The organism is Streptomyces sp. NPDC001515 (assembly GCF_053597115.1).
Map to the genome: position 1 here is coordinate 57304 of NZ_JBSFHN010000004.1, position 113471 is coordinate 170774.

General features: G+C 72.1%; 96 protein-coding genes, 1 tRNA gene and 1 pseudogene (2 of these 98 only partly in view). 41 read left to right on the forward strand and 57 right to left on the reverse strand.

Features of this window, described 5'->3' with window-relative positions; all coding sequences use genetic code 11:
• From ACWCXC_RS06815 to ACWCXC_RS06830, 4 genes are all read right to left on the reverse strand, one after another.
• Window positions 1-6399, reverse strand: the 5' portion of a protein-coding gene (locus ACWCXC_RS06815; protein WP_450887069.1) for a LamG-like jellyroll fold domain-containing protein. Its footprint begins 4257 nt before the window's first position; 6399 of the gene's 10656 nt are visible here — the first part of the coding sequence; the start codon lies at window positions 6397-6399; the stop codon falls past the left edge of the window.
• A 239-nt stretch (window positions 6400-6638) separates the two neighbouring features.
• The gene (locus ACWCXC_RS06820) at window positions 6639-7259 is read right to left on the reverse strand and encodes a BMP family ABC transporter substrate-binding protein (protein ID WP_450887071.1); all 621 of its coding nucleotides are present in this window, start codon (window positions 7257-7259) and stop codon (window positions 6639-6641) included.
• A gap of 192 nt (window positions 7260-7451) precedes the next feature.
• On the reverse strand, window positions 7452-8207 hold the full coding sequence (locus ACWCXC_RS06825) for an HNH endonuclease family protein (protein ID WP_450684190.1): 756 nt from the start codon (window positions 8205-8207) through the stop codon (window positions 7452-7454).
• A gap of 166 nt (window positions 8208-8373) precedes the next feature.
• Window positions 8374-9216: an SCO6745 family protein gene (locus ACWCXC_RS06830; protein WP_450887264.1), complete on the reverse strand. Its 843-nt coding sequence runs from the start codon at window positions 9214-9216 to the stop codon at window positions 8374-8376.
• Window positions 9217-9377: 161 nt separating this feature from the next.
• Here ACWCXC_RS06830 and ACWCXC_RS06835 point away from each other — a divergent pair, with 161 nt between their 5' ends.
• Window positions 9378-9959: a TetR/AcrR family transcriptional regulator gene (locus ACWCXC_RS06835; RefSeq protein WP_450887074.1), complete on the forward strand. Its 582-nt coding sequence runs from the start codon at window positions 9378-9380 to the stop codon at window positions 9957-9959.
• A 66-nt stretch (window positions 9960-10025) separates the two neighbouring features.
• On the opposite strand, the gene ACWCXC_RS06840 is transcribed toward ACWCXC_RS06835, so the two are convergent.
• Both ACWCXC_RS06840 and ACWCXC_RS06845 read right to left on the reverse strand, forming a co-directional pair.
• Entirely contained in the window at window positions 10026-11324 is a 1299-nt protein-coding gene (locus ACWCXC_RS06840; RefSeq protein WP_450887076.1) for an MFS transporter, read from the reverse strand.
• Window positions 11321-11983: an ArsR/SmtB family transcription factor gene (locus ACWCXC_RS06845; RefSeq protein ID WP_450684187.1), complete on the reverse strand. Its 663-nt coding sequence runs from the start codon at window positions 11981-11983 to the stop codon at window positions 11321-11323. The genes ACWCXC_RS06840 and ACWCXC_RS06845 overlap by 4 nt, the downstream gene beginning before the upstream one ends.
• A gap of 188 nt (window positions 11984-12171) precedes the next feature.
• On the opposite strand from ACWCXC_RS06845, the gene ACWCXC_RS06850 reads away from it, so the two are divergent.
• Window positions 12172-13362: an SGNH/GDSL hydrolase family protein gene (locus ACWCXC_RS06850; RefSeq protein WP_450684186.1), complete on the forward strand. Its 1191-nt coding sequence runs from the start codon at window positions 12172-12174 to the stop codon at window positions 13360-13362.
• A 52-nt stretch (window positions 13363-13414) separates the two neighbouring features.
• Here the strand turns inward: ACWCXC_RS06850 and mfd are convergent, their stop codons facing one another.
• The 3 genes from mfd to ACWCXC_RS06865 form a co-directional block, all read right to left on the reverse strand.
• Window positions 13415-16945: a transcription-repair coupling factor gene (gene mfd, locus ACWCXC_RS06855; protein ID WP_450684185.1), complete on the reverse strand. Its 3531-nt coding sequence runs from the start codon at window positions 16943-16945 to the stop codon at window positions 13415-13417.
• 281 nt (window positions 16946-17226) lie between these two features.
• Window positions 17227-19806, reverse strand: a complete 2580-nt coding sequence (locus ACWCXC_RS06860; protein ID WP_450887079.1) for an ABC transporter permease — start codon at window positions 19804-19806, stop codon at window positions 17227-17229.
• Window positions 19803-20591, reverse strand: coding sequence for an ABC transporter ATP-binding protein (locus ACWCXC_RS06865; RefSeq protein WP_450684183.1), 789 nt, complete (start codon window positions 20589-20591; stop codon window positions 19803-19805). The genes ACWCXC_RS06860 and ACWCXC_RS06865 overlap by 4 nt, the downstream gene beginning before the upstream one ends.
• Window positions 20592-21291: 700 nt before the next feature.
• On the opposite strand from ACWCXC_RS06865, the gene ACWCXC_RS06870 reads away from it, so the two are divergent.
• Both ACWCXC_RS06870 and ACWCXC_RS06875 read left to right on the forward strand, forming a co-directional pair.
• Window positions 21292-21681: a DUF485 domain-containing protein gene (locus ACWCXC_RS06870; RefSeq protein ID WP_450684181.1), complete on the forward strand. Its 390-nt coding sequence runs from the start codon at window positions 21292-21294 to the stop codon at window positions 21679-21681.
• Window positions 21678-23288 (forward strand): sodium/solute symporter, encoded by a 1611-nt coding sequence (locus ACWCXC_RS06875; protein ID WP_450684180.1) that lies wholly within the window; start codon window positions 21678-21680, stop codon window positions 23286-23288. The genes ACWCXC_RS06870 and ACWCXC_RS06875 overlap by 4 nt, the downstream gene beginning before the upstream one ends.
• Window positions 23289-23360: 72 nt before the next feature.
• Here ACWCXC_RS06875 and ACWCXC_RS06880 read toward each other — a convergent pair whose 3' ends face one another.
• Complete coding sequence (locus ACWCXC_RS06880; protein ID WP_450684179.1) at window positions 23361-24818, reverse strand: MFS transporter; 1458 nt, start codon at window positions 24816-24818, stop codon at window positions 23361-23363.
• A 143-nt stretch (window positions 24819-24961) separates the two neighbouring features.
• On the opposite strand from ACWCXC_RS06880, the gene ACWCXC_RS06885 reads away from it, so the two are divergent.
• Complete coding sequence (locus ACWCXC_RS06885; protein WP_450684178.1) at window positions 24962-25417, forward strand: MarR family winged helix-turn-helix transcriptional regulator; 456 nt, start codon at window positions 24962-24964, stop codon at window positions 25415-25417.
• Window positions 25418-25487: 70 nt separating this feature from the next.
• Here ACWCXC_RS06885 and ACWCXC_RS06890 read toward each other — a convergent pair whose 3' ends face one another.
• The 3 genes from ACWCXC_RS06890 to ACWCXC_RS06900 all read right to left on the reverse strand — a co-directional run bounded on the left by ACWCXC_RS06890 (window position 25488) and on the right by ACWCXC_RS06900 (window position 30113).
• The gene (locus tag ACWCXC_RS06890; protein ID WP_450887081.1) at window positions 25488-26381 is read right to left on the reverse strand and encodes a cellulose-binding protein; all 894 of its coding nucleotides are present in this window, start codon (window positions 26379-26381) and stop codon (window positions 25488-25490) included.
• 226 nt (window positions 26382-26607) lie between these two features.
• Entirely contained in the window at window positions 26608-29130 is a 2523-nt protein-coding gene (locus ACWCXC_RS06895; RefSeq protein WP_450887082.1) for an SUKH-4 family immunity protein, read from the reverse strand.
• A 5-nt stretch (window positions 29131-29135) separates the two neighbouring features.
• On the reverse strand, window positions 29136-30113 hold the full coding sequence (locus tag ACWCXC_RS06900; protein WP_450685910.1) for an SMI1/KNR4 family protein: 978 nt from the start codon (window positions 30111-30113) through the stop codon (window positions 29136-29138).
• 302 nt (window positions 30114-30415) lie between these two features.
• Between ACWCXC_RS06900 and ACWCXC_RS06905 the strand changes: the two genes are divergently transcribed.
• On the forward strand, window positions 30416-30949 hold the full coding sequence (locus ACWCXC_RS06905) for a YwqJ-related putative deaminase (RefSeq protein WP_450685909.1): 534 nt from the start codon (window positions 30416-30418) through the stop codon (window positions 30947-30949).
• A 10-nt stretch (window positions 30950-30959) separates the two neighbouring features.
• Window positions 30960-31493 (forward strand): SUKH-3 domain-containing protein, encoded by a 534-nt coding sequence (locus ACWCXC_RS06910; protein ID WP_450685908.1) that lies wholly within the window; start codon window positions 30960-30962, stop codon window positions 31491-31493.
• A 61-nt stretch (window positions 31494-31554) separates the two neighbouring features.
• On the opposite strand, the gene ACWCXC_RS06915 is transcribed toward ACWCXC_RS06910, so the two are convergent.
• A complete protein-coding gene (locus ACWCXC_RS06915; RefSeq protein WP_450685907.1) occupies window positions 31555-32868 on the reverse strand; it encodes a sensor histidine kinase in 1314 nt (437 codons plus the stop codon).
• A 326-nt stretch (window positions 32869-33194) separates the two neighbouring features.
• Between ACWCXC_RS06915 and ACWCXC_RS06920 the strand changes: the two genes are divergently transcribed.
• From ACWCXC_RS06920 to ACWCXC_RS06945, 6 genes are all read left to right on the forward strand, one after another.
• A tRNA-Gln gene (locus ACWCXC_RS06920) sits at window positions 33195-33266 on the forward strand.
• 109 nt (window positions 33267-33375) lie between these two features.
• Entirely contained in the window at window positions 33376-34824 is a 1449-nt protein-coding gene (gene glmU / locus ACWCXC_RS06925) for a bifunctional UDP-N-acetylglucosamine diphosphorylase/glucosamine-1-phosphate N-acetyltransferase GlmU (RefSeq protein ID WP_450887085.1), read from the forward strand.
• Between the two features lie 120 nt (window positions 34825-34944).
• Entirely contained in the window at window positions 34945-35919 is a 975-nt protein-coding gene (locus ACWCXC_RS06930; RefSeq protein ID WP_450683298.1) for a ribose-phosphate diphosphokinase, read from the forward strand.
• A 201-nt stretch (window positions 35920-36120) separates the two neighbouring features.
• Window positions 36121-36708, forward strand: a complete 588-nt coding sequence (locus tag ACWCXC_RS06935) for a 50S ribosomal protein L25/general stress protein Ctc (protein WP_450683297.1) — start codon at window positions 36121-36123, stop codon at window positions 36706-36708.
• A gap of 129 nt (window positions 36709-36837) precedes the next feature.
• A complete protein-coding gene (gene pth, locus ACWCXC_RS06940; protein WP_450887088.1) occupies window positions 36838-37431 on the forward strand; it encodes an aminoacyl-tRNA hydrolase in 594 nt (197 codons plus the stop codon).
• A 75-nt stretch (window positions 37432-37506) separates the two neighbouring features.
• Window positions 37507-37977, forward strand: coding sequence for a hypothetical protein (locus ACWCXC_RS06945; RefSeq protein WP_450683295.1), 471 nt, complete (start codon window positions 37507-37509; stop codon window positions 37975-37977).
• A gap of 78 nt (window positions 37978-38055) precedes the next feature.
• On the opposite strand, the gene ppc is transcribed toward ACWCXC_RS06945, so the two are convergent.
• Window positions 38056-40785 (reverse strand): phosphoenolpyruvate carboxylase, encoded by a 2730-nt coding sequence (gene ppc, locus ACWCXC_RS06950; RefSeq protein WP_450683294.1) that lies wholly within the window; start codon window positions 40783-40785, stop codon window positions 38056-38058.
• A gap of 338 nt (window positions 40786-41123) precedes the next feature.
• On the opposite strand from ppc, the gene ACWCXC_RS06955 reads away from it, so the two are divergent.
• From ACWCXC_RS06955 to ACWCXC_RS06970, 4 genes are all read left to right on the forward strand, one after another.
• Window positions 41124-42101 (forward strand): acyl-CoA desaturase, encoded by a 978-nt coding sequence (locus ACWCXC_RS06955; protein ID WP_450683293.1) that lies wholly within the window; start codon window positions 41124-41126, stop codon window positions 42099-42101.
• On the forward strand, window positions 42098-42784 hold the full coding sequence (locus tag ACWCXC_RS06960) for a TetR/AcrR family transcriptional regulator (protein ID WP_450887091.1): 687 nt from the start codon (window positions 42098-42100) through the stop codon (window positions 42782-42784). Before ACWCXC_RS06955 ends, ACWCXC_RS06960 begins: the two co-directional genes overlap by 4 nt.
• A gap of 283 nt (window positions 42785-43067) precedes the next feature.
• Entirely contained in the window at window positions 43068-44735 is a 1668-nt protein-coding gene (locus ACWCXC_RS06965; protein WP_450887266.1) for an FG-GAP repeat domain-containing protein, read from the forward strand.
• Window positions 44736-44818: 83 nt separating this feature from the next.
• On the forward strand, window positions 44819-46585 hold the full coding sequence (locus ACWCXC_RS06970) for an FG-GAP repeat domain-containing protein (protein WP_450887268.1): 1767 nt from the start codon (window positions 44819-44821) through the stop codon (window positions 46583-46585).
• A 34-nt stretch (window positions 46586-46619) separates the two neighbouring features.
• Here the strand turns inward: ACWCXC_RS06970 and ACWCXC_RS06975 are convergent, their stop codons facing one another.
• The gene (locus ACWCXC_RS06975; RefSeq protein WP_450887093.1) at window positions 46620-47003 is read right to left on the reverse strand and encodes a VOC family protein; all 384 of its coding nucleotides are present in this window, start codon (window positions 47001-47003) and stop codon (window positions 46620-46622) included.
• The gene (locus ACWCXC_RS06980) at window positions 47004-47798 is read right to left on the reverse strand and encodes a trans-aconitate 2-methyltransferase (RefSeq protein WP_450683290.1); all 795 of its coding nucleotides are present in this window, start codon (window positions 47796-47798) and stop codon (window positions 47004-47006) included. It abuts the gene before it with no gap.
• Between the two features lie 148 nt (window positions 47799-47946).
• On the opposite strand from ACWCXC_RS06980, the gene ACWCXC_RS06985 reads away from it, so the two are divergent.
• Window positions 47947-48444 carry a MarR family winged helix-turn-helix transcriptional regulator gene (locus tag ACWCXC_RS06985; protein WP_136328054.1) on the forward strand — a complete coding sequence of 166 codons (498 nt, stop codon included), beginning with the start codon at window positions 47947-47949 and terminating at the stop codon, window positions 48442-48444.
• Here the strand turns inward: ACWCXC_RS06985 and ACWCXC_RS06990 are convergent.
• A complete protein-coding gene (locus tag ACWCXC_RS06990) occupies window positions 48403-49200 on the reverse strand; it encodes a LuxR C-terminal-related transcriptional regulator (protein WP_450683302.1) in 798 nt (265 codons plus the stop codon). The two genes, ACWCXC_RS06985 and ACWCXC_RS06990, sit on opposite strands and share 42 nt — an antisense overlap.
• 281 nt (window positions 49201-49481) lie before the next feature.
• Between ACWCXC_RS06990 and ACWCXC_RS06995 the strand changes: the two are divergent.
• Window positions 49482-49919 (forward strand): annotated as a pseudogene (locus ACWCXC_RS06995) (GNAT family N-acetyltransferase); the annotation flags it as partial.
• A gap of 23 nt (window positions 49920-49942) precedes the next feature.
• Here ACWCXC_RS06995 and galK read toward each other — a convergent pair.
• From galK to ACWCXC_RS07030, 7 genes are all read right to left on the reverse strand, one after another.
• On the reverse strand, window positions 49943-51109 hold the full coding sequence (gene galK, locus ACWCXC_RS07000; protein WP_450887095.1) for a galactokinase: 1167 nt from the start codon (window positions 51107-51109) through the stop codon (window positions 49943-49945).
• Window positions 51106-52086, reverse strand: coding sequence for a UDP-glucose 4-epimerase GalE (gene galE, locus ACWCXC_RS07005; protein ID WP_450683288.1), 981 nt, complete (start codon window positions 52084-52086; stop codon window positions 51106-51108). Before galE ends, galK begins: the two co-directional genes overlap by 4 nt.
• A complete protein-coding gene (gene galT / locus ACWCXC_RS07010) occupies window positions 52083-53126 on the reverse strand; it encodes a galactose-1-phosphate uridylyltransferase (protein WP_450887098.1) in 1044 nt (347 codons plus the stop codon). Before galT ends, galE begins: the two co-directional genes overlap by 4 nt.
• Window positions 53127-53258: 132 nt before the next feature.
• A complete protein-coding gene (locus ACWCXC_RS07015) occupies window positions 53259-53954 on the reverse strand; it encodes a helix-turn-helix transcriptional regulator (RefSeq protein ID WP_450683286.1) in 696 nt (231 codons plus the stop codon).
• 238 nt (window positions 53955-54192) lie between these two features.
• Window positions 54193-56151 (reverse strand): outer membrane protein assembly factor BamB family protein, encoded by a 1959-nt coding sequence (locus ACWCXC_RS07020; RefSeq protein WP_450887100.1) that lies wholly within the window; start codon window positions 56149-56151, stop codon window positions 54193-54195.
• A 69-nt stretch (window positions 56152-56220) separates the two neighbouring features.
• A complete protein-coding gene (locus tag ACWCXC_RS07025) occupies window positions 56221-58056 on the reverse strand; it encodes an outer membrane protein assembly factor BamB family protein (RefSeq protein WP_450887102.1) in 1836 nt (611 codons plus the stop codon).
• A gap of 278 nt (window positions 58057-58334) precedes the next feature.
• On the reverse strand, window positions 58335-59000 hold the full coding sequence (locus ACWCXC_RS07030; protein WP_450683283.1) for a TetR/AcrR family transcriptional regulator: 666 nt from the start codon (window positions 58998-59000) through the stop codon (window positions 58335-58337).
• Between the two features lie 265 nt (window positions 59001-59265).
• On the opposite strand from ACWCXC_RS07030, the gene ACWCXC_RS07035 reads away from it, so the two are divergent.
• The 6 genes from ACWCXC_RS07035 (at window position 59266) to ACWCXC_RS07060 (ending at window position 68346) form a co-directional block, all read left to right on the forward strand.
• Window positions 59266-60207 (forward strand): VOC family protein, encoded by a 942-nt coding sequence (locus tag ACWCXC_RS07035; protein WP_450887105.1) that lies wholly within the window; start codon window positions 59266-59268, stop codon window positions 60205-60207.
• Window positions 60207-61049, forward strand: a complete 843-nt coding sequence (locus ACWCXC_RS07040; RefSeq protein ID WP_450887107.1) for an alpha/beta fold hydrolase — start codon at window positions 60207-60209, stop codon at window positions 61047-61049. The genes ACWCXC_RS07035 and ACWCXC_RS07040 overlap by 1 nt, the downstream gene beginning before the upstream one ends.
• Before the next feature lie 72 nt (window positions 61050-61121).
• Window positions 61122-62876, forward strand: coding sequence for an FAD-dependent oxidoreductase (locus ACWCXC_RS07045; protein ID WP_450887109.1), 1755 nt, complete (start codon window positions 61122-61124; stop codon window positions 62874-62876).
• A 133-nt stretch (window positions 62877-63009) separates the two neighbouring features.
• Window positions 63010-64599 carry an FAD-dependent monooxygenase gene (locus ACWCXC_RS07050; protein ID WP_450683279.1) on the forward strand — a complete coding sequence of 530 codons (1590 nt, stop codon included), beginning with the start codon at window positions 63010-63012 and terminating at the stop codon, window positions 64597-64599.
• Complete coding sequence (locus ACWCXC_RS07055) at window positions 64596-66665, forward strand: acetate--CoA ligase family protein (protein ID WP_450887111.1); 2070 nt, start codon at window positions 64596-64598, stop codon at window positions 66663-66665. Before ACWCXC_RS07050 ends, ACWCXC_RS07055 begins: the two co-directional genes overlap by 4 nt.
• Complete coding sequence (locus ACWCXC_RS07060) at window positions 66646-68346, forward strand: (2,3-dihydroxybenzoyl)adenylate synthase (protein ID WP_450887113.1); 1701 nt, start codon at window positions 66646-66648, stop codon at window positions 68344-68346. The genes ACWCXC_RS07055 and ACWCXC_RS07060 overlap by 20 nt, the downstream gene beginning before the upstream one ends.
• A gap of 76 nt (window positions 68347-68422) precedes the next feature.
• Here the strand turns inward: ACWCXC_RS07060 and ACWCXC_RS07065 are convergent, their stop codons facing one another.
• Together ACWCXC_RS07065 and ACWCXC_RS07070 are read right to left on the reverse strand one after the other, a co-directional pair.
• Complete coding sequence (locus ACWCXC_RS07065) at window positions 68423-70168, reverse strand: outer membrane protein assembly factor BamB family protein (RefSeq protein WP_450887115.1); 1746 nt, start codon at window positions 70166-70168, stop codon at window positions 68423-68425.
• Window positions 70169-70310: 142 nt separating this feature from the next.
• Complete coding sequence (locus tag ACWCXC_RS07070) at window positions 70311-72122, reverse strand: ABC-F family ATP-binding cassette domain-containing protein (RefSeq protein ID WP_450887117.1); 1812 nt, start codon at window positions 72120-72122, stop codon at window positions 70311-70313.
• 155 nt (window positions 72123-72277) lie between these two features.
• Here ACWCXC_RS07070 and ACWCXC_RS07075 point away from each other — a divergent pair, with 155 nt between their 5' ends.
• Window positions 72278-72943: a lipoprotein gene (locus ACWCXC_RS07075; protein ID WP_450887119.1), complete on the forward strand. Its 666-nt coding sequence runs from the start codon at window positions 72278-72280 to the stop codon at window positions 72941-72943.
• A 24-nt stretch (window positions 72944-72967) separates the two neighbouring features.
• Here ACWCXC_RS07075 and ACWCXC_RS07080 read toward each other — a convergent pair whose 3' ends face one another.
• The 5 genes from ACWCXC_RS07080 to rsmI all read right to left on the reverse strand — a co-directional run bounded on the left by ACWCXC_RS07080 (window position 72968) and on the right by rsmI (window position 77284).
• Window positions 72968-73867: a 4-(cytidine 5'-diphospho)-2-C-methyl-D-erythritol kinase gene (locus tag ACWCXC_RS07080; protein ID WP_450683273.1), complete on the reverse strand. Its 900-nt coding sequence runs from the start codon at window positions 73865-73867 to the stop codon at window positions 72968-72970.
• Complete coding sequence (rsmA, locus tag ACWCXC_RS07085) at window positions 73864-74769, reverse strand: 16S rRNA (adenine(1518)-N(6)/adenine(1519)-N(6))-dimethyltransferase RsmA (RefSeq protein WP_450683272.1); 906 nt, start codon at window positions 74767-74769, stop codon at window positions 73864-73866. The genes ACWCXC_RS07080 and rsmA overlap by 4 nt, the downstream gene beginning before the upstream one ends.
• Before the next feature lie 45 nt (window positions 74770-74814).
• Entirely contained in the window at window positions 74815-75681 is an 867-nt protein-coding gene (locus tag ACWCXC_RS07090) for a TatD family hydrolase (RefSeq protein WP_450683271.1), read from the reverse strand.
• Window positions 75682-75838: 157 nt separating this feature from the next.
• Window positions 75839-76228: a hypothetical protein gene (locus ACWCXC_RS07095; protein ID WP_450683270.1), complete on the reverse strand. Its 390-nt coding sequence runs from the start codon at window positions 76226-76228 to the stop codon at window positions 75839-75841.
• A 159-nt stretch (window positions 76229-76387) separates the two neighbouring features.
• Window positions 76388-77284, reverse strand: a complete 897-nt coding sequence (gene rsmI, locus ACWCXC_RS07100) for a 16S rRNA (cytidine(1402)-2'-O)-methyltransferase (RefSeq protein ID WP_450683269.1) — start codon at window positions 77282-77284, stop codon at window positions 76388-76390.
• Window positions 77285-77337: 53 nt separating this feature from the next.
• Between rsmI and ACWCXC_RS07105 the strand changes: the two genes are divergently transcribed.
• The 4 genes from ACWCXC_RS07105 (at window position 77338) to ACWCXC_RS07120 (ending at window position 83074) form a co-directional block, all read left to right on the forward strand.
• Window positions 77338-79116 carry a dolichyl-phosphate-mannose--protein mannosyltransferase gene (locus ACWCXC_RS07105; protein ID WP_450887122.1) on the forward strand — a complete coding sequence of 593 codons (1779 nt, stop codon included), beginning with the start codon at window positions 77338-77340 and terminating at the stop codon, window positions 79114-79116.
• Window positions 79117-79259: 143 nt separating this feature from the next.
• A complete protein-coding gene (locus ACWCXC_RS07110; protein WP_450887124.1) occupies window positions 79260-80915 on the forward strand; it encodes a penicillin-binding transpeptidase domain-containing protein in 1656 nt (551 codons plus the stop codon).
• Between the two features lie 114 nt (window positions 80916-81029).
• Window positions 81030-81785, forward strand: coding sequence for a hypothetical protein (locus ACWCXC_RS07115; protein WP_450683266.1), 756 nt, complete (start codon window positions 81030-81032; stop codon window positions 81783-81785).
• Window positions 81786-81964: 179 nt separating this feature from the next.
• The gene (locus ACWCXC_RS07120) at window positions 81965-83074 is read left to right on the forward strand and encodes a DUF1996 domain-containing protein (protein ID WP_450887126.1); all 1110 of its coding nucleotides are present in this window, start codon (window positions 81965-81967) and stop codon (window positions 83072-83074) included.
• Between the two features lie 238 nt (window positions 83075-83312).
• On the opposite strand, the gene ACWCXC_RS07125 is transcribed toward ACWCXC_RS07120, so the two are convergent.
• Both ACWCXC_RS07125 and ACWCXC_RS07130 read right to left on the reverse strand, forming a co-directional pair.
• Entirely contained in the window at window positions 83313-83519 is a 207-nt protein-coding gene (locus ACWCXC_RS07125; RefSeq protein ID WP_450683264.1) for a DUF397 domain-containing protein, read from the reverse strand.
• Complete coding sequence (locus ACWCXC_RS07130) at window positions 83516-84343, reverse strand: helix-turn-helix domain-containing protein (protein ID WP_450683263.1); 828 nt, start codon at window positions 84341-84343, stop codon at window positions 83516-83518. The genes ACWCXC_RS07125 and ACWCXC_RS07130 overlap by 4 nt, the downstream gene beginning before the upstream one ends.
• A 112-nt stretch (window positions 84344-84455) precedes the next feature.
• Here ACWCXC_RS07130 and ACWCXC_RS07135 point away from each other — a divergent pair, with 112 nt between their 5' ends.
• Window positions 84456-84701: a hypothetical protein gene (locus ACWCXC_RS07135; protein ID WP_450683262.1), complete on the forward strand. Its 246-nt coding sequence runs from the start codon at window positions 84456-84458 to the stop codon at window positions 84699-84701.
• A complete protein-coding gene (locus ACWCXC_RS07140) occupies window positions 84698-84898 on the forward strand; it encodes a hypothetical protein (RefSeq protein WP_450887129.1) in 201 nt (66 codons plus the stop codon). Before ACWCXC_RS07135 ends, ACWCXC_RS07140 begins: the two co-directional genes overlap by 4 nt.
• A 135-nt stretch (window positions 84899-85033) precedes the next feature.
• On the opposite strand, the gene ACWCXC_RS07145 is transcribed toward ACWCXC_RS07140, so the two are convergent.
• The 7 genes from ACWCXC_RS07145 to ACWCXC_RS07175 all read right to left on the reverse strand — a co-directional run bounded on the left by ACWCXC_RS07145 (window position 85034) and on the right by ACWCXC_RS07175 (window position 91297).
• Window positions 85034-85966 (reverse strand): CU044_5270 family protein, encoded by a 933-nt coding sequence (locus ACWCXC_RS07145; protein WP_450887131.1) that lies wholly within the window; start codon window positions 85964-85966, stop codon window positions 85034-85036.
• Complete coding sequence (locus ACWCXC_RS07150) at window positions 85963-86529, reverse strand: RNA polymerase sigma factor (protein WP_450887133.1); 567 nt, start codon at window positions 86527-86529, stop codon at window positions 85963-85965. The genes ACWCXC_RS07145 and ACWCXC_RS07150 overlap by 4 nt, the downstream gene beginning before the upstream one ends.
• 81 nt (window positions 86530-86610) lie before the next feature.
• Complete coding sequence (locus tag ACWCXC_RS07155) at window positions 86611-87405, reverse strand: SDR family NAD(P)-dependent oxidoreductase (RefSeq protein WP_450887135.1); 795 nt, start codon at window positions 87403-87405, stop codon at window positions 86611-86613.
• Window positions 87402-88562 carry a serine hydrolase domain-containing protein gene (locus tag ACWCXC_RS07160; RefSeq protein WP_450683301.1) on the reverse strand — a complete coding sequence of 387 codons (1161 nt, stop codon included), beginning with the start codon at window positions 88560-88562 and terminating at the stop codon, window positions 87402-87404. Before ACWCXC_RS07160 ends, ACWCXC_RS07155 begins: the two co-directional genes overlap by 4 nt.
• Before the next feature lie 143 nt (window positions 88563-88705).
• The gene (locus ACWCXC_RS07165) at window positions 88706-89479 is read right to left on the reverse strand and encodes an energy-coupling factor ABC transporter ATP-binding protein (RefSeq protein WP_450683257.1); all 774 of its coding nucleotides are present in this window, start codon (window positions 89477-89479) and stop codon (window positions 88706-88708) included.
• Window positions 89476-90237 (reverse strand): cobalt ECF transporter T component CbiQ, encoded by a 762-nt coding sequence (cbiQ, locus tag ACWCXC_RS07170; protein ID WP_450887137.1) that lies wholly within the window; start codon window positions 90235-90237, stop codon window positions 89476-89478. Before cbiQ ends, ACWCXC_RS07165 begins: the two co-directional genes overlap by 4 nt.
• A 1-nt stretch (window position 90238) precedes the next feature.
• Window positions 90239-91297 (reverse strand): energy-coupling factor ABC transporter permease, encoded by a 1059-nt coding sequence (locus tag ACWCXC_RS07175; RefSeq protein ID WP_450887139.1) that lies wholly within the window; start codon window positions 91295-91297, stop codon window positions 90239-90241.
• Between the two features lie 200 nt (window positions 91298-91497).
• Between ACWCXC_RS07175 and ACWCXC_RS07180 the strand changes: the two genes are divergently transcribed.
• Window positions 91498-91869 carry an SsgA family sporulation/cell division regulator gene (locus tag ACWCXC_RS07180; RefSeq protein ID WP_450887141.1) on the forward strand — a complete coding sequence of 124 codons (372 nt, stop codon included), beginning with the start codon at window positions 91498-91500 and terminating at the stop codon, window positions 91867-91869.
• Between the two features lie 230 nt (window positions 91870-92099).
• Here the strand turns inward: ACWCXC_RS07180 and ACWCXC_RS07185 are convergent, their stop codons facing one another.
• Window positions 92100-94331: an MMPL family transporter gene (locus ACWCXC_RS07185; RefSeq protein WP_450683253.1), complete on the reverse strand. Its 2232-nt coding sequence runs from the start codon at window positions 94329-94331 to the stop codon at window positions 92100-92102.
• 130 nt (window positions 94332-94461) lie between these two features.
• Window positions 94462-95034 carry a TetR/AcrR family transcriptional regulator gene (locus ACWCXC_RS07190; protein WP_450683252.1) on the reverse strand — a complete coding sequence of 191 codons (573 nt, stop codon included), beginning with the start codon at window positions 95032-95034 and terminating at the stop codon, window positions 94462-94464.
• Between the two features lie 271 nt (window positions 95035-95305).
• Between ACWCXC_RS07190 and ACWCXC_RS07195 the strand changes: the two genes are divergently transcribed.
• The 3 genes from ACWCXC_RS07195 to ACWCXC_RS07205 all read left to right on the forward strand — a co-directional run bounded on the left by ACWCXC_RS07195 (window position 95306) and on the right by ACWCXC_RS07205 (window position 100033).
• A complete protein-coding gene (locus tag ACWCXC_RS07195; protein WP_450887144.1) occupies window positions 95306-98587 on the forward strand; it encodes a S41 family peptidase in 3282 nt (1093 codons plus the stop codon).
• Between the two features lie 222 nt (window positions 98588-98809).
• Window positions 98810-99382, forward strand: a complete 573-nt coding sequence (locus ACWCXC_RS07200; RefSeq protein ID WP_450683250.1) for a dihydrofolate reductase family protein — start codon at window positions 98810-98812, stop codon at window positions 99380-99382.
• A gap of 45 nt (window positions 99383-99427) precedes the next feature.
• Window positions 99428-100033: a dihydrofolate reductase family protein gene (locus ACWCXC_RS07205; RefSeq protein ID WP_450683249.1), complete on the forward strand. Its 606-nt coding sequence runs from the start codon at window positions 99428-99430 to the stop codon at window positions 100031-100033.
• A gap of 64 nt (window positions 100034-100097) precedes the next feature.
• On the opposite strand, the gene ACWCXC_RS07210 is transcribed toward ACWCXC_RS07205, so the two are convergent.
• The 7 genes from ACWCXC_RS07210 to ACWCXC_RS07240 form a co-directional block, all read right to left on the reverse strand.
• Entirely contained in the window at window positions 100098-100607 is a 510-nt protein-coding gene (locus tag ACWCXC_RS07210) for a DinB family protein (RefSeq protein WP_450887271.1), read from the reverse strand.
• Between the two features lie 234 nt (window positions 100608-100841).
• Complete coding sequence (locus ACWCXC_RS07215; protein WP_450683248.1) at window positions 100842-101744, reverse strand: JmjC domain-containing protein; 903 nt, start codon at window positions 101742-101744, stop codon at window positions 100842-100844.
• A gap of 12 nt (window positions 101745-101756) precedes the next feature.
• Window positions 101757-102155, reverse strand: a complete 399-nt coding sequence (locus ACWCXC_RS07220; protein ID WP_450683247.1) for a hypothetical protein — start codon at window positions 102153-102155, stop codon at window positions 101757-101759.
• Window positions 102156-102352: 197 nt separating this feature from the next.
• Window positions 102353-102502, reverse strand: coding sequence for a DUF397 domain-containing protein (locus tag ACWCXC_RS07225; RefSeq protein WP_450683246.1), 150 nt, complete (start codon window positions 102500-102502; stop codon window positions 102353-102355).
• A 224-nt stretch (window positions 102503-102726) separates the two neighbouring features.
• Window positions 102727-103575 carry a helix-turn-helix domain-containing protein gene (locus tag ACWCXC_RS07230; RefSeq protein ID WP_450887273.1) on the reverse strand — a complete coding sequence of 283 codons (849 nt, stop codon included), beginning with the start codon at window positions 103573-103575 and terminating at the stop codon, window positions 102727-102729.
• 24 nt (window positions 103576-103599) lie between these two features.
• On the reverse strand, window positions 103600-104133 hold the full coding sequence (locus ACWCXC_RS07235; RefSeq protein ID WP_450683245.1) for a DUF6879 family protein: 534 nt from the start codon (window positions 104131-104133) through the stop codon (window positions 103600-103602).
• Window positions 104099-104347 carry a hypothetical protein gene (locus ACWCXC_RS07240; protein WP_450683244.1) on the reverse strand — a complete coding sequence of 83 codons (249 nt, stop codon included), beginning with the start codon at window positions 104345-104347 and terminating at the stop codon, window positions 104099-104101. The genes ACWCXC_RS07235 and ACWCXC_RS07240 overlap by 35 nt, the downstream gene beginning before the upstream one ends.
• A gap of 370 nt (window positions 104348-104717) precedes the next feature.
• On the opposite strand from ACWCXC_RS07240, the gene ACWCXC_RS07245 reads away from it, so the two are divergent.
• Window positions 104718-104903: a hypothetical protein gene (locus ACWCXC_RS07245; RefSeq protein ID WP_450683243.1), complete on the forward strand. Its 186-nt coding sequence runs from the start codon at window positions 104718-104720 to the stop codon at window positions 104901-104903.
• 160 nt (window positions 104904-105063) lie between these two features.
• Here ACWCXC_RS07245 and ACWCXC_RS07250 read toward each other — a convergent pair whose 3' ends face one another.
• From ACWCXC_RS07250 to ACWCXC_RS07265, 4 genes are all read right to left on the reverse strand, one after another.
• Entirely contained in the window at window positions 105064-105432 is a 369-nt protein-coding gene (locus ACWCXC_RS07250) for a helix-turn-helix domain-containing protein (protein WP_450887148.1), read from the reverse strand.
• Window positions 105429-105755, reverse strand: a complete 327-nt coding sequence (locus ACWCXC_RS07255; RefSeq protein WP_450887150.1) for a type II toxin-antitoxin system RelE/ParE family toxin — start codon at window positions 105753-105755, stop codon at window positions 105429-105431. Before ACWCXC_RS07255 ends, ACWCXC_RS07250 begins: the two co-directional genes overlap by 4 nt.
• Before the next feature lie 224 nt (window positions 105756-105979).
• Window positions 105980-107677, reverse strand: coding sequence for a sel1 repeat family protein (locus tag ACWCXC_RS07260; RefSeq protein ID WP_450887152.1), 1698 nt, complete (start codon window positions 107675-107677; stop codon window positions 105980-105982).
• A gap of 155 nt (window positions 107678-107832) precedes the next feature.
• Window positions 107833-109995, reverse strand: coding sequence for an MMPL family transporter (locus ACWCXC_RS07265; RefSeq protein WP_450887154.1), 2163 nt, complete (start codon window positions 109993-109995; stop codon window positions 107833-107835).
• Window positions 109996-110198: 203 nt separating this feature from the next.
• On the opposite strand from ACWCXC_RS07265, the gene ACWCXC_RS07270 reads away from it, so the two are divergent.
• The 3 genes from ACWCXC_RS07270 to hemC are packed head-to-tail and all read left to right on the forward strand — an operon-like array spanning window position 110199 to window position 111944.
• Window positions 110199-110690: a DUF2975 domain-containing protein gene (locus tag ACWCXC_RS07270; protein ID WP_450887156.1), complete on the forward strand. Its 492-nt coding sequence runs from the start codon at window positions 110199-110201 to the stop codon at window positions 110688-110690.
• The gene (locus ACWCXC_RS07275) at window positions 110690-110956 is read left to right on the forward strand and encodes a helix-turn-helix domain-containing protein (RefSeq protein WP_383646915.1); all 267 of its coding nucleotides are present in this window, start codon (window positions 110690-110692) and stop codon (window positions 110954-110956) included. The genes ACWCXC_RS07270 and ACWCXC_RS07275 overlap by 1 nt, the downstream gene beginning before the upstream one ends.
• Before the next feature lie 55 nt (window positions 110957-111011).
• Entirely contained in the window at window positions 111012-111944 is a 933-nt protein-coding gene (gene hemC, locus ACWCXC_RS07280) for a hydroxymethylbilane synthase (protein WP_450683237.1), read from the forward strand.
• Between the two features lie 78 nt (window positions 111945-112022).
• Here hemC and ACWCXC_RS07285 read toward each other — a convergent pair whose 3' ends face one another.
• Genes ACWCXC_RS07285 through ACWCXC_RS07295 form a run of 3 tightly spaced genes read right to left on the reverse strand, consistent with a single transcriptional unit; the run spans window position 112023 to window position 113208 of the window.
• On the reverse strand, window positions 112023-112484 hold the full coding sequence (locus tag ACWCXC_RS07285) for a hypothetical protein (RefSeq protein WP_450683236.1): 462 nt from the start codon (window positions 112482-112484) through the stop codon (window positions 112023-112025).
• Window positions 112485-112540: 56 nt separating this feature from the next.
• A complete protein-coding gene (locus tag ACWCXC_RS07290; protein ID WP_450887159.1) occupies window positions 112541-112981 on the reverse strand; it encodes an ATP-binding protein in 441 nt (146 codons plus the stop codon).
• The gene (locus ACWCXC_RS07295) at window positions 112978-113208 is read right to left on the reverse strand and encodes a hypothetical protein (RefSeq protein ID WP_450683234.1); all 231 of its coding nucleotides are present in this window, start codon (window positions 113206-113208) and stop codon (window positions 112978-112980) included. The genes ACWCXC_RS07290 and ACWCXC_RS07295 overlap by 4 nt, the downstream gene beginning before the upstream one ends.
• Window positions 113209-113303: 95 nt before the next feature.
• On the opposite strand from ACWCXC_RS07295, the gene ACWCXC_RS07300 reads away from it, so the two are divergent.
• Window positions 113304-113471, forward strand: the 5' portion of a protein-coding gene (locus ACWCXC_RS07300) for a Scr1 family TA system antitoxin-like transcriptional regulator (RefSeq protein WP_450887161.1). Its footprint extends 723 nt past the window's final position; only the first 168 of its 891 coding nucleotides appear in the window; the start codon lies at window positions 113304-113306; its stop codon lies off the right edge, out of view.

Genomic DNA, 113471 nt, shown 5'->3' on the forward strand with positions numbered 1-113471 from the left:
CCGCTGGTCCAGCTTCCAGGTGAGACCGCGCACGGAGCTGCCCGCGGCCGGCAGGGTGCCGCCCTTGAGCGCCGCCACCTGCGTCGCGGTCAGCGCCTCGCCGTAGACCTGGATGTCGTTCAGCGAGCCGTTGGTGTTCTCCGCGTACTTCCCACTGGCGAGCCTGCGGCCGATCTGGAGCGGCCCGGTGGCGTCCCAGGGGGTGGTGAACGCGGTGGAGGTGCCGGACTGGACGCCGTTGACGTACAGCCGGATCTGCCCGGCCTCCTGGTCGTAGACGCCCGTCAGATGCGTCCAGGTGCCGGTGGTCACCGCGGCCGTCCCGGAGGACGCGCGGACGATGACGGGGCCGGACATGTCCGAGGCGTGACGGTTGAACGTCCAGCCGTACGCCGTGGAGTAGTACAGCTGGAAGCCGCTGCCGATCTGCCCGTCCTGCGCGAGGAAGGTGCTGTTGGCGGCGGTGGAGTTCAGCTTGACCCAGGCGGAGACGGTGAAGGAGCCGCCGGTGTTGACGGCCGCGCCCTCCGCCTGCCCGTAGGCGTTCGCCGTGCCGTCGAAGACGGCGGAGCCGCCGCGCTCGGTGGAGCGGGTGACGCCGCTGCCGAGGGTGACGGTCCGGTTGCCGCCGGAGGAGTCGGCGGCCTTGGTGCCGCTGGTCTCCGACAGCTTCCAGCGGGCCACCGGGGCGGTGGTGCCGTCGTGGACGGTGGACCCGGTGACGTTGCCCAGGTTGTCGTAGAGGGTGTCCTCGGTGCTCGTGGTGTGGTTGAGCGGGTCGAGGTCGGTCTCCGAGACGACGTTGTCGTCCGGGTCGTAGCTCACCTTGGTGGTCCGGGCGAGGCCGCCCGGGTCCAGGACCGTCGACGTGGTGCGGTCGGAGGCGTCCACCGTGAACGTGGCGACCGTCTGGCCGTCGTTGGTGACCTGCTTGACCAGGTTGCCGGCCGCGTCGTAGGTGTTGGCCTCCTCGGTGAAGGACAGCCCGTTGGCCGGATCCTTGCGGACCACGGTGGCCGCGAGTCCGTCGTCGGTGTACGTGTACGCCGTGACGTGGCCCATCGCGTCGGTGATCGACGCGAGCCGGCCGCCCGGGTCGTAGGCCCGCGACTCCTGCACCAGGGTGGTGGGCGGCGACGGGTTCGCCGGATCGCCCGTGTAGTTCAGCAGGTTGGTCGTGAGCGGCCGGCCCTCGCCGTCGTAGGTGTACGTGTTGACGTTGCCGGCGGGGTCGGTCTCCTTGACCTTGTTGCCGTAGACGTCGTACTCGAACGACGTGGTGTCGCCGCCCGGATCGGTCCGGGACGCCATGCGGTTGTACGCGTCGTACGTCATCGACGTGGCGCGCGGGGCGTCACCGCCGGTGAGGTCCGTGACCGTCTGCGAGGAGACGTTGCCGTCGGCGTCGTAGACCGTGGACGTCCGCGCGGTGTGCACGGCTCCGGTGACCCGGTTGGTGACCGGCGGGTCGGTCTCGGTGAGGACCTGGTCGTCCTTGTCGTACGTCAGGGTCGTGGTGAGCCCGTCCGGCCGGGCGTCGCTCACCTCGGTCCTGGTGAGCTGGCGCCCCAGGTTGTCGTAGGTGGACCTCTCCTTCGCCCCGTTGGCGTCGGTGATCTCGGCGACGTCACCGTTGGCGAAGTAGGAGTACGTCGTCTTCCGGCCGCCCGGCGTGACGACCTCCGCGACCAGTCCGGCCGGCGCCTTCGCGGTGCCGCCCTCCGCCGCCGGGGTGGTGGCGGTCGTGTACGCCGTGGTGGCGGTCCGCCCGTTCGGGTGGCCCGGCACCGGCGGCGTCGTCACCGAGGTGAGGTTGCCCGCCGTGTCGTACACGTAGCTGGTCAGGTAGGTGTTGTCCGTCGGGCCCGAGGAACGGCCGTCGCGCTCGGTGAGCACCAGGTCGTTGCGCGGGTCCATCGGCGGGAACGCCGTCGTGGAGTCCGGGTAGTAGGTGTAGTAGTCGGTGGCGCACTTGCCCGCGGCGGTGTCCTGGCACATGGTCTGCGAGACCGTGTTGCCGCGGATGTCGTGACCGGTGACCGAGCGGTTGCCGTTGGCGTCCGTCACGGTGTGCAGGAAGCCCGCCGTGTCGTAGCCGTAGGTGGTCCGCTTGCCGTTGGTGTCGATCGCGGCGATCAGGCGGTTGCCCATCTCCGCGTCGTAGACGTAGGTCAGCGTCTTCTGGGTGGGGTCGGTGAGCTTCACCGTCCGCACCGGGGCGACGCCCGAGGACGCCTTGTACGCCGACCAGTGCTGCTCGACCTGCTCCTCGGTGAGCCCGCCCGCGTGCACGGCGACCTCGGCGATGGAACCGGTGAAGTAGCTGACGTCGGCCGGCGCGCTGATCCAGCCCTTGGCGAAGCCCGCGCCGACGAAGGTGCGGGTGTTCGTCTGGTCGTTGGGGGCGCCGGTGAAGTCGGCCTGCTTGACGCCGTCCACGTACAGGGTCTGCGTGGTACCGGTCGCGGAGAGGACCGCGTGGTGCCAGGCGTCGTTGTCGACCTTGTCCTTGGATCCGAAGTCGGTGGCGGCCGAACCCGCCGCGCTGTACCAGTGGCCGCGCAGCTTGCCGTCCGCGCCGACGTAGAGGACCGGGTTGATGGGACCGCTCGCCCCGGCCGCGTCGTTCACCGCCTTGGCCTGGTCCGCGATCAGCACACCGGGCTTGGCGGTCTTGAACCACAGCTCCACGGAGCGGTCGCCCTTGTGCCAGGTGCCGTACGGGATCTCCGCGTACGAGCTGGTGCCGTTGAACTGCGCGGCCGTGACGTCACCGGTGCCGAACGGACCGGCCACGCCCTGCGTGACGCTGTTGTACGTACCGAAGCCGGTGTGCAGTTCGTTCGCGGCCTGGGCCGCGCCCTGGGTGTCGTCCAGGCGCCAGTACCCGGCGGGTGCCGTGCCCATCACCGCGGAGCGGTAGACCTGCGAGGAGCCGGTGACGGTGGCCGGGTTGAGCTTCCAGGTGCCGCCGTCGCCGTCGGTGGCCTGGAGGACCAGGTCGTCGGTGGTGCCGTAGGTGACGGCCGACTGGGTCTTGCCGCCCGGCGTGGTGATCTTGTTGAGCAGTCCGGCGGACCGGGTGGCCGCGTTGTACTGCGCGGTGATGACCGACGGGTCCAGCGCCTCGGTGTAGATCGCCACCTCGGCGATCTGGCCCGCGTAGTGCCCCAGGGTGTCCGAGGCGTTCATGGCCGGCCAGCCGTCGGTGTTCACGCCGGCGCCGAAGGAGATGTAGGGCTGCTCCCAGTCGTTGATGGTGCCGGCGAGGCTGCCCTGCTTGGCACCGTCGAGGTACAGCGTCTGGGTGGTGGCGGCGCCGGTGAGGGCGACGTGGTGCCACTTCCCGTCCGTGACGGTGGCCGTGGACGTGGTGGTGGTCATGCACCCCGGTGACATGGCCAGGCAGCCGCGGAGCTTGCCGTCCGTGCCCACGTACACCGCCGGGGTGTTCTTCGTGGTGTTGGCGACCGGGTCGGCGTCACTGAGCGGCTTGTCCCCGTAGTAGAAGAGGACACCGCCCGCCTGGGTGGTCTTGAACCACAGCGACACCGTCGTGTACGAGGGCGTGGCGCCGGGGGCGCTCGGGATCTCGACGTACGAGGTGGTGCCGTTGAACGTGGCGGCCTTCTGCGTGGAGCCGGCCAGCGGGCCCGTCCCGCCGAGGGTCACATTGTGGTACTGGCCGTTGAACCGGCCCTGGTTGAGGTCGACCGTGTCCGTCGCGACCGTGCCGCTCGTCTCCCCGAGGCGCCAGTAGGCGAACGGGTCGGCGTCCAGGACGGTGGTGCGGTAGTGGTTGCCCGTGGCGTAGCCGTAGACCGTGCACTTGGTGGGGTCGGCGGGCGGGCAGACCGAGGTGAGCTGGTCGCCGCTGTAGCCGTACTTCCAGACCTGGGCGGTGCTCGCGTCCCCGGCGGTGGCCGGGTCCGTGGTCACGGTCGAGACGTGCGGGGCGGTGGCCCCGGCGGGCGTCGTCCAGGTGAAGGACAGCGACCGGTTCGACGTGGTGTTGGTGACCTTGGCGAGCCTGCCGCTCGTGTACGCGAAGGTCTCGGTCCGGTTCGCGTAGTCCTTGATGGAGGAGATCGCGAAGGTGCCGGTGCGGCCGGTCACCGCCTGCTGGAAGGCGTAGGCGGTGAAGTCCTTGTCGGTCAGGACGTAGCCGCCGCCGGACGCGGCCGGTGCGAGCCGTGCGTACCGTCCCATCGGGGGCACGAACGTGCCGTCGGCGTTGCGGCCGAAGGCGACCTGCTCACCGCCCGGATAGGTGATGACGACGCTGGTCAGGGTTCCCGCGCCGTCCTTCACCTCGACGGCCGTCATGTCCGTGACCGTCGCCCAGCCGGCGCCGAAGCCGCCGTCGGTGCGCGGGTCGCGGCTGTTGTACGAACGCTCCACGGACAGGGACGGGCCGACGACCTCGACCTCGGCGTCGGTGTCCTCGGTGGTGTAGTTGGCGTCGCTGGGGTCGAACTCGTGGCCGTCGGTGTTCTGGGCGAGGCCCGAGGTGACCGGTGGCTGCGGTACGGCGGTGGCGAAGCGGGACGCCGAGTACATCACCGAGTCGTAGCCGTCGGTGACGCTGACGTACCAGTCGTAGTTCTTGCTCCACTTGAGCTTGCCGGCGGGTATCTTCCAGCTGCTCTTGGTCATCACCCCCGAGGTGGCGACCGGCGTGGTGCTGTCGCTGTCCGCGTCGTACACCTCGAAGGCGTACGTCAGGGCCGTCATCGGCCACTTGTCGGCGTCGCTCGCGTAGACCAGCAGCTCGGGCTGGAGCGTGTTCGCCTGGTGGTTGACCGGCGGGTACTGGGCGTTGATCTGCGGCGCCTTGTTCGGCGTGTAGGTCAGGTCCAGGGCGGGACGGAATCCGGCCGTGGTGCTGTTGTCGGAGTGGAACTTCTTCCAGTGCAGCCCGTCACCGGTCGGCGCGGTGAGCGCCAGTCCGTAGCTGGTGGTGCCGGTGGCGACGCTGTCGAACCACGCCGTGTCCAGCTTGACCGGCATCTTCACGCCGATGCTCAGGTCGTTGGTGCCGCCCGCGTTGTTGGAGCAGGAGGCGCCGGGGGCGACGGTGGCCGTGCCGATCGCGGAGCCGTAGGCCGGGCCCGGGTAGGAGGTGACTCCGGAGGGGGTCCAGGACTTGGTGATCGGGCTGACCGAGAAGGGTTCGGCGGTGCAGGTCGCGGACCAGATCGCGTAGACGTTCAGGGTGGCGGCGGTGACCCGCTGGCCCTTGAGCGCGGTGTTCAGCGTGGAGAACTGGAGGAACGAGTTCGCCTTGTTGGTGCCGGAGTCGTAGCTGCCGACCTTGATCTGGTTCTCGGTGGAGTGGTCGCCGCCGATGGTGTTCTGCGCGTACGTCGAGTTCCCGGCGGTGATCGTCGGGTCGACGGTGACCGGGTAGGCCCGCGCCGGGTCGTTCAGCCAGTCGCTGTCGGCGGTGAGCCGCAGCGCGGGCTTTCCCTCGGCGGTGGTGGTCAGTTCGTAGGTGACCGCCCGGGACAGCGCCGCGTCGCCCGAGCGCGGGTCGATGCGGGAGTCCTCCATGAAGGCGTGGGGAATGGTGGCCGTCACCTCCCCGTCCCCGTCGGTGAACTCCACGTCCCCGTTCTCCGCGACGCGCGGGGTGAGCCCCCGGACGTCGAGGGGGAACAGCCAGGAGTGCGGGGCGTCCTTGGACCGCAGGACCAGCCGCTCCTTGAACCCCTCGGTGAGGGGCGAGAGCAGCAGATCGGTGTCGGGCAGGACGCCGGCGTACGTGGCGTTGTTCTCGGCGTCGACGGTGGCGGACACCTTCTTCGCGCCGCGCAGCGCGTACGCGAGGCTGCGGCCGCCGCCGAAGTCGACGGAGGCGAGCTGCTGGTCGCCCGCGTCGGGGGCGAACTCGACGTCCAGGGAGTTGGCGGCCTGCTGGAGCCGGCCGTCCGTGTCGCGGGTCAGGGCGGTGTCGATCGGCTTCCAGCCGCCGTCCGCGCCCTTGTAGTTGGACCGGCCGGCGTAGTGGCGGACGGTGGTCGAGCCGTCGGCGTTGACGAAGTAGTCGGACGTGGCCGTGGACTTCTTCGCGTTCCGCTTGCTGGTCTTCGCGTCGAAGCTCTTGGCGTTGCCCGCGGCGCGGTCGGTGACGGCGGTGGAGGGGCGGTCGGTGGCGCGGGTGTAGGCGGGCAGTTCGCCCTTGCCCTTGCCCGGCCGGTGGCCGTTGCCGAGCTTGCCGCGGGTCTGGTCCGCGGTGGCCTGGTGGCTCTTGCCCCGGGCGGTTCCGGTCTCCTGTTCGGGGGTGCGCGGATGGGGCTTCTCGTCCAGCCACTCCCAGAGGCCGGACAGGGACATCTTCGGCATCGACAGGGCCGGCAGCGTCTCACCGGCGGCGGACGCCGTCTCGGTGGTGAGCATGCAGGAGAACGAGACGAGCACGGCCAGCGCCGTGCCTCTCGCCCTGCGGCGTCCTACCGGACCCGGGGGGAACAACGATGATGGTCTTCGCCATCGAGCACGCATCGGGGCAGCTTTCTCTTCACAAGACCTACATAGGGCCTCGCGAGACTGCCGTATTCATCGGTGCATCATCCACTCAGTTCGCGCCAAACTTATGCGATGTTTATCTCATCGGCGCGCATCGCGTGGTCGTCGCCCTACGGGTGTGCGTCCTTGACGGCCTGTCGAACGACGGCGTCGACCTCGTCGGCCAGCCCGTCACCCGGCTTCACGACCGTCAGGCGGGTTTCGTTCACGTCCTGTTCGCCTTTTTCGGTTCCGACGACGACGAACCGCGTCCGGGGACGGTCCTTCGCCCGGTCGCGTACGGCCTCGGTCTGCGCGGCCCCGGTGGCGAGGACCATCTCGCAGTCGCGCTGGATCAGCCCGTCGAGGTGGGGCAGGGCGTTGGCGGCCGACTGCTCGCCCATCACCGGCACATGGGTGACACGGACCCGGGTCGCGTCGGAGGCGCGCCGCATGCCCCGCCAGACGGCGGCGGCGTCCCCGCCGGTGATCCCGGACTCCCCGGTGAGCAGACAGGCGTCGAACTCCCGGTACTGGCGGGCCCGGGAGTCCGGCGGTGTCGGCGTCTCCTCGTCGCCGCCGAACGCCCAGACGGCCACGAGCACGCCGACGACGAGCAGCACCCCGGCGCCGGTCCACGCCCCGCGCCGCCCGCGCAGCAGCCCGGCCGCCCGGGCGAGGACCGGCCGCGCCCGGAGCGTCCGGGTCCGGGGCTCGGGGGTTCTGCCCCGCCAGGTGCGCCGGGTCCTCATGCCGGACCCCCCGGACGGCGAGGGGTTCCGGGCAACGGGGTGCCGGACGGCACGGCTGACTTCACGCTCTGTTTTCCTTCGGAGGGGAGGGACGCGGGCGGGCCGGGAGCCGTTCGCACGCACACGCCCGACCGGCACGGACGCCGTACAGTACAACGCCCCTCGCCGCACCTCCCCCGGACCCCCGGGGGATCAGCCGCCGCACAGCTCCAGCATGACCCGCTTGTCCGGGGCCGTGACCGGCAGTTCGTACTTCAGCGCGACCTGGGCGAACCGCAGCGCGTACGAGCAGCGCACCGGCTTGTACGGCGGCAGCCAGGAGGCCGGCCCGGAGTCCCGTTTGGCGTTGTTGGCAGGGCCGTCCACGGGAAGGAGGTTGAGCGGGTCGTTGGCGATCCGCTGGCGCTTGGCCTCGCTCCAGCGGGAGGCGCCCATCTGCCAGTCGTAGGAGAGGGGCATGACGTGGTCGATCTGGACCCGGGTCGCCTGCTGCTTGCGCCAGGCGATGGTGGTGCCGGTGTACGGGTCCTTGAGCGTCATGGAGACGACGACGCAGTCGGAGCCGGAGCGCAGGGCGATGTCCTTGCCGTCGCGGGCCAGCAGATCGTTCCGCGTGTCACAGCCGTTGCGGGCGAACGCTATGCCGTCGACGGAGTCCTTCCAGGCGCTGCCGAACTTGTCGCGCGCGTATCCGGTCTTGGGTCCCCGGCCCTTCGTGACGACCTTCTCGATGACCTTCCGGGCGGCGGCCCGGTCCTGCTCGGAGGTGAGCGGGGCGAGCCCCGGCTTCGTCCCGTCGGGGTTCTCCAGGGGGCTGGCGCCGAAGCCGGTGGCTGCCGCCCGGCCGCCGCCCTGGGAACCGCCCGAGGCGGACGACGAGGACGAGGGCTCGGGGTCGCAGCCGGTGAGGGCCAGGGCGGCCAGCAGGCCCAGGGCGGGCACGGTCACTCGACACACGCGGGGAGATATCACTCGAAGCCGTCCTGACGGGGAGAAAGCCGAACTGGTCCGGGAATCCTACGGACCCCTTCCCCGTGAGGACGTGTTCATGGCAGGCGTGTACGCGAGATGCGGCCCGAATCACAGAGCGGGCCGGGCGGCACACCCCGCCGCCTCACACCTTCCCGATGCCCAGGGTCGTCTCGGAGGGGAGGAGTCCGGAGCCGATGGCCGCGACCCAGAGGGGTCCCAGAAGGTCGGTCAGCCGCTCGCGTTCGGCGGCATCGAGGACCTGCCAGGGGGCTGCCGCCGCCTCGTCGGTGCGGCGTTCGACCTCGGCGCGCAGGGCGCGGCCCGCGTCCGTGGCCGTGCCGTCCGCCGCCACCAGCCCGCGCTTCCGCAGCCGTTCGGCGCCCTGCTCCCACTCCTCGGCGCTCCATCCCCGGCCGGCGAAGACCTCGGGAGGGGCGGCGCCGATCGCGGCGAAGGAGACGAGGGACTCGACCGGGTCGAGTCCGGCGTCCGCGAGCGCGGCGAGGTGGCCGTCGCCCCGGTGTTCGCGCAGGACGGTGGCGGCGTGCCAGAGCGCGAGGTGCGGGGCGTCCGGTGCGGGCAGGGCGGCGTTGGCGGCGGCGAGAGGCCGGCCGGCCGTGTCGGCGGCGCGGGCGACACGGGTGAGCAGCGCGGCGGCCTCGGCGGTGTCGGGGGCGCCGGCGGCGTCGCCCAGCAGGGTGCGCCAGGTCCGGTCGACGGCGCGGACGCGGGCGTCGAGCACCGGCCCGGGCGCGGCGACGGACCAGACGGCCGGGACGTGGGCGGCCACCGTCGCCGGGCTGAAGCTGTGGAAGGTCTCCGTGACGCGGGCGGCGTCCGCCCCGTCCGCGCCGAGCGGCGCCGCGCGCCAGGCGAAGTAGCTCGGCCAGCGCTCCTCGGTGGCGTACCCGAGCGCGGCGGCCTCCTCGAATGCCTCGGGCGCGTAGTAGAGCACGGCGTGCAGCGGCTCAAGGAGGTGCCACATGCGCCGCACACTGCCCAGGTCCTCGGTCCTGTCTCCCACGGCTCCGCCTTCCGGGGCGGGAGTCCCCACCCATCTTGTCACTGTCTAGATCTCCGACGCCGACCAGACTGCACCCGTAGCCGGAAACTTGTCAATGCCTAGATTCGGCGTACGCTGCTGCCATGACCAGTGACCGCGCCGACCGCACCTACCACCACGGCGATCTGCGGCGGGCCGTCCTCACCGCCGCGCTCGACGTCATCCGCACCGAGGGCCCCGCCGCCCTCAGCCTCCGCGACCTGGCCCGCCGGGCCGGCGTCTCCCACGCCGCCCCCGCCCACCACTTCAAGGACCGCGCCGGCCTCCTGACCGCCGTGGCCGCCGAGGGCTACACCCTCTTCGCCGACGCCCTCGCCGAGGCCCCGGACCTCCGCGAACGCGGCGTGCGCTACGTCCGCTTCGCCGCCGAGCACCCGGCCCACTTCCAGGTGATGTTCCGCCCCGACCTCTACCGCACCGACGACCCCGCCCTCCTCGCCGCCAAGGCCCGCGCCACCGCCGAACTCCGCGCCGGCGTCTCCGCCCTCCCCGCCCCCACCCCCGAGGACGCCCGCCTCACCGGCATCGCCGCCTGGTCCCTCGCCCACGGCTTCGCCACCCTCCTCCTCAGCGGAAACCTGGACCCGGCGGTCGGCGACACGGACCCGGAGACGGTGTTCAGGAAGGTGGCGGAGCTGGCGTTCGGGCGGGGGGCGGGGGGCTGATACGGGGGGCGTGGGGGCGCGTCCGCGCCATGCGGGTGTACGCGGATTCCCGCCCCCGTCCCCCCCTCACCTCGCCCCCGCGCCCATCTCCCCCTCGGCCCGGCCCAGTGTCCGCAGGGACGGGACCGGGGACGGGAGGAGCCAGAGGGCGGAGAGCGCGCCGCCGAGGGCGGCGGTGAGGAGGGTGGCGCGGAGGCCGAAGGTGGTGGCGAGGGCGCCGCCGGTGAGGGCGCCGAGGGGGCGGACGCCGTAGTTGAGGGTGCTGTAGGCGCCGGCGACGCGGCTGCGCAGGGCGTCGGGGATGACCGTCGTCTGGAGCGAGTTGAGGTTGACGTCGAAGAGCATGACGCCGAATCCGGAGAGGAACTCCGCCCCGGCCAGGGTGCCGGCGCGCAGCCAGAGGGGGCCGCCCGCCATGGCGGCGAGGGCGAGCGGGGCGGGGAAGAGGACGGCGCCGGCGACGATCGTGCGGCCGATGCCCAGGCGGCGGGAGACGGCGGGGGCGCAGAGCGCGCCGAGGAGGGCGCCGGTGGCCCCGATGCCCAGGGCGAGCCCGATCGTGCCGGGCGCGAGGGCGAGGTCCCGGCGGGCGTACAGCACGATCAGGCCCGTCCCGGCCACGAACGTGAAGAAGTTGACCGTGGCCGCGCACCCCAGCGTCGCCCGCAGCACCGGATGCCGCACCACGAACGCCAGCCCTTCACGGGCCCGCCGCAGCAACGGCACCGCAGGCCCGTCCGGGGCGCCGCCCTTCGGTTCCTCGCCGACCGGGACCCGCCCGATCAGCAGCGCCGACACCAGGAACGTCAGCGCGTCCACCACCACCGCCACGGGCGCGGTGAACGCCTGCACGAGGACGCCGCCGAGCGCCGGGCCCGCCACCTGCGAGGCCGAACGGCTCGCGCTGAGCCGGCTGTTGGCGGCCACGTACGCCTCGCGCGGCACCAGCCGGACGAAGAACGGCGGGTACGCCGTGTTGAACAGCACCCCCGCCGCGCCCGCGAGGACCGCCACCCCGTACAGCTGGATCAGCGTCACCGCGTCCAGCGCCCATGCCAGCGGAAGGCTCAGCAGGAACGCCGCGCGCAGCACGTCCGCGACGATCATCAGGCGCCGTTTGTCCGGGCGTTGGTCCACCCAGGCGCCCAGCACGATCGCCAGCAGGTTGGGCGTCCAGATCAGTGCCGTCAGCCACGCGACCTGGTTCGCCGAGGCGTCCAGCGCCTCGACCGCGATCAGCGGCAGGGCGAGTTCGGTGATCCGGTCGCCGAACTGGGAGACCGTGTGCCCCGCCCAGAAGCGCCGGAATCCCGGGTCCCGCCCGAGCCCCCGGGATATCCCGTCCGACCCGCCCGCCCCCGTCACGGTGTCCGCTCCCGCCCGTCCGCCCCGGTCGGCTCACCCTCCGCCCCCGGTTCCTCCGCCCCCGGTTCCTCCGCGCCGTCGCCCTCCGGCAGCACGTACCGCAGCAGCCGTACGCCCCTGCTGTCCGCCGGGCGGGCGGACGGGGGGCGGGTGGCGTACGGGGCGAGGACGCGCTCGATCGCGTCCTGGACGGCGGCCAGCTCCTCGGCCGAGACGTCGATCCGCGTGTACGCGAGACCGGCCGGGGCCCGCCACTCCGCGGGGAGCCCGGGTTCGGTCTCGTCCGCCCAGCGGCCGGGCAGGTCCGCGTAGCGGCGGAACATCTGGCGGGACAGCTCCCGCGCCGCCGCCCGGCCCTCCTCGTCCGCCGGGTCGTCCGGCTCCAGGAAGCGGAAGCCGCGTGCCACCGCCTCCCAGCGGCGGCTGCGGCGGTCGGGGCCCGGCTCGCTGTCGCGGACGAGTCCGAAGGACGCCAGGTGGCGCAGGTGCCAACTGGTCACCGAGGGGGTCGCGCCGACGTGCGGGGCCAGTTCGGTCGCGGTCGCCGGTCCCTCGCGGCGGAGCCGGTCGAGGATCGCGAGGCGCACCGGGTGCGCCAGGGCGCGCATCGCCTGCGGGTCGGTGATCTCGATGTCACCCATGCGGTTGCTGGAGTCCATGACGTGAGAGGATGCTCTCATACTTTATGAGAGTCAACTCTCACATCGCACCGCAGGCGCGCACGCGTGACCGGCCCTGACCGCTTCTGACGGTCACTGCACACAACTCCCGTTCCCCACTGGGCCATTCGGCTGCAAACCCCGCACCGGACCTCACCGCCCACCGCCCGACTGCCGACAACCACTGCATGATCATTTCTGCTTCACGCCGCTCCAAGGTGCTCGCGGCCACCGCCACCGCCGTCTGCGCGCTCACGGTCCCGGGCGTGCTCACCGCCTCCGCCGCCTCCGCGTCCGGCTCCCGGGCCGTACCGGCCGCCGCCGAGGCCCCGCTCCTGGTCTCCCTGGGCGACAGCTTCATCTCCGGCGAGGCCGGCCGCTGGGCCGGGAACAGCAACGAGAGCGCGAACGGCTACTCCGGCACCGACCGGGCCTGGGACCCGGCGACCGGCGAGAGCGATCCGTACCGGGTGTACGGGTCGTCCTACGACAGCGGCTGCAACCGCTCCGACGTGGCCGAGGTCCAGTCCGTCACCCTCGACGTCAGCCGCCTCAACCTCGCCTGCTCGGGGGCGACCTCGAAGGCGGTGCTCCTGCCCGAGAACGGCGGCGAGCCGTTCAAGGGCCAGCGCTCGCAGGCCGCCGAGCTGGAGGACGTGGCGGCGGGCCGGGACGTGCGGGCGGTCGTCGTGTCGATCGGCGGCAACGACCTCGGCTTCTCCGACATCATCACCGGCTGCGCGACCGAGTTCGTCAAGCCCTTCGGCGGCTCCCCGTGCGCGCCGGACGCGGCCGAGCAGGTCGCCCAGCGCCTGCCGGGCGTGCGGCAGGCCGCCGTGGACACCCTGGCCGATGTGCGGACCGCCCTCGCACGGGCCGGCCACCCGGCCGGTTCGTACCGCCTCGTCCTCCAGTCGTACCCCTCTCCCCTCCCCGACGCCGGCCGCATCCGCTACCCCGGCGAGAAGTACGACCGGCTGAGTTCCGGCGGCTGCCCCTTCTTCGACAAGGACCTCACCTGGGCGCACGACGAGCTGGTCCCCGAGATCAGTTCTGTTCTGGCCGGGGCGGCCGACGACGGCGGCGCGGAGTTCCTGGACCTGTCCGGCGCCTTCGAGGGGCGCGAGGTGTGCGCGACGACGACCCGTCAGGCCGGTCCCGCCGACCCGCCCTCCGGCACGGCCGGCGAGTGGGTCCGCTTCGTGACCTCCGGCATCGGACAAGGTCAGAAGCAGGAGTCCCTGCACCCCAACAGCTACGGTCAGAAGGCCCTCGGCACCTGTCTGACCCTCCAGCTGGAGCGGCCGTCGGGCGACCGCCGCTGCACCAACACCGCGGGGCGAGGTCCGGCCGCGATGCGGCTGGGGCCCCTCGGCTGACCCTGCGCCGGCACCGCGCCGGGCCGCCGCTCGCGGCCCGGCGCGGCCCCGGTCACGAGCCCAGGATCGTCGTCAGGAACTCCCCGGTCCACGCCAGCAGTTCGCGGCCCACGACCGGCTTTCCGCCGATCTTCCCGGTGGTGGGGCGCGGCACCAGGATCTGGTGCACGGCCGGCTTGATCACCGTCTTCGGGTAGAGGCGCTTGAGCCGCAGCTCCTGCGATTCGCGCAGCTCCACCGGGGCGAAGCGGATGTTCGGCCCCTGGAGCACGATGTCACCCACCCCGCAGGCGCGGGCCAGCATCCGCAGACCGGCCACCAGCAGCAGGTTCTCCACGGGCTCCGGCAGTTTGCCGTAGCGGTCGGTCAGCTCCTCGCGCACCGCCCTGATGTCGTCCTCCGAGGAGGCCGAGGCAATCGAGCGGTATGCCTGGAGGCGCAGCCGCTCGCCGGGGGCGTAGTCGTGCGGGACGTGCGCGTCGACCGGCAGCTCGATCTTGACCTCCAGCGGCGGCTCCTCCTCCACCCCGCCCTCCAGGGAGGCCCGGTAGTCCGCGACGGCCTCGCCGACCATCCGGACGTACAGGTCGAAGCCGACGCCCGCGATGTGGCCGGACTGCTCGCCGCCGAGCAGATTGCCCGCGCCGCGGATCTCCAGGTCCTTCATCGCCACGTACATGCCGGCGCCCATCTCGGTGTGCTGGGCGATGGTCGCCAGACGTTCGTGGGCGGTCTCGGTGAGCGGCTTCTCCGGCGGGTAGAGGAAGTAGGCGTACCCCCGGTCGCGGCCGCGGCCGACCCGGCCGCGCAACTGGTGCAGCTGGGAGAGGCCGAAGTTGTCGCCGCGCTCCACGATCAGGGTGTTGGCGTTGGAGATGTCGATGCCGGACTCCACGATCGTCGTGGAGACCAGGACGTCGAACTTCTTCTCCCAGAAGTCCACCACGACCTGTTCCAGGGCCTGTTCGGACATCTGCCCGTGCGCCGTGGCGATCCGCGCCTCGGGGACGATCTCGCGCAGCCGGGCGGCGGCCCGGTCGATGGACTCCACCCGGTTGTGGATGTAGAACGCCTGGCCCTCGCGGAGCAGTTCGCGGCGGATGGCCGCGCCGATCTGCTTCTCCTCGTACGGGCCGACGAAGGTGAGCACCGGGTGGCGCTCCTCGGGCGGGGTGGTGATCGTCGACATCTCGCGGATGCCGGTGACCGCCATTTCGAGCGTACGGGGGATGGGCGTCGCGGACATGGTGAGGACGTCCACGTTGGCGCGGAGCTTCTTCAGCTGCTCCTTGTGCTCGACGCCGAAGCGCTGCTCCTCGTCGACGATGACCAGGCCCAGGTCTTTGAACTTCGTCTCGGAGGAGAAGAGGCGGTGGGTGCCGATGACCAGGTCGACGGAGCCCTCGCGGAGCCCTTCGAGGGTCGCCTTGGACTCGGTCTCCGACTGGAAGCGGCTGAGCGCCCGCACGGTGACGGGGAACTGGGAGTAGCGCTCGGTGAAGGTGCCGTAGTGCTGCTGGACGAGGAGGGTGGTGGGGACGAGGACGGCGACCTGCTTGCCGTCCTGGACCGCCTTGAAGGCCGCCCGGACGGCGATCTCGGTCTTGCCGTAGCCGACGTCGCCGCAGATCAGCCGGTCCATCGGGACGGACTTCTCCATGTCCTCCTTGACCTCGGCGATGGTGGTGAGCTGGTCGGGCGTCTCCGCGTACGGGAAGGCGTCCTCCAGCTCGCGCTGCCAGGGGGTGTCCGGGCCGAAGGTGTGGCCGGGGGCGGCCATCCGCGCCGAGTAGAGCTTGATCAGGTCGGCGGCGATCTCCTTGACTGCCTTCTTGGCGCGCGCCTTGGTCTTGGTCCAGTCGGCACCGCCGAGCCGGTGCAGCGTGGGGGCCTCGCCGCCGACGTACTTGGTGACCTGCTCCAGCTGGTCGGTGGGGATGTACAGCCGGTCGCCGGGCTGGCCGCGCTTGGCGGGGGCGTACTCCACGAGCAGGTACTCACGGGTGGCGCCCTGGACCGTGCGCTGCACCATCTCGATGTAGCGGCCCACGCCGTGCTGTTCGTGGACGATGTAGTCGCCGGTCTCCAGCGTCAGCGGGTCGATGGTCTTCCTGCGGCGGGCCGGCATCCGGCCCAGGTCCTTGGTGGCGGTGCGCTGGCCGGTGAGGTCGGTCTCGGTGAGCACGGCGAGCTTCAGCGCCGGATCGACGAAGCCGTGGTCGATGGCGCCACAGGAGACGTGGACGACGGAGGGGGTGACCTCGGCCAGGTCCGGGTCGAGGCGAGCGGGGATGCCCTCGCCGCTCAGCACCTCGACGGTGCGGGAGGCGAGGCCCTGGCCCTCGGTGACGTAGACCGTGCGCCAGCCGTCGGCCAGCCAGCCCTTGGTGTCCGCGAGGGCGCGGGCGGTGTCGCCCCGGTACGTCTCCGGGGCGTGCATCCGGAGCTTCAGGGTGTCGTCGTCCAGCTCCTCGTCGGCGGCGAACGGGGAGAGCGACCACCACATCATGCCCAGCTCGCGGGCGCGGTCGCGGACGTCCGCGATGCCGCGCAGCGAGGCCGCGCCGACGTCGATCGGAGCCTCTCCCCCGCCGGCCGTCGCCGCCCACGAGGCCTGGAGGAACTCCTGGCTGGTGGCGACGAGGTCGGCGGCCCGGGTCCGGACCCGCTCGGGGTCGCAGACGACGGTCATCGCACCCTCGGGCAGCACGTCGAGCAGCAGTTCCATGTCGTCGACGAGGACCGGGGCGAGCGATTCCATGCCCTCGACCGCGATGCCCTCGGCGATCTTGTCGAGCAGTTCGCCCAGCTCGGGGTGGGCCTGGGCGAGGGCGGCGGCCCGCTCCCGTACCTCGTCGGTGAGGAGCAGCTCGCGGCAGGGCGGCGCCCACAGGCCGTGCTCGGCGACCTCCAGGGAGCGCTGGTCGGCGACCTTGAAGTAGCGGATCTCCTCGACGTCGTCGCCCCAGAACTCCACCCGCAGCGGGTGCTCCTCGGTCGGCGGGAAGACGTCCAGGATGCCGCCGCGCACCGCGAACTCGCCGCGCTTCTCGACCAGTTCGACCCGGGCGTAGGCGGCGGCCGCCAGTGCTTCGACGGTCGCGCCGAGATCGGCGCTCTGTCCGGTGCGCAGCGCCACGGGCTCCAGGTCCCCGAGCCCCTTGACCTGCGGCTGGAGCACGGAGCGGATCGGTGCGACGACGACGGAGACCGGGCCGGTCTCGGGGTCGTCGGCGCGGGGGTGCGCGAGCCGGCGCAGCACGGCGAGCCGGCGTCCCACGGTGTCGGAGCGGGGCGAGAGCCGTTCGTGCGGCAGGGTCTCCCAGGACGGGAACTCCGCGATCGAGTCGGCGGGCAGCAGGGTGCGCAGCGCGGCGGCCAGGTCCTCGGCCTCGCGGCCGGTGGCGGTGACGGCGAGCACGGTGCGCCGGGCGTCCCGGGCCAGCGCGGCGACGGTGAAGGGTCGCGCGGCCGGCGGGCCGACCAGGTCGATGTGCATGCGGTGGCCGTCGACGGCGGCCTTCACCGCTTCGTCGAGCGCCGGATCACGTACGACGACATCCAGCAGACCGTGCAGGCTCATGAAGGGCTTCCGTCCGGGTGGTGAGGGGTGTCCTGACGGCCGGCTGCCGCCAGAGGGCGCCGCCCTGGGGCAACGCGAAGGACCCGACACGTGCCGCGGGCGGTTCCCCGCCCGCGGGGGTCCGGGAACCGCCCCGGAGGGGCCGGGGTTCCCAGCCTACGACTCCGCGCCGACAGCCGCCCCGCCGACGGGCGGGACGGCCGGACCCGGCGCACGATTCCGGCCCCGGGCGTTTGGAGGAACGTCCGGGGCCGGTGCGGTCAGTCTAGGGCGGGTCTGCCTCAGCCGTCGGTCGCGATGGCGTTGAGGACGTTCATCCGGCCGGCCCGGAAGGCCGGGACCAGGGCGGCGAACAGTCCGACGAAGGCGGAGCCGACGAAGACCGCGATGATCGTCGGCCAGGGGATCTCCAGGACCTGGAGACCTTCCAGGGACAGCAGCTTCTGGGCCGAGGTGCCCCAGCTCATGCCCAGACCGAGCCCGAGCAGGGCGCCGAAGAGGGCGATGACCACGGATTCCAGGCGGATCATCCGGCGCAGCTGGCGGCGGGAGAGGCCGATGGCGCGCATCAGGCCGATCTCCCGTGTCCGCTCGACCACCGAGAGGGCGAGGGTGTTCACGACGCCCAGGACCGCGACGATGATCGCCAGGGCGAGCAGTCCGTACACGATGTTCAGGAGCTGGCCGATCTGGTCCTTCAGGTCCTGCTTGAAGTCGGCCTGGTTCTGCACCTTGTACTGGGGGTAGGCGTCGAGCGAGCTCTTGAGGGCGGCGTACGCCTCCTTCTCCTTGCCGTCCTCGGCCATGGCGAACAGCAGCATGTCCGAGGGCATGCTGCCCTGCGCGATGTGGCGCTGGGCGGTCGCGGTGCTCAGGTACATCGCGCCCTGGTCGACGTTGGTGTCGTCGGAGGTGATGGCCGCGACCTTCAGCTTCGCGGTGTCGCCCGCCTTGAAGTCGACGGTGATCGTGTCGCCGACCTTGATGCCGTGCTTGTCGGCGTAGTCCGAGCCGACCGACATGGCGTTCTCGCCGTAGGCGGCGGCCAGATCGCCGGCGACGGTCTCGCGCCGCAGGTCCTCGGGGTAGGTGGGGTCGGCGGCCGTGACGTGGGTGTCGTCGGTGGAGCCGTCGGGGTTGGTGAGGTCCGCCTTGAGGACCCGGTAGTGGGTGACGTGGTCGATTCCGGGGGTCTTCTCGACGGCCTCGGCGGCCTGCGGCACGATCAGCTGGCCGCTGCCCGACTGCACGATGAAGTCGGTGCCCACGGACTTGTCGAGTTCGTCGGTGGCCGAGGCGACCATCGAGGAGCCGACGACCGAGAGGCAGGCCACCAGGGCCAGGCCGATCATCAGGGCGGCGCCGGTGGCGCCGGTGCGGCGGGGGTTGCGCAGGGCGTTGCGCTCGGCGAGCCGGCCGACCGGGCCGAAGAGCCGCAGGACGACGACGCTGAGCGCCCGGACGACGATCCCGGCCAGCAGCGGGCCGATCACGATGAAGCCGATGAGCGTGAGCACGACGCCGAGCCCGAGGTACGCGGAGCCGTCGCTCGCCTTGTCGGCCCGGGTGGTGGCCCACAGGGCCGCTGCGCCGCCGCCGGTGAGGACCAGGCCGATGCCGGCGCGGATCCAGCCCGAGCGGGCGTCGGCGGGCGTCCCGGCGTCGCGCAGGGCGGCCATCGGGGAGACCTTGCCGGCCCGGCGGGCCGGGATGTACGCGGCGAGGACGGTGACGATGATGCCGAGCGCGAGGCCGACCACGGGGGTCGTCCAGGCGATGGTGAGGTCCTCGGTGGACAGCTCCATGCCGATGGCGCCCATGGCCTTCATCAGGCCGACGGCCAGTCCGACGCCGGCGCCCACGCCGAGGACGGAGCCGACGATGCCGAGCAGGACCGCCTCGATCAGCACGGACCGGTTGACCTGCTTGCGGCTGGAGCCGATGGCCCGCATCAGGCCGATCTCGCGGGTGCGCTGGGCGACCAGCATGGAGAAGGTGTTGACGATGAGGAAGATGCCGACGAGGAAGGCGATCCCGGCGAAGCCGAGCATCGCGTACTTCATCACGTCCAGGAAGGACCCCATGGAGTCCTTGTTCTCGGCCGCGGCCTCCTTCTGGGTGCGGACCTTGTACGCGCCCGAGCCGTCGAGGGCCTTGGTGACGTTCTGCTTCAGCACGGCGTCGCTGACGCCGGACGCGGCGGTGACGGAGATCTGGGTGAAGGCGTCGGGGCGGCCCAGGAGCCGCTGCTGCGCGGTGGCCGTGTCGAGGTAGACGACGGCCGCGCCCGGGTTGGTGACCTTGAAGGTGGCGATGCCGGTGATCTTCGCGCGGATGTCGCCGGTGACGGTGATGGTGCGCAGCTCGTCACCGAGCTTCAGGCCGTGCTTGTCGGCGGTGTCGGCGTCGACCATGACCTCGGTCGGGCCGCGCGGGGCGTGGCCGGAGGTGATCTCCATGGACCGCAGGTCGTTGGAGGTCCAGTTGCCGGCGAGGGTGGGGGCGCCGGTGTCGGAGCCCATGTTCTTGTTGTGGCTGTCGACGACGGTGACCGAGCCGCTGGAGACGGCGCCCTCGGCCTTCTCGACGCCCTCGGCCTTCGCGACCCGGGCGACGAGGGAGGCGGGCAGCGACTCCGGCTTGCCGTTCTCCGGCATGTCGGTGACCTTGGCCGCCTTGGGGCTGACCGTGACGTCGGCCGACGTCGCCGCGAACAGCTTGTCGAAGGTGGTGTTCATCGTGTCGGTGAAGACGAGCGTGCCGCACACGAACGCCACCGAGAGCAGGACGGCGACGGCGGAGAGCGCCATGCGTCCCTTGTGCGCGAAGAAGTTGCGCATCGAGGTCTTCCACACGGTCATGACGTCCGCCCGCGCGCGTCGAAGTCCTTCATGCGGTCCAGCACCTGGTCGGCGGTGGGGTTGAGCATCTCGTCCACGATCCGGCCGTCCGCGAGGTAGAGGACGCGGTCGGCGTAGGAGGCGGCGACCGGGTCGTGGGTGACCATGACGATGGTCTGGCCCAGCTCGTCGACGGACTTGCGCAGGAAGGTCAGCACCTCGGCGCCGGCCCGCGAGTCCAGGTTTCCGGTGGGCTCGTCGCCGAAGATGATCTCGGGCTGGGCGGCGAGCGCGCGGGCCACGGCGACGCGCTGCTGCTGGCCGCCGGAGAGCTCGGTCGGGCGGTGCTTGAGCCGGCCGGCCAGGCCCACGGTCTCCACGACCTGGTGGAGCCAGGCGGCGTCGGGCTTGCGGCCCGCGATGTCCATGGGAAGCGTGATGTTCTCCAGGGCGTTGAGCGTCGGCAGCAGGTTGAACGCCTGGAAGATGAAGCCGATGCGGTCGCGGCGCAGCTGGGTGAGCTTCTTGTCCTTGAGACCGGTGATCTCGGTCTCCGCCAGGTGGATCTGACCGGAGGTCACGGTGTCCAGTCCGGCGAGGCAGTGCATGAGCGTCGACTTGCCGGAGCCGGACGGGCCCATGATGGCCGTGAACTGGCCGCGGGTGATGTCCACGTCGACATGGTCGAGGGCGACGACCCGGGTCTCCCCGGTGCCGTACGCCTTGACGACCTGCCGCGCCCGCGCAGCCACGGCCGTACGCCCTCCAGTGCCCCCGTGCCTGGGAATGCTGACAGCCGTTGTCACGGTTTTCTCCTCGGTCGGTCGGCGACGCGGTGTCGCCGTCTGTGGTGAAGTCTGGTCGTCGGAGGGGGTCCTGCGCGCTGGTGCGCAGCGCAGTCTTCGGGTGGGGTTTTCCCCACCCCGTCCCTTCCGGTCCCCCGCACTCGCGGTCTGTCGACAACGCTACGGAGCGGGGGGGAGCGGGCACGTCCTCCGGCGGGAGGAACGGTCCCTGGGCGGATGTAAGGAGCTCCCCCTAGGGGTCTGCTCCTCTGGGCGGATGCCGCTCTCGGGGACTGCGCCCCCGGGTCCCCACCCCTGGGTGGAGCCGTCGGGCCGCCCGGCCGGCGCTCCGCGCCCCCTGCCCACCGGCAGCCGCAGGTGAGACAGTGTCCGGCGGATACATGCATAGGGAAGGAATCCTGGTGGGCTCCACGGACGGCGGCACAGAGGCGATATCGGGGTCCGGAACCGGACCCGCCCCTTCTCCGGCGGCCCGGGGGCGCGGTCCCGTGGTCGCCGCGCTGATGCTGTGCATGGCGCTGGCGGCCGTCGACGGCACGATCGTGTCCACCGCCGTCCCGACGACGGCCCAGGAGGGGCGAATTACGGCCAACTCCCGTACGGAACAAGGGGAGTTCACCGAAACCTCTCCCCAGTCGCGCATACCGGCGAGTAACGTTCGCTTCCCGCACCGCACGAGCATGCGAGGAGCGGCACCACCATGTCGTACGACCCCCCGCACCCCGCCCGGCGCACCACTCCGCGACAGTCCGCGCTCGGGACCGCCCCACCGGCCACCCCCTCTCCCCCCGCGCTCACCCCCGCGCCCGGGAACCACGGGGACCTCCGCCGGCTGCGCGCCGCCTACCGGCTGCTGCGGCGCACCGCGACCTTCACCGCGCTCGGCTACTTCACGCTGTTCCTGGTCCTGTCGGGCTTCGCCCCGTCCTTCATGGGCAGGCCCGTGGGCGGCGGGCTGACCGTCGGTCTGGCCCTCGGACTGTGCCAACTGCCCGTCACCCTGCTGGCGATCGCGCTGTACGAGCGGATCGCGCGGCGGACCGTGGACCCCCGCGCGGCGGGCCTGCGCCGGACGGCGGCCCACCGATGAACGGCTTCGACGAGTCCGCGCAGTCCATGTCCCTGGCCGCCTTCGTCGCGGTGGCCACGATCACGCTGCTGCTCTGCGTGCTGACCGGGCCCGACCGCGACGACCTGGACGAGTTCTACACCGGCTACCGCTCGCTCTCCCCGCTCCGGGGCGGGCTCGCCATCGCCGGCGACTACATCTCGGCCGCCACCGTCCTCGGCACCACCGGCATCATCGCCCTCACCGGCTACGACGGCCTCGTACTCACCCTGAGCACCGCGCTCTCGCTGATGCTGCTGATGTTCCTGCTGGCCGAACCCCTGCGCAACGCGGGCCGGTTCACCATGGGCGACATGCTCACCCGCCGGGCCCCGGGCCGGGCCGTGCGGATCACCGCGTGCGCGGCCACCCTGGCCGCGCTGCTGCCGATGATGGTCTTCCAGCTCGCCAGCAGCGGCGAACTCCTCGCCTTCATCCTGGGGTTCGACGGCTCCGACTTCCGCACCGGATGCGTCGTCGTCCTCGGGATCGTGATCATCGGCTATGCGGCGATCGGCGGGATGAAGGGCACCGCGCTCGTCCACATCGTCAAGATCGTGGTGCTGTTCACCGCCTGCCTCACCGTCTCCGTGCTGATCCTGAACCGCTTCCACTGGGACACCGGGGCGCTGTTCGCCGCCGCGAAGGAGGGCAGCGGGGCGGGCGGGGCGTATCTGCGCTCCGGGCTCCAGTTCGGCGGGAACGCGGCCGACATGATCAGCTCGGAGCTGACCGTCGTGCTCGGCACGGCCTGTCTGCCGCACATCACCATGCGGATGTCCAGCGCGCTCACCGCCCCGGCCATCCGCCGCTCGATGTCCTGGGCGGTCACCGTGGTCGTCGCCCTGTGCCCGCTGCTCTTCCTGATCGGCGTCGGGGCCGCCGCGCTCGTCGGCCACGACGCCATCACCGCCGCCGCGCCCCAGGGCAACAGCGCGATCCTCCAGGTCAGCGGGGTGGTCGCGGCGGGCGGCCGGGGCGGGGCGCTGGCCGTCACGGCGATGACCACCGCGATCTTCCTGACCCTGCTGGCCTCCGTCGCCGGAATGATCCTGGCCTGCGCCAACTCCCTGGCCCACGACCTGTTCGCGCACGGGGTGCGCGGCCCGGAGCGGCGGCCGGTGGACGGTCCGACGGAGATGGCCGCCGCGCAGGGCGCGGCGGTGGTGGTGGGTCTGGTGACCATCGCGCTGGCGGTCCCGGCCCGGCACTGGAACCTCCAGGCCCTGGCGACCCTGTCGTTCTGCGTGGGGGCCTCGGCGCTGGCCCCGGCGCTCGTCTACAGCATGTTCTGGCGGCGCTTCACCCGTACCGGACTGCTGTGCACGCTCATCGCCGGCACGCTGAGCGTGTTCGTCCTGATGACCGGCACCAATCTGGTCTCCGGCTCGCCGGACTCGGTCTTCCCGGACGACGACTTCAACTGGTTCCCGTACACGACGACCGGTCTGGTCTCCATCCCGGTCGGCTTCGTCGCGGGCTGGCTGGGCACGGTGCTGGGCCGGCGCACAGCGGCGGAGGAGCGGCGGCTGTACGAGCGGCAGGAGCCGTGGATCCTGGCGGGCGCGCCGCCGTCGGGGCGGCCCTGAACCCGCGTACGCGGACGGCCCGGCCGTCCCCTGGCGGGGAGGCGGCCGGGCCGTCCGGCGGGCGGGGCGGGATCAGCCCTTGGCGGTGACCGCCTCGGGGGCGACGGGCGCGTCGGCCGGGGCGCCGGTGGCTCCGGCGCCGCGCACGGCCGGGATGAACACGGAGATCAGCGCGGCGACGAGGGCGACGCCGCAGCCGAAGATCAGACCGGTGCGGAAGCCCGCCTCGGAGGTGAAGGTGAAGCCGGCCGTCTCGGTGGTCATCTGGGAGAGGACCGCACCGATGACGGCGGCGCCGATCGAGGTGCCCAGCGCGCGCATCAGGGTGTTGAAGCCGTTGGCTGCGGCGGTCTCGGAGGCCGGGACCGAGCTCATGATCAGGGCGGGCATCGCCCCGTAGGCGAGACCGACACCGCTGCTGCTGACCATGAGGAACAGCATCAGGCCCCAGGCGGAGCCCATGAGCGCGATGCCGATGCCGTAGGCGGCGGCGATCACCAGGACGCCGCTGATCAGGGTGAACTTCGGGCCCCGGGCGTCGGTGAGCTTTCCGCCGAAGGGCGAGATGAGCATCATCATGACGCCGCCGGGGGCCATCCAGAGACCGGCCTGGAGCATCGACTGGCCGAGCCCGTAGCCGGTGGCCTCGGGGAACTGGAGCAGCTGCGGCGCGATCAGCATGCCGGCGTACATGCCGAAGCCGACGAAGAGCGAGGCGATGTTGGTGATCAGCACCCGGGGGCGGGCGGTGGTGCGCAGGTCGACCAGCGGGTCGGTGGTGCGCAGCTCCCAGAAGCCCCAGGCCAGGAGGACCACGACGGAGGCGGCGAACAGGCCGATCGTGGTGCCGGAGGCCCAGCCCCAGTCGGCGCCCTTGGAGACGGCGAGCAGCAGGCAGACCAGGCCGACGGCGAGGCCGAAGGCGCCGAGCGCGTCGAAGCGCTGCCCCTTGGCACCGGCCGGGACGTCCGGGACCAGGAACCAGATCAGGGCGAAGATGACGAGCGCCAGGACGGCGGAGCCCCAGAACAGCACGCGCCAGTTGGCGTACTGGGCGACGGCCGAGGCGATCGGCAGGCCGAGGGCGCCGCCGATGCCGAGGGAGGCGCTGACCAGCGCGATGGAGGAGCTGAGCTTCTCCTTCGGCACCACGTCGCGCAGCAGGGCGATGCCGAGCGGCACCATGCCCATGCCCATGCCCTGGAGGCCGCGGCCGATGATCATCGGGACGACGGTGGACGAGAGCGCGCACACCACCGAGCCGACGACCAGCGGCACCGCGCAGACGAGCAGCATCCGGCGCTTGCCGAGCAGGTCGCCGAGGCGGCCGGAGACCGGGACGCACACCGCCGAGACGAGCAGGGTGACGGTGATCACCCAGGCGGCGTTGGACGACGAGGTGTCGAGGATCTTCGGCAGCTCCGCGATGAGCGGGGTCACCAGGGTCTGCATGATCGCCGCCACGGTGCCGGCGAAGGCGAGTGTGGCGATCACACCGCCGGACCGGACGGTCGGCTGTGGGGCATCCATGAAAGAGAACTCCTCGGGGTCTGCCTCGGTCCCGCCTGCCGGGACAAGGCATGCATCATACATGCGGAATGTGTCATACACATTATGTGCTCCATGCACATCCCATGAGAGCATGACCCGAAGCGCCGAAGGAGGATCCGGACATGGCCAGACCCACGGACGAGGTGGAGTACGAGCAGATGCTGCTCGGGCGGCACGACCTCGCGTACCACCGGGGCGGCCGGCACCGGTTCGCCCTCATGGACCGCAGCGCCTACATCCTGCTCAGCCGCATCCGCGTCCAGGGCCCCATGTCCAACGGCGAACTGAGCGACGCCTTCGGCCTCGACGCCTCCACCCTCAACCGCCAGACCGCCGCCGCCACCCGGGCCGGCCTGGTCGAGCGCATCCCCGACCCCGAGGGCGGCATGGCCCGCAAGTTCCGCATCACCGACCGGGGAGCTGCCCTGCTCGACCAGGAACGCGAACGCGTCGTCCAGTCACTCGACAAGGTCATGGCCGACTGGCCCGACGAGGACATCGCCGCCTTCGCGGGCTACCTCAAGCGGTTCAACACCGGCATCGAACAGCTCTCCAAGCGCCCCTGGCCCCGCCCCTGAGCCCCGCCGGACGTACCGCCCCCGCCCCGGCCGGGGCGCGCGGACCCGTACGGCCCCGGACTCGGCCCCGTCAGTCCTTCGCCGGAACCTCACGGCCCGTCAGGCCGGCCAGCGACGCCCGCACATGCGCCATGTGCGCCTGCACGTCCTCGCGCCGCTCCTGGTGCTCGCGCAGGATCCGCTCGGTCTTCCGCACCACCCGCTCCTCACGCATCCGGGCCTCGGCCAGCAGCTCCCGGCGCCGCGCGTCGGCGTCCTCGCCCCGGTGCCGCGCGGCCTCCTGCGCCTCGGCCCGCGCCCGCCGCGCCGCCTCCAGAGCGGCCTGCGCCCGCTCGGTCAGCTCCGCCTCCCGGGCCGACCACCGCGCCTCCGCCTCCGCCAGCTCCCGCTCGGCCGCCGCCCCGCGCTCGGCGTGCTCCTGCTCCTGGTGCGCCAGCACGCTCGCCGTACGCGAACGGGTCGCCTCCATCGCCGCCTCGGCCTCCTCGCGCACCTGCCCCGCGTCCTGCCGGGCCGCGGCCAGGGCCTCCGCCGCCCGCGCCCCGGCCGCGTCCAGCACCTCACCGGCCGCCCGCTCCGCCGCCGCACGCACCCCGGACGCGTCCGCGCGGGCCGACTCGCGGACCGCGCGCGCCGCGGCCTCCGCCGCGTCCCGCAGGGCCTGCGCCTCCTCCCGGGCGGCGGTCAGCACCGCCTGCGCCTCGTCCTCGGCCAGCGCCAGGATCTCCTGCGCCCGCTCCCCCAGTGACGCGTAGTCCTGCGGCTCCAGACCGGCGACCACCTCGTCCAGCCGGGCCGACTCCGCCACCAGACTCTCCGCCAGCGCCGTCAGCTCCGCCAGCCGCTCCCGCGCCCCGTCGCGCTCGGCCGTCAGCCCGGCCGTCACGCGCTCCACCTGCTCCGGACGGTAGCCACGCCCCCGCACCCCGACGAAGCCGTACGCGGACACCGGTGCAGAACTCATCCTGGACGCCTCTTTCCGACTCTCCGACCATCAAGCAATACGCCAAGGATGCGGCAATTGACACGGAAGTCGGAATCAACTCGATGGAATCCGGACGGAAGCGACACGCATCACAACCCCCGCCCGCCCCACCCGTCACACCGCCCCCACCACACCAAAGGGCGTGGCGCCCCTCCCCCGAAGGAGAGGAGCGCCACGCCCCCGCCGGACCGCTCCGGCCGTACGGTCAGAGCAACCCGTCCCACATCTGCTCCAGCAGCACCGACCACCAGCTCTCCGGCGACGCCAGCGCCGCCGGGTCCAGCGCGGCCAGCTGCATCTGGAAGTCGACCGTCCAGCGGCCCGCCTGCTCCGGGTTGAGCCCGTAGCGCAGCCGCCACATCCGGCCCAGCAGCGCCAGCGAGCGGGTGAACTCGGGCAGCCCCGTGTTCACGAACTGCGGCGCGGCCGGCTGCCCGTCCGGGCCCGCCTCCACCGGCACGGCCACGATGTTCGCCGTCCCGTACTGCACACAGATCGCCCGGCCGAAGTCCGACCCCATCACCAGATACGACCCCGCGTCCGAGGCCGCCCGCACCTGCCGCTGCGCGGCCAGCTCCGCCAGCGTCGGCACCACCGGCTGCCCCGGCTGGGCCCAGAAGAACGGCCCGAAGTCGGCGGGCAGGCCCGCCCACACGAGCGTCCGCGCCACCAGCTCCGGCACCCCCTGCCGGGAGACCGCCCGCTGGTCGAAGCGGAGCACGCCCTGCGGGCCGAAGCTCTGCAGCAGCTCCTCCGCCACGGCCTCCGGCGGCACCGGCGGCGCGGGCTGCACCGGCGGCAGCGGCGCCCGCACCGGGGCCGGTCGCGCCGGGCCGTCCGCCACCTGGTGCAGCTCGCCCTGGTGCGTCAGCAGATGCTGCATGCCCTGCTGCCGGCTGGCGTGGTCGGTGCCGTACGGAGCGACGCTGGTGATCCGCACCTGCGGCCAGGTCTCCCGGATCATCCGGGCGCAGTACCCGCCCGGCAGCTCGCACGACTCCAGCTCCGTGTGCAGCTCGATGACCTGCTGCGGCGGCACGTTCATCGCCCGCAGCTCGTGCAGCATCTGCCACTCGGGATGCGGGGTGCCCGGCGCCGAACGGCGGATCAGCTGCTGCTCGCTGCCGTCGGGCGCGCGGAAGCGCAGCACCGCCTGGTAGCCGGGGCCGACGGCCGGCTGACCGCCCGGCGGCTGCGGAAAACCGGGCTGCGGTACGGGGCCGGGGGCCCCGCCCAGCGACCCCCCGGGCCCCATCGGGGCACCGGGCGGACCCGGAGGACCGGGCGGGCCGGGCGGCTGCGGCGCCGAGGGACCCATCTGGGACGGATCGGCCAGCATCGTCGCCGCCTGGTGCACCCCGCCACCGGGCGGCGGCGTCGCACCGGGCGGACCGGGCGGCTGCGGCGGCGTCGCACCCGGCGGACCGGGCGGCTGCGGAGCTCCGGGCACCCCGGGCGGACCCGGAGGCTGCGGCGCACCCGGAACACCGGGCGGACCCGGAGGCTGCGGCGCCGAGGGACCCATCTGGGACGGATCGGCCAGCATCGTCGCCGCGTGGTGCACCTGACCACCGCCGGGCGGCGGCGTCGAACCGGGCGGCGGGGGCGGACCGGGAGGGCCGGGCACCCCCGGAGGCTGCGGGGCGCCGGGAGCGCCGGGCGGGCCGAGCTGGGAGACCATCTGCGTCGGGACGTACCCGCCCGCCGGGGCCCCGGGCGCACCCGGACCCGACGGCGGCGGCACCGGATCACCCGGCCGCGCCCCCGGCGTACCGGGCGCACCGGGCGGCGGCGGGGTCGACGGACCCCCGCCCCGCGCCCCGCGCGGAGCCATCGGGGCCCTGCTCGTCGCCTCGTCCGCGATATCGCCCGGACCGCCCCGGCCCGGCGGCGGCCCCTGCGGTCCACCGGGAGCCTGCGGACCACCGGGAGCCTGCGGACCACCGGGAGCCTGCGGACCACCGGGACCCTGCGGACCGCCGAGGCCCTGCGGAGGCAGTCCCGGCGCGATCGCCGTCGGCGGGAGCTGACTGCCCCCGGACATCAGCGCGGTCGGCGCGTCGGCCGGCACCACCCGGGGCGGCAGCTCCTCGTCGTCGGCCCCCACGAGCGGCGGCGCGAACACCGTCGCCGGCAGCGCCACCTCGCCCTCGTCGGAACCCGCGTTCGTGTCCGTACCCGCCCACGGCGTCGCCCCGACCGGCGGCTGCGGCGCCGACGGCGCCGGAGCGGACGGCATCGCGGGCGGGGGCGGCGGAGCCATCGGGGACGGAGCCGGAGGCACGGGCCCCGGAGCCGGGGCGGACGCCGGGGCCGGCGGGGGCGTCTGCCCCGACGCACCGGCACGGTGGTCCGGGATGCCCAGCTTGTCCGCCGCCTCCTGAAGCCACTCCGGCGGACTCAGCAGGAACGAGGTCTGGTTCAGATCGATCCGCGCCGCAGGCTCCGGAGCCACCGGCGCCGCCGCCGCGGTCCCGTACTCCTCCTCGTACCGCCGTATCACCTCACCCACCGGCAGCCCCGGCCACAGCGTCGCCTCACCACTGTCCCGGGCGATCACCAGCCGCTGACGGCCACCGTCCGACACCGGTCCCTCGGCACGGTCCTCGGCCCACACCACGAAACCCAGTTCGAACTCACGGACCCGGACCTCCCGGTGCTGATACGCCGGAACATCCCCGTTGACCCACTCGTCCGCGCGCTCCTGCGCCTGCGCAAAGGTCACCACCGCGCTCACCCCTCCACCGGGACGGCCCGCGCGAAGCCACCGTCCACCATCAGGTTCGCCACCGTCTCCAGCTCCGGCGGATTGCCCGCCAGCCGCTGGAGGAACGCGTCGAAGTCCGCACCGCACGGCAGCAGCAACCGGTCCACCCGCTCCTGCACCGTCCAGCCGTCCCGGTCACGCGCGTCGTCGTACAGACACACCCACACCGAACCCAGCGCCTCGCCCCGCACCTTCACCGCGAGGATCCCGCCCTGGACGAAACCGACGCCCAGATAGTCCTTCGTCAGATGGTCCCGCAGACACTTGTTGACGTACACCAGATCATTCACCGACGCCTGCTCGCGCACCGTGAAGAACGGCTGGTCCACCAGCAGCCCCAGCTCCGCGTCCAGCGCCGCGCCCACCGGGGCCGAACCACCGGCCGCCTTCAGGAACGAGCGGTACGCACCCGGCAGCCGGTACCCCAGATCCTCCTCGACGCCCTGGATCTGCTGCTCGGTCACCGCCACCGAACCCTTCGGCAGCCGGAAGTGCGCGGGCCGGGTCTCCTGGAGCGGACGCGTCCCCCGCTTGCTCTGGTCCACCGCCGTCGTCGCCAGACCGCCGTGGTGCCGCAGCAGCGCCTTCACCTCCACCGGCACCAGCTCCATCCGCCGGCCCCCCGGCACGTGGTGCCAGGTCCAGCCGTGCGGCGTCGCCACCGCGGGAATCGTGTCCCACAGCTCGTGCCCGCTCGCCGCCAGCGCCGCGTTCGCCGACACATAGTCCGTGAGCCGCAGCTCGTCCACGCCGAAACCCTGCGGCGGCTCGGCGATCTCGGCGGCGGCGCGCGCGTACGGCGCGAAGTCGGGGCAGCCGTTCGCATCCATCCGCACCCCTCTGGGGTGACGCGACGCCCGGACCGGATCCGGGAAGTGCACGAGCTGCCCGGCGTAGGCCGCGTTCGGTGGCGCGGCGTGCTGCCCGAGCCGACCTGTCGTCATGGCGGTTGCCCCCTGTGCTTCTGGCTGATGAGGACCGACCTGCCCACGGGGGCGGTCCAGGCACAGCCTATGCGCTGCCCCCGGAACGGGTCCCGCCCCGTCGCCCCACACCCCTCACCGTCACCAACCGTCACAACCGGGTGACGGAAGAGCGACGAACCCGCCCCGACCGCGCGACACGCAGACACGTTTCGCCGACCCAGCTTTCACACGACCCGACACATTTGGCAGGCTGTCACCCGCACTACACGGGGGCGTGCACATTCGGCAGCGGCCGCTGCGGGCACGGGAGGGACAGCACCATGCACACCGCACACTCAGCACAGACCGTTACCACCGGAGATCCACGACTCAGCTGGAGCAGCGACGAAACGGACCGCGTCCCCCGGCTGACCCAGCGCCGCGACGGCATCCTGCCCGCCGTCGCCGCCGCCCTCTCCGTACGCGGCGAAACCCTCACCTGCACCGCGGGCAAGGGCGACCAGCCACCCGTCCTGCACCACCTCGTCCAGGACTTCCTCGACACCCTCCCCACCGCGCAGCGCGAACGGTTCACCGGCCGCTGCCCCGAGGCCATACTGCTCTCCCGCCACCTCACCGCCGCCGAGACCGGCCGCTCCAAGCGCGCCCAGCGCAAGCCCCTCACCAACGGCGAGGCCCGCCGCGCCCTCAAGCACGCCCGCCTCACCGCCCGCCGCATCCGCGAGGACGGCGACCCCCTGCACGGCAGCTACGCGGCACCCTGCCGCTCCTGCTCCGTCATGCTCGCCCACTTCGGCGTCCGCCCCGTCGACCTCACCGCCGCGGCGCCGGCCACCGCCGCCGAGAAGGGCTGACGCCGCCCCCATGCAGCAACGCACCGACCTCCCCGCCCAGTCCGGCCCCGCCCGCCGCGACCTCCACCACTCCACCCGCTTCGCCGTCCCCGTCGACGACGCCCTGCGTGCCGCCGGCTGGCAGCCCGGCCGCTGGGACATCCGCCAGGCCGAGGAATGGGCCGACGCCCTGCGCTCCCACGCCTCACCCGCCGGCCACCGCCACGCCGTCTTCCCCGCCGCCGTCGAGGCATGGGCCGAATTCGGCGGACTGCGCATCACCGCGACCTCCCCCGGCCGCCAGATCGCACCCCCGCCCGTCCGCATCGACCCGCTCGGCGGACTCCACCTCGCCCGCACCCTCGGCGACCTCGGCCGCGCCCTGAACACCGAGGTCGCCCCCCTCGGCGAGGAGGGCGACGGCCAGGCGGTCCTCGCCATCGACACCGAGGGCCGCGTCTACAGCATCGACCACACCGGCGACTGGTTCCTCGGCGCCGACATCGACGCCGCCCTCACCACCCTGATCACGGGCATCCTCCCCGAACGCCTGACCTCGGGCTGAGCCCGCAAGAACAGCGGGAGCCGGACCGGGGACACCGCCCCGTCCGGCCGCCCCCGCACCCTCAGACCACCGACGACCCCGCCGCCCCGTCCGGCAGCACCGCCGAAACCCGGAAACCACCCGCGTCCGTCGGCCCCGACACGAAGACCCCGCCCAGCCCCAGCACCCGCTCCCGCATCCCCACCAGCCCGTTGCCCCCGCTCGGCAACCCCGCGTCCGCCGTACCGGCGTCCGACGGACCGTTCTCCACCTGCATCGCGACCTCCGCACCCCGGTGCGCCAGCCGCACCCACGTCCGCGCCCCCGCCGCATGCTTGTGCACGTTGGTCAACGCCTCCTGCACCACCCGGTACGCCGTCTGCTCGACCTCCGGCGCATACGGCCGGACCTCGCCCTCCACCGACAGCTCCACCGTCATCCCCGCCGCACGGGACTCCCCCACCAGCACCTCCACCGCGTCCAGCCGCGGCCCGTCCTCCACCACCGCCGGGACCGGACGCCCCACCGACGCCAACGGCACCTCCGTCACCCGCGACGCCACCGGGTCCCCCGACCGCAGCACCCCGAGCATCTCCCGCAGCTCCGTCAACGCCTGCCGCCCCATGTCACCCACCAGCGCCGCGTTGCGCACCGCCTTCGCCGGATCCTTCGGCGCCACCGCCTGGAGCGCCGCCGCGTGCACCACCATCAGGCTCACCCGGTGCGCCACCACGTCGTGCATCTCCCGCGCGATCCGCGTCCGCTCCTCCGTACGCGCCCACTCCGCGCGCTCCTCCGCCCGGTCCGCCAGCAGCGACAGCTCCCGCTCCAGCGAGTCCGCCCGCTCCCGCAGGCTCTCCATCAGCCGGCGCCGCGCCCCTATGTACAGCCCGAAGAGCACCGGCGGAGCGGTCAGCCCCAGCGCCACGAGCAGAGAAAGAAGGGGAACGATCCAGTCACCGGGCCCGAAGTCCGCGTCCGCGTCGACGCCCTGCTTCAGCCGTACGTACGTCACGATGAACGTCCCCACCAGGGTCATGCTCATCAGCACCGCGGTGATCCGCCGCGGCACCTCGGACGCCGCCAGCGTGTACAGGCCGACCAGGCCCATCAGATAGCCCATCTCGGCGGGCGTCGTCGCGATCGACACCAGCACCACGGCGATCGGCCACTGCCGCCGCACCAGCAGCACGGACCCGGCCAGCAGCCCGAACACCACCCCCAGCGACACCGGCAACCCGGTGTCCCCGGCGAACGCCACCCCCTCCAGCGCACACTCCAGCGCCGACACCAGCGCCAGCCCCACGTCCAGCGCGACACTCCGTCGCCGCTCCCACCACCAGTAGCCGCGGGTGGTCTGCCCCGCCGCTTCCCGGTCTGCCCCCGTTGCGGTCATGGCATCCAGCGTACGGGCGCCCGCACCTCATTTTCGGGTGACCCGGACAGCACGTCGAACCGTCGAACGGAATCGAATCGTGTGCTCATCACCCGCTCCGGTGAGCCCACACCGGAACTCCACCGGACATTCGCATGACGGACCGAGACGGAGGCACACCCCGAGGACCAACCGGGAAGAACACCGGGAACGTCTACCGCGGCTGTCCGGTGGTCTACGTTTCCCAAAGCGCGGAACTCTATCGTCGCGTAGAAGGTGCTTGGTGCGGCATAGTGTGGAGGGCCAATCCAACGGACCGGCAGGATGTCCGGTTCAGTCGGATTTAGTCCCCCATGGTGTAATTGGCAGCACAGTAGCTTTTGGTGCTATTTGTCCGGGTTCGAGTCCTGGTGGGGGAGCACCCCGTCGCGGGCCCCGACCACCGAGGTCGGGGCCCGCACTCATGTCCGGCTCCACGCCCCCCGGTATCCTGCGGATGTCCACCACCCGAAGCCGAAGGGCCTATCCGTGAGCTCCGTTCGCCCGGCAGCCGTCGTCGTCCTCGCAGCGGGTGAGGGCACCCGCATGAAGTCGAAGACCCCCAAGGTTCTGCACGAGATCTCCGGGCGTTCGCTCGTCGGACATGTCGTCGCAGCCGCCCGTGAGCTGGAACCGCAGCACCTCGTCGTGGTCGTGGGCCACGCGAGCGAGCAGGTGACCGCTCATCTCACCGCGGCGGACGCGCAGGTGCGGACCGCCTACCAGGCCGAGCAGAAGGGCACCGGGAACGCGGTGCGGGTCGCGCTCGACGAGCTGGGCGGGGGTGTGGACGGGACCGTGATCGTGGTCTGCGGGGACACCCCGCTGCTGTCCGGGGAGACGCTGGCCGCGCTCGCCGCCACCCACACCGCCGACGCCAACGCCGTCACGGTGCTGAGCGCCGAGGTGCCGGACTCCACCGGCTACGGGCGGATCGTCCGGGACGGGGCGACCGGCGCCGTCACCGAGATCGTCGAGCACAAGGACGCCACCGACGCGCAGCGCGCGATCCGGGAGATCAACTCCGGGGTGTTCGCGTTCGACGGGCGGCTGCTCGCGGACGCGCTGGGCAAGGTGCGGACGGACAACAGCCAGGGCGAGGAGTACCTCACCGATGTGCTGTCGATCCTGCGGGAGGCCGGGCACCGGGTCGGTGCGTCGGTGGCGGCCGACCACCGGGAGATCCTGGGGATCAACAACCGGGTGCAGCTCGCGGAGGCCCGTGCGCTGCTGAACCGGCGGCTGCTGGAGCGGGCGATGACGGCGGGCGTGACCGTCGTGGACCCGGCGTCCACGGTGATCGACGTGACCGTGACGTACGAGCGGGACGCGGTCGTGCACCCGGGGACGCAGCTGCTGGGGGCCACGCATCTGGCGGAGGACGCCGAGGTCGGTCCGAACACGCGGCTGACGGACACCGTCGTGGGCGCGGGCGCCCGGGTGGACAACACGGTGGCGGACGGCGCGGAGGTGGGCCCGGGGGCGTCCGTGGGTCCGTTCGCGTATCTGCGGCCCGGGACGAAGCTCGGCCCGAAGGCGAAGGCCGGGACGTACGTGGAGATGAAGAACGCGACGATCGGCGAGGGGACGAAGGTCCCGCACCTGTCGTACGTGGGGGACGCGACCATCGGGGACCACACCAACATCGGCGCGGCGAGCGTCTTCGTGAACTACGACGGGGTGAACAAGCACCACACGACGATCGGCTCCCACTGCCGTACCGGTTCGGACAATATGTTTGTGGCTCCTGTCACGGTCGGGGACGGGGTCTACACCGCGGCGGGCTCCGTGATCACGAAGGACGTGCCGGCCGGTTCGCTGGCCGTGGCCCGGGGCCAGCAAAGGAATATCGAGGGTTGGGTGGCGCGCAAGCGTCCCGGAAGCGCCGCCGCGCAGGCGGCTCAGGCGGCGGCGGAGAACACGGTCGGCGAAAGCTGACCGGAAACAGGTGCGCCGCGCACGGCGTACCGTGATAGATGCTCACCCCATTTCGGCTGGCTCGTTGCACTTCGGGACCTCTGTGTGCGGCGCCAGGAACACGTCTGAGGAGACTGTGCTGTGACCGGGATCAAGACGACCGGCGAGAAGAAACTGATGCTCTTCTCCGGCCGCGCCCACCCCGAGCTGGCCGAGGAGGTCGCGCACCAGCTGGGTGTGGGCCTCGTGCCGACGAAGGCCTTCGATTTCGCCAATGGTGAGATCTACGTCCGCTTCCAGGAGTCGGCCCGTGGCGCCGACTGCTTCCTGATCCAGAGCCACACCGCTCCGATCAACAAGTGGATCATGGAGCAGCTGATCATGCTGGACGCGCTGAAGCGCGCGTCGGCGCGTTCGATCACGGTGATCGTGCCGTTCTACGGTTATGCGCGTCAGGACAAGAAGCACAAGGGCCGTGAGCCGATCTCGGCGCGGCTGATCGCGGATCTGATGAAGACCGCGGGTGCGGACCGGATCCTCACGGTGGATCTGCACACCGACCAGATCCAGGGCTTCTTCGACGGTCCGGTGGACCACCTGTTCGCGCTGCCGATCCTGGCGGACTACGTGGGCGCGAAGGTGGACCGTACGAAGCTGACGGTGGTCTCGCCGGACGCGGGCCGGGTCCGGGTCGCGGACCGTTGGTGCGACCGGCTGGACGCTCCGCTGGCGATCGTGCACAAGCGGCGTGACAAGGACGTGCCGAACCAGGTCAGCGTCCACGAGGTCGTGGGCAATGTCGAGGGCCGGGTGTGTGTGCTGGTCGACGACATGATCGACACGGGTGGCACGATCTGCGCGGCGGCGGACGCCCTGTTCGCGCACGGTGCGGAGGACGTCATAGTGACGGCGACGCACGGGGTGCTGTCGGGTCCGGCGGCGGACCGGCTGAAGAATTCGAAGGTGAGTGAGTTCGTGTTCACGGACACCCTGCCGACGCCGGGTGAGCTGGAGCTGGACAAGATCACGGTGCTGTCGATCGCTCCGACGATCGCGCGCGCGGTGCGTGAGGTGTTCGAGGACGGTTCGGTGACGAGCCTCTTCGAGGAGCAGTAGAAGGATCGTTTCCGGGCGCGCGGCGTCCGGGAAAGATCCACTTTGGGGTGCGGCCTCCCCGCCGGGTAGACTCAGTGAGTTGCTCGGCGAGGGAGGCCGCACTCATGTGCGGGTGCTCCGTTATCGACGCGCTCTTCGTAGCAGGCCTGTCGTGGGCCGGGTGACCATCCGTAGTTCTGTCACCTGACGAGGAGTGCAGTCATGGCCGAGATCAAGCTCGCCGCCCAGCCCCGTACCGAGTTCGGCAAGGGTGCCGCCCGTCGCGCGCGCCGTGCCAGCCAGGTTCCCGCGGTCGTCTACGGCCACGGTGCCGAGCCGGTCCACGTGACCCTGCCGGCCCACGAGCTGCTGCTGGCGCTGCGTACCGCCAACGTGCTGATCGGCCTGGAGCTGGACGGCAAGGACGCCCTGGTGATCCCGAAGGCCGTGCAGCGCAACCCGCTGAAGGGCGACATCGAGCACGTGGACCTGCTGACCGTGAAGCGCGGCGAGAAGGTCCAGGTCGAGGTCGCGGTGCACGCCGAGGGCGACCTGGCTCCGGGCAGCAACCTGCTGGAGTACGTGATGAACACGCTGCTCGTCGAGGCCGAGGCCACCCACATCCCCGAGTCCGTCACGGTCTCGGTGCAGGGTCTGGACGCCGGTGCGTCGGTGCTCGCCAAGGACGTTCCGCTGCCGTCGGGTTCGGTGCTGGCCGAGGCCGACCCGGAGGCCATCGTGCTCCAGGTCGTCGCCGCGCAGGCCGAGGAGCCGGCTGCCGACGCCGAGGGTGAGGGCGACGAGGCCTGAGCCTCGCCCCACCTGCTTGACTGACGGGGTGGCGGTCCCTTTCGGGGGTTCCGCCGCCCCGTTTCCGTGTGTCCGCCCGCGGTCACCGGTTGTCCCGTCTTTCGTTCCGTACGCGAGGAGACCTGCGCGATGTCCGACGCCACCGACCCGTGGCTGATCGTGGGCCTGGGCAATCCCGGCCCCGAGTACGCGGCCCACCGGCACAATGTCGGTTTCATGGTCGCCGATCTGCTCGCGGAGCGGATCGGCGGGAAGTTCAAGCGGGCGCCGAAGGCGCAGGCACAGGTGGTGGAGGGGCGGATCGGTCCGCCGGGTCCGCTGAGCCGCCGGGTGGTGGTGGCGAAGCCGATGTCGTTCATGAACCTGTCGGGTGGGCCGGTGGCGGGGCTGCGGGACTTCTACAAGGTGCCGCTGGACCGTGTGGTGGCGGTCCATGACGAGCTGGACATCGACTACGGGGCGCTGCGGCTGAAGCTGGGCGGCGGGGACAACGGGCACAACGGGCTGAAGTCGATGACGAAGGCGATCGGTGGGGAGTACCACCGGGTGCGGTTCGGGATCGGGCGTCCGCCGGGGCGGATGCAGGTGGCGGACTTCGTGCTGAAGGATTTCTCGTCGGTGGAGCGCAAGGAGCTGGCGTTCTTGGTGGACCGGGCGGCGGATGCCGTGGAGTGTCTGCTGGCGGAGGGTCTGGAGCGGGCGCAGAGCGCGTACAACTCCTGATATGTCCTTCGGTAGTGGGGCTGTTTTCGGCCGTGGCTTGACCGTGTGGCGGGGGCTGGCCAAGGATCGGCGTCCATGAAGCGCAGCTCCTCCCTCCGTGTCCTGTCGTACGCCCGTGGTGCGGGGGTCCTGTGTGTGGTGGCGTTGCTGCTGGTGGCGGGGGTGTGGTCATCGTGGGACTCGGCGCATCACATCGTGCTGTCGAAGGGGCGCGAGCACGGCACGATGACGGTGACGGGGTGCGGGGAGGATGTGTGTACGGGGCCGTTCGTGCCGTCGGAGGGGGCCGGGGCGCGGGCTCGGGTGACGATCGACCAGTCCGTGGCGGCCCGTAAGGGTGATCGTTTCTCCGTGGTGGTGCGGCCGGGTACGGACGAGGTGGTGCGGACCGGGACGGCCGGTTTTCTGCATGCCTGGGTGCCGTTGGGCGGGGCGCTGGTGCTGGCGGCGCTGGTGATCGGCGGGGGTTTGCGGTGGACCCGTGTGGCGTGGGGGGCGGGGATCGCCGGCGGGGCGGTGATGCTGGCGTCGTTCATCGCCTTGTGAGGCGGGTGGTCGTCGTCGTACGGGCAGGGGCCCGTCGTCCGGTGCGGACGGCGGGCCCCTCGGTGTGGTGCGGGTGGGTCAGCCGGTGTTGCGGAGTCCGGCGGCGACGCCGTTGACGGTGAGCAGGAGGGCGCGGGAGAGGAGGGGGTCGGGTTCCTCGCCGGCTTCGGCGGCGCGGCGCTGGCGGGCGAGGAGGGAGACCTGGAGGTAGGAGATCGGGTCGAGGTAGGCGTCGCGGATGGCGAAGGTCTGCTGGAGGACCGGGCTGGTGTCGAGCAGTTCGCTGGATCCGGTGACCTTGAGGACTTCGCTGACGGTCAGGGCGTGTTCGGCTTCGATGGCGTCGAAGACGTGCTTGAGCTCGTCGGGGACGAGGGTGTCGACGTAGTGGCGGGCGATGCGCAGGTCGGTCTTGGCGAGGGTCATCTCGACGTTGGAGAGGAAGTTGCGGAAGAAGTGCCAGTGTTCGTGCATTTCTTCGAGGACGCTGTCGAGGCCGGCTTCGCGCAGGGCCTTGAGGCCGGAGCCGACGCCGTACCAGCCGGGGACGATCTGGCGGGACTGGGTCCAGCCGAAGACCCACGGGATGGCGCGGAGTCCGTCGAGGGAGACGCCGGAGCCGGGGCGGCGGGAGGGCCGGGAGCCGAGGTGGAGGTCGGCGAGCTGGTCGACGGGGGTGGAGGCGAGGAAGTAGGCCGGCAGGTCCGGGTCCTCGACGAGGGTGCGGTAGGCGGCGTGGGCGGCGTCGGAGACGGTGTCCATGGCCGCGTCCCAGCGGGCGAGGGCTTCGTCGGACTGGCGGGGCGCGGTGTGCAGGGCGGACGCCTGGAGGGTGGCCGCGACGGTCAGTTCGAGGTTCTCGCGGGCGAGTGCGGGGATGAGGTACTTGTCGGAGATGACCTCGCCCTGTTCGGTGACCTTGATCTCGCCCTCCAGGGTGCCCCAGGGCTGGGCGAGGATGGCGTCGTGGGAGGGGCCGCCGCCGCGGCCGACGGTGCCGCCGCGGCCGTGGAAGAGGCGCAGGCGTACGCCGTAGCGGTGGGCGACGTCGCGGAGCCGGCGCTGGGCGCGGTGGATCTCCCACTGGGAGGTGGTGATGCCGCCGAACTTGGAGGAGTCGGAGTAGCCGAGCATGACCTCCTGGACGTCGCCGCGCAGGGAGACGAGGCGCCGGTAGGAGGGGTCGGCGAGCATCTCGTCGAGGATGGTGTCGGCGGCGCGCAGTTCGTCGGTGGTCTCCAGGAGCGGCACGATGCCGATCTTGGCCCAGCCGGCGTGGAGGTCGAGGAGGCCGGCCTCGCGGGCGAGGACGGCGGCGGCGAAGACGTCGTCGGCGCCCTGGCACATCGAGATGATGTAGGACTCGATGACTTCGGGGCCGAAGCGTTCGAAGGCTTCGCGGATGGTGTGGAAGACGCCGAGGGTCTTCTCGCCGTCGGCGTCGAGGGGGGCGGGGGTGGGGGCGAGCGGGCGGCGGGAGCGGAGTTCCTTGGCAAGGAGCTTCTGCCGGTAGTCGCGGGGCATGTCGGCGTAGCGCCAGGATTCCTCGCCGAGGCGGTCGAAGAGCTGGCCGAGGGTGTGGTGGTGGGCGTCGGCGTGTTCGCGGACGTCCATGGTGGCGAGCTGGAGGCCGAAGGCGGTGAGGGTGCGGATGGTGCGGTCCATGCGGCCGTCGGCGACGATGCCGGCCTTGTGGGCGCGCAGCGAGGTCTGGATGAGGGCCAGGTCCGTGATCAGCTCGGCGGTGCCGAGGTAGTCGCAGCCGGGGCGGTGGGGGGTGCCGGCGGCGAGGCGTTCGCGGGTGTTGACGAGCTTCTGGCGGATGCAGGTGGCCTTGAGGCGGTAGGGCTCCTCGGCGTTCAGCCGCTTGTAGCGGGGGCTGATCTCGGGGAGGGCGTCGAGGTCGGCGCGGAGGGAGGCGAGGAGTTCGTCGGTGGCGCCGGTGTAGCGGATGGAGTTGGAGAGGAGTCCGCGGAGCTGGTCGACGAGTTCGAGGGCGTCGGTGATGCCGTGTTCGTGCTGGAGGATCAGGACGTCCCAGGTGACGGCGGGGGTGACGTTGGGGTTGCCGTCCCGGTCGCCGCCGATCCAGGTGCCGAAGGTGAGGGGGCGGGTGCCCGCGGGGAGTTCGACGCCGACGCGTTCGAGTTCGGCGGCGAGGTCCTCCAGGACGTCTCCGACGGCGTTGGCGTGGAGTTCGTCGAGGTAGTAGATGGCGTTGCGGGCCTCGTCGGCCGGCTCGGGGCGGACGACGCGCAGTTCGTCGGTCTGCCAGATGAGGTCGATGTTCTCGGCGAGGCGGAGGTCCTGGCGGCGGCGGTCGGCCTCGATGACCGGGGTGTCCAGGAGTTCGGCGATGCGGCGGAGCTTGTTGAGGACGGAGCGCCGGGCGGCCTCGGTGGGGTGTGCGGTGAAGACGGGCCGCACGTTGAGGTTCTTGACGGTCTCGCGCAGGTGCTCGGGGTCGGCGTCCTTGAGCCGGTCGGCGGTGCGGGCGAGGAGGCCGCCCTCGGCGGAGCGGCGGTCGCGCATCTCGTGGGCGCGGTGGACCTGCTCGGTGACGTTGGCGAGGTGGAAGTAGGTGGAGAAGGCGCGCACGAGGCGGGCGGCGGTCTCCAGGTCGGTGTCACCGAGGAGTTCGGCGGCGGCCTCGCCGTCGGTGCGGGTCAGGGCGCGGACGCGCTCGACGAGGTCGAGGAGTTCCGGTCCCTCCTGGCGTACCAGGGTCTCGCCCAGCAGGTCGCCGAGGCGGCGGATGTCGGCGCGCAGCTCGGGGCTGGCGGCGGGGGTCTGGTCGGCACTGCTCACAGTGTGCGGCTCCTTGCAGTGGTTGAGCACGGGGTCCCGGGGCCTCGGCGGCTGCGGTGCCGACGCGACCCCGGAGAAGCAGGGTGCGGACCGCGCTGTCCGACCTCTCCAGGATAGGTGTCCGTGCTGTCGGTGCTGTTCGCGCCCCGAACGGCCCCTTCCGGGGGAAGGGCCGAACGTAAGTGCGCGGGTGTCCCCTACCCCGTGGGACGCGGGTCCGTGCCCCGCGTCGTCCTCTCGTGTGGCGGGCGTTCGCGCTGCCATACTTACGACGCCGTAGGTTACGGAACCGTAGCCTCGGTGTCCGCTCGCATTCCTACCCTCAGGGGACTCCCCAAATGAATCCCAGCCCCGAAGTGATCGAGGCCGCCCCCGCGGCCGGTCAGGCTCCTCCCCTCGCCACGCTCGGCGGGGACAACAAGCGGTCGATCGAGCAGATCGCGCTCCTGCTGTTCATCGTCGTCCCGTTCGTGGCGCTGGTCGCGGCGGTGCCGCTGGCCTGGGGCCGCGGGGTGAGCTGGCTCGACCTGGGCCTGATGGTGGCGATGTACTTCATCGGCTGCCACGGGATCACGATCGGCTTCCACCGGTATTTCACCCATGGCTCGTTCAAGGCGAAGCGTCCGCTGCGGATCGCCCTGGCGGTGATGGGGTCGCTGGCGGTGGAGGGCCCGCTGGTGCGGTGGGTGGCCGATCACCGCAAGCACCACCGCTTCTCGGACGCGGAGGGCGATCCGCATTCGCCGTGGCGGTTCGGCGAGACGCTGCCGGCGCTGCTGAGGGGCCTGTGGTGGGCCCACATCGCATGGATGTTCGACGAGGAGCAGACGCCGCAGCAGAAGTACGCCCCCGACCTGGTCCGCGATCCGGTGATCCGGGGGATCTCCCGCCACTTCGCCTCCTTCACGGTGCTGTCGCTGGCGATCCCGCCGCTGGTGGGCGGTCTGGTGACGATGTCCTGGTGGGGCGCGGCCACGGCCTTCTTCTGGGGGTCCCTGGTGCGGGTGGCGCTGCTGCACCATGTGACCTGGTCGATCAATTCCATCTGCCACGCGGTCGGCAAGCGCCCCTTCAAGTCCCGTGACCGCTCCGGGAACGTGTGGTGGCTGGCCGTGCTGTCGTGCGGCGAGTCGTGGCACAACCTGCACCACGCCGATCCGACGTGCGCCCGGCACGGGGTGATGCGCGGTCAGATCGATTCGAGTGCCCGGCTGATCCGCTGGTTCGAGCAGCTGGGCTGGGCGCACGACGTGCGCTGGCCGGACGCCGCCCGGATCGAGTCCCGGCGCCGCCCCGCGCGGGCCGACGCGGCATGATTGACGACGTGGCGACCGAATCGAGTACAGGCAGCGAGAACACCCGTTCCCCTTCGACCCGGCGGGCCCGCCGGGTGCGGATGACCGGGAAGGAACGCCGCGAGCAGTTGCTCGACATCGGTCGCACGCTCTTCGCCGACAAGGGCTTCGAGGGCACGTCGGTGGAGGAGATCGCCGCCCGCGCGGGGGTCTCCAAGCCGGTGGTGTACGAGCACTTCGGCGGCAAGGAGGGCCTGTACGCGGTGGTGGTCGACCGGGAGATGCGTCAGCTCCTGGACATGGTGACCGGGGCGCTGACCGCCGGGCACCCGCGTGAGCTGCTGGAGCAGGCCGCGTTCGCGCTGCTGGACTACATCGAGACGTACACGGACGGGTTCCGGATCCTGGTGCGCGATTCGCCGGTCGCCCAGTCGACCGGCACCTTCGCCTCGCTGATCAGCGATATCGCCACCCAGGTCGAGGACATCCTGGGTCTGGAGTTCAAGGCCCGGGGCTTCGATCCGAAGCTGGCCCCGCTCTACGCGCAGGCGCTGGTGGGCATGGTGGCGCTGACCGGCCAGTGGTGGGTGAACGCCCGGAAGCCGAAGAAGTCCGAGGTCGCCGCCCATCTGGTGAACCTGGCCTGGCACGGGCTGGAGAACCTGGAGTCCAAGCCCCGGCTCATCGGGCACCGCAAGAGCTGAGCGGCGGGTCCGGGGGCCGTTCGGCCAGGGGTCCCCGGCCCGCCGTACATCGTTTACAGCTAAAGCACTTCTTTCCCCGTGGGCACAGTTGTAGAGTCTGTGAACATCCCGGGAATGCCTCAGTACGCGTGTCAACCATGCGTGAAGGCATTTCTCCCGGTTCCACCACGTAACCCCTGGGGGGGCTTTGACTTCTGTGGAACCCGGCCGTCTCGTCCTGCCCGCGCGCCGGAAGCGCGCGGGCCGGATCGCGGCCTGCACCGCCCTCGTCCTCTCGGCCGGCATGCTGCTGGCCGCCCCGGCCTCGGCCGATGACACCGCGCCGCGGCGCACCGCGGTCGACCTGCCCGCGCCCGAGCTCGGGCAGCTGCCGTCGCTGACGCTCCCGAAGCACCCCGCCGCGCGCTCCTCGCGCGCCTCCGGGGTCGCGGGCGCCGCCGGCGCCGCCGCCGTCCCGGCCAAGCCCCGGCTCGACGTCGACGACGACGGCTACAGCGACACCATGTACCGCGGCATCGACGGCAATCTGTACGTCGAGCCGTCGACGGGCGCCGAGGGCCACCCGTACACGATCAACGGCGACTACGAGGAGCTGTACAAGGACATCGTCGCCCCCGGCGACCTGGACGGGGGCGGGCGCCCCGAGTTCCTGACCCTGTCCGCGACCGGCACCCTCTCGCTCTTCCAGAGCTGGGGCGCCGACTCCACCGGCTACGCCACCTGGTCCGGCAAGGGCTGGAACATCTACAACAAGCTGGTCGGCCCCGGCGACGTGAACGGCGACGGGCGCGGCGACCTGCTGGCCCGTACGCCGGCCGGCGAGCTGTACCTGTACATCAGCAACGGCGCCGTCGACAGCAACCCGTTCAAGTCCCGCGTCCTGGTGGGCAAGGGCTGGGGCGCCTACGACCAGCTGGTCGGCGCGAACGACGTGACCGGGGACGGCATCGCCGACCTCTTCGCCCGCACGCCCGCCGGTGACCTGTACTTCTACGCCGGTACGGGCACCGCCTCCAAGCCCTTCGCCAAGGCCGCCAAGGTCGGCAAGGGCTGGAACATGTACAACCAGATCATCGGCATCGACGACGCCAACGGGGACGGTCTCGGCGACGTCATCGCCCGTACGCCGGCCGGCGCGATGTACTACTACGAGTCGACGGGCGTGGGCAGCTTCCTCACCCGTACGGGCGGCGGCACCGGCTGGAACGGCGCCTCGCTGTTCGTCGGCGCCGGCGGCAACCCGGACTTCGGCAAGAACGAGATGCTGGGCCTGGACACCAAGGGCAACCTGTTCTGGTACTACCCGCTGAACAACGGGACGCTCTCCGCCCGCCAGCAGGTCGGCGACCGGTTCGGCGGGGCCAACCTGACCTTCGCGTCCTCGTTCGACAAGGACGGCGCCGCCGACCTGATGCAGCTGTACGCGGGCACGCTCTACAACGGCAACTACACCATCGGCAAGGGCTGGGGCGTCTACAACGCGCTGGTCGGCCCCGGCGACCTCAGCGGCGACGGCAAGGGCGACCTGCTGGCCCGCGACCGCTCCGGCTACCTCTACCTGTACAAGGGCAACGGCACGGGCAGCGCCTTCGCCTCCCGGATCAAGGTGGGCGGCGGCTGGAACGCGTACAACAAGCTGGTCGGCGCCGGTGACTACACCGGGGACGGCCGCACCGACCTGCTGGCCCGCACCCCGGGCGGCACGCTCTACCTCTACCCCGGCACCGGGGTGGCGACCAAGCCGTTCGGCTCGCGGATCACCGTGGGCAACGGCTGGGGGACGTACAAGAAGCTCGTCGCGCCCGGCGACATCAACGGCGACGGCAAGGCCGACCTCCTCGGCGCCGACGCCAAGGGCGACCTCTACCGCTACACCTCGACCGGCACCGGGAAGTTCACGGCGCGGGCGAGGGTCGGCGGTGGCTGGAACACGTACGTCAACCTGTACTGATCCACGACCGGCCCGAGGGGGCCGCCGCGCACGCCGCGCGGCGGACCCCGCGGGCCCGCACCCCAGGGGGGGCTTTGACTTCTGTGAATTCCACGGACCGCGTCCGTCGTCCCGCGCGCTCGCGGCGCGCGGGACGGATCGCGGCCTGCACCGCTCTCGTCCTCTCGGCCGGCATGCTGCTGGCCGCCCCGGCCTCGGCCGGTGACACCGCACCGCGGCACGCCGTGACGGAACGTTCCGCCACCGCGGCCCCACGGCCGGTGCTGGACCTGCCGCAGCCCACCGCGGCCGGCCGCAAGGCCGCCGCCGCACAGGCGGCCGACGCCCCGGCGGTGAAGCCGCGCGCGGACTTCGACGGCGACGGCCGCTCCGACCTGATCTACCGGGACTACGCCTCCGACCTGCTCGTCTCGCCGAGCGGCGGCGCCGAGCGGGCCTTCGACATCCCCGGCAAGGTGCCCTCGGCGTTCAAGGACATCATCCCGGTCGGCGACCAGAACGGGGACGGGGTCGCGGACCTGCTGACCCTGTCTCCGTACGGCTCGCTGACCTTCCGCGCGGGCTCCTCGATCGCGGGCACCGGCCCCGCCGGCTGGACCGGCAAGGGCTGGCAGATCTACAACAAGGTGCTCTCCCCCGGTGACCTCACCGGCGACGGGCGCGCCGACCTGCTGGCCCGCACCCCCGAGGGCGAGCTGTACCTCTACCCGGCGACCGGCAACACCACCACCTCGCCGTTCGCCGCCCGGATCCTCATCGGCAAGGGCTGGGGCAGGTACGACCAGCTCATCGGGGCGAACGACGTCAACGGGGACGGCATCGCCGACCTCTACGGGCGGACCGTCTCGGGCGACCTGTACTTCTACACGGGCACGGGCTCGACGCAGAGGGTGTTCGACGCCACGGGGCCGCGGGTCGGCCACGGCTGGAAGATCTACAACCAGGTCATCGGCACCGACGACCTGAACGGCGACGGCCGGGGCGATCTGGTCGGGCGCGCGGTCAACGGCGACGTCTATGTCTACATGTCCACGGCGAACGGCGAGCTGACCCCCCGGGTGGCCGGCGGCACCGGGCTGAACGTGGCCTCGCTCCTGGCCGGTGCGGGCGGCAGCCCGGACTTCGGCAAGAACGACCTGCTCGGCCTCGACACCAAGGGCACGCTCTGGGCGTACTGGTCGCTGAACAACGGCAAGCTGAGCGCCCGCGACCAGCTGAGCGAGACCGGCGGCTGGAAGGGCGCCAAGCCCTTCTACGCCTCCTCGCTCAACGAGAACGCCCTGGTCGACCTGATGGAGTCCTACGACGGCGGCATCTACAACTACAGCTACTCGCCGGACTCCACGCACCGGGTGAGCACCGGGTGGGCCGGCTTCACGGCCGTGGTCGGCCCCGGCGACCTCACCGGCGACGGCAAGGGCGATCTGCTGGGCCGCGACAAGAGCGGGGTGCTCTACCTCTACCCCGGCAACGGCACCGGCAGCGGCTTCTCGTCCCGGATCCGGGTCGGCGGCGGCTGGAACGTCTACACGGTGATCGTCGGCGCCGGTGACTTCACCGGGGACGGCCGCACCGACCTGCTGGCCCGCGACAAGGAGGGGGTGCTCCGGATGTACCGGGGCACGGGCGACAAGTACCGCCCCTTCCTCTCGCCGTTCCCGGTCGGCCGGGGCTGGAACACCTACACCAAGCTGGCGGCGCCCGGTGACCTCACCGGCGACGGCAAGGCAGACCTGGTGGGCGTCGACCGCAACGGCAGCCTCTGGCTCTACATCTCGAACGGCGAGGGGCAGTTCACCAAGCCGGTCCGGCTCGGGGGCGGCTGGAACACGTACTCCCTCCTGAACTGACGCCTTCCGCACACGCGGGTCCCCCGGGGCCCCGTCACCGGTCCTCCGGTGACGGGGCCCCGTCCGGTTCCAGGAACTCCAGGCGGTTGCCCACCGGGTCGTGGCTGGAGAAGCGGCGGTGGCCGGGCAGGTTCCCGTCCCAGGTGACCTCGGCGCCGCGTTCGGCCAGGCGCCGGGCGTACCCCTCGATGTCCGTGACGCGCAGTCCGGGGTGGGCCTTGCGGGCCGGGCGGAAGTCCGCCTCGACGCCCAGGTGCACCTGGACCGGGCCGGCGGCGAACCAGCAGCCGCCCCGGGCCGCCAGGACCGGCGGCTTGGGGATCTCCGTCATGCCGAGGACGCCCGTGTAGAAGGCGCGCAGCGCCTCCTCGGAGCCTGCGGGGGCGGCCAGTTGGACGTGGTCGAGTGCGGTGATCATCTACTTCTCCCGGTGGCAGACGGCGAAGATCCGGCGGAACGGGAAGACCGTGCCGTGCGGGCCCGCCGGGTAGGCGGTGCGCAGCAGGTCGCGGTAGTCGGCGAGGAAGGCGTCCCGGGCCTCCTCGTCGTCGGCCAGCGCGGTGAGGACCGGGCGCAGTCCGGTGCCCTTGACCCAGTCGAGGACCGGGTCGGGGCCGGTCAGCAGGTGGAGGTAGGTGGTCTCCCAGACGTCGGCGGTGCGGCCGGGGCCGGCGAGCAGGCCGAGGTAGCCGGCCGGTTCGAGGACGGCGTCGGCGTGGCGGAGCACTCCGCCGAGGCGGGAGCGCCAGCGCGGGGATCCGGCGAGGTCGCGCATCAGGGCGTGCGAGGGCTGGTCGAAGTTGCCCGGGACCTGGAGGGCGAGGGTGCCGCCGGGGGTGAGCCCGGCCAGCCAGTCGGGGAAGCGGCCGGCGTGCCCGGGGACCCACTGGAGGAGGGCGTTGGAGACGATCAGGTCGTACGGCTCGGCGGGGGTCCACGTCGCGGCGTCGGCCTCGGCGAAGTCCAGCCGGGCGGTGGTGCGGGCGCGGGCCCGTTCCAGCATCTGCGGGGAGGTGTCGTAGCCGGTGATCCTGGCGGTGGGCCAGCGGGCGGCGAGCAGGGCGGTGACGTTGCCCGCGCCGCAGCCGAGGTCGGCGATGCGGGGGGCGTCGCCGGGGAGCGGGGGGATGCGGGCGAGGAGATCGTGGAAGGGGCGGGTGCGGTGGTCCGCGTGGCGCAGGTACTGCTGCGGATCCCAGAGGGGTGCGGTCATGGGGTCAGGGTCCGCCCGAATATATCTCGATGTCAAGAGACTCGACTTCAAGACACTCGCGTTCGAGGAATTCAGACATGAGAAACTTCTGGTCAAGAGACTTGGATTCAAGAGACTTCATATCGACAGACCCTCTACACTGATCCACATGGAGGACGAGGTCGACCGACTGGTCGCTGCATGGCGCCGCGAGCGCCCCGACCTCGACGTGGAACCACTCGAGGTCCTCAGCCGCGTCTCCCGCCTGGCCCGCCATCTCGACCGGGCCCGCCGCATCGCCTTCGCCGAGCACCAGCTCGAACCGTGGGAGTTCGACGTCCTCACCTCGCTGCGCCGCGCCGGAGCCCCGTATCAGCTCTCCCCCGGCCAGCTGCTCACCCAGACCCTGGTCACCTCGGGCACGATGACCAACCGCATCGACCGGCTGACCAAGAAGAACCTGGTCGAACGGCTCCCCGACCCCAACGACCGCCGGGGCGTCCTGGTCCGGCTGACCGCCGAGGGCCGCGACAAGGCCGATCAGTCGCTGGCCGGGCTGCTCGCCCAGGAGCGGGCCATCCTCGGCGAGCTCTCCCGTCAGCAGCGCGGCGAACTGGCGGGACTGCTACGCCAGTTGACCGCCCCGTTCGACAACATCCCCGGCTAGCGGGGCCTGCTCCAGATCGACCGGGCCGACCCCGGCCCGCCGGGCCAGCGCCACCGCGGCCAGCGTGGAGTGCACCCCCAGCTTCCCGAGCACGTTCTGCATGTGCGTGCGCACCGTGTGCGGGGAGAGGAAGAGCCGCTCCGCCACCGCCTTGCGGCCCAGCCCCGCCACCATGCAGCGCAGCACCTCGCGCTCGCGCGGCGTCAGCGACTCGACCAGCACCTCGCTCTCGGTGCGGTGCTTGCGGTCCGCCGTCAGCTCCCGCAGCACCCCGGTGAGCAGGGCGGGCGGCAGATGCGTCTCGTCGCGCAGCACCCCCCGGATCACCGCGAGCAGCCGTTGCAGCGAGCTGTCCTTGGCCACCCAGCCGCAGGCACCGGCCTGGAGGGCGAGCGCCGCCCGGCGCGGGTCGTCCTTCTCGGCGAGCACCACCGTGCGCACCGAGGGCCGCAGCGAGCGGACGCCGGCCACCAGGGAGAGCCCGTCGACGGGCCCGTTCTCCCCGCTGTCCGGGGCGGGCACCGGGACCGGGCCGGTGGTCCGGCCCTGACCGGGGGCCGGGATGCCCAGTTCGGCGTCGACCAGGAGGACGTCGTAGCAGCGGCCCTCGGCGGCGGCCCGGTCCAGACAGCGCAGGGCGGCCGGACCACTGCCGGCGGCGGCCACCTCGACGTCCGGCTCGGCGGCGAGCGCCGCGGCGAGCGACTCGGCGAAGATGCGGTGGTCGTCGACCACGAGAACCCGGATACGGACCACAGGCACCCCCATGCTGTGCGTTCTGGGGCGCCGGCGCGGCCCACCCCCCTGCGGGGCCGGACCGGCACGGATACGACGCCCGGAGCGGGGAGTCGGTCCGCGGCCCACGGCCGCCGCCGTGGGGGGTGACCGCTCCTCCGCCCGGACGCCGTATCCGGCTGTCTCGTACCCCTGAATCAGCACCGGCCCCCACCGGTGCTGAGCATCAGGGTACGGGTGGGGGCGGGCGGCGGAAGGGAATTCACGGAACTGGCCGGCTTGGGACCCCTAGGGTGGGGTTCATGTTCCGTTTTGAGACAGAAGTGGACAAAGAACGACGTCAACTGCTGCACCGGCGGCTGCGCGACGACAACACCGCGCGCTCGGCCCGGATCCGCGCGCTGCGTGAGACCCCCGCCGCGCACCAGCTCCCGCTGGAGGTCTGGGCGCTGGACGGTCGGGGCCGGATCGCCGCCGGGCTCGCCGGCCACGTCTGGGCGCACTGGCTCCACGTCGACCTGCTCTGGGTCGACGCCGCGCACCGCTCGGCCGGTCTCGGCTCCCGGCTGCTCGACGAGGCGGAGCGGCGGGCGCGCGAGGAGCACGACTGCGGCCGCTCGCGGGTGGAGACCTGGGACTTCCAGGCCCCGGACTTCTACCGGGCCCGGGGCTACGAGGTGGCCGGGCGGGTGGTGGACTACCCGCCCGGCATCACCGAGTTCACGCTGGTCAAGGAGCTGGCCGGGCCCGCTCCCGGGACGGCTCAGACGAGCCGGCGGGCACCTGCCGACGGCACGGCCGGGAAGATGCCGGGGGCCGCGTAGCCCTGGGCGGTGAAGGCCTCCAGGACGGACGTGGCGACGGCGTCGGCCCGGTCCTCCTCCACCAGCACGATCGCGGAACCGCCGAATCCGCCGCCGGTCATCCGGGCGCCGAGCGCACCGGCCGCGTTCGCCGTTTCGACCACGAGGTCCAGTTCCGCGCAGGAGACCCGCAGATCGTCGCGGAGCGAGAGGTGCCCGGCGGTGAGGACCGGTCCGGCCGCGCGCACGTCACCGGCGTCCAGCAGGGCGATGACGTGCTCCACCCGCTGGTTGTCGCCGACCACATGGCGGACGTAGCGCACCACGGACTCGTCCGCGCCCGCCTCGGCCAGCCGGCCGAGCGCCGCGTCCAGCTCCTCGTACGGGAGGTCGCGCAGGGTGGGTATGCCCAGCAGACGGGCGCCCTCCTCGCAGCCGGCCCGCCGCTCCGCGTAGGCGCCGTCGCCCAGCGCGTGCTGGACGCGGGTGTCCACGACCAGGAGGCTCAGCCCCCGGGCGGCCAGGTCGAAGGGGACCTGTCGGCGGCCGAGGTCGCGGGTGTCCAGGTGCAGGGCGTGGCCCTCGGTGCAGCAGGCGGACGCCATCTGGTCCATGATCCCGCAGGGGACGCCGACGAAGGCGTTCTCCGCGCGCTGGGCCAGGACCGCCAGGGCGGCGGCGTCCAGGCCGAGGCCGAAGAGGTCGTTCAGGGCCAGCGCGGTCACCACTTCGAGGGCGGCGGACGAGGAGAGCCCGGCGCCGGTGGGGACGGTGGAGGAGAGCTGGATGTCGGCGCCGGTGACCGGGTGCCCGGCCTCGCGCAGCGCCCAGACGACCCCGGCCGGGTAGGAGGCCCAGCCGTGGCCCTGGCCGGGGGCCAGTTCGTCGACGCGCAGGCTCACCACGCCGCCCGGCACATCGGTCGAGTGCAGCCGCAGGACGCCGTCGGTACGGGGGGCGACGGCGGCGCGCGCGGTGTGCGGGAGGGCGAGCGGCATCACGAAGCCGTCGTTGAAGTCGGTGTACTCGCCGATCAGGTTGACCCGGCCGGGTGCGGCCCAGATCCCCTCGGGCGCGCTCCCGTACAGCTCGGTGAAGGAGGCGGTCAGCTCAGCGTGGTCGGTCATGGTGCGGTGGGCTCCTCTCGGCGGGCGAACGTCCAGGCGTCGGAGACGATTCCGGCCAGGTCGGCGCGGGACGGCCGCCAGCCGAGCCGTTCCCTGGCGGTGGCGGCGGAGGCGACGAGGACGGCCGGGTCGCCGCCGCGGCGCGGGGCCGCGGTCTCGGGGACGGGGTGGCCGGTGACCTCGCGGACCGTCTCGATGACCTCGCGGACGGAGAAGCCGTTGCCGTTGCCGAGGTTGCAGATCAGGTGCTCGCCGGGGGTGGCGGCGTCGAGGGCCAGCAGATGGGCCTCGGCGAGGTCCGCGACGTGGATGTAGTCGCGGACGCAGGTGCCGTCCGGGGTCGGGTAGTCGTCGCCGTAGACGGAGATGGACTCGCGCTGCCCGAGGGCGACCTGGAGCACCAGCGGGATCAGATGGGACTCGGGGCTGTGCCGCTCGCCGCAGTCGCCGTAGGCCCCGGCCACGTTGAAGTAGCGCAGGGAGACGGCGGCCAGGCCGTGGGCGGTCGCCTCGCCGCTGATCATGTGGTCGACGGCGAGCTTGGTGGCGCCGTAGGGGCTGGTGGGGGCGGTGGGGTCGGTCTCGGTGATCGGGCTGGAGACCGGTTCGCCGTAGGTGGCGGCGGTGGAGGAGAAGACCAGGGTGCGCACCCCGGCGTCGCGCATGGCGGCGAGCAGGGCGGTGGAGCCGCCGACGTTGTTGACCCAGTACTTCTCCGGGTCGGTGACGGACTCGCCGACCTGGGAGTACGCGGCGAAGTGCAGCACCCCGTCGTAGGAGGAGTCGAGCCACTTCGCGGCGTCCTGGACGCGGCCCTCGATGAACTCGGCGCCGGCCGGGACGCCCTCGCGGAAGCCGGTGGAGAGGTCGTCGAGGACGGTGACGGCGTGGCCGGCCTCCAGCAGGTGCTGGGCGACCACACTGCCCACATAACCCGCACCGCCGGTCACGAGGTACTTCTTCGGGGTCTTGCTCACTGGCTCGCTACCTCTCGCAGTCGCTGGGCCGCGGTCTCCGGCGGCACGTCGTTGATGAACACGCTCATGCCGGATTCGGAACCCGCGAGGAACTTCAGCTTGCCGGAGGTGCGTCGGATGGTGAAAAGCTCCAGATGGAGCCCGAAGTCATCCCGTCCCTCGACCCCGAACGGCGCCTGGTGCCAGGCGGAGATGTACGGGGTGGGCGGCTCGCCGGGGCCGAAGATCCGGTCGAATCGCCTCAAGAGTTCCAGATAGACCTGGGGGAACTCCGTGCGGGCCGCCTCGTCGAGGTACCGCAGGTCGGGGACGCGGCGCCGGGGGTGGAGGTGGACCTCGTACGGCCAGTGGGCCGCGTACGGGACGAAGGCCACCCAGTGCTCGGCGGCGAGCACGATCCGCGAGCCGTCGGTCTCCTCCCGGGCGAGCACGTCGTCGAAGAGGTTCCCGCCGGTCTCGGCGCGGTGGGCGGCGGCCGAGCGGAGCATCAGCTCGGTGCGCGGGGTGACGAAGGGGTAGCCGTAGATCTGGCCGTGCGGGTGGCCCAGGGTGACGCCGATCTCGGCGCCCCGGTTCTCGAAGCAGAACACCTGGGTGACCTGCGCGAGCTCGGCGAACTCGGCGGTGCGGTCGGTCCATGCCTCCAGCACCAGTCCGGCCTGCTCCTCGGTGAGGTCGGCGAAGGACGCGGAGTGGTCGGAGGTGAAGCAGACGACCTCGCAGCGGCCGGAGTCGCCGGCGAGCGAGGGGAAGCGGTTCTCGAAGACGGCGACGTCGTAGCCGGTGTCCGGGATCTCGCTGAGCCGGTCCCCGGACGAGGGGCAGAGCGGGCACTCGTCGGCCGGCGGGTGGTAGGTGCGTCCCTGGCGGTGCGAGGCGATGGCGACGCTGTCGCCGAGCAGCGGATCGCGGCGGACCTCGGAGGAGGTCGAGACGGCGTCGAGCGGGCGCCGGTCGACGGCGTCGCGGACGACGTCGTCGCGGCTGTCGTAGTAGATCAGCTCCCGGCCGTCGGCGAGCGTCGTAACCGTCTTCTTCACCGGACTCCTCCCAAACAGAACCGAACACAATGAACCACAAATCAACAGACTCGTCAATGATGCGGCGCATGCGTCGGAGGCGTACGGCACAGCCGTACGCCCGGGAGCGGAGATGTGGGGGAAAGGGGCCGGTCAGGCCGTGGGGTCCGGGCCCCTCGGGGCCTCCCGCACCGCCCGGTCGAGCAGTCCGGTACGCGCGGCCAGCGCGGCCGCCTCCAGCCGGGAGCCGACGCCCAGCTTCATCAGCACCCGCTGCACATGGGTGCGGGCGGTGCTCGGCGCGATCCGCATGCCGGCCGCGATGAGCCGGGTGTCCTCGCCCTCGGCGACCCGGACCAGGACCTCGACCTCGCGCGGGGTGAGCATCCGCAGCAGCCGGCGGCCCTCGTCGTCGGGCTGCGCGGAGGGGTTGAGCAGGTCGGCGAAGGCGCCCTGGAGGAGCTGGGGCGCGATCGCGGCCTCGCCGGCGCGGGCCTTGACCATGGCGCGTTCGACGCCCTCGATGCGCTCGTCGTGGCGGACGTAGCCGGCCGCCCCGGCGGCGAAGGCGGCGGCGATGCCGCGCGGACTGGGCACCGGGCCGAGGACCACCACGGCGATCTGCGGCCGCTCGCGCCGGATCCGGGCGACCGGGTCGAAGGTGCCGGGCTCGGCCGGGGCCCCCGTGCCGAAGAGGCAGACCTCGGGCGTCCGGGCGATCACCAGCTCCGCCGCGCCCGAGGCGGGCGCGGCGGCGGCGAGCACCCGGTGCCCGCGCAGTTTCAGCGCCGAGGCCAGCGCCTCCGCGAGCAGTCGGTGGTCGTCGACCACCATCAGCCGCACGCCCATCGGGCACTCCCCCTCACGCCGTCAGGCCCCCCGGCCCGCTACAGACCCGGCAAGTTACACGCTTGTTCGAGGCTGCGGGCCGGTTCGCCGGGAGAACGACCGAGACAGGCGACTTCCTGTGCGTTCGGAGCGAGTCGGTGTTCCCGTATGGCCGGATCTCCGTCGCCGCGGCCGGCCCGGTCATGCGCGAGGGGGGCGGAGCCGACGGCCCCGCCCCCCCCTCGCGCACGCGTGCCGGTCAGCTCGTGCCGAACGCGACGACCAGGTACTCCTTGTCGCCCAGCGAGCTCTCCCGGGGCTTGCTGATCATCGTCTCCGAGATGTACAGCCGCCCGTTGGTGTAGCGGTACTCGGCGTAGTCCGTGGAGAAGCTGGTCTCCGCGTCCCGGGTCGCCTCGTCGCTCGGGTTCTCCATCAGCACGGTCTGCTTGAAGGTGGCGCCGTCGATGGAGACGACCTGCCCGCCCTTGTCGTAGGGGGGCACCTTGTAGGCGATGATGTTGCCGCCGTCCATGCGCAGCGGGAACATCGTGTACCGCTCGCCCGCGTCGGCCCGGTCGCTGGTCGGCTTGCCGGTGGTCAGGTCGAACGAGACGATCTCGTTGGTGTTGCCGTACTCGCCCGTGCCCTCGTGCTCCTCGGTGGGCAGGTAGAGCCGGTTGTTGCCGACGGCCAGCTGCTGGCAGGTCTCGACGTCGGTCGAACCGCAGCGCGCCGCGTACTTCTCGCCGTCCGCCGCGATCCGGGTGAGCAGCTTGCCGGTGCTCGCGTCGATGGAGAAGAAGTCCGAGATCCCGCTGCCGTCGCCGGCGGTGTCGCCGACGTCGGCGGCGACGACCAGCGGCTTGGTGGAGACGATGCTCGCGTACTCGACGCCGGGCGGCATCTTGTACGAGGACAGCGGCGCCCCCGTCGTCGGGTTCAGGGCCTGGATGACGAGCTGCGGGTCGTCGTACGTGCCGCACTTGCGGACCACGGCCAGGGCCTCGCCGCCGCCGTACCCCTTGTCGTAGCAGCCGTCCGTGCTGACCTTCGGCTTCCAGCGCTCGGCGCCGGTGGCGAGGTCGAAGGCCGCGCCGCCGTCGGTGCCGCCGGCCGCGACGGTGGAGCCGCTGAGGGTGACCTCGTCGAAGCGGACCGGGCGGTCACCGGTGTTGGAGGAGGTGACGCTCTTGCTCCACATGAGCTTGCCGGTGGTGAGGTCGATCGCGCCGATCCGGGTGCAGCTCTGGTACTTCTTCGCGGCGGTCCGCTTGCCCTCCTCGAAGGCGATGGCCGTCTTGAAGTCCTTGCTCATGTGCCGGGAGGCGGCGCAGAGCTGGCCCTCCAGCGGGATGGACCAGAGCTTGGTGCCCTTGGCGAGGTCGTAGCCGACGACCTCGTTGACGCCCGTCTTCACGTACGCCTTGTCGGTGACCCAGGAGCCGTCCACCGTGGTGACGTCGGTGACCTTGGGCTGCGGGAGCTGGAAGGCGACCGAGGACTTGGTGTTGGCCGGGGCCTTCTCCTTGCCGCCGCCCCCGATGCCGCCGCTGCCGCCGCCCTTGTTCTCGCCACCGGTGGCGCCGGCGGAGGTGGTGGCCTCGTCCTTCTTGTCGTCGTCGCCTCCGCTGGAGGCGAACCAGATGCCGCCGCCGACGATCAGCGCCACCGCGACCGCGGCGGCCACGATGATCTGCGCCTGGGTGGAGAACTTCTTCGGCCCGCCGGAGCCGGGCTGCTGCGGCTGCTGCATCGGCGTGGTCGGGTAGCCGTAGCCGGGCTGGGGCTGGCTGGGCGGGAAGCCGTAGCCGGGCTGCGGGGCCTGGCCCTGCTGCGGGTAGCCGTAGCCGGACCCCGGCTGCTGCTGCGGATAGCCGTAGCCGGGCTGCTGCTGCGGGGCGCCGTAGCCGCCGGGGACGGTGGGCGGCGGGGTGCCGTAGCCGCCGGGGACGGTGGGCGGGGGCGGGGTGCCGTAGCCGCCCGGGGCGGTCGGCGGCGGGGTGCCGTAGCCGGGCTGCTGCGGCTGCGGCGGTCCGGCCGGCGGCGGGGTGGCGGGCTGCTTGCCGAACGGGTCGGCGGGCGGCGGCGTCGGGGCGCCGAAGCCTCCGGCCGGCGGGTCCTGCGGGGCGCCGAAACCACCGGGCGGGGGGTCCTGCGGCGCGCCGAACCCGCCCTGGGACGGCTCGTTGGGCGGCGGCTGGGGCGGTTGCGTCATGGCGTGTGCGTACCTCGGGAGAAAAACGGGAGGGAATCGGTCGGGGGCCGAACCGGTCGGCGGGGGCGGCTACTTGCCGAAGGCCATCATGGTCTTCGTCTCCAGTTCTTCCTTGTCGTTGCTCGCGCTGACCCGCCCGCTGGCGATGAACGAGCGGCCGTCCGCGTAGAGCACCTTCTCGTCCCAGAACGAACTCTCGATCGAGGCCGTCGACTCCGGGTGCCGGAGCAGCATCTTCGGGCTGCCTCCGGCGGGTGCCAGGGTGGCGATGCCGCCGCCCTTGCCGTAGCCGGCGTCCACGTAGAGGAGCACGTCGGCGCCCTCCATCCGCAGCGGCTTCATGGTCTGGCCGGCCGGGGCCTTCGCCTTCCACTTCGTCTTGCCGGTGTTGAGGTTGAAGGCGACGACCTGGTTGGTGCGGCCGGAGCCGCTGGTGTCGTCCTGGGTGGCCATGTAGAAGGTGTTGGCGTCGGCGGCGACGCCGGTGCAGCCGTCGAGGCGCTGGCCGAAGATGGTGAACGCGCCCCCGCAGTCGGGGGCGAACTTGTCGCCCTTGTCACTGGTCAGCTGCGAGCGGAGCGTGCCGTTCTCGCGCAGGGCGACGATGCTCCACTTCTTGCTGTCGCCGCTGCCCTTGGTCAGCGACACGATGAGCGGGCTGTTCGAGTAGACCTTGTCGACCTCCCAGCCCCGGGCGGGCTTGTAGGTCCACAGCGGCTTGCCGGTGGTGGGGTCGACGCGCTCGACCGCGTGCTGCGGGTTGTCGGCGTCGTCCGTGCGGCAGCTGGTCGCGGCGATCAGCCGGGCGCCGCCCGCGAAGGCGAAGGGCTGGCAGGTGCCGCTGCGCTTGCCGAACAGTTCCTTGCCGTCGCTGATCCGGTAGGCGTTGGAGGCGCCGGTGCGGCCGGCCGTCACGGTGTCGCCGGTGATGGCCATCGAGAGGTCCGACATCATGTCGAACAGGCCGCTCTTCTTGACCTCCTTCTTCCACCCCGCCTTCCCCGTGGTGAGGTCGATCTGCTGGAGCGTCGAGCAGTCGGCCTTGGAGGTGGTGCCGTTCTTGATCGCGATGACGATCGTGCCGGCGGCGGTGGTCTGCTGGGGCGCGGAGCAGATATCGGCGGGCAGCTTGAGCTTCCACTTCTCCTTGCCGTCGCCGACCGCGTAGCCGGAAACCGTGCGGTACATACCCTTGACGACGGTGTCGCCGACGATCCAGGGGCCGTACACGTCCGCGCCGTTGCGCGGCAGGTCGACGTCGTTCTTCTGGAGCCAGAGGACCTTGGCCTCACCGGACTTGCGTCCGGCGTTCAGGTCGTCGTCGCCGTCGCGGCCGGTGCCGTTGCCGTCGCCCTCGTCCACGCTCGGGGAGGCGGACGGTCCGGCCGGCAGGCTGCTGCCCCCGGCGACCGGCTTCTTGTCGTCGCCGTCGTCACCGCCGGTCAGCAGGAACACCCCGCCGCCGATCACCACGAGCGCCGCGACCGCCGCGCCGATGATCATGGCGGGCTTGCCTTTGAAGGGGTTGCGACCTCCGGGGACCGGGGGGACCGGGGCCGTGGGGTACTGCTGCGGCGGATAGCCGTAGCCGCCCTGCGGCTGGCCGTACGGTCCGGGCTGCGCGGGCTGGCCGTAGGGGCCGGGCTGCTGCGCGTAGGGACCCGGCTGCTGGGGCTGGCCGTAGGGACCGGGCTGCTGGGGCTGGCCGTAGGGGCCCGGCTGCTGCGCGTACGGACCCGGCTGCTGGGGCTGGCCGTACGGACCGGGCTGCTGGGGGTAGCCGTAACCGGGCTGGGTCGGCGGCGTCTGCGGCGGACCCTGGGGCGGCTGGGGGACCCCCTGCGGCGGCTCCTGCGGAGCGCCGAAGCCTCCCTGCGGCGGTTGCTGGCTGGGCGGCTGGGTCATCAGCGCGTCCCCCTTCGTGCGGTCCGGTGCCCGGTCCGGACTCCCCCGCGATCCCACCGCGGTCCGAGGGGCCTGCCAAGACCCCCTGAATCACTGGCGAAATGGAGCGAATCGGGCATGGATCCCGCAGTGTCACGACAGTCGAGCGGGGCTTCTTTCTACCACCCGTCCGACGGCGCGCCCCGGCTCGGTCCATCCCTGTTCCCAAGGGAGAACCGGGCCGTGATGCCCCCGTTACGCCTCAATCACCGTCAGACCGACGCGGCGGGCAGCGCCCTTCAGGACGCCGGGGCCGACGCCTTGTGCCGGGCCACGGCCGCCTCGCCCAGCGCGACCATCGCGTCGGTGAGGCGGTCCATCTGGGAGGCGACGGTGTACTCCGCCTCGGCCATGGCGGAGACGAAGGAGCCGTCGAAGGCCGCGATGGCGAAGACCGACAACTCCTCGCCGACCGCCCGCGCGATCTCGGGGCCCTCGTCCGCGAAGGCCGACGCGACCATCTCGCTCATGTAGGCGCGGCCCTCGGCGCGCACGCTGCGGTTCATCGCCAGGACCTCCTCGTCGGCGGCCTCGTCGCTCATGACGAGCCGGACGTGGAGCCTGAGGAAGTCGGGCTTGGCGGTGAAGACCTCCGCCGTCCGGTCCATGAACCACGCCATCCGCTCGTGGTGCGTGCCGCCCTCCGGCGGCTGCGCGTGGGCCTCGCGCATCGCGCCGAAGTAGTCGCGGGCGCCCCGTTCCATCACGGCGGCGAGCAGTCCGCCCTTGGAGTGGAAGTGGTGGTAGATCGCGCTGCGCGGCATGCCGGTCTCGGCCGTGATCGCCGTGATCGTGGCCGCCGCGTATCCCCGCAGGGCCATGACCCGGGCCGCCGCGTCGAGGATCTCCTCCTTCGAACGTCGCCCGCGCTCGTTCCCGTTGGGGGCCTTCGATCCACGTCTCACCCGCCGATCATACGGGCCGCCCTCCGCTCGGTCACACAGAGCGAAGAGTTGGCCGAACCCTTGACGCGCCCCGTTCCGCATGTGAACGTACCGACTATTGGACTGAACGATCGGTTCAATAATGCTTCTCCGGCCGCCTCCCGTGCGGTCCGGAGCCTTCTTCTCCCCTGCCCCGGAGCCGCTTCCGCTCCCGGGCGCCCACTCCCCCGCCTCTGTTCGTCCGAGGGGTGACCCCCACCCTCTCGGCCTCGGAAGGAGACCACTCATGACCGCAGTGAAAGAGCTGGCCTACGTCGTGTACGAGGTCGGCGACCTCGCCGACTGGGAGCACTTCGGCGTGACGCTGCTCGGCATGCAGCTGGGCCGGAAGACCGACGCCGGCTTCACCCTGCGCACCGACGAGAAGGCGCACCGCTGGATCATCACCGAGGGCCCCGCCGACGATCTGGTGGTCAGCGGCTACGAGGCCGAGTCGCCGGAAGCCCTCGACCGGCTGGTCGCCGCGCTGCGGGCGGCCGGCACCGAGGTCACCGAGGGCGGCGCGGAGCTGGCCGCCGCGCGCCGGGTCGACCGCCTGTTCCAGGTCACCGACCCGCTGGGCAACCGCATCGAGCTGGTCACCGGCCTCGCCGACGCGGAGACCCCGTTCCACTCCGACACCCTGCTGGGAACCTTCGTCACCGGCAGCGGCGGCGCCGGGCACCACGTGCTGCTCTCCAAGGGCGTGCCGCGCGAGGAGTACATGGCCTTCTACGAGGGCCTGCTCGGCTTCCGGATCAGCGACATCATCGTCGAGGAGCTGGCCCCGGGCGTCTTCGCGGACCTGATCTTCCTGCACTGCAACCCGCGCCACCACAGCGTCGCCTTCGGCGACATGCCGCATCCGAAGAAGACCCACCACTTCATGCTGGAGGTCAGCGACATCCGCGACGTGGGCACGGCCTACGACCGCTGCATGGACGCCGGGCAGCCCTTCGAGATGACGCTCGGGATGCACCCCAACGACCACATGTTCAGCTTCTACGTCCGCACGCCCTCCGGTTTCTCCGTCGAGTACGGCTGGGGCGGACTGCTCATCGACGACGCGACCTGGCAGGTGCGGACCCTCGACCGGCTGCACAGCTGGGGACACCGCTCGCCCGAGACCGTGCACGAGCTGCTCGGCCGCGCCCCCTTCACCAACCACGCCCCCGGAGGCGATCACTGATGGCCCTGAACCCCGACGCGATCTCGCGGTACGTCCAGACCAAGGACTGGCGGATCCACTACAACGAGGCCGGCGAGGGCCACCCCGTCGTCCTGCTGCACGGCGGCGGCCCCGGCGCCACCGGCTGGAGCAACTACTCCCCCAACATCGAGGCCCTGTCCAAGCACTTCCGGGTCATCGCCCCCGACATGCCCGGCTGGGGCGACTCGGACGCGGTGGACTTCACCACCCTGGACCACGTCGAGGCGGCCTGCCAGCTGCTCGACGCCCTGGGCATCGAGAAGGCCGCGTTCGTCGGCAACTCGATGGGCGGCCACACCTCGCTGCGGCTCGCCCTCGAACGGCCCGAGCGCGTCTCCCACCTCGTCACCATGGGCGCCCCGCTCCAGATGAAGCCGTTCCTCTTCGGCGCCGGCGGCGGCCCCACCGAGGGCCTGAAGATCATGTACGACACGTACACGAACGCGACCCCCGAGGGCATGCGCCGCCTCGTCGAGATCATGGTCTACGACACGGCCCGCTTCGCCACCCCCGAGCTGTGCGAGCAGCGTTCGCGGGCCGCGCTCAAGCGCCCCGAGCACCTGGCGAACATCGCCGCGGTGGCGCCGAAGGCCCCGATCCCGATCTGGATCGACCCGAGCCGCGTCTCCGGGATCACCGCGCCCTCGCTCCTGGTCCACGGCCGTGACGACCGGGTCGTCTCCTTCGAGTCGACGCTCTTCCTCGCGGCGAACATCCCCGACTCGCGCGCGCACCTCATCAACCGCTGCGGCCACTGGGCCCAGCTGGAGCACGCCGACGAGTTCAACCGCCTGGTGACGGACTTCGTCACCCACCACTGACCCTCCCGCCGCCGGGTTCCCCCGGCCCGGCGGCGGACCCCCCGCATGCCCCTTGCCCCAGGAGTCTCAACGATGAGCACTGTTAAGACGGTCGAGACCGACGTCCTCATCTCCGGTGCCGGTCCGGCCGGAGCCGCGGCCGGAGCCCTCCTCGCCACCTACGGCGTCCGCGCGATCGTGCTGAACAAGTACGGTTCGGTCGCCAACACCCCGCGCGCCCACATCACCAACCAGCGCACCATGGAGGTGCTGCGCGACCTCGGCGTCGAGGACGAGGCCAAGCGCGTCTCCACCCCCCAGCACCTGATGGGCGAACACGTGTGGGCCACCGCCCTCACCGGCCCGGAACTGGGGCGGCTGCGGACCTGGTACACCCATCCGCTGTTCAAGGCGGAGCACGACCTGGCCAGCCCGACGACCGTGTGCGACCTGCCGCAGGACCGCATGGAGCCGATCCTGCTCAACGCCGCCACGCACCGAGGCACGACGCATCGGGTCAACACCGAGCTGCTCTCCTTCACCCAGGACGACGACGGCGTCACCTCGACCGTCCGCGACCGGGTGACCGGCGAGGAGTACGAGATCCGGTCCCGGTACCTGATCGGCGCCGACGGCGGGAACTCCCGGATCATGTCGCAGCTCGGCATCCCGCTGGAGGGCGAGATGGGGCTCGGAGGCTCCATCAACATCGTCTTCGAGGCGGACCTGACGCATCTGGTCGCGCACCGGCCCGGGGACATGTACTGGTTCATCCAGCCCGGCATCGGCCACGACGGCAACGGCATCGGCGTGCTGCGCGTGGTGCGGCCCTGGAACAAGTGGATCGCCGTGTGGGGCTACGACGTGGAGCAGGGCGCACCCGAGCTGACCCACGAGTTCGGCGAGGCCATCGCGCACCAGCTCATCGGCGACGACACCGTCCCCGTGAAGGTCGAGTCGGTCTCCACCTGGGCGGTCAACCACGTCTACGCCACCGACAACCAGGAGGGCCGGGTCTTCTGCGTCGGCGACGCGGTCCACCGGCACTCGCCGATGAACGGCCTGGGGTCCAACACCTCCATCCAGGACTCGTTCAACCTGTGCTGGAAGCTCGCCCTGGTCCTGCGCGGTCAGGCCGGCCCCGGGCTGCTGGAGACCTACCGCGACGAGCGGCTGCCGGTGGCCCGGCAGATCGTGGAGCGGGCCACGGCCAGCAACGCCCTGATGCCGCCGCTGTTCCAGGCCCTGCACCTGCCGCCCGCCGCCGGACAGGAGCAACTGGACGCCGCACTCGACACCCTGCGGGCCCCCACCGCCGAGGGCGCGGAACGCCGGGCGGCGTTCGACGCGGCCGTCCGCGAGACCCTGCTGTGCTTCAACACCCACGGCGTGGAGACCAACCAGAACTACACGTCCGGTGCCGTGGTGGCCGACGGCGAGGCCCCGGTCGCACCGAGGGACGAGGAGATCCACTACTTCCCGTCCACCTATCCCGGCCGCCACCTCCCGCACGCCTGGCTGCTCGACGGCCAGCGCAAGGTCCCCGTCATCGACCTCTGCGGCCACGGCCGGTTCACCCTGCTCACCGGGGTGCTCGGCGCGGACTGGCGCGAGGCCGCCGCGAAGGCCGCCGCCGCGACCGGGGTGGAGATCGACGTGGTCTCCATCGGCCACGGCTGCGACTACGAGGACCGGTACGGCGACTGGGCCGGGGTCTCGGGTCTGGCGGAGGACGGCGCGCTGCTGGTCCGGCCCGACCACATCGTGGGCTGGCGCTCGGCCGGGCGGGGCGAGGACCCGGCCGGCGCGCTGCTGGACGCCCTGCGGTCGGTCCTGCGGACCGGCTGAGGCCGAAGCCGCCGGGCGCGGAGGAACCGTCCCCCTCCGGACACCGACTCCGCGCCCGGCCCGGCCGCGCACCTTCGTGCCGTACCCCTTCGCGCGTACCGCACGGCACCCGCACAGAACCAAGGAGCACCTGATGCGCATCGCAGTCGCGGGGGGCGGCCCCGGCGGGCTGTTCCTCGCCACCCTGGTCCGGCAGGCGGACCCGTCGGCCGAGGTCACCGTCTTCGAACGCAACCGCGCCGACGACACCTTCGGCTTCGGCGTCGTCTTCTCCGACCGCACCCTCGCCGCGATCCACGAGGCCGACCCGGTGCTGCGCCGGGCGCTGAGCGACCACGGCCGGCACTGGGACGAGATCGAGGTCCGCCTCAAGGGCGAACGGATCCGCTGCGGCGGCAACGGCATGGCCGCCGTCGCCCGCCGCACCCTCCTCCTGCTGATGCAGGACCGGGCCCGGGACGTCGGGGTCGAGCTGCGCTTCTCCACGGAGGTGACGCTCGACGACCTGACCGGCTACGACCTGGTCGTGGCGGCCGACGGCACCGGCTCGAAGATCCGCGAGCAGGTGGAGGCCGAGCGGGGCGCGGACCTGGGGACCGAGGTGGAGACGGCCGCCGCCAAGTTCATCTGGTTCGGCACGGACCACCTCTTCGACGGGCTCACCTTCATCCACGAACGCGGCCCGGACGGCGTGTTCGCGGTGCACGGCTACCCGGTCTCCGACACCGTGTCGACCTTCATCGTCGAGACGGACGAGGAGTCGTGGCGGCGCGCCGGACTCGACGCGTTCGACGTGACCCAGCCCCCGGGCCCCAGCGACCTGCGGTCCAAGGAGTACCTGGAGAAGCTGTTCGCCGATCACATCGGCGGCGGGAAGCTGCTGACCAACAACTCCCGGTGGGGCAACTTCCGCACCCGGCGCACCCGTCGCTGGCACACCACGTCCCCCCGTCCCGTGGTCCTGCTCGGCGACGCCGTGCACACCGCGCACTTCTCGGTGGGCTCCGGCACGAAGATGGCCATGGAGGACGCCGTCGCGCTCGCCGGGGCGCTGGCCGCCCACCCGGGCGATCTGCCGGCCGCGCTGTCCGCGTACGAGGAGGCGGCGCAGCCCTCGGTCCGCAGGATCCAGGACTCGGCGCGGCCCAGCCTCTCCTGGTGGGAGCACTTCGGCCGCTACCACGACACCTTCGAGCCCTGGCAGTTCGCCTACCACTTCCTCACCCGCAGCATCTCCGACGCCCGGCTCGCCCGCCGCGCCCCGGAGTTCGTGGCGGGCGGGCACCTCGGGTGGACGCGCACGCACGGCACCGAGCCCCTGGAGACCCCGTTCCACGGCTCCGGCTGGCAGGCACCGGGCCGGCTGGTGGACATCGTGCGCAGCGCGGACGGCACCCCGACCGCCGTACGCGGCGTGGGTGAACTCTCCCTGTCCGCCGAGCCGGTGCCCGGCCCGTGGGGCGCCCTGCTCACCGCGCCCGACGCGGAGGCCGGGCTGCCCGGGGTCCTCGACCGGCTCGCCGCGCTGGCCGGGTCCGGGGCCGGTGGACCGGTCCTGGTCGCGGTGCACGGCGGCACCCCGCTGACCCGGGTCCTGGTCTGCGAGCAGGCCCGGATGGCGGAGGGTCTTCCCGCGCTCCTGATCGACCCGGAGCCCGACCGCGACCGGGCGCTGACCACGGTGCTCTCCGGCCGCGCCGACCTCGTGGGGGTGCCCGGATGACCGGCGCACCCGCCTCCGCCCGGGGGCTCGACGCCCTCTTCGCGCCGCGCGGCATCGCGGTCGTGGGCGCCTCGCGCAAGCCCGGCAAGCTCGGTGCCGCGCTGGCCCGTTCGCTGGAGGGGTTCGCCGCGCGCGGCGGACGGCTGGCCCTGGTCAACGACCGTGACACGGGCATGTACGGATCGGTGCGCGCGGCGGCCCAGGACGGGCCGGTGGACCTGGCGATGATCTGCGTACCCGCGCCGGCCTGCCCGGACGTGCTGGCCGACGCGGCCGCCGCCGGGGCCGGTGCCGCCGTGATCTGCGGCGGCGGCTTCGCCGAGGCGGGCGGCCCCGGTGTCGCGTACCAGCAACGGCTGGCCGAGACGGTCGCGGCCACCGGCATCCGGCTGCTGGGCCCGAACACCAGCGGCTTCCTCGCCCCGCACACCGGGCTGACCGCCAGCTTCGTCCCGGGCGTGGCCCGGGTCCGGCCGGGCCGGGTCGCGGTGGTCGCGGCGAGCGGGGGCGTCAACCACGCCCTGGCGTTCCTGCTGGCCGAGGCCGGACACGGCATCAGCCTGGCCGTGGGACTCGGCAACGGGGTGGACGTCACCGCGCCGGACGTCCTGGACCACCTCGCCGACGACCCGCACACCGGGGCCGTCGCCCTGCACATCGAGTCGGTCGCCGACGGGCCCCGGCTGGTGGCGGCGGTGCGGCGGCTGGCCGCCCGCCGCCCGGTCGTGGCCCTGGTGGTCGGCCGGCACGACGTCGGGGCCTTCGCCGCCTCGCACACCGGGGCGCTCGCCACCTCCTGGCGCACCACCCGGGCCGCGCTCGCCCAGGCCGGGGCGGTCCTCGTTTCCGACGAGCGCGAGCTGGTCGACGCGGTGGGGGCGCTCTCCGTCACACGCGCCCGGCCCGCCGCCGATCCCGGTGTCGGCGTGGTCACCGCCCAGGCGGGGCCGGGTCTGCTGCTCCTGGACGAGCTGCGGGGCCGCCGGGCCCGGGTCCCGGAGCCGGCGGAGGACACCACGCGCACCCTGTCCGCGCTGCTGCCGCCGCTGACGTATCAGCTCAACCCGGTCGACACCGGCCGTCCCGGGCCCGAACTCGGCCGGGTGCTCGGTGCGGTCGCCGCGGACCCGGGCGTCGACGTCGTCGCGGCCTACGCCCTGCACGAACCGGACGCGGTGGACCTGGTGGCGGCCGCCCGCGAGGGCGCCGTGCCGGGGGTCCCGCTGGTGGTCGGGCTCGGCGGGAGCGGCGAGGAGGTGGCCGAGGCCCGGCGTTCCCTGCTGGACGCGGGGATCGCCGTGGTGGCCGATCCGCACGGGGTGGCCGCCGCGACGGCCGCCCTGCTGGCCGACGCCCGCGCCCGGGTGCCCGCCGCGCCGCGTACGGCACCGGACGCGGTCTCCGTCGAGGTCGCCCCGGCCTACGACGAGCACGAGGCAAAGTGCCTCCTCGACCGCCTCGGGGTGACGACGACCTCCCGCCGGGTCTGCGCGGACCGGGCCGAGGCCCATGCCGCGCTGGCCGCGCTGGGCGGTCCGGTGGCGGTCAAGCTGCTCGACGCCTCCGTCCTGCACAAGACCGAGATCGGCGGGGTGCACCTGGGCGTCGGCTCCCCGGCCGCGCTCGACGCGGCGCTGGACCGGCTGGAGGAGGCCGGTGCCCGCCGCTTCCTGGTGGAGTCGATGGCGCCCTCCGGGGTCGATCTCGTCCTCGGCGCGCGCCGCGATCCGGTCTTCGGTCCGGTCGTGCTGCTCGGACTGGGCGGCACGACGGCGGAGGCCCTGGCCGACGTCACCGTCCGCACGGCACCGCTCGCGCCGGAGGTGGCCGAGACCATGCCGGCGGATCTGGCCGGGCGGGCGCTGCTCGACGGCTGGCGGGGCGGCCCGGTCCTGGACCCCCGGGAACTGGGCCGGATCGCCGCCGCCCTCGGGGACCTGCTGGTCACCCACCCCGGCCTCGAAGAGATCGAGGTCAACCCTCTGCGCCTGACCCATGGGGGTCTGGTCGCACTCGACGCCGTCGTCATCACCAGGGAGGCCGACCATGCCCACCCCCATCGCTGAGCACACCGTCCCCTGGCCGGAGGCCGAGGCCGCGCGCTATGCCGCCGAGGGCTACTGGGCGGGCGTCCCGCTCGGCACGCTGCTGCGCGAGGCCGCCGACCGGGAGCCCGACGCCCCGGCCCTCGTGGACCCGGTGGCCTCGGGCGGCGCCGGACTCCGCCTGACCCGCGCCGAGCTGGCCGACCGTGCCGACGCCGCCGCCGTACGCCTGCTGGACCTGGGCATCGAGGCCGGTGACCGGATCGTCGTCCAGCTCGGCAACGGCTGGGAGTTCGTCGTCCTGACCCTGGCCTGTCTGCGCGCGGGGATCGTCCCCGTGATGGCGCTGCCCGCCCACCGCCGTGCCGAACTGCGCTATCTGGCCGTGCACGCGGAGGCCGTGGCGATCGCGCTGCCGGACCGCATCCGCGACTTCGACCACCAGGCGCTCGGCCACGAACTGGCCGACGAGGTCCGCGCGGCGACCGGTGCCGGATGGCGGGTGCTGGTCGCGGGCGACGAGATCGCTCCCGGCAGCGTCGATCTGCGGGCCCTGTGCGCGCCGCCCGCCGATCCCGCGGCGGTCCGCGCCCTGCTGGACGCCCGCGCCCCGCACTCCCGGGACGTGGCGCTGTTCCTGCTGTCCGGCGGGACGACGGGGCTGCCCAAGCTCATCGCCCGTACGCACGACGACTACGCCTACAACGCGCGGGTCAGCGCGGAGGCCGCCGCGCTCGGCGCGGAGAGCGTCTACCTCGTCAGCCTGCCCGCCGGGCACAACTTCCCGCTCGCCTGCCCCGGCATTCTCGGCACCCTGCTGAGCGGCGGCCGGGTCGTCACCCTGCCGTCCCCGGAGCCGGTGCGGGCCTTCGCGACCATCGCCGCCGAGGGCGTCACGCACACGGCGGTCGTACCGGCGGTCGCGGGGCGCTGGCTGGAGCACGCCGCCGCGCACGGTGCCGGGCAACTGGCGAGCCTGCGGGTCCTCCAGGCCGGCGGCGCCCGGCTCGCGGACGAGCTGGCCCGCAAGGTGCGCCCGGTGCTGACGGCCACGCTCCAGCAGGTGTTCGGCATGGCGGAGGGGCTGCTGAACGTCACCCGGCTCGACGATCCCGAGGACGTCGTGTGCACCACCCAGGGGCGGCCGGTCTGCCCGGCCGACGAGGTGCGGCTGGTGGACGAGAACGACCGGGACGTACCCGAGGGCGAGCCCGGACTGCTGCTCACGCGCGGCCCGTACACCCCGCGCGGCTACTACCGGGCGGCCGAGCAGAACGCCCGCGCCTTCACCGAGGACGGCTGGTACCGCTCGGGCGACATCTGCCGCCGCACGCCGGAGGGCAACCTCGTCGTGGAGGGCCGCGACAAGGACATGATCAACCGGGGCGGCGAGAAGATCTCCGCCGAGGAGGTCGAGAACCTCGTCTACCAGCTGCCGGCCGTCAGCCAGGTCGCGGCCGTCGCGATGCCCGACCGCGACCTCGGCGAACGGGTCTGCCTGTACGTCGTGGCGCGCCCCGGCACGACGGTCACCCTGGACGAGGCGCGCGGGGTCATGGAGGCGACCGGGGTGGCCCGGTTCAAGCTGCCCGAACGCCTGGTGCTGGCCGGGGCGCTGCCGCTGACCAAGGTCGGCAAGATCGACAAGAAGGCGCTGCGCGCGGACGTCGCCGCCCTCCTGGACGGCGAACGGACCGGCTGAACCACCGTCGGACGGCCGTGACCGGGTGCCTCCCCCGTCACGGCCGTCCGGCGGCCCCGGCCGGGACCCGCCCCGGTCACGGCCCGAAGGCGACCATGGACCGGGTCTCGATCTCGTCCCCGTCGTGGATCCCGGTGACCCGGGTCTGCATGAGCAGGGTGCGGCCGTCGGAGTAGACGATCCTGGGGTCGAAGAAGCCGCGCTCCATGGACGAGCCGGACGCGGGGTGGCGCTGGACCATGAGCGGGGTGCCGCCGGTGGACGGCAGGGTGGCGATCGCGCCGCCCTTGCCCTTGGCGGGTGCGGCGTACATCAGCAGCTTCCCGCCCTCGGTGCGCAGCGGCGTGAGGGGCTGTCCCACCGGGGAATCGGCGGTCCAGCGGGGTCTGCCGGTGGCCAGGTCGAAGGCGACGACCTTGTTGCGGGGCTCCTCGTCCTTGGCCGGGACGACCTTGGTGGAGAGGTAGACGGTCCCCGCGTCGGCGGCGACGCCCAGGCAGTTGTCGAGGTTCTTGCCGAGGGTCATCAGCTCGTCGTCGCACGTGGGGCCGTAGTCGCCCGGTCCGCCGGAGAGCTGGGAGCGGTAGGTGCCGTCGGCGTTGAGCACGACGATGGCCCATTTCTCGGGCTGGCGCAGCGAGATGACGGGCGGATCGGCCGAGTAGATCCGGTCGACCTGCCAGCCCTTCTTGAGCTTGTACGTCCACAGGACCTTGCCGGTGGCGGGGTCGATCCGCTGGACCTGCTGTTCCTTGTGGTCGTCGGCGGCGGTCTGGCAGCTGGTCGCGGCGATCGCGACGGGGCCGCTGGCGAAGCCGTAGGGCTGGCAGTTGCCCGGGAGCTTCCCGAACAGCTCCTTGCCGTCGCTGACCCGGTAGGCGTCGGTCCGGCTGGTGCGGCCGACGGTGACGGTGGAGCCGTTGATGGACATGGCCACGTCGGAGAGCCCGTCCCACAGCCCCTTGCGGACGAAGGTCTTGCGCCAGCCGGCCTTGCCGGTGGTGAGATCGACCATCTGGACGTTGTCGCACGCCGCGTTGGACGAGGTGCTGCCGTTGATGGCGAAGACGATCTTGCCGTCGGCGGTGGCCCGCGAGGGGGCCGCGCAGACCGTGGTCGGCATCCGCAGGCTCCACTTGAGCGAGCCGTCGCCGAGCGCGTACGCGGAGACCGTGCGGTACATGGCCTTGACGACGGTGTCGCCGACGATCCACGGGCCGAAGACGTCGGAGCCGTTGCGCGGCAGGTCGACGCCGCCCTTCTGGAGCCAGAGGACCTTCGCCTCCCCGGACGTGACCTTCGCGTTGATGGCGGCGGCCTCGGCCTCGGGGCTGATCACGGGCTTGCCCGTCGCCCCGCCGGTCGGTGACGCGGTGGGCGCGGGCACGGGCGGCGCCGAACTGTGGCCGCCCGCCTCGGGCTTCGGGTCGTCGCCGTCCGATCCGGTGGCCAGCCAGATGCCGCCGCCGGCCAGGAGCACCACCGCGAGGACCGCGCCGATGACCACCCCGGTCCGGCCCCGGAACCGCCCGCCGCCCGGACCGCCGCTCGACGGCGTAGGGACCGGCGGCCGCGCGGGCTGGGTCGGAGGCTGCTGCGGGGGCGGGTAGCCGTAGCCCTGCGGCGGCTGTTGCCCGTAGGGGCCGGGCTGCTGGTACGGGCCCTGCTGGCCGTACGGCCCCGGACTCCCGTACGGGCCGGGGCTGTTGTACGGGCCGGCGGGCCGCTGCGGACCGGCGGGGGGCGGGTAGGCCCCGGGCTGCGGGTCGTAAGGAGCTCCGAACCCGCCCTGCGGCGGCTGCTGTCCGGGCGGCTGACTCATCGACCCGTCCCCCTGTTCGATCGGTACCACGGCGTTCGGGCAGGGCTTCTTTCTACCACCCGCCCCGTGAACCCCTTCCGTCACACGTGCCACAGCGTGCGACGACGGCGTGCGCCGGCAGGCGGAGGGGCGTACCGAACGCTCAGGCGTCCTCGGCCAGTTCGAGCCAGCGCATCTCCAGCTCCTCGCGCTCCGCGACCAGTTCGCGCAGTTCGGCGTCGAGCGCGGCGACCTTCTCGAAGTCGGTGGCGTTGTCCGCGATCTGGGTGTGCAGGGACGCCTCGCGGGTGGAGATCTTGTCGAGCTGCCGCTCCACCTTCTGGAGCTCCTTCTTGGCCGCGCGCGCCGCCTGCGCCGAGACGGCCGGAGCGGTGGCTGCCGGGGCGGCCTGGGCCGGGGCGGCGGGCGCGGCGGACTCCGCCTGCCGCTGCCTGCGCTCCAGGTACTCGTCGATGCCGCGCGGCAGCATCCGCATCGTCCGGTCGCCGAGCAGCGCCATGACCCGGTCCGTGGTGCGCTCGATGAAGAACCGGTCGTGGGAGATCACGATCATGGAGCCGGGCCAGCCGTCGAGCAGGTCTTCCAGCTGGGTCAGGGTCTCGATGTCGAGGTCGTTGGTGGGCTCGTCGAGGAAGAGCACGTTCGGCTCGTCCATCAGCAGCCGCAGGATCTGGAGCCGGCGCCGCTCACCGCCGGAGAGGTCCCCGACCGGGGTCCACTGCTTCTCCTTGGTGAAGCCGAACTGCTCGCAGAGCTGGCCGGCGGTCATCTCGCGGCCCTTGCCGAGGTCGACGCGGTCGCGCACCTGCTGCACGGCCTCCAGCACCCGCAGCTCCGGGTTCAGCTCGTGGACCTCCTGGGAGAGGTAGGCGAGCTTCACGGTCTTGCCGACGACGATCTTCCCGGCGGCGGGCTGCTCGTCGCCCTGGCTGCGGGCCGCCGCGGCCAGCGCCCGCAGCAGCGAGGTCTTGCCCGCTCCGTTGACCCCGACCAGGCCGATCCGGTCGCCGGGGCCGAGCTGCCAGGTGAGGTGGGTGAGCAGCGTCTTGGGGCCCGCCTGGACGGTCACGTCCTCCAGGTCGAACACCGTCTTGCCGAGCCGGGCGTTGGCGAACTTCATCAACTCGCTGGTGTCGCGCGGCGGCGGCACGTCCGCGATCAGCTCGTTGGCGGCCTCGATGCGGTAGCGGGGCTTGGAGGTGCGGGCGGGGGCGCCGCGCCGCAGCCAGGCCAGCTCCTTGCGCATGAGGTTCTGCCGCTTGGCCTCCTCGGTCGCGGCGATCCGCTCCCGCTCGGCGCGGGCGAAGACGTAGTCGCTGTAGCCGCCCTCGTACTCGTGGACCGTGCCGCGCTGGACGTCCCACATGCGGGTGCAGACCTGGTCGAGGAACCACCGGTCGTGGGTGACGCAGACCAGGGCGGAGCGGCGGGCGCGCAGATGGCCGGCCAGCCAGGAGATGCCCTCCACGTCGAGGTGGTTGGTCGGCTCGTCGAGGACGATCAGGTCCTGTTCGGCGATCAGCAGCTTGGCCAGGGCGATCCGGCGGCGCTCGCCACCGGAGAGCGGCGCGATGACGGTGTCCAGGCCCTGCTCGAAGCCGGGCAGGTCGAGGCCGCCGAAGAGCCCGGTGAGCACATCGCGGATCTTGGCGTCGCCGGCCCACTCGTGGTCGGCGAGGTCGCCGATGACCTCGTGGCGGACGGTGGCCTGCGGGTCGAGCGAGTCGTGCTGGGTGAGCACGCCCAGGCGCAGTCCGCCACTGTGCGTGACGCGGCCCGAGTCCGCCTCCTCCAGCCGGGCGAGCATCCGGATGAGGGTCGTCTTGCCGTCGCCGTTGCGGCCGACGACACCGATGCGGTCCCCCTCGGAGACACCGAGGGACACACCGTCGAGCAGGGCACGGGTGCCGTACACCTTGCTGACCTGCTCGACATTGACGAGGTTGACGGCCACGAACGCTCCAGCTCGAAGGAAAGACTCCGGCCTTCAGCGTAGTCGGCCCGGCGCACACCTCCGTACGGGCGGCCTTCCGGCCGTGGGATACCTTGCGCGCATCGATCACCGGGCCCCGGACGGCCCGGGACAGGCACAGGGGTGGGGACAGGGACATGGCTGGTCGTACGGTCCGGGGGCTGGCGCCCCTGCTGCTGGCGGCGCTCGCGCTGACGGGCTGCTCGTCGGGGACGGGCGGCGACGGGGACGCCGGGGCGTCGAAGAAGACCGGCAAGACCGGGAAGGCCGGGGCGGACGGGGCGGAGACGGCCCCGGCGGCGAAGGCGGGCGGGGCGGTCGGCGCCGCCGGGTCCGGGTGCGCGCTGCCGGTGGTCTTCGACCTGGCGGAGCACTGGAAGCCGAAGGCCGTGGCCCCGGTGGCCGCGGACGACCCCCTGGCCGCGCTCTCCACCCAGGGCCCGGTGCACATGGTCTGCGAGATCGACGCCAAGCCGGCCGGCCACATCGGCTTCCTGCGGGTCTGGCAGGGCGGGGCGGGCGCACCGGCCACCCCGCGTGCGGTGCTGGAGGGCTTCGTGAAGGCCGACGAGAACGCGTCGAAGGCCACGTACCGCGAGGTCACGGGCGGAAAGTCGGCCGTGACCGAGGTGACCTACACCCTCCGCAGCGAGGTCATGGACGAGTCCCGCCCGGCCCGCGCCTTCGCCGTGGCCACCCCGGACGGCCCCGTCGTGGTGCATCTGGGCGGGCTGGACGCGACCGAGCACCAGCAGATGCTGCCGGCGTACGAACTGGCCCGGGGCAGCGTGCGGCTCGGCTGAGCCGGGCCGCGTGCCCGCCCCGTGTCAGCGGATCGTCGCCCCCGGGGCCGGGGAGAGGGCCGTGCGGGCGGTGCGGCAGGTGCCGGAGGCGGTGAGCGCGTCGGCGACCTTGCGGGCGGACGCCTCGTCCTCGGTGAGGAAGGCCGTGGTGGGCCCGGAGCCGGAGACCAGCGCGGCCAGCGCCCCGGCCCGGGTGCCCGCCTCCAGCGTGGCGGCGAGCGAGGGGCGCAGGGAGAGCGCCGGCGCCTGGAGGTCGTTGCTCAGGGCGCCCGCGAGGGCGTGCGCGTCACCGGTGCGCAGCGCGTCCAGCAGGGCTTCGGAGGCCACGGGCTCGGGCACCTCGGTGCCCGCCGTGAGCCGGTCGAACTCGCGGTAGACCGCAGGGGTGGACAGCCCGCCATCGGCGACCGCGAAGACCCAGTGGAAGGTGCCGCCGGTGGCGACGGGCGTGAGGCGTTCGCCCCGGCCGAGGCCGAGGGCCGCGCCACCGACCAGGCTGAACGGGACGTCGCTGCCGAGTCCGGCGCAGATCTCCAGCAGCTCCTCGCGGGAGGCGCCGGTGGACCAGAGGGCGTCGCAGGCCAGCAGGGCGCCGGCCCCGTCGGCGCTGCCGCCCGCCATGCCGCCGGCGACGGGGATGTCCTTGGCGATGTGGAGGTGCACATCGGGGGCGATGCCGTGCCGTTCGGCCAGGGCGATAGCGGCGCGGGCGGCGAGGTTGGTGGTGTCCAGCGGGACCTGGTCGGCGTCCGGGCCGGAACAGGTGATGCGCAGCGTGTCGGCGGGGGTCGCGGTGACCTCGTCGTACAGGCCGACGGCGAGGAAGACGTTGGCCAGGTCGTGGAAGCCGTCCGGGCGCGCGGCACCGACCGCGAGCTGGACGTTGACCTTGGCCGGTACCCGTACGGTGACGCTGCTGCTCACTCGGCACTCCCGGCGGAATCGTGGGTGGCGGGGAGGCCCCCCGCGGGCTTGTTCTCGGCGATGGCGGCGAACTCCTCGACCGTCAGCGACTCGCCTCGGGCCTGCGGCGAGATCCCCGCGGCCACGAGCGCGGCCTCGGCCCCGGCGGCGCTGCCGGCCCAGCCGGACAGGGCCGCCCGCAGCGTCTTGCGGCGCTGGGCGAAGGCGGCGTCGACCACGGCGAAGACCTCGGCCTTGCTCGCGGTGGTGGCGACGGGCTCGGCGCGTCGGACCAGCGAGACGAGTCCGGAGTCGACGTTGGGGGCGGGCCAGAAGACCTTGCGGCCGATGGACCCGGCGCGCTTGACGTCGGTGTACCAGTTGGCCTTGACGGAGGGCACTCCGTAGACCTTGTTCCCCGGGCGGGCGGCGAGCCGGTCGGCGACCTCGGCCTGCACCATGACCAGGGTCCGCTCGATGCTCGGGAAGCGGTCGAGCATGGTGAGCAGGACCGGCACGGCGACGTTGTACGGCAGGTTGGCGACCAGCGCGGTGGGCGGCGGGCCGGGCAGCTCCGTGACGAGCATGGCGTCGGAGTGGACGAGCGCGAACCGGTCGGCGCGCTCCGGCATCCGGGCCGCGACGGTCGCGGGCAGGGCGGCGGCGAGCACGTCGTCGATCTCGACGGCGACGACCCGGTCGGCGGCCTCCAGCAGCGCCAGCGTCAGCGAACCGAGTCCGGGGCCGACCTCGACCACCACGTCGTCCGGGCGGACCTCCGCGGTGCGCACGATCCGGCGGACCGTGTTGGCGTCGATGACGAAGTTCTGACCGCGCTGCTTGGTGGGGCGTACGCCCAGCGTCGCGGCCAGTTCGCGGATGTCTGCGGGGCCCAGGAGGGCGTCGGGCTCTGTGGTGCTCACCGGTCAAGCCTACGGCCGGGCGGGCGTCGCGCCGCCCGCGACCGGTCAGTAGTCGAAGGCGCGCGCGGTGTTCACCGCGATCGCGGTGGCCAGGGTGGTCTCGTCGACGCCCTTCACCTCGGCCATGGCGCGGAGCGTGACCGGGATCAGATAGGGCGCGTTGGGGCGGCCCCGGTACGGGACGGGGGTGAGGAAGGGCGCGTCGGTCTCCACCAGGACCAGTTCCATCGGCGCGACGGCCAGCGCGTCGCGCAGCGGCTGGGCGTTCTTGAAGGTGACGTTGCCGGCGAAGGACATGTAGTACCCGGCCTCCGCGCACAGCTCGGCCATCTCGGCGTCGCCGGAGTAGCAGTGGAAGACCGTGCGCTCCGGGGCGCCCGCGTCGGCCAGGATGCGCAGCACGTCGGCGTGCGCCTCGCGGTCGTGGATGACGAGCGCCTTGCCGTGGCGCTTGGCGATCTCGATGTGGGCCCGGAAGGACTCCTCCTGGGCGGCCATGCCCTCGGGGCCGGTGCGGAAGTAGTCGAGCCCGGTCTCGCCGACGCCCCGGACGTCGGGGAGCGCGGCCAGGGCGTCGATCTCGGCCAGCGCCTCGTGGAGGGCGGCGGTGCCGCCGCCCTCGCGGGCCCCCTGCCGCGACCAGCCGTCGGGGTCCCCGTGGACGATCCGGGGCGCCTCGTTGGGGTGCAGGGCGACGGCCGCGTACACGCCCGGGTGCGCGGCGGCGGTCTCGGCAGCCCAGCGCGATCCCTTCACGTCGCAGCCGACCTGGATCACCGTGGTCACGTTCACTGCGGCGGCCCTGGCCAGGCCCTCCTCGACGGTGCCGTCCTGCATGTCCAGGTGGGTGTGCGAGTCCGCGACCGGCACCGGGAGCGGTTCGGGCAGCGGCGGGGCTTCGGTACGGCTCATGGCCACGATCGTACGAGGACCGGGGCCGCCGGACCTCACCGAGACCGTACGACGACCGAGGCCCGGACCTCACCGGGACCGCACGACGACCGAGGCCCGGACCTCACCGGGACCGCACGACGACCGAGGCCCGGACCTCACCGGAACCGTACGGACGTCACCGGCGCTGGAAGGGATGGAGCAGGTCGGAGAGGTGCCAGTGGTGCTCGCCCGTCGGCGCGGCGGTGGCGGCCACCGGTCCTGCGGCGGGCACGGTCTCGGGCTCGGGCGCGGCGGGCTCCGCGGCGGGGCGGCTGCGGAGCAGCTGCTGCACCGTGGAGACCCGGCCGGCCCGCATGATCCGGACGACGTGTCCGCCGCAGTTGGCGCAGGTGGGCGTGGAGAGCGGGGACGGGACGCGCTCGCCGTCCGCCTTGTAGACCACGTACGCGTGCTGCGAGGCGTCGACGTGGTGCTCGATCTCGTAGGCCTGTTCCCAGCCGTATCCGCACCGCATGCAGGCGAATGCGTAGGCCTCGTGGGCGGTGGTCGCTGCGATGTCGCTCATGCTGGCTCCTCTTGTCCGCCGGACAAGCACTCCGGGGAATGCGTCCTGGATCCAGTGGACGCCTTTACCGGCGGGAGCGCACCGGGCCCTGTCGAGTGTTGGACCGGTTTTGAGCTTCTCGTGGCAAAAGGGGCCGGTACGCGGCTCTTACTTTGCTTTTCACGATAGTCCTTTACCGTCCGAGGGGCCGGTCCGAGCCGCGTTCTTTGCCGCGACGACCGCGTCGAACACCTCGCGTTTGGGCAGGCCCGCGGCGGCGGCCACGGCGGCGATCGCCTCCTTGCGCCGCTCCCCCGCCTCCTCGCGCACCCGCACCCTGCGCACCAGCTCCTCGGCGTCCAGTTCCTCGGGGCCGGTCTCGGGGGCGCCCTCGACCACGACGGTGATCTCACCGCGTACGCCCTCGGCGGCCCAGACGGCCAGCTCGCCCAGCGGGCCGCGCTTGACCTCCTCGTACGTCTTGGTCAGCTCCCGGCAGACGGCGGCGCGCCGGCCGTCGCCCAGGACCTCGGCCATCGCGGCGAGGGTGTCGTCCAGGCGGTGCGGGGCTTCGAAGAAGACCATGGTGCGGCGCTCGTCGGCGACCTCGCGGAGCCGGCCGAGGCGCTCCCCGGCCTTGCGGGGCAGGAAGCCCTCGAAGGTGAAGCGGTCGACGGGCAGCCCGGACAGGGCGAGGGCGGTGAGCACCGCGGACGGGCCGGGCACGGCGGTGACCCGGATGTCGTGCTCGACGGCGGCGGCGACCAGCCGGTAGCCGGGGTCGGAGACGGACGGCATGCCGGCGTCGGTGACCAGCAGCACCCGGGCGCCGCCGAGCAGCGCCTCGACGAGTTCGGGGGTGCGGGCGGACTCGTTGCCCTCGAAGTAGGAGACGACACGCCCCGAGGTGTGGACGCCCAGGGCCTGGGTCAGCCGGCGCAGCCGCCGGGTGTCCTCGGCGGCGACGACGTCGGCCGTCTCCAGTTCGGCGGCCAGGCGGGGCGGGGCGTCCGCCACATCGCCGATGGGGGTCCCTGCCAGTACCAGCGTTCCAGTCGATCCAGTCACAACGTCCATCCTCCCAGCACGGGCGGCAGCGTCCGCACAGACGCGTTCCCTACGATGGCGCGGTGACGAGTACTGCGCCCGAAGCCCGGCAGGGCCAAGACGCCGGGGAAGAGCACGGCCCGGAGCCGATGTCCTGGCAGCGGCGGCTGCGCCGCTTCGGCCATGTGTCCCGCGCCGGGATCGGGCTGCGGGAGCGGCTGGTCCCCCCGTACACCCGGCCCGGCGGACAGCTGTGGGCGGTGCTCGGGGTGCCGCCGCTGCTCGCGGACCGGCTGGTGCGCTGGTCGGCGTGGGGCGGCCCGCTGCTGGTCGCGGCGGTGGCGGGGGTGCTGCGCTTCTGGAAGCTGGGCAGCCCGCACGCGGTGATATTCGACGAGACGTACTACGCCAAGGACTCCTGGGCGCTGATCAACCAGGGGTACGAGGGGGCGTGGCCCAAGGACGTCGACAAGCTGATCCTCAACGACCCGTCCCAGGTGCCGATCCCGACGGATCCCGGCTATGTGGTCCATCCGCCCATGGGCAAGTGGATCATCGGGGTCGGTGAGCAGCTGTTCGGCTTCACGCCGTTCGGCTGGCGGTTCATGGTGGCCGTGCTCGGCACGCTCTCGGTGCTGATGCTCTGCCGGATCGGCCGCCGGCTCTTCCGCTCGACGTTCCTGGGCTGTCTGGCGGGCGCGCTGCTCGCCGTGGACGGGCTGCACTTCGTGATGAGCCGCACGGCGCTGCTCGACCTCGTGCTGATGTTCTTCGTACTGGCGGCGTTCGGCTGTCTGCTCGTCGACCGCGACCGCGCCAGACAGCGGCTCGCGGCGGCGCTGCCGGAGGACGAGGACGGGGTGCTGCGCCCGGACGCGGCCGTGGCGGAGAACCTGCGCCTGGGCTGGCGCCCCTGGCGGATCGCCGCCGGGGTCTGCCTCGGGCTGGCCTTCGCCACCAAGTGGAACGGGCTGTACATCATGGTCGCGTTCGGCCTGATGACGGTCCTGTGGGACGTGGGCGCCCGGCGGACGGCGGGTGCGGTGCGGCCGTACTTCGCGGTGCTCCGGCGCGACCTGCTGCCGGCCTTCGTCTCCACGGTGCCGGTCGCGGTGGTCACGTATCTCGTCACGTGGACCGGCTGGATCGTCCGCGACGACCCCGAGCACCACGGCTACTACCGGGACTGGGCGGCCACCGACGGCAAGGGCGGGCACTGGACCTGGCTGCCCGACTGGCTGCGCAGCCTGTGGCACTACGAGAACCAGGTCTACGACTTCCATGTGAACCTGACGTCCGGCCACACCTACCAGTCCAACCCCTGGAGCTGGATCGTCCTCGGCCGCCCCGTCTCGTACTTCTACGAGGAGGAGAACGGCTGCGCCCGGTCCGCCACCGGCAAATGCGCCCGCGAGGTCCTGGCCCTCGGCACCCCCCTGCTCTGGTGGGCCGCCTGCTTCGCCCTCGCCTATGTCCTGTGGCGCTGGTTCTTCCGCCGCGACTGGCGCGCCGGGGCCATCGCCTGCGGTGTGGCCGCCGGCTGGCTCCCCTGGTTCCTCTACCAGGAACGGACCATCTTCCTCTTCTACGCCGTCGTCTTCGTGCCCTTCCTCTGCCTGGCGGTCTCCATGATGATCGGCGCGATGCTGGGGCCCGCGGCCCATACGGGCACCGCCCACGAACTCGGCCTCACCGCACCCGACCCCTCCGGCGAACGCCGCCGCACGGTGGGCGCGGTGGCGGCCGGCGTCCTGGTGCTGCTGATCATCTGGAATTTCATTTATTTCTGGCCGCTGTATACGGGAACGCCCATTCCGGAGGATTCCTGGCGGGATCGGATGTGGCTGGACACCTGGATCTGATTCTGGATCCGAGTCGTCCGTTCACGCCGAATCGGATCGCGTTCCTATAACAACTACCTCCCCCTTCACCACCGTCCCGTAGGGTGCCGGAAAAGCCCCCTTGAACATGTTCAAGGGGGCCTCCTGGGGAGGGGGACGCAGGAATGCGAAGCGGGGCGAAGGTGGCCGTCGTCGGCGGGGTGTTCGCGGTCGTGGTCGGCGGGGTGGGCTACGGGGCGTACAACATCCTGGACGGCCTGGGGGACAGCGGGGTCGGGGGCGGTTCGGACGCCAAGACCACGACGGCCGAGGTGCGGACGGGGCCGGTCACGAAGGACGAGATCGCCGATACGTCGAAGGAGTTCCTGGCCGCGTGGGCGAGCGGGGACGCGGCGACGGCGGCCCAGCTCACGAACAACGAGGGCGAGGCGGGGCCGGCACTGACCGGGTACAGCGAGTCCGCCCATGTCACCAAGGCGGTGATCACCGCGGGCGCGGCGACCGGTTCGAAGGTGCCGTACACGGTGAAGGCGACGGTCTCCTACAAGGGCGCGACGACGTCCTGGTCGTACGCCTCCGAACTGACCGTGGTGCGCGGGCTGACCACCGGGAAGCCGCTGGTCGACTGGGTGCCCTCGGTGATCCACCCGGACCTGAAGAAGGGCGAGTCGCTGGAGACGGGCGAGTCGAAGACCGCCTCGATCGAGGCGGTCGACCGCAACGGCAAGGTGCTCACCAAGGAGAAGTACCCCTCGCTGGGCGGCATCCTGGACGAGCTGCGCAAGAAGTACGGCACGAAGGCCGGCGGCACCACCGGCATCGAGACGTGGATCAACAGCGCGACCGCCGACGGGCCGGACAAGACGCTGCTGACCCTGGTGAAGGGCAAGCCGGGCCGGGTGCCGACCACGCTGGACGCGGGGATCCAGGCGGCGGCCGAGCGCGCGGTGAAGAAGTACCCCGAATCCTCGGTGGCCGCCGTCGAACCGTCGAGCGGCGCGATCCGGGCCATCGCCAACAACCGGGCGGACGGCTACGACGCGGCGCGGTGGGCCAAGGTGGCGCCCGGCTCCACGATGAAGATCGTCACCGCGGCGATGATCATCCAGAACGGCCTGGGCAGCGCGAACGGGCCCGTCAAGTGCCCGGCCACGGTGCCCTGGGAGGGCCGGGTCTTCCACAACCTGGACGACTTCTCGATGACCGACAACCCCACGCTCAAGCGGGCCTTCGCCCGGTCCTGCAACACGGCCTTCATCAAGCCCGTGCTGCCGCTCGGCGAGGGAAAGCGGGACACCGCCCTCGGCGACGAGGCCGCACGCTACTTCGGCATCGGCAGCGAGTGGAAGTCCGGCATCACCACGTGGGACGGCGCGGTCCCGCCCTCCCAGGGCGCGGAGACCGCCGCCTCGTTCATCGGCCAGGGCAAGATCCAGATGAGCCCGCTGAACATGGCCTCCGTCACCGCCACCGCCGTCCACGGCCAGTTCCTCCAGCCGTACATCGTCCCGCGCTCCCTGGACAACCGGACCTTCGCCACCGCGTCCCCGCTGCCCGCCGGCGTCTCGGCCCAGCTCAAGGAGATGATGAACTACACCGCCACCAGCGCCGAGGGCACCGCCACCCAGGCGATGGCCCGCGTCGGCGGCTACAAGGGCGGCAAGACCGGCTCCGCCGAGGTCGACGGCAACGCCACCTCCGACAGCTGGTTCACCGGCTTCTCCAACGACCTCGCCGCCGCCGCCCTCGTCCAGTCCGGCGGCCACGGCGGCACGGCGGCGGGCCCGATCGTCGCGGAGGTGCTGCGGGCGGGGCCGTGAGGCCCACGCCCTCGTATCCGATTGACGAACCCGCCCCCGTTTCCCGATAGTCGACGGGGGCGGGGCCGCGCGCGGGCCGTTCCGACGACGTCAACGGCCTTGTGGGGGAGAGAGATGGGCGTCGCCCTGATCGTGCTGCTGGTGGTGCTCGGGACCGTCGCGGGACTGGTCCTGCGGCAGTTGCACCGCTATCCGGGAGGTGGCCGGTTCGCCTTCGGGAGCGAGCACGCCGCCGCCCGCCGCGACCTGGACGCCGCCCGGACCACCTTGCGCGGTCTGGAGCGCAGCGCCGCGAGGGAGCTGGCCGCCGCCCATGACGCCAACCAGCGGGCCGCCACCGCCCACCGGCGCCGGGTGCGCAGGGCGGAGGAGTATCTGGCCCATCTGCGGGACCCGGGGCGGGGCGGGTACCGGGAGGAGCTGGGCGAGCTGAGCCTGTACGAGTTCGTGCTCGTCCTGAAGACCGAGGACTGGTCGGGCGAACTGCCCCTGCACGAGATCTCCGTCCGCTCCGAGCACACCCACAACGGCGGCCACGTCTACGTGACCGCTCCGGACGGGCGGCGGCATCTCATCACGTACCCGATCGGGCAGTTCGACGAGGAGCACGTCCGCAGGTTCGTCGTCGCCGTCCACAACACCACCGCCGCCGCCAAGGAGTTCCGGGCCGACCGCCCCCGTCTCCTGCGCGAGGCCCAGGCCGAACTGCGCCGGATCCGCGAGGACACCGCCGGCCAGGCCGAGGCCGGGCGCCGCCTCCACGATCTGACCGTCCGCCAGCAGCACGACCCCGGCATCCCCCGGGCCCGCCAGGAACTGGACGCCGCCCGCGCCCGCTGGCACCACCTGACGGGGCACCGGCCGGACTGACGGGGCGGGGCCGGGCGGGGCCGGCGAAGCCGCCCGACCGCCCCTGCCATGGCAACGCCACCCGCGAAGTACCCCGTTCACCAACTATTGACACGCTCTTGTCAGGAGCGGAACACTCCCGAGTGGGAGAGCGCTCTCCCACTCCATGCAATCCCCCACGAACGCAGGAGGAAGTCTCCATGCCACGGAGGTCGAGAACCCTCACCGGACTGCTCTTGTTCACTTCGCTGACGCTGACCACGGCGGGCATCGCCGGGATCACGGCGACGGCGAACGCGTCCACCGAAAGCCCCGCGCAGGCGGCGGGGGCACACGCGCGGCACGCCGCGTATTCCATGCCGGGGATGCCCGGGATGGCCGCGTCCACGCGGGCCTCGGCGGACGATCCGGACGGGGACGGCTACATCATGGCCGATCCGCCGGTCACCGGGGTCACCCCGTCGATGGAGGTGCCGCCACAGGCGTACTTCCACGAGTTCCAGGCCAAGTGCGCACCGACGCACACCGCTCCGGACGACCCGATCGTGTATCCGGGCCAGCCGGGCAAGTCCCACGACCACACGTTCATGGGCAACACCACGACGAACGCGTATACGACCGCCGACTCGCTCCAGAACGGCGCCACCACGTGCCTGGCCCCCGGCGACAAGTCGGGGTACTGGATGCCGAGCCTGTTCAACGGGGACACCAAGGTCCTCTTGGACGGCGTCCAGACGATCTACTACAAGTCGGGGGTCACCGACTACCGGAGCGTCCGCCCCTTCCCCAAGGGCCTGCGGTACGTCGTCGGCTCCCCGATGCAGACCCAGGAGGAGTTCAAGAACCTCAAGGGCACGGTCGAGGGCTGGGAGTGCGGCGACAGCTTCAAGAACTACGACTTCCCGGCGACCTGCCCCAACCGCCGCGACGTGCAGCTCAACCTGCGCCTCCAGGCGCCCAGTTGCTGGGACGGCATCCATCTGGACACCCCGGACCACAAGAGCCACATGGCCTACCCGGTGGCCTCGGGCAACAACTACAACTCCTGCCCGCCCGATCACCCGGTGGCCCTGCCGATGATCGAGTTCAAGATGGCGTGGCCGGTCAACGGCGACATGTCACAGGTCAGGCTGGCGAGCGGCCGGGGCTACTCGTTCCACTACGACTTCATGAACGGCTGGGACGCCCGCACGCTCGACGCGATGGTCACCCACTGCGTCAAGGGCGGCCTCCAGTGCGACCCGCACGGCTACGACGAGAACCACCCCGACAGGGGCGCGGTCCTCGACGCGAACTACCAGCTCCCGTAATCCCCCGCACTCGGACGGAGGCGGGCCTTTTTTCGGCCGATCTTGGAGAGCGCTCTCCAAGATCGGCCGACGTCGTGCCGGCCGCGTCCCGGCAGAAGAAACACCCCTTCGACGCTCCCGCGCGAGGGGGCGTCGACGCCACGAACGGTCCCCCAGGGCTCAAGGACCCTGGGGGAGTCCGGCGTTCACACCCACGGGGGCGGGGCGGCGCCCACAACCCCCGCCCTCCCCGTCACGCTCAGGCGGTCTCGAAGCCGCCGTGCTTGATGTCCGCCACGAACGCGGTGAACGCGGCGGGCGTGAGCGCGATGACAGGGCCCGCCGGATTCTTCGAATCGCGGACCGGGACGGTCCCGCTGGGGGCGAGGTTGATCGCGACCTGGACGCAAGCGCCGCCGTTGTTGCTGTATGAGGACGTGTACCAGCGGGGGGATTCGGTCGTCACGGAGTGCCCTTTCGTAACTGCTCGATCATGGCCACGGACGCCGCCTGGGAGAGCGATTCGGCCTGTAGCTGATGGTAGGCCGTCAGCAGTGGGAGCACGAAGCTGCTTTCCCGCTCCAGGTGACCCTGCTGCGCGGACTCCGCGTAGGACATCAGCGAGCGGTCGGGCAGCGTCAGTATGTAGAGGGGCAGATCGAACGGGCGGCGGTCGCCCATGGCGAACGGGGCGATCTGGAACACCGTGGTGGGCAGCTCCGCGAACTCCAGCAGCCGGGCCAACTGGGCTTCCATGACCCCGGAATCGCCGATGGGGCGCCGGATGCAGCTTTCGTCCAGCACCACCAGAACAAGTGGAGGATCGGGCCGCAGCAGGGAATCCTGCCGCTGCGCGACGAGCTCAACGCGTTGAAGCGCCTGGTCGGGCGTGATGGCGCCCCTCCTTACCGCGCTCTCGGCCAGGGCCGTCGCGTATTCCGGCGTCTGGAGCAGGCCAGGCATCACGCCCACCTCGTAGAGGCGGATCTCTGCCGCCTTGCCTTCGTGCCCCACGTACTCCGGGAACCCCTCCAGGAGAGCCGTGTCGCGTGCCGCCCGGCCTTGACGCTCGAACTGGTCGCCGGTCCCGAAGGCCCTGTCAGCTCTGTTCGAGAAGCGCGGAGTTGGAGACCGGCGACCAGTTTCCACAGCCGATACATGGGTGCCCGAATACCCCATGCGCTCACCCAGCTCGTCCTGCGTCCAGCCGCGTTCATCTCGCAGCCTGCGAAGACGCTCCCCGAACGCCGCGACTGGAGAACTCTCCGGACTCAGTTCCTTGCGGTTCAAGACACACCGCCCAACTCTTCGTGCGAATCGTGCAAGTTGAAGACCATGTGACTCTAGGACACGCTGAGCCGCCTTGGTAGTGGAATGACTACGGAGAGGTACGGCAGTGTCTATGCAGGTACAACCGTCCGAATTCGCCCCCGCCCCCGGAACCCTCGTCGTCGACGTGACCCGTGCGCATCTGCCCCGGATCGGGGAGTTCCGAGGGGTCGCCGGGCCCTACTGGATGCTCCGTCCGGCCCGGGGCGGCGCCGAATGGGAGGTGCTGCCCGAGCACACCCGCGAGGCGACGTCCCGGGAGCGGCTGTGGGCGCGGAACGCGCGGGAGAACGCGCGGAGTCGGGGTGAGGTCGCATGAGGCGCGATGGACGCGAGGCGGGCGGGGCGGACGCCGAGGGCGCCTCTGGGCCGTCGTCGGGCGGGTGCGGGACGTGTGACGCGTTCGCCGTCGCCGAGGAGGCCGCGCAACGTGCGGGCGACGGGAGCCGGGAGACCGACTTCCGGGTGCTCCGGCGGCGCCACGCGGCAGCCGCGCACGGGGTGGACGACGCGTAGAGCGGCACCCTGGCCTCCCGGGACTGCCCCGGGGGGCCGATGCCGTGCGGTGGGCGGTACGGGCCCGCGCGGCCCCCTGTTCCGCGCGGGCCCCGTGCGGAGCCGGGACCGCCGATGAGTTGGAAGGGCCGTCCGTCAGCCGGTGCTGTTCGCCGGGCCGGCGTGCAGGTAGGTGTGCGTGTTGGTGATGTGCCCGGGGTCGTTGACCGGGCTGTAGTCCGTCTCCAGGAGCAGGGCGTCGGAGGGGCGCACGATCCAGCCGGGGTTGTGGCGGACGCTCAGCGGGAGGGCGCCGGACCAGGTCCAGCTGATCCGGGTGCCGGTGCGGCCGGCGGCGTCCTTCACCCCTTCGGTGACCTCGGCGCCGGGTGTGCCGGCCATGACGCGGTACAGCGCGGCGCGCAGCCGGGGCGGGGCGGGCGCGTCGGTGAGAAGGGTCCCGGCCTGGCGTACGGTCTGCTCGGCGGCGGCGGGGCCCTTCGCCCCGGCCGACAGGGCGCGGCGCAGGGCGTCCGGTGCGGTGGGCAGGGCGGCGAGGCCCTTCCAGCCCACCTGTCGGTCGCCGACGGCCCAACTGGTCCCGGACGGGTTGGACTTGGTGATGGTGCGGCCGTCGTGCGTCTTGATGACGACCGCGTTCCGGCTCAGGTACGTGTCGTCGGTGCGGGCCCGCTCGCCCTCCACCCAGGTCCGTACGGTGGTGTGCCAGTACGGGGCGTCGGCCCCGTCCCCGGTGGCAGCCCGGTCGGCCAGGGCGGTGAACACCTCGGCCGCCGAGGCGGTGGCGGCCGGTTCGCCGCCGATGTCGGTCACGGGCAGGAGGGCCGCTCCGGCGGCGAGCACCGCGACGGCGGCGGCCCCGACGAGCACCCGGCGGCGGCCGGGGTGCGCCCGGCGGCCCGGGGGTACGGGGGCCGGGGCGGCGGTGTCGGCGGCGATGGCGGCGAGCACGAGGGAGCGGGCCCGCTCCCGGACGGCGTCGTCGGGCGGCGCGGTGCGGCCGGCCCGGTGCAGTGCCTCGGCACCGGGGAAGTCGAGGACGTCGGTCCGCTGGTCGGTGTGGGTCATGCGGGGTCTCCCGTCAGGGTCGTACGGGTGGTGGCGGAGAGTCCTTCGCGGAGCCGGGCGCGGGCCCGGTGCAGTCGGGAGCGGGCGGTGCCCGCGGGGATGCCGACGGCCGCCGCGGCCTCGGCCGGGGTCAGCTCCTCCCAGGCGACGAGGAGCAGCAGCTCCCGTTCGGCCTCGGGCAGTCCGGCGAGTCCGGCACGCAGGTCGGGGGCGACGGCGGCGGCGTCCAGCCGGGCGTCGACGGCGTGCCAGGGGTCGCCCGCCGCCGGGCTGTCGGCGGCCGGCTGCGGCCGGCCCGCCGCCCGTGCGGCGGACTGCCGGTGGCGGGCCAGGACGTTCCTGGCGACGCCGAACAGCCATCCCCTGGCCGATCCGCGTCCGGCGTCGAAGGTGCTCCGGTGGGCGTACGCCTGGAGCCACACCTCGGAGAGCAGGTCGTCGGCGGCGGCCGGTGCCCGGCGCACGAGGTAGCCGTGCAGGGCCGCGCTGTGCCGGTCGACCAGCGGTTCGAAGGCGGCCGGCTCGCGGGCCGCCCGCGTCAGCAGGTCCTCGTCCGGATCCATGAGGTCTCCTGTCCGATCCCGCCCGGGTGGCGGTCTCACCCCGTACTTGCGCGGATCCGGCGCATGCGTTCGCGGGGGGCTCTACTCCGTGGCCACCGCCTGCCGGAAGCCGTTGTTGACGGCGGTCAGGCCGCCGTCCACGCGGAGGGTGGTGCCGGTGATCCAGGCCGCGTCGGGGGAGGCGAGGAAGGCGACGGCGGCGGCGATGTCCTCGGGTTCGCCGACGCGGCCGAGGGGGTACAGGGAGCGGACGCGGTCGAGGGCGTCGCCTCGGCCGGACCAGGCGTCGGTGCGGACGGTGCCGGGGGCGACGAGGTTGACGCGGACGCCGCGCGGTCCGGCGTGGCCGGCGAGGGTGCGGGTGAGGCTCTCCAGGCCGGCCTTGGCGGCGCTGTAGGCGTGGTTGCCGAAGTCCTGGAGGCCGTTGACGGAGCCGATGGAGACGATGGCGCCGTGGCCGGAGGCGGCGAGGTGGGGCAGGGCGGCGCGGGCGCAGCGATAGGCGCCGGTGAGGGTGATGTCGAGGTCGCGCGCCCAGCTCTCGTCGGGTTCGTCCTCGAAGAGGGGGGCGTCCTCGGTGCAGGCGCATGCGTTGTTGACGAGGACGTCGAGGCGGCCGAAGAGGGAGACGGCGTGGGCGACCGCCGTCTCGACGTCCTCGCGGTCGGCCACGTCGCAGACCAGGGCGGCGGCCTGGCCGCCGTCCTCCCGGATCGCCGCGGCCGTGTCCTCGGCCCGCTCCTCGTCCAGGTCGGTGACGAGGACGCGGGCGCCCTCGGCGGCGAGGCGGCGGGCGGTGGCGGCGCCGATGCCCCGGCCCGCTCCGGTGATGAGGACGCCGTATCCGTCGAGTCGGGGCCGTACGGGAGAAGTCATAGCGCCGACCGTACTGCCCGTACCAGGGCCTGGGCACGGGGGTCGGCGGTGACTCCCTTCTGCAGACCGTTCGTCACATAGCCGAAGGCGATGCCGGATTCGGGGTCGGCGAAGCCGAGGGAACCGCCCCGGCCGGGGTGGCCGAAGGAGCCGGGGGCCAGGAGCGGGGCGGCCGGGCCGTGCAGCATGTAGCCGAGGCCGAAGCGGGTGGTGACGACGAGGACCCGGTCCGGGCCCGCGGATTCCTCGGTGCGGGCCAGGGTGAGGGTGGCGGGTGCGAACAGTCGGTGGCCGTCGACGGGGCCGATCATCGCGGCGTAGCAGCGGGCCAGGCCCCGGGCGGTGGCGATGCCGTTGGAGGCGGGGAGTTCGGCGGCCCGGTAGCCGGGGTCGTTCTCGTCGGGGAGCGGGTCGATGGCGCCGAACGCCCGCCGGGTCAGCGACTCCGGGTCCCGGTAGGCGTCGGACACCGCGCGCTTGGGGCGCATCCGCAGCCCGCCTCCGGCGTCGCCCGGGGGCGCCTCCACCGGGCCGATCCGGCCGATCCGGTGGGCCTCGTCCGCCGGGATGCCGAACCAGAAGTCCAGGCCGAGCGGGCGGGCGATCTCCTCGGCGACCCAGCGGCCGACGGTGCGTCCGGTGACGCGGCGCACCAGTTCGCCGACGAGCCAGCTGTAGGTCTGGGCGTGGTAGCCGTGGTCGGTGCCGGGCTCCCACTGGGGGCGCTGGGCGGCGACCGCGCGCGGCCCGCTGATGCCGTCGGCCGCCTCCTCGGGTGTCAACGGACGGTCGAGGGCGGGGAGTCCGGCCCGGTGGGCGAGGAGGTGGCGGACGAGGACGCGTTCCTTGCCGTTCGCCTTGAAGTCGGGCCAGTAGGTGGAGACCGGTGCGTGCAGGTCGATCTGGCCGCGCTGGTGGAGCAGCAGCGGGACGGCGGCGGCGATGCCCTTGCCGGCCGAGCGGACGATCTGCACGGTGTCGACGGCCCAGGGTTCGGTGCCGTCGACGTCGCGGGTCCCGGCCCACAGGTCGACGACCTTGTCCCCGTGCCGGTAGACGGTGACCGCCGCCCCCCGGTCACCGCGTTCCTCGAAGTTGCGGACGAAGGCGTCCCGGACCGCTTCGAATCCGGGCGCCACCGTGCCCCGTACGTCCACGCCTGCTTCCGCGCTGCCGCTCATGCCCCCATGGTGCACGGCGCCGCAGGTCGCGGGTGGGGCGGGTCACCCCTCGGGAACCGCTTCACGAGGGGTGACCCGCCCACGAGCCGGGAACCCGCCCACGAGCCGTCGCCCCGTCCTCAGGGCGTCGGCACCGTCACCGAGCGCGGGTCGAAGCCGAAGGGCAGTTCCAGCCGGTGCGCGCGCATCAGGTCCTCGTCGCACAGCAGGTCCTGGGTGCGGTCGTCGGCGGCGATGACGCCGTCGCTGAGGATGACGGAGCGGGGGCAGAGTTCGAGGGCGTACGGCAGGTCGTGGGTGACCATGAGCACGGTGACGTCCAGACCGCGCAGGATGTCGGCGAGTTCGCGCCGGGAGGCCGGGTCCAGGTTGGAGGAGGGTTCGTCCAGGACCAGGATCTCGGGGCGCATGGCGAGGACCGTGGCGACGGCGACGCGGCGGCGCTGGCCGAAGGAGAGGTGGTGCGGGGGCCGGCCGGCGTACTCCTCCATGCCGACCTGCCGCAGCGCCTCCGTGACCCGCTCCTCCAGCTCCGCGCCGCGCAGCCCGCCGGAGGCCGGTCCGAAGGCGACGTCCTCGCGGACGGTGGGCATGAAGAGCTGGTCGTCGGGGTCCTGGAAGACGATGCCGACGCGGCGGCGAATCTCGGCCATGTTCCGCTTGTCCACCGGCATCCCGGCGACGCGGACCGATCCGGCGCCCGCCTCCAGGATGCCGTTGAGGTGGAGGACGAGGGTGGTCTTGCCGGCGCCGTTCGGGCCGAGCAGGGCGACGCGTTCGCCGCGCGCGACGGTCAGGTCGACGCCGAAGAGCGCCTGGTGGCCGTCGGGATAGGCGTACGCGAGGCCGCTGACTTCCAGGGAGGGCGGTACGGGGGCGGGGTCGGGGCTCATACGGTCCATCCCACCAGACAGACCGCGAGGGCGAGCACCGGGAGGGCCGAGGCGTACGCCCACTGGGCGCGCGAGGCGGTCACCTCGTCGATGACGGGCATGGTGCCGGTGTAGCCCCGGCTGACCATGGCGAGGTGGACGCGTTCGCCGCGTTCGTAGGAGCGGATGAACAGGGCGCCGGCCGACGTGGCGAGGACGCCCCACTGCCGGACGCCGCGCGCCTCGAAGCCGCGCGAGCGGCGGGCGATGGACATCCGGCGCATCTCGTCGGTGATGACGTCGCCGTAGCGGATCATGAAGGAGGCGATCTGGACGAGCAGCGGGGGCAGTTTCAGGCGCTGGAGACCGAGCAGCAGGGCGCGCAGTTCGGTGGTGGAGGCCAGGAGGACGGAGGCGGCGACGCCGAGGGTGCCCTTGGCCAGCACGTTCCAGGCGCCCCAGAGGCCGGGGACGCTGACGGAGAGGCCGAGCACCTGGGTCTGCTCGCCGGGCACGACGAACGGCATGAGGAGCGCGAAGGCGACGAACGGCACCTCGATCAGCAGCCGCTTGAGGAGGAAGCCGGCGGGGACGCGGGCCGCGGCGGCGGCGCCGGCGATCAGCAGGGCGTAGAGCCCGAAGGCCCAGACCGCCTCGCGCGGGGTGGAGACGACGACCACGACGAAGCCGAACACCGCGGCGATCTTGCAGTGCGGCGGCAGGTCGTGGACCGGCGAGTGCCCGTGCCGGTAGAGCTTGTGGGCGTGGCCCGCGCCCATGTCAGACCTTCTCTTCGGTACGGGTGCCGGCCTCGCCCTGCGTACGGCGTCGGCGGGAGACCACGTAGAAGGCGCCGCTGCCCGCGACGAGGGTGGCGCCGACGCCGATGATCCCGGCGAGGCCGCCGGAGAGCCGGGCGTTGGAGACGTCCTTGACGCCGTAGTCGGCGAGCGGGGAGTCCTTGGCGGCGTGGTCCTTCACCTTCTCGTCGATGCCCTGGTCGCCGGCGACCTTCTCCAGGCCGTCCGGGTTGGCGGAGGCGTAGAAGGAGACGAATCCGGCCAGGACGACGGCCGTGACCAGGCCGGTGATCCAGAGTCCGCGGGTGGGGCGGTGGGCGGCGGGGGCGGGCTCGCGGGCGGGGGCCGGGGCGTCGACGAGTTCGCCGTCGATCCGGAGCTTGAGCGGGGCGGAGAGGCCGCGGGCGCCGTGGACGAGGTCGGGGCGGACGGCGATGACGGCGCCGACGGTCAGCGCGGTGATCAGGGCCTCGCCGATGCCGATCAGGACGTGGACCCCGACCATCGCGGTGAAGACCTTGCCGATCGGGATGTCCGTGGTGCCGCCGATCCAGTAGATCAGCGTGAACGCGGCGGCGGCGGCCGGGACGGAGACGAGCGCGGCGACGAAGGAGGCGACGGTCGCGGAGCGGCGGGTGCGGGGCAGCACGCCGAGCAGCCCGCGGAAGAGGGCGTACGCGACGACGGTGGTGACGACGCCCATGTCGAGGATGTTCACGCCGAGCGCGGTGAGCCCGCCGTCGGCGAAGAGGATGCCCTGCATCAGCAGGACGACGGATATGCAGAGGACCCCGGTGTAGGGCCCGACGAGGATCGCGGCCAGTGCCCCGCCCAGCAGATGTCCGCTGGTGCCGGCGGCGACCGGGAAGTTCAGCATCTGCACGGCGAAGATGAACGCGGCGACGAGCCCGGCGAGCGGCGCGGTGCGCTCGTCCAGCTCCCGGCGCGCGCCCTTCAGGCTGACGGCCACCGCCCCGGCGGCCACCACCCCGGTGACGGCGGAGACGGGCGCGTTGATGAATCCGTCGGGTACATGCATGGGGGGAGGCTCCGCTTCTGCGTGACCGCATAGCTGCGCGGGGTCATGAACCTCTCAATGATAGGTCCTTGTTGCAAAGAGGTCGCAAGAGCGGGCCTGTCACAACTGCCGACACTCGCCATCGTGCTCTTTTGCGAAAATATGGGACATTAGAGGTCGAAGACACACAAAATACTGGTGCACACAGGAGGAGCCGGCCCATGTCCCCCGTGATCAGAGAACATGCCCGAGCCCGGCTCGTCACCGATGCCCGCGATCTGCCCGTGGTCCCTGTCGAGCTGCGCCACGATCCCGCGACCGCCCCCGGCACGGTCCTGATCGCCTTTCCCGACGGTTCCGTCTGGCCGGTCGGGCGCGAGCTGCTGGAGCGGGGGCTGCGCTCCCCCGCCGAGAGCGACGATCTGCGGGTCTGGCCGTGCGGCCGCGTCCAAGTGGTCGTCGAACGCGATACGTCGGAGGGCATGGACGTCGTCCAGTTCGACAGCGCGCCCATGATCCGCTTCCTGCGCCGGACCCGCGAGGCGGCGGCCGAGGCGGAACGGGCGGCGAAGCAGGAGGCGGCGCCGGCCTGAGCCCCGCCGCACACCACCCTCCGGCCCCCGGACGGCGACGAACATGGTGAGAGCCCCCGTGCCCAGATGCACGGGGGCTCTCGTCGCCCCGGTCCCCCGTCCCCACAGGTAACCGGTGCTCCCGGGACCGCGTTCCGCTCAGACGCGGTCCCGGAGTTCGGCGGCCCCCGTCACACGGTGTCCGGGGGCCGGCCGGTCCGGACCCGGGCCGGACCCGGATCGGACGCGGGTCAGACCCGGGTCAGCTCGCGCTCGCCTCCGGCGTCGGGGCCCGGTCCACCGGCGGCCGGCTCGGTGGCCAGCTCCTTGCGGAGCCCCTCGCCCTCGACGTCCACGTTGGGCAGCGCCCGGTCCAGCCAGCGCGGCAGCCACCAGGCGCGCTTGCCGAGCAGGGCGAGGACCGCGGGAACGATCGCCATGCGGACGACGAACGCGTCGAAGAAGACCGCGATGGCGAGCGAGAAGCCGATCATCTTGATCATCTGCTCGCTGGAGCCGATGAAGCCGGCGAAGACCGCCATCATGATCACGGCCGCGGCCGTGACGACCCTGGCCCCGTGCTTGAAGCCGGTGACGATGGCCTGGCCGGGCTTCTCGCCGTGGACGTACGCCTCGCGCATCCGGGTGACGAGGAAGACCTCGTAGTCCATCGCCAGGCCGAAGACCACGCCCACCATGAAGATCGGCATCATCGACATGATCGGACCGGTCTGTTCGACCCCGAAGAGCGAGCCGAGCCAGCCCCACTGGAAGACCGCGACGACCGCGCCCAGGGCCGCGACGACCGAGAGCAGGAAGCCGAGCGCCGCCTTCAGCGGCACCAGCACCGACCGGAAGACCACCATCAGCAGCAGGAAGGCGAGGCCGACGACGAGCGCCAGATACGGCAGCAGCGCGTCGTTCATCTTCTGCGAGAAGTCGATGTTCATCGCGGTGGAGCCGGTGACCAGCACCTCGGCGCCGGTGTCGGACCTGACGTCCTGGCCCGCGTCCCGGATCGCGTGGACCACGTTCTCCGTCTCGACGGAGCTGGGGCGGTCCTTCGGGACGACGGTGATCATCGCCGCGTCGCCGGCCTTGTTGAAGGTGGCGGGGGTGACGGCGACGACGCCCTTGAGGCCGGAGATCTCGTCGCCGACCCGCTGGGCGGCGGCCTTGCCGTCGGAGCTGTTCTCCGTGTCGACGACGACCAGCAGCGGACCGTTGAAGCCCGGACCGAAGCCCTCGGAGAGCAGGTCGTAGGCGCGGCGCTGGGTGGTGCTGGTGGGCTGGGAGCCGTCGTCCGGCAGGCCCATCTCCAGCGAGGCGGCCGGGACGGCGATCGCGCCGAGACCGAGGACGCCGACGAGCAGCACCCAGACCGGCTTGCGCAGCACGAACCGCGCCCAGCGGGTGCCCATGTTCGGCTTGGCCTCGGGGGCGTTCTCCGCCTCGGCGGCCTTGCGCGCCTTGCGGCCCATGACCCGCTTGCCCGCGAAGCCCAGCATGGCCGGGACGAGGGTGAGCGCGATCAGGACGGCGATGGCGACGGTGCCGGCGGCGGCGAAGCCCATCTTCGACAGCATCGGGATGTTGACGACGGCCAGGCCGACCAGGGCGATGACGACGGTGAGCCCGGCGAAGACGACGGCGGAGCCGGCCGTGCCGACCGCGCGTCCGGCGGCTTCCTCGCGCTCGCGCCCCTCGGCCAGTTCGGCGCGGTAGCGGGAGACGATGAAGAGCGCGTAGTCGATGCCGACCGCGAGGCCGATCATCATCGCAAGGGTGGAGGTCGTGTTGCCCAGGTCCAGCACGTTGGCCAGCGCGGTGATCGTGGAGACGCCGATGCCGACGCCGATCAGGGCGGTGAGCAGCGGAAGTCCCGCGGCGATCAGCGAACCGAAGGTGACGACCAGGACCACGGCGGCGATGGCGACGCCGATGATCTCGGTGGCGCCGGTCTCCGGCATCACCTGGAGCGCGTCACCGCCGATCTCCACGGTCATCCCGCTCTTCTGCGCGTGGGTGCCCGCGTCCTCCAGGGCGTCCCGGGTCCCGTCGGTCAGCTCCATCGAGTTGACCTTGTACGTCACCGAGATGTACGCGGTCGATCCGTCCTTGGAGACGGCCTTTCCGGCGTACGGGTCGACGACCGAGGCGATCTGGTCCGAGCCCGACTTCAGCTCGGCGGTGATCTTGTTGACCTCGGTCTTGTTGGCCGGGTCCGTCATCTTCTCGCCCTCGGGGGCCTTGAAGACGATGCGTGCGGTCGCGCCGTCGGCGCTGGCGGCGGGGAAGCGCTGTTCCAGCAGGTCGAAGGCCTTCTGGGCCTCCGTACCGGGAATGGAGAAGGAGCTGGAGGTGGCGGTGGACGCGGAGGCCGCGCCGAATCCGGCGAGGGCCAGCAGGGCCACCCAGATCAGGGCGACATAGCGGCGGCGCCGGAAGGCGAGCCGTCCGAGTTTGTAGAGGAATGTGGCCACGGAGGCGTACTCCCGGTCAGGTCGTTGAGAGGACATGGGCGTGTGGAACCAGCCCGACGACGAGAGCGGCGTGTCAGGTGGAGCGTGGGGAGGGGGCCGTGCGCAAAGGGGTTCGCGGGGACCGTGAGGGTCAGACTCCGAGAGCGGGGAGGATCACGGAGTCGACGTAGTCGAGAAGGAATGCCTGGTCGACGGGGCGGTCCTCGACCAGTTGCCTGGTGGCGACGGCGCCGACCAGCATGTGCGGAACGTATCTGAGCGCCGGATTGTCCGGGCTCACCTCTCCCCGTTCCACGGCGCGGCGCAGCAGCGTGTCGAGACCGGTCATCTCCGGTTCGATCAGCAGCTCGCGCAGGGCCTGAAGGAGGTCGGGATTGTCGTGGACGGCATGGCTCAGACCCCGCATCAGCGCGGCGTCCTTCTCCATCTGACAGTCGTCACTGCGGCTGAGGACGGCATGGAAGTCACCGCTCAGCGAGCCGGTGTCGACATCGCCGAGGGTGCCCGGTTTGTTGTGCCGCAGAGCCGTGACGACGAGCTCGGGCTTGCTCCCCCACTGGCGGTAGAGGGTGGCCTTGCTGGAATGCGTACGCGCGGCGACGGCGTCCATGGTCAGGGCGTCGTAGCCCACCTCGCGGAGCAGGTCGAGCACGGCGGCGTACAGCTCGCTCTCACGCTCGGGCGTGAGCCGTGTGCGTGCCATGTGTCGACCTCCTGTTCTCCTCGGGGCCGTTTCGTCCGGCGTATCGAGCGATCATCGAACGAAACTGTTTCGTACAGCTGAACGCTACCCCCTCCCCCCAGCGAAACGGAACAGTTTCGCTTGTGGGCCGCACCACAGCTGTCAGCGGGCCGTAAAGACCGGGCCGCGCGGACCGGTGCGCAGGCCGTAAAGACCGGGCCGCGCGGACCGGCCGCACGTTCCCCCGTCCCCTGAGTTGCCGCGACCCCCGCGCACCGAAAGCATGGGTGGGGTGAGTGACGACGTCTCGTATCTCCGGTTCCCGCACCTCCACGAGGATCTGCTCTGCTTCGCCGCGGAGGACGACCTCTGGATCGCCCCGCTCGTCCCCGAGGGCGAGGGGCCCGGACGCGCCTGGCGCGTGACCGTCGACCGCACCCGGATCGGCCACCCCCGGTTCTCCCCGGACGGGACCCGGATCGCGTACACGACCTGGCGCAGCCTGGACCCGGAGATCCATGTCGCGCCCGTGACCGGGGGCCCCTCGCGCCGGCTCACCTACTGGGGGTCGACGGACGCCCGGGTCTGCGGCTGGACCCCCGACGGGGACGCGGCACAGATCCTCGCCGTCTCCTCGCACCGGCAGCCGTTCTCGTACTTCTCCTGGGCCTACGGCGTGCCCACCGACGGAAGCCCCGGCGGCCGGCTGCCCTGGGGCCCGGTCTCCGACATCGCGGTCGGGGACGTGGACGGCGAGCGCCGCACCCTGCTGCTCACCGGCACGCCGCCGCACGAACCGGCCGCCTGGAAGCGCTACCGGGGCGGCGCGACGGGCCGGCTCTGGCTGCACGGCGAACGGCTGCTCCCGGACATCGACGGGCATCTGGACTCCCCCATGTTCGTCGGGGGCCGCATCGCCTTCCTCTCCGACCACGAGGGCGTCGGCAACCTCTACTCCTGCCGGCCCGACGGGAGCGACCTGCGCCGCCACACGGACCACGACGCGTTCTACGCCCGGCACGCCTCCAGCGACGGCCGGCGGGTCGTCTACCAGTGCGCGGGCGAGCTGTGGCTGGTCGACGACCTGGAGACACCGGACGCCGTGCCCCGGAAGCTCCCCGTCCGGCTCGGCGGCCCGCGCACCGGACGGCGTACGTACCAGGTCCCGGCCGCGAGCAACGTCGACGGGCTCTCCGTGGACGAGACCGGCCGGGCCAGCGCGGTCTCGGTGCGCGGCAGCCTGTACTGGCTCACCCACCGCGACGGCCCGGCCCGCACCATCGCGGACACGCCGGGGGTCCGGGTGCGGCTGCCGGAGATGCTCGGCAGCGGCGGCCAGGTCGCGTACGTCACCGACGCGGAGGGCGAGGACGCGGTCGAGATCGCCTACCTGCCGCGCGCCAGCGGCGACCGCACCCCGCGCCGGCTCGCCTCGGGGCGGCTGGGCCGGGTGCTGGAGCTGATCTCCGACCCGGACGGCGAACGGCTCGCCATCGCCTCGCACGACGGCCGGGTCCTGCTCCTGGACACCGACGAGGAGACGTCCACCGGGGAGCCGACCGAGCTGATCCGCTCCGTCAACGGCCCGGTCCGCGATCTGGCGTTCTCCCCGGACGGCGACTGGCTGACCTGGTCGCACCCCGGCGTCGGCCGCTCGCTGCGCCAGATCAAGCTCGCCCGCATCCAGGGCCCCGGCGCCCCGATCATCGTCGATGTGACCAACGGCCGCTTCGAGGACGAGAACCCGGTCTTCACGGGCGACGGCCGCTATCTCGCGTTCCTGTCCTGGCGCGGCTTCGACCCGGTCTACGACGTGCACACCGGCGACCTGTCCTTCCCGCTCGGCTGCCGCCCCTATCTGGTCCCGCTCTCCTCGGCGACCCCGTCCCCCTTCGCCCTCTCCCCCGACGGCCGCCCGGCGGCGGGCGGTCTGGACCCGCTGGACGCCGACGAGGCGGGCGCGGCGGAGGGCTCCACGGTGACGGTCGAGTTCGAGGGCCTGGAGAGCCGGGTCACCCCGTTCCCGGTCTCGGCGTCCAAGTACTCGGCGCTCTGCCCGGTCAGCGGCGGCGGGCTGGTCTGGCTGCGCTGGCCGATCTCCGGGGCGCTGGGCGAGACCTTCGCCAACCCGGCGGACATGTCGGGGCGCCCGACGCTGGAGCACTTCAACATCGCCAAGGCGAAGCGCACCGAACTCGTCGACCACCTCGACTGGTTCGAGGTCAGCGGGGACTCCTCGCGGCTGGTCGTCATGGACGACGGCGAGCTGCGCGCGGTCCCGGCGAACGAACCGGGCGACAACGACTCCACCGTCTATCTCGACCTGCGCCGCATCCTGCACGAGGCGGACCCGGCGGCGGAGTGGCGGCAGGCGTACGACGAGGCGGGCCGGATCATCCGCGCGTACTTCTGGGAGCCGGACATGTGCGGCATCGACTGGCCCGCGGTCCTGGACCAGTACCGCCCGCTGGTCGAACGGGTCGCCACCCCCGACGAGTTCGCGGATCTGCTGCGCGAGGTCCTGGGCGAGCTGGGCACCTCCCACGCGTACGTCGCGCCCGCCCGCCGCAACGAGGGCCCGCCGCACTACCAGCGCGCGATCGGCCTGCTGGGCGCCGACTTCACGTGCCGGGACGGGGCCTGGACGCTGCGCCGCATCCTGCCCGGCGACTCCTCGGACTCCAAGGCCCGCTCCCCGCTGGCCGGTACGGGCATCCGCGAGGGCGCGGTCCTCACCCATGTCGACGGCCGCCCGGTCGACCCGGTCACCGGCCCCTACCCCCTGCTCTCCGCGGCGGGCGGCACCACGGTCGAACTGACCTTCACCCCCGCCGAGGGCCAGGGCCGCTCCCGCCGCGTCGCGGTCATCCCCCTCATCGACGAGCGCCCCCTGCGCTACCAGGACTGGGTCGCCAAGCGCCGCGCCGTCGTCCGCGATCTCAGCGGCGGGCGCTGCGGCTATCTCCACATCCCGGACCTGGGCGGCTCGGGCTGGGCCCAGTTCAACCGCGACCTGCGCCTGGAGGTCTCCCGCCCGGCCCTCATCATCGACGTGCGCGGCAACGCGGGCGGCCACATCAGCGAACTCGTCATCGAGAAGCTCACCCGCACCATCCTGGGCTGGGACCTCACCCGCAACGCCCAGCCCGTCAGCTACGCCTCCAACGCCCCCCGGGGCCCCGTCGTCGCCCTCGCCGACGAGGCCACCTCCTCCGACGGCGACATGATCACCGCCGCCTTCCGCCTCCTCAAGCTGGGCCCGGTCGTCGGCCAGCGCACCTGGGGCGGCGTCGTCGGCATGACCGGCCGCCACCGCCTGGGCGACGGCACGGTGATCACCGTTCCCATGAACGCCGCCTGGTTCGACACCTACGGCTGGTCCGTCGAGAACCACGGCGTCGAACCCGACCTCGAAGCGCTCCGCACCCCTCTGGACTGGGCCGAGGGCCGCCACGCCGTCCTCGACGACGCCGTCCGCCTCGCCCTCGACCTCCTGGCCGCCCATCCCCCGGCGACCCCTCCGACGTACGACACGGCCCCGGACCGGCGGCGGCCGCCGTTGCCGCCGAGGTAGCGGGGGGGGCCGCGCCTGCCGTCGGTGGCGCGGCCGGGGAGAGCGTCGGGACGGCCGACGCACGTGGCGGCGTCAATGCAGAGGCGTTCCTTCGCCGCGTAGTGGATCATGCATACCGACTCCGCCGGCCCCGGGACCTGTCCGGAACACCGGACCGATGACTTTTCCCCCGCCGCGCGGTCTCAACCCATGTCAAGCACGCCGCAGCTACCCGAGGACATCATGCGCACACTCATCAGCACCGCCTTCGTCTCCCTCGACGGTGTCATGGAGGCCCCGGGCGGCGAGCCCGGCTACCGGAACTCCGGCTGGACCTTCAAGGGCATCGACTTCCTCCCCGAGGCGTACGAGATCAAGAGCCGGGAACAGGAGGAGGCCGGGGCGCTCATGATGGGGCGGGTCAGCTACGAGGCGTTCAGCCCCGTGTGGCCGGGCATGGAGGAGTTCGCCGGCTACAAGGCGATGCCCAAGTACGTCGTGTCCACGACGCTCACCGAGGACGGCCTCGTGGACACGTGGGGCGAGACCCACATCCTCCGGTCCATGGACGAGGTGGCCGCGCTCAAAGAGACCGAGGGCGGCCCGGTCATCGTCCACGGGAGCGCCGACCTCAACCACGCGCTCTCCGACGCCGGTCTGATCGACCGCTATCACCTCCTCGTCTTCCCGCTGCTCCTCGGCGCGGGCAAGCGCCTGTTCAGCGCGGCCGACAAGGACACCCAGCACCTGAAGCTCGTGGAGCACGAGGCGTACCCCAACGGCATCCAGAAGAACGTCTTCGACGTGGTCCGCTGAGGCCGACCGCCTCGGGGTCCGCCCACGACGAGAGGAGCTCGCACCATGCGCAAGATCATCGTCACCACGTTCCTGACCCTCGACGGCGTCATGCAGGCCCCCGGCGGCCCCGACGAGGACCCCGAGAGCGGCTTCCCGCACGGCGGTTGGCAGAAGCCCACGTTCGACGAGGGCGTCGGCGAGGCGATCGCCGGCTGGTACGAGGACGCCGACGCGATGCTCCTCGGCCGCAAGACGTACGACATCTTCGCGTCGTACTGGCCGACCGCCGACCCGGACAACCCGTTCACGGAGCGCATGAACTCCATGCGCAAGTACGTGGCGTCCCGCACCCTCACGTCCGTGGACTGGCAGAACTCCACCCTCCTGGAAGGCGACACCGCAGACGCGGTACGCCGCCTCAAGGAGACCGAGGGCCGCGACATCAACGTCGTCGGCAGCGGCGACCTGGCCCAGACCCTGATGCGCGAGAACCTCGTGGACGAATACCGCCTCACCATCCACCCGGTCATCCTCGGCACCGGCAAGCGCCTCTTCGCGGACGGCGCGATCCCGACGGCCCTGCGACCGGTCACGGTCACGGCGACGAAGGGCGGCACGGTCCTGGGGGTGTACCGGCCTGCGGGACGGCCTGCGTACGACAGCTTCTAGCCCCGTAGGAACGCTCGTTCACGCATCGGGGACGGCGGGCCGGGAAACCTCCCCGGCCGGAGGTCTATCCGGCGTAGGGGTTGCCGCCGAGCCAGGTGGTGCCGTCGAGCAGTTCGCGTGCGGCGTCCAGGTGACCGCTGTGGCAGGCGACCTCGGTGAGCACATGGATGAGGATGCGGCGTACGTCGGGCAGCCGCCAGGTCGGCCAGATGTCCACGGGCCACGCGGCGGGCTCCTGGTCCGGGCCGGCGGCGGCGAGCACGATGTCCGCGCGTGCGACGGCTGCCCGGTAGTCGGCGAAGACCTCCTCGGTGCTCATCCCTTCGGGGACGGACCAGTGCGCCTCCGCGCCCGCCGCGAGCTGACCGGCCACATCCGGTTCGCCCGCGATCACCCCGGGGAACCAGAAGCGTTCGACATCCACGGTGAGGTGGCGCAGCAACGCCAGGCAGCTCCAGCCGCTGGGCAGCACCGGCCTCCGCAGATCCTCCTCCGAGAGCCCTTCGAGGATCCCGAGAACATGCGCGCGCTGGCCGTCCAAAGCATCCTTGAGCGCGTCGAGTTCGCCGTTCACCGAACTGCGCCCCGCGCCGAGCTCTTGCTGAGCCGGGACGTCGCCCACCACGGCCTCGCCTGTCGTACGTGTACGTGTCATCCGCGCGCCTCCGTCAACCACAGAACACGATCTGACTCCGGCCTGGACGCTACACGGGGGGTACGACAACACCTGGCCGATCGGCGCCACGTCGTTCGGCACCCGCCCCGCTCGTACCCAGCGGCACCCGGACGGCCCGCGGGAAGCCTCCGGTCAGGTGGTGTACTCCAGCTCCGTCATGGCGGCCTGCCGCATGGCCGAGGCGAGCTGGTCCACGTCAACACCTTCGAGGTACGTGACCAGTGCCTGCCGAGTCTCCCGCACACGGCTCGCGAGGCTCGCCGTGCTCAGAAGATCACCAGGCAGAACCACCCTCCGGAACGCCGGGGCCTCGATCGCGGCGGCGAGGATCTTTTCCGCGATCCAGAGGGGAGTACGCTCGCGCATCGCGAACGTGAGGTGGACGCTCCGTTCGTCGGAGTCGAGGGCGTGAGGGTTGTGGACCCATCCACGTGGCAGAAGAAGCGACTGCCCCGGCTTCAGGTCCACTTCTACGTCCGGCCCGGCCGCTTCCCACTTCGGGATGAAGTCGGGGTTCCAGACACGGAACGACTCCTGGTACTCCCGCATGGGAGCGGAGTACTCCGGACGCCACAGCTGCCACCGCTTCTCACCCTCGACCTGAGCGATCACGGCCATCTGCTGATCCCAGTGATGCAGGAGACCTTGGCTCCGCGGTGGGGTCAGGAAGGCGTGCACGTAGTTGCTGTAGCCGGTCTCCTGCTGGATGGCTCGGGCCATGTCAGCGAGGAACGGCACCACGCGCTGGAGATTGCCGAGCCGAATCGTGTATCCCTCGCCGTAGAGCTTGTGAAGTTTGGCGGGGTCAGTTCGCCCGTTCGTTCGGTGGCAGTCGGGGTGCAGGGAGGGACCCGACTTCACGAGCGCGATTTCGTCCGCGGGCACGCACCCCGTGTCGATGTAGTGGTCGATCACGTCCGGGGTGACGAATCGGTCCTGCGCCGTCGAGCCTCGCTCGAATACGGCAGGCTCGTTCGGCCAAGAGTTCAGGAGGGCGGACACGCCCTGTTCGGGGAGTAAGAGGCTGAGCGACATTGCGTCGGCTCCTTACGACGGTGGAAGCGGACAAGGAAGATCCGGGTGAAACCTGTTGGGGCAACACACGACCGAGAACGAGATCAGGATCTTGGCTGCCGTGTAGTGAACCCAGGTCACATCGACGCCGCGGGGAAGCACATCAGTGGCGTACTCCAGCTTGTTTTCGAGGCTGGCGTACGCCACCAGCCCGTCAGCTCGCACGTAGGGCGGGCTCTCCTCGTATTTCTTTGTCAGCCAGGCCAGCGCAATACCCAGGTCGGTCCAGGTGCGGTCGGCGGATACCTGGCCCTTCTTCATCAGCCAGTGGCCGGTCATCGTCGGCGGCACGTTGCCCGTCTGGAACTCGGCGGCAGCTTCGCGGTACCGGTCCAGAACGTCCTGCTGCTTCTTGTCCTCGGGGTTGAGCACCGAGGGCGGACCGTGGGGGTGGGGTGGCCGGCGACCTCCCTCCTTCCCGTACGCAGCCGACGATCCGATCCAGGGACCGTATCCGTGCCAGTGCCCTGACCAGCTCATATGCGCCCTTCTAGGAGGCTACGAGCCGCCCGAGGGGATACCTTGGGCGGCTCGCCCGCGTGATGCTCTGTGCTCTGGGAGGGGTCAGATTAGACCGTCAGACCCCGGTGTTTGACCCAGCCCGCCGCGAAAGCGTCGAGTTCGGCCTCGGTGAAGCGCAGCTCCTTGCCGGCCCCCTCCGGCTTGCTGTCGCGGATGGCGAACGAGGGTTCCGCGCCGGGGATGGAAGCGAAGGACACACACGTCTCGTTGGAGCCCCCGAGGTTGCCCCCGCAGTACTGCTCGAACGCGGAGCCTTCGGGTACGGCCAGGGAGTAGAGGTTTCCGTTGATGGGAATCGCCCTCCTGGTGCTGGACAGAGCGGAGATTCGTTCTCCGCGCCGTTCTTCCGGGTTTCTCTCTTAACGACGCTAGACAGTGAGGGCGGCCGGATTCCACCTTGTTGCACGCTGTTGCACACGGGTTAGTCGAGGGAGCGGATCGCTTCCTGGATCAGAGCCCTGGCACGGGCACCGACCACGGCCATCTCGGACAGTCGTGCGCACGCCCGGACGTAGATCTCGACCTCGCTGGGAGTCGTCACTGCGACCTTGGCTGCCAGCAGCTCGACGTGGACCCGCTTGTCGTCGAACATCGTGAACGTCTCGACGCCCCAGAGGCTGCGCGGCGTAGTACGAGGGATGATCCCGAGGGAGACCGCTGGCAAAGACATTGCGGTCAGCAGGTAGTGGAGCTGGCCTCTCATCACGTCTACGTCGCCGTATCGCTGGTACAGGGCGTCTTCCTCGATGAGGAAGACGACGCGATGCCGGCCGTCACGGATGACCTTTGCTCGCTCCACGCGGGCAGCGGCGGCCTGGGCCGAGTCGTTGGGCACTCCTCGGAAGTCTGCAATGGTCGACAACAGGGCCGTGGCATAGCCCTCCGTCTGCAACATGCCGGGGATGACCCTGGTGCAGTAGATCCGGAAGAGCGCGGTGCGCTGGTAGAGCGGGACGCCCGCTTCCTGGAGGCGGCGCATACCGGTGCGCTGCAAGCGCCGCCACTCCACGTACATGGAGTCAGCTGACCGGGACGCCTCGATCAGGTCGGGGGCCTGGTCTTCGGCATCGCAGGCGCTGCACCAGGCGCGGATGTCGGCGTCTGAGGGGATAGTCCTGACGGCCTCGATACGGGAGGTCTTGGCCTTGTTCCAGTGACACAGGTCAGCCAGCCCCTGCATCGTCAGGCCCGCGTCACGCCGGAGGTCTGCGAGACGCCGCGCGACTCGTTCTCTGGCTGCCTGAGCACTGGAGGATGGAGACGATGACATGAGCTGGCTGTGCACCTGTGCCGGTTACGTGATCTCGAACCCCTCGTGCGGGACTGCGCGCTCCCACACGGACTCGAACGCGGAGGCGCACAGTCTCACGACCGCCGGATTGTCAACCACCTCGGGGCCGCCAGAAGCGCCATCCCCCGCGAAGTGGTTGAAGCGGACCACCTGCTCATCGAAGAGCCAGAAGTCATTGCCGGGCAGAGCGATGTCCGAGGCCAATCGCCGGGAAAGCCAACGGACCTGTTCGCCGGCCTCGACGTTCAGGTGCGTGCCCGCGTGCTCGAACCGGATGTACTCCGATGCGGGCTCTGAGTAGATACGGGCTCGGCGGAACACAACGCCGCGTGCCGTGGCGCCACGCACAAGGTTGAGCCAGGAGCTGCGGCGCCCCGTCGAGTCGTGTCGGCTGCTGTCGTCACCCGACTTCCACGCTGCGAACTCAGCCGACTCCGCCTCGATGCCGTAGGAGTCGCGCATCTCCAGGTGGAGGGCTGACTTGTGGCAGCCGGCCAGCATCTCAGCGAATGTCGGGAGCTTGCCGTTCTGCGGCATCGCACGCCTCTCGGATCAGCGGCACCATGCGTGCCGGGATGCGGATGACAGCCTCTGTGTCCGGGATGTTGCCGACCTGCAAGCACTCGGCCTCGGTGGCCTCGTCGCCCTTCCATCCCTGGAAGACCATGTCAGCCGTGGCGTCATCCACCCACACGCTGGGGCACTCGTCGCCATCCGAGTTGGGGTCCTTACCGAAGAAGCGTAGGGACATGGTTGCCTCCTGCGTCGACTGTGTTGCGACTTGTTGCACGAACCTCACTCCGGAGGTCAATACGCGTCAAGAGGGCACATTCGGCCGCTGCGTCGTACCCATGCCCTGGCCGAGCTGAGCGAGCTCGTCCGCCGCCTCCCGACGGTGCCGGTCGTCTGCCTGCTTGTACGTCCATCAGCCTCAGCGCAGGATCTGCGTACGCAGGAGCGGTCTGGCCTGGCCAGGCCGCAACGACCGGTTCGCTTCCGGCTCCGAGACCCGAGCCCCAAGGCCCGAGCGTCGAGCTTCGGCATCCGAGCCGCGGCCTTCGAGCCCCGAGCCCCGAGCCCCGGCCCCCGCACCGCCCGGCACTTCCCCGGGCCCCCTCCTCATGCCCGAGTGCACCGCCTGCCACGTCCCCGGCCGCCCCGAAGCCTTACGCGACGGCCTGTGCGCCGCGTGCCGACGCCCGGCCGCGACACCGGCCACGGACGAGGCCGCCGCTGAGCCCCCCGTCATCGATCGCGACGTCCAGGGCCACGTGGACCGGCTGCGCGAGCAACTGAGGCTGCGCTGACGGCTTCGCGGCCGGGCCCGGCTCGGACCGGCACCCTCACGGGTACGAAAGCCGTGCGAGAGTCCAGGGCCTTTTCGGTGCAGAGCGACGGGTTCGCAGGACGTCAACAACGGTCCACGGCACCGTGTGGTCGGCCGCGCCGAGCACGCCGGGGCGGGGCTCAGGCCGCCAAGCCGTGCCCGTCCGCCGGTCCGCGCTCCGTCCCGGGGTCCTCGTGCGGGGTGAAGGTGAAGGCCGACACGTCATGGTCCAGGTCGATGGTCAGCGACGCGTCCAGCGCCTTGGCCAGACGCGTGAGCAGCGGCAACGTCGGAACCGAGTCCCCACCCTCGATGTGGGAGATCTGCGACTGGGTCATCTCCGCCCGCCGCGCCAGTTCGGACTGTGACAGGCCGAGTGCGGTGCGCCGGTCATACACCGCCTGGCCGAGGGCAAAGGCGTATCCGGCCTCGGTGTAGGCGGCGGATTCCTCGACCGTCTCCCCCAGCAGCCGCCGGGTCCGCCGGGTCTTCCATGTGGAGTGGTTCACGACTTCCTCTCCTCCGTCCGCTCGAAGTGGTGCTGCGCCGGTCCATGGCCCGCCTCGCAGGCCATCTGCACGTGATGTGCGCGCTCGACCTCGCCGCCTTCCCGTTGCCTGGTCTTTCGGAACACCGTGAGTAACACAATGCGTCGGCCGGGAGCGAGCCAGTAGGTGATGCGCACAGCGTTGCCCTCGATGGTGAAACGCAGCTCGCGCACCTTGCCGCCGAGATGGCGTGCGTAGGGCTCCCCCAGGGTGGTGGGCCGCTCCGCGAGCATGTCGACGGCCCGTTCGACCTTGTCGTCATGCGCGTCAGTCAGGAGTTCCAACCACTGCCGGACCTCCGGCTCGATCTCGACGCATCAGGGGCCATCCATACCGCCACTATATCGAAATCCATATGACCGCGACGCCCGCCACGGATGAGGCCGCCACCGGGGTCCCAGTCCTCGATCGCGACCTCGAAGCCCGCGCGAAGCGGCTGCGCACCCGCCGAGGTTGCGGTGACGGCTTCGCGGCCAGGGGCCCGGCCGGAACCCGGACACCGCAGACGTCAGCCGTCCGCCCCCTCCTCCACCGCCTTCTTCGCCTCCTCCAGGATCTCCTCCGGATCGATCATCCGGGCCAGGGTGTCCAGGTCGTCGGTGTTGTAGCGGCGGCGGACCTCCTCGTCCCAGAAGAGGACCGCGGACTCCAGGAGGTCGATGGCCTCCTCGGAGCGGCCGAGGCGGTGGAGAGTGAGGCCGTAGTAGCCGGCGGTCTCGGTGCCGTAGTCGAGGTCTTCGCCCTCTTCCCAGGCGGTACGGAGGAAGGGCTCGGCCTCGGCGTAGGCGCCGCGCTGGGCCATGAGCTTGCCGGCGAGCATGGCGTACAGGCCCTGGCCGTCGTCCTCGTCGGCAGCGGCGGCGGCGCGGACGAACCAGCGTTCGGCCTCCTGGTAGTCGTGGTGGTGGTCGGATAGCCAGGCCATCTGGGCGCAGGCGGTGAGGTGGCCGGCGTCGGCGGCCCGGCGGCGCCAGGCGTCGCGCAGGGAGAAGCGGCGGAGCTTTTCGTAGAGCCCGGCGACGGCGAACGCGGCGTCCTGGTCGCCGGCCTCGGCGGCGGGTTCCATCCAGCGGAGGAGATAGGCGGCGTTGGAGCCGTCCCAGTCGTTGAGGGCGGCGGCGTACTCGTATCCGGCGCGCAGGTCGCCCGCCTCGGCCCGTTCGCGGAGGGCGGGCAGACGGGCGAGGTCGTCGGCGTCGGGGGCGGAGAGGTCACCGGACCGGAAGCGGGCGATGCGGTCGAGCTCGCGGGCGGCGTCCTTGTCGTCCTCGCCGATCTCCCGGAACCAGCGTTCGGCGTCGTCGTAGCGGCCCTGGCGCTTGCAGAGCAGGGCGAGGTTCCAGCGGGGCTTCTCCTCGCCGCGCTCGACGGCGAGAAGGTGGGCGCGTTCGGCCTCGGCCAGTTCGCCGCGCTTCTCGTGGTTGATGCCGAGCGTGGAGGCGGCCTGCTCGGCACCGCGCTCATGGGCGTCCGCCAGGATGGCGCGGGCGCGGGGCCAGGCGTCCTCGTCCGTCTCGACGAGGAACATCGCGTGGAACAGCGCGGCGCGGGCACTGAGCGCGGCACCGCGCCCGTACAGCGCGTCGGCCTCGGCGGCCAGCCCCGGGTAGTCCGCGAAGTGCTCGTCCAGGTCGAAGAGGATCCGCACGGCCGCCTCGGCGGCGTCCTCGTCCCCGTCGGCCTCGGCCGCGTCGAGCGCGGCGGCCGTGCGGTCGAACGTCTCCCGGAACGAGTCGAAGAGCTGGGACCAGCGGAACACCGCGACGTCCCCCAGCCCGGTCTCGCTCATCAGGAACGCCGACGCCTCGGCGGGCCGCCCCTCGGCGGCCATCAGCTTCCCCAGCTCGATCTTGCAGTCGAGGTGCCGCCACTCCACCCAGCCGCGCCGGAACCACTCGGCGGCCTCAGGGTTCCGGTCCTCCCGCAGCAACGACCCCAGCCCGTAGGCGCAGCCCGCATGCCGGTCCGCCGCCGCCCGGTACAGCGCCTCGGCCGCCCGCCGGTCCCCCCGTATCTTCCGGTACCGCGCGAGCGTGTAGTGCGAGAACGCGTCCCCGGCCTCCACCGCCCGCTCCCAGTACGGAATCCCCTCGTCGACGCGCTTGCCCAGCACGAAGTAGTCCGTGTGCCGCCGCGCGGTCGTACCGTCCCCCGCCAGGGCGGCGGCGACAAGCGCCTCGCCCCGGGTCCGTATCTCTTCGTTCATGCCCGCATGGTGTCAGGAAAGGTCATCCCCGGCCCAGCGCAAGGGGGTTGGGAGTGCGCCGCGCCCTCCCGGTGGCCGGTGGGCGCACGCCGAGCGGCGGCGCCGCACCGGCGCCGCCGCTCGTATCCCTCAGCCGTGTCCCTCCGTCGCGTCCCTCAGCCGTGCGAGAACCGCACCGCCGGAAGCACCCGCCGCAGCCACTTCGGGCTCCACCAGGCCGCCCGCCCGGTGAGTCGCAGGAGGACGGGGAGAAGGACGAGGCGGACGAGTGCCGCGTCCAGGAGGACGGCGACGCCGAGCACGATTCCCATCTCCTTCGGCGGCAGCGGTCCGGAGATCGCGAAGGTGAAGAAGACGGCGACCATGACGGCCCCGGCGGCGAAGACGACCCGGCCGGAGTGGGCGAGCGCGCCGACCATGGCCTGCTTGGGGTCTCCGGTGCGCTCGTAGTGCTCCTTGGCGGAGGCCAGGAGGAAGACCGTGTAGTCCATGGCGATGGCGAAGATCATCGCGAAGAAGAACACGGGTGCCCAGCCATCCAGGAAGCCCTGCGAGGTGAAGCCCAGCGGGCCCGCGAGGTGCCCGTCCTGGAAGAGGAGCCGCGCGACGCCGAAGGCGGCTCCGGTGGAGAGGAGGCTCGCGAGGGTGCCGAGCGCGGCGATGACGGGTGCCTGCAGGGCGAAGAGCAGCAGCAGGAAGCCGAGCACCATGACGACGCCGATGACCAGCGGTGTCTTCTCGGTCAGGACGTGCTGGAGGTCGAGGTTCTCGACCGGCGCTCCGCCCACGAGGCTTCCCTCGGGCAGGTCCGCGCGCAGGGTGTGCACGGTGCCGGAGAGCGCCTTGTCGGAGGGGTCGACGTCGGGGACGGCCTGGATCATCGCCCAGTCGCTGCCGTCCGCCGCCGGCTGTGCGGGCATGACCTGCGCGATGCCGTCCGTGGCTCCGGTGACGCGTACGGCCTCGCCGGCCGCGTCGGCGGGGACGACGATCTGGAGCGTGCCGGGGGCGCCGGGCCCGAAGGACTCCTGCACGGCGGCATACCCGGCGCGTGCCGAGGCGTCCTCGGGCAGCACGTTGATGGACGGCATGGCGGTCCGCAGCCCGATGACCGGGGCGGCGAGCGCCACGAGGACGACGAGCGCGCCGATGCCGTAGCGGAGAGGGTGGCGCCACAGGCGTTCGCCCCATGCCGTGAAGCGCGGCGAGGCGGGCGCGGCCTTCTTGGCCCAGGGCAGCGACACCGCGTCGATGCGGGGCCCGAGCTTCGCGAGGACCGCCGGGAGCAGGGTGAGGGTGGCGGCGAGGACGAAGGCGACGGCGAGCATGATGCCGCCGGCCATCGACCGGAACGCCGGCGAGGGCACGAGCATGACGGCCGAGAGGCTGATGAGGACGGTCGCGCCGGAGAGCGCGACGGCCTTGCCCGCCGTGTCCATCGTCTCGGCGACCGCGCCCACCGCGTCGTTCTCGCGCCGGGTGGAGCGGGCCGCGCGGAAGCGCATGACCATGAACAGCGCGTAGTCGATGCCGAGGGCGAGCGCGAACATCATCGCGAAGTTCATCGCCCATACCGAGATCGGCGTCAGGTGCGTGAGCAGGACGAGCGAACCGGCGGACGCGGCGAGTCCGGCCATCGTGAGCAGCAGTGGCAGCCCGGCCGCGACGAGCGAACCGAAGGCCAGGACCAGGATGACCAGCGTCACCGGCCAGGACATGAACTCGGACTTCATCATCGCGTCGTGGTTGGCGGCGTTGAAGTCGCTCCACAGCACGGACGCGCCGGTGGCGTTCACCTCGATCCCGTCCCCGGAGAGCGCGGCGAGGGGGCCCTTGAGATCGTCGGCGGCCCGCACCATCGTGTTGGGGTCGGCGTCGGCGCCCGCCAGCACGATCGCGGTCCGGCCGTCGGGGCTGATCGTCGCGCCCTTCTGCGGGGCGACGATCGCGCCGACGCGGTCGTCGGCCCGTGCCAGGTCCCCGGCCTTGGTGATCACCTCGGCCACGGCCGGATCGGTGACGGGCCGGTCGGCCTTGACCACGATCTGCAGCGCCGAGGAGGCGTTGCCGCCGAAGTGCTTCTCCGCGAGGTCCCGCGCGGCCACCGACTGCGAGCCCTCGGCCTGCCATCCGGCGCCGGAGAGTGCCGTGTTGATCTTCGGAGCGAAGGCGCCGAGTGCGATGACGACGACGGCCCACACGAGGAACACGGTCCGGGCGTGCGAGGCCGACCACGCCCCGAGCCGCCCGAACGGGCCGGGCCTCGGTGGTGCGGCCTCGGCGGTGCGTCCCGCCGGGAGGGATGAGACGGCGGTCATGGCATCGGCCTTCCTGGTACAGAGCGAATGGATACCCTAGGGGGTATCAGAATTCGACGGTACGACCTCCCCCCACCCAAAGGCAAATACCCCTGGGGGTATCTCTTGCGCACCGTGCGCCGCCCACCACACACCGCACTCACACTTGTCGAACCTATCGATATTCAATAGATTTCGATCGCAGAACGATGGAGGTGATGGTCGTGGGAGACCTTGCGGTACGCACCCTGCGCGCCGTGCTCGCGGTGGTGCTCACCGGCGCGGTACTCGTCCAGGCCCTGATGGCCTGGATGCTGATCAGCGGCAACGACCCCGAGGACGGGTCGCTCCCGCTCACCGCGCTGCGCGTGGTGACGATCGTCGGGATCGGGACGGCCCAGGTCGCCCTGGTGTGCGTATGGCGGCTGGTGACGATGGTGCGACGGGGGACGGTGTTCTCGGACGCCGCGTTCCGGTACGTGGACGGCATCATCGGGGCGGTCGTGGCGGCGGCGCTGGTGTGGTTCGCGGTCACGGCGGTGAACGCGCCCGGTCAGCGGGAGGACCCGGGGGTCACGCTCATCATGGGCGGCATCGGCCTGGCGATCCTGGGCGTGGCGCTGATCGTGTTCGTGCTGCGGACGCTGCTCGCCCAGGCCGTGGCCCGCGACGCCGAGGCGACGCGGATGCGGGCCGAGCTGGACGAGGTCATCTGATGCCCATCGTCGTGGACATCGACGTGATGCTCGCGCGGCGGAAGATGTCCGTGGGCGAGCTGGCGGAGCGCGTGGGCATCACGCCCGCGAACCTGGCGGTCCTCAAGAACGGCCGCGCCAAGGCCGTACGGTTCACGACGCTCGCCGCGCTCTGCGAGGTGCTGCGGTGCCAGCCGGGCGACCTGCTGCGCTGGGAGGCGGAGGACGGAGATGTCGATGCGGACGGGCACACGGACGGGGATCGACTGACCGCCGCCACCGACTGAACCGCCCCGTCCGTACCGGGCAACGACCCACATCTGACGGCCTATCATGCACAGCATGGCCATCGACCTGATCCGCATCGTCTCCCGTGACTCGCCCATGGCACTCGCCCAGGTGGAGCGTGTACGCGCTGAACTGGCCGCCCTGCACCCGGACATCGCGACCGAGGTCGTCCCCGTGAAGACGACCGGCGACAAGTGGATGGGCGATCTGGCCCAGGTCGAGGGCAAGGGCGCGTTCACCAAGGAGGTCGACCAGGCGCTGCTGTCCGGCGAGGCGGATCTCGCCGTGCACTGCGTGAAGGACATCCCGGCCGACCGCCCGCTGCCCGCCGGAACCACCTTCGCGGCGTTCCTGGAGCGCGACGACGTACGGGACGCCCTCGTCCACCCCGGCGGCCTCACCCTGGACGAGCTGCCGCCCGGCACCCGGATCGGCACCTCATCCGTACGCCGGATCGCCCAGCTGGCCGCCTCGCACCCGGACCTCGTCTGCGTACCGATGCGCGGCAACGCCAACCGCCGCCTGGAGAAGCTCGCCGCCGGCGAGGCCGACGCGCTCCTCCTCGCCCTGGCCGGGCTGGAACGGATCGGCCGCACCGACGTGATCAGCGAGGTCCTCTCCACGGAGGCCATGTGCCCGCCGATCGGGGCGGGCGTGCTGGCCCTCCAGTGCCGCGAGGACGACACCGCCCTCATCGACCTCGTCAGCGCGCTCGGCCACCCCGACACCCACCGCGCCACGACGGCCGAGCGGATGTTCCTCCACGTCCTCCAGGGCCACTGCAACAGCCCCATCGCCGGTTACGCCCGCGCCGGGCACAACGGCGAACTCTCCCTCAGCGCCAAGGTCTTCACCCCCGACGGCAAGACGGTCCTCAACGCCCACGAATGGGCCGGCCGCCTCGACCCCGCCACCCTCGGCACCTCCGTCGCCGTGGCCCTGCTCCGCCAGGGCGCCCGCGAGCTGATCGACGGCATCGCGCACTGACGTCCCCGTCCGCCACGACCCGGCTGCCGCCCGGGACCCCCTCCGCGGACCGGGGTGCCGGGCGGCACCCCGGCCGGCTCAGGCCTCGTACTCGCCGTCCACGACCGCGACCGTCCAGGTGGCCGTCCCGCCGCTCACCCGCATACGCAGCGCCTGCGCCTGCGCCTCGCTGTAGACCCGCCCCACGGTCACGACGCTGCCGCAGGCGACACGGCTCGGGTCGTCGCCGGGCCGCTCGGCGTCCACGATGGTCACCCGGCCCTTGCCCGAACAGCGGGCATAGACCGTGTAGACGCCCCCGCCCGGCGTGAAACGCTTCAGAGCGAGGTCCGAGGAGCCCGACGTCTCCGGAACCAGCACCCGCGCCTTCGCCGGCAGTTCCAGACCGGCCGCCCGTGCCTGAGGCGTCTGCGCCTGCGGTGCCTGTGCCTGCGACGCCCGTGCCTGCGGTGCCCGGTCCGGGGTCCGGTCCGTGCTGCCGCATCCGGCGGCGAGGAGTACGACCGTGGCGACGGCGACCGTCGATGTCCAGCGCTGCATGGAATCCTCCAAGGGCTCGGCGGAACCGGCCACAGGGTCAGTCCTGCGCATCATGATCAAAACATCAACATCACCCGCGCAGAACGCATTTGAGCGAAGCCTGAGCAAAGCGGTCGAACCACCGGCGCCCGCAGCTCACACCACACCGTCTTGCAGTTCGGCCCCTGCTCCACGCCCCACCCCAGAGCCAGCGCGTCCACGAGCTGCAGCCCCCTCCCGGACTCCTCGCCCGGGGCGGCCGTCCGCAGCACCGGCCAGACGGCGGGGGCGTGGTCGCGCAGCTCCACACGGACACGACCGGTGGCCGTGCCCTTCACGCGCAGCGTGACCGGGCTCCCCACCCCGACGTGCGCGATCACATTGCCCAGCAACTCGCCGACACAGAGCGTCAGATCATCCACATCCGCGCCTTCGAACCACTTCCGCAGCATCCGCCGCACCTCCGGAACGGCCTCCGGTACGGCCACCAGGTCCACCGCGAACGGCAGCACGCTCACCCCGGCACCGCCGCACCGCGCAGCACCTCGGCCAGCCGTCGCGCCGTCTCCACGGTGCAGTTCCCCAACGCGACCAGCGGCGGCCGGGTGGTCCGCGCCGCCAGCGTCAGCGGATCGACGCCGAGGGACGGCAACGTGATCCCGTGCGCGAGGAGCGCGGCGCGCAGGGCGTCGATCTCCGGCCCGATGTCGTACGCGTATGCCCCGGCGGCCTGTGAGTCGTTCATGAGTGCCGTACACCTTTCGTTGCTGACTGTGACGAACACCTCACACGGTGGCGCATGGGCCTCTACCGTGACAGGGGATTCCGCTCCACAGAGCGATGTGTGAAAGGCGGTCGGCGGTGGCCAAGGAGATCGACGGTTCGGCGGGCGTGCCGCAGTTCTACGGGAAGGAGCTGCGGCACCAGAGAGAGGCGGCGGGCCTCACGATGGAGAAGCTGCTCGACGGCAGCTACTACGGAGTCGGCATGCTCAGCGCGATCGAGCAC

Bases quoted from the DNA above. Each gene is read 5' to 3' on its own strand.
- hemC (WP_450683237.1), top strand. From the start codon at position 111,012: ATGGCCATCGACCTGATCCGCATCGTCTCCCGTGACTCGCCCATGGCA.
- ACWCXC_RS07050 (WP_450683279.1), top strand. From the start codon at position 63,010: ATGCGCATCGCAGTCGCGGGGGGCGGCCCCGGCGGGCTGTTCCTCGCC.
- ACWCXC_RS06885 (WP_450684178.1), top strand. From the start codon at position 24,962: ATGGCCAGACCCACGGACGAGGTGGAGTACGAGCAGATGCTGCTCGGG.
- ACWCXC_RS07240 (WP_450683244.1), bottom strand. From the start codon at position 104,347: ATGTCCCTACGCTTCTTCGGTAAGGACCCCAACTCGGATGGCGACGAG.
- ACWCXC_RS07175 (WP_450887139.1), bottom strand. From the start codon at position 91,297: ATGCATGTACCCGACGGATTCATCAACGCGCCCGTCTCCGCCGTCACC.
- ACWCXC_RS07245 (WP_450683243.1), top strand. From the start codon at position 104,718: ATGCCCGAGTGCACCGCCTGCCACGTCCCCGGCCGCCCCGAAGCCTTA.
- mfd (WP_450684185.1), bottom strand. From the start codon at position 16,945: ATGAGCCTGCACGGTCTGCTGGATGTCGTCGTACGTGATCCGGCGCTC.
- ACWCXC_RS07045 (WP_450887109.1), top strand. From the start codon at position 61,122: ATGAGCACTGTTAAGACGGTCGAGACCGACGTCCTCATCTCCGGTGCC.
- ACWCXC_RS07165 (WP_450683257.1), bottom strand. From the start codon at position 89,479: ATGAGCCCCGACCCCGCCCCCGTACCGCCCTCCCTGGAAGTCAGCGGC.
- pth (WP_450887088.1), top strand. From the start codon at position 36,838: ATGTCCGACGCCACCGACCCGTGGCTGATCGTGGGCCTGGGCAATCCC.
- ACWCXC_RS07200 (WP_450683250.1), top strand. From the start codon at position 98,810: ATGCGCACACTCATCAGCACCGCCTTCGTCTCCCTCGACGGTGTCATG.
- ACWCXC_RS06935 (WP_450683297.1), top strand. From the start codon at position 36,121: ATGGCCGAGATCAAGCTCGCCGCCCAGCCCCGTACCGAGTTCGGCAAG.
- ACWCXC_RS07265 (WP_450887154.1), bottom strand. From the start codon at position 109,995: ATGACCGCCGTCTCATCCCTCCCGGCGGGACGCACCGCCGAGGCCGCA.
- ACWCXC_RS07215 (WP_450683248.1), bottom strand. From the start codon at position 101,744: ATGTCGCTCAGCCTCTTACTCCCCGAACAGGGCGTGTCCGCCCTCCTG.
- ACWCXC_RS06860 (WP_450887079.1), bottom strand. From the start codon at position 19,806: ATGACCGTGTGGAAGACCTCGATGCGCAACTTCTTCGCGCACAAGGGA.
- ACWCXC_RS07205 (WP_450683249.1), top strand. From the start codon at position 99,428: ATGCGCAAGATCATCGTCACCACGTTCCTGACCCTCGACGGCGTCATG.
- ACWCXC_RS06870 (WP_450684181.1), top strand. From the start codon at position 21,292: ATGTCGTACGACCCCCCGCACCCCGCCCGGCGCACCACTCCGCGACAG.
- ACWCXC_RS07285 (WP_450683236.1), bottom strand. From the start codon at position 112,484: ATGCAGCGCTGGACATCGACGGTCGCCGTCGCCACGGTCGTACTCCTC.
- ACWCXC_RS07120 (WP_450887126.1), top strand. From the start codon at position 81,965: ATGCCACGGAGGTCGAGAACCCTCACCGGACTGCTCTTGTTCACTTCG.
- ACWCXC_RS07015 (WP_450683286.1), bottom strand. From the start codon at position 53,954: ATGGGCGTGCGGCTGATGGTGGTCGACGACCACCGACTGCTCGCGGAG.
- ACWCXC_RS07180 (WP_450887141.1), top strand. From the start codon at position 91,498: ATGTCCCCCGTGATCAGAGAACATGCCCGAGCCCGGCTCGTCACCGAT.
- ACWCXC_RS07150 (WP_450887133.1), bottom strand. From the start codon at position 86,529: ATGGATCCGGACGAGGACCTGCTGACGCGGGCGGCCCGCGAGCCGGCC.
- ACWCXC_RS06900 (WP_450685910.1), bottom strand. From the start codon at position 30,113: ATGACGACAGGTCGGCTCGGGCAGCACGCCGCGCCACCGAACGCGGCC.
- ACWCXC_RS07140 (WP_450887129.1), top strand. From the start codon at position 84,698: ATGAGGCGCGATGGACGCGAGGCGGGCGGGGCGGACGCCGAGGGCGCC.
- ACWCXC_RS06965 (WP_450887266.1), top strand. From the start codon at position 43,068: ATGCTGCTGGCCGCCCCGGCCTCGGCCGATGACACCGCGCCGCGGCGC.
- ACWCXC_RS07065 (WP_450887115.1), bottom strand. From the start codon at position 70,168: ATGAGTCAGCCGCCCGGACAGCAGCCGCCGCAGGGCGGGTTCGGAGCT.
- ACWCXC_RS06960 (WP_450887091.1), top strand. From the start codon at position 42,098: ATGATTGACGACGTGGCGACCGAATCGAGTACAGGCAGCGAGAACACC.
- ACWCXC_RS06875 (WP_450684180.1), top strand. From the start codon at position 21,678: ATGAACGGCTTCGACGAGTCCGCGCAGTCCATGTCCCTGGCCGCCTTC.
- ACWCXC_RS07155 (WP_450887135.1), bottom strand. From the start codon at position 87,405: ATGACTTCTCCCGTACGGCCCCGACTCGACGGATACGGCGTCCTCATC.
- cbiQ (WP_450887137.1), bottom strand. From the start codon at position 90,237: ATGGGCGCGGGCCACGCCCACAAGCTCTACCGGCACGGGCACTCGCCG.
- ACWCXC_RS07145 (WP_450887131.1), bottom strand. From the start codon at position 85,966: ATGACCCACACCGACCAGCGGACCGACGTCCTCGACTTCCCCGGTGCC.
- ACWCXC_RS07055 (WP_450887111.1), top strand. From the start codon at position 64,596: ATGACCGGCGCACCCGCCTCCGCCCGGGGGCTCGACGCCCTCTTCGCG.
- ACWCXC_RS07235 (WP_450683245.1), bottom strand. From the start codon at position 104,133: ATGCCGCAGAACGGCAAGCTCCCGACATTCGCTGAGATGCTGGCCGGC.
- ACWCXC_RS06830 (WP_450887264.1), bottom strand. From the start codon at position 9,216: ATGTGGCACCTCCTTGAGCCGCTGCACGCCGTGCTCTACTACGCGCCC.
- ACWCXC_RS07275 (WP_383646915.1), top strand. From the start codon at position 110,690: ATGCCCATCGTCGTGGACATCGACGTGATGCTCGCGCGGCGGAAGATG.
- ACWCXC_RS07190 (WP_450683252.1), bottom strand. From the start codon at position 95,034: ATGGCACGCACACGGCTCACGCCCGAGCGTGAGAGCGAGCTGTACGCC.
- ACWCXC_RS07295 (WP_450683234.1), bottom strand. From the start codon at position 113,208: ATGAACGACTCACAGGCCGCCGGGGCATACGCGTACGACATCGGGCCG.
- ACWCXC_RS06985 (WP_136328054.1), top strand. From the start codon at position 47,947: ATGGAGGACGAGGTCGACCGACTGGTCGCTGCATGGCGCCGCGAGCGC.
- ACWCXC_RS07090 (WP_450683271.1), bottom strand. From the start codon at position 75,681: ATGAGCCGTACCGAAGCCCCGCCGCTGCCCGAACCGCTCCCGGTGCCG.
- ACWCXC_RS06880 (WP_450684179.1), bottom strand. From the start codon at position 24,818: ATGGATGCCCCACAGCCGACCGTCCGGTCCGGCGGTGTGATCGCCACA.
- ACWCXC_RS07025 (WP_450887102.1), bottom strand. From the start codon at position 58,056: ATGACCCAGCCGCCCAGCCAGCAACCGCCGCAGGGAGGCTTCGGCGCT.
- ACWCXC_RS07020 (WP_450887100.1), bottom strand. From the start codon at position 56,151: ATGACGCAACCGCCCCAGCCGCCGCCCAACGAGCCGTCCCAGGGCGGG.
- ACWCXC_RS06910 (WP_450685908.1), top strand. From the start codon at position 30,960: ATGCAGCAACGCACCGACCTCCCCGCCCAGTCCGGCCCCGCCCGCCGC.
- ACWCXC_RS06890 (WP_450887081.1), bottom strand. From the start codon at position 26,381: ATGAGTTCTGCACCGGTGTCCGCGTACGGCTTCGTCGGGGTGCGGGGG.
- ACWCXC_RS07075 (WP_450887119.1), top strand. From the start codon at position 72,278: ATGGCTGGTCGTACGGTCCGGGGGCTGGCGCCCCTGCTGCTGGCGGCG.
- ACWCXC_RS06845 (WP_450684187.1), bottom strand. From the start codon at position 11,983: ATGGACTCCAGCAACCGCATGGGTGACATCGAGATCACCGACCCGCAG.
- ACWCXC_RS07135 (WP_450683262.1), top strand. From the start codon at position 84,456: ATGCAGGTACAACCGTCCGAATTCGCCCCCGCCCCCGGAACCCTCGTC.
- ACWCXC_RS07035 (WP_450887105.1), top strand. From the start codon at position 59,266: ATGACCGCAGTGAAAGAGCTGGCCTACGTCGTGTACGAGGTCGGCGAC.
- ACWCXC_RS06945 (WP_450683295.1), top strand. From the start codon at position 37,507: ATGAAGCGCAGCTCCTCCCTCCGTGTCCTGTCGTACGCCCGTGGTGCG.
- ACWCXC_RS06955 (WP_450683293.1), top strand. From the start codon at position 41,124: ATGAATCCCAGCCCCGAAGTGATCGAGGCCGCCCCCGCGGCCGGTCAG.
- galK (WP_450887095.1), bottom strand. From the start codon at position 51,109: ATGACCGACCACGCTGAGCTGACCGCCTCCTTCACCGAGCTGTACGGG.
- ACWCXC_RS06905 (WP_450685909.1), top strand. From the start codon at position 30,416: ATGCACACCGCACACTCAGCACAGACCGTTACCACCGGAGATCCACGA.
- ACWCXC_RS06835 (WP_450887074.1), top strand. From the start codon at position 9,378: ATGACCAGTGACCGCGCCGACCGCACCTACCACCACGGCGATCTGCGG.
- ACWCXC_RS07115 (WP_450683266.1), top strand. From the start codon at position 81,030: ATGGGCGTCGCCCTGATCGTGCTGCTGGTGGTGCTCGGGACCGTCGCG.
- ACWCXC_RS06850 (WP_450684186.1), top strand. From the start codon at position 12,172: ATGATCATTTCTGCTTCACGCCGCTCCAAGGTGCTCGCGGCCACCGCC.
- ACWCXC_RS06915 (WP_450685907.1), bottom strand. From the start codon at position 32,868: ATGACCGCAACGGGGGCAGACCGGGAAGCGGCGGGGCAGACCACCCGC.
- ACWCXC_RS07040 (WP_450887107.1), top strand. From the start codon at position 60,207: ATGGCCCTGAACCCCGACGCGATCTCGCGGTACGTCCAGACCAAGGAC.
- rsmI (WP_450683269.1), bottom strand. From the start codon at position 77,284: ATGGACGTTGTGACTGGATCGACTGGAACGCTGGTACTGGCAGGGACC.
- ACWCXC_RS06820 (WP_450887071.1), bottom strand. From the start codon at position 7,259: ATGAGGACCCGGCGCACCTGGCGGGGCAGAACCCCCGAGCCCCGGACC.
- ACWCXC_RS07230 (WP_450887273.1), bottom strand. From the start codon at position 103,575: ATGTCATCGTCTCCATCCTCCAGTGCTCAGGCAGCCAGAGAACGAGTC.
- ACWCXC_RS07060 (WP_450887113.1), top strand. From the start codon at position 66,646: ATGCCCACCCCCATCGCTGAGCACACCGTCCCCTGGCCGGAGGCCGAG.
- ACWCXC_RS06975 (WP_450887093.1), bottom strand. From the start codon at position 47,003: ATGATCACCGCACTCGACCACGTCCAACTGGCCGCCCCCGCAGGCTCC.
- ACWCXC_RS07260 (WP_450887152.1), bottom strand. From the start codon at position 107,677: ATGAACGAAGAGATACGGACCCGGGGCGAGGCGCTTGTCGCCGCCGCC.
- ACWCXC_RS07095 (WP_450683270.1), bottom strand. From the start codon at position 76,228: ATGAGCGACATCGCAGCGACCACCGCCCACGAGGCCTACGCATTCGCC.
- ACWCXC_RS06980 (WP_450683290.1), bottom strand. From the start codon at position 47,798: ATGACCGCACCCCTCTGGGATCCGCAGCAGTACCTGCGCCACGCGGAC.
- ACWCXC_RS07110 (WP_450887124.1), top strand. From the start codon at position 79,260: ATGCGAAGCGGGGCGAAGGTGGCCGTCGTCGGCGGGGTGTTCGCGGTC.